General features: G+C 61.9%; 111 protein-coding genes and 1 pseudogene (2 of these 112 running past the window's edge). 66 read left to right on the top strand and 46 right to left on the bottom strand.

Features of this window, described 5'->3' with window-relative positions:
- On the bottom strand, window positions 1-91 hold the beginning of the coding sequence (locus tag J5278_RS14150; RefSeq protein ID WP_209183204.1) for a YdiU family protein. 1,415 nt of this gene lie to the left of the window's left edge; only the first 91 of its 1,506 coding nucleotides appear in the window; its start codon is at window positions 89-91; its stop codon lies beyond the left edge, outside the window.
- A 97-nt stretch (window positions 92-188) separates the two neighbouring features.
- Here J5278_RS14150 and J5278_RS14145 point away from each other — a divergent pair, with 97 nt between their 5' ends.
- Together J5278_RS14145 and J5278_RS14140 are read left to right on the top strand one after the other, a co-directional pair.
- Window positions 189-449: a type II toxin-antitoxin system ParD family antitoxin gene (locus J5278_RS14145; protein ID WP_209183205.1), complete on the top strand. Its 261-nt coding sequence runs from the start codon at window positions 189-191 to the stop codon at window positions 447-449.
- Between the two features lie 3 nt (window positions 450-452).
- The gene (locus J5278_RS14140; protein WP_142824345.1) at window positions 453-788 is read left to right on the top strand and encodes a type II toxin-antitoxin system RelE/ParE family toxin; all 336 of its coding nucleotides are present in this window, start codon (window positions 453-455) and stop codon (window positions 786-788) included.
- On the opposite strand, the gene J5278_RS14135 is transcribed toward J5278_RS14140, so the two are convergent.
- Together J5278_RS14135 and J5278_RS14130 are read right to left on the bottom strand one after the other, a co-directional pair.
- Window positions 785-1,315: a DUF922 domain-containing Zn-dependent protease gene (locus J5278_RS14135; RefSeq protein WP_209184077.1), complete on the bottom strand. Its 531-nt coding sequence runs from the start codon at window positions 1,313-1,315 to the stop codon at window positions 785-787. The two genes, J5278_RS14140 and J5278_RS14135, sit on opposite strands and share 4 nt — an antisense overlap.
- Before the next feature lie 165 nt (window positions 1,316-1,480).
- A complete protein-coding gene (locus J5278_RS14130; protein WP_307877415.1) occupies window positions 1,481-2,686 on the bottom strand; it encodes a patatin-like phospholipase family protein in 1,206 nt (401 codons plus the stop codon).
- Between the two features lie 210 nt (window positions 2,687-2,896).
- On the opposite strand from J5278_RS14130, the gene pepT reads away from it, so the two are divergent.
- Window positions 2,897-4,129: a peptidase T gene (gene pepT / locus J5278_RS14125; RefSeq protein ID WP_209183206.1), complete on the top strand. Its 1,233-nt coding sequence runs from the start codon at window positions 2,897-2,899 to the stop codon at window positions 4,127-4,129.
- 45 nt (window positions 4,130-4,174) lie between these two features.
- On the opposite strand, the gene J5278_RS14120 is transcribed toward pepT, so the two are convergent.
- Both J5278_RS14120 and J5278_RS14115 read right to left on the bottom strand, forming a co-directional pair.
- Entirely contained in the window at window positions 4,175-4,804 is a 630-nt protein-coding gene (locus J5278_RS14120; protein WP_209183207.1) for an NAD(P)-dependent oxidoreductase, read from the bottom strand.
- 33 nt (window positions 4,805-4,837) lie between these two features.
- Window positions 4,838-5,716 (bottom strand): NmrA/HSCARG family protein, encoded by an 879-nt coding sequence (locus J5278_RS14115; RefSeq protein ID WP_209183208.1) that lies wholly within the window; start codon window positions 5,714-5,716, stop codon window positions 4,838-4,840.
- 135 nt (window positions 5,717-5,851) lie between these two features.
- Here J5278_RS14115 and J5278_RS14110 point away from each other — a divergent pair, with 135 nt between their 5' ends.
- Window positions 5,852-6,760, top strand: coding sequence for a LysR family transcriptional regulator (locus J5278_RS14110; protein WP_209184079.1), 909 nt, complete (start codon window positions 5,852-5,854; stop codon window positions 6,758-6,760).
- Between the two features lie 80 nt (window positions 6,761-6,840).
- On the opposite strand, the gene J5278_RS14105 is transcribed toward J5278_RS14110, so the two are convergent.
- On the bottom strand, window positions 6,841-8,934 hold the full coding sequence (locus J5278_RS14105) for a S9 family peptidase (protein WP_209183209.1): 2,094 nt from the start codon (window positions 8,932-8,934) through the stop codon (window positions 6,841-6,843).
- Between the two features lie 272 nt (window positions 8,935-9,206).
- On the opposite strand from J5278_RS14105, the gene J5278_RS14100 reads away from it, so the two are divergent.
- Both J5278_RS14100 and J5278_RS14095 read left to right on the top strand, forming a co-directional pair.
- Window positions 9,207-9,593: a DUF930 domain-containing protein gene (locus tag J5278_RS14100; protein ID WP_209183210.1), complete on the top strand. Its 387-nt coding sequence runs from the start codon at window positions 9,207-9,209 to the stop codon at window positions 9,591-9,593.
- A 161-nt stretch (window positions 9,594-9,754) separates the two neighbouring features.
- Window positions 9,755-10,594 carry a polysaccharide deacetylase family protein gene (locus J5278_RS14095; RefSeq protein WP_209183211.1) on the top strand — a complete coding sequence of 280 codons (840 nt, stop codon included), beginning with the start codon at window positions 9,755-9,757 and terminating at the stop codon, window positions 10,592-10,594.
- Here the strand turns inward: J5278_RS14095 and J5278_RS14090 are convergent.
- The 3 genes from J5278_RS14090 to J5278_RS14080 all read right to left on the bottom strand — a co-directional run bounded on the left by J5278_RS14090 (window position 10,591) and on the right by J5278_RS14080 (window position 14,118).
- Complete coding sequence (locus tag J5278_RS14090; RefSeq protein ID WP_209183212.1) at window positions 10,591-11,886, bottom strand: FAD-binding oxidoreductase; 1,296 nt, start codon at window positions 11,884-11,886, stop codon at window positions 10,591-10,593. The two genes, J5278_RS14095 and J5278_RS14090, sit on opposite strands and share 4 nt — an antisense overlap.
- Window positions 11,887-11,926: 40 nt before the next feature.
- A complete protein-coding gene (locus tag J5278_RS14085; protein ID WP_142824353.1) occupies window positions 11,927-13,096 on the bottom strand; it encodes an AI-2E family transporter in 1,170 nt (389 codons plus the stop codon).
- Between the two features lie 158 nt (window positions 13,097-13,254).
- Window positions 13,255-14,118, bottom strand: coding sequence for a VOC family protein (locus J5278_RS14080; protein ID WP_219258279.1), 864 nt, complete (start codon window positions 14,116-14,118; stop codon window positions 13,255-13,257).
- Window positions 14,119-14,394: 276 nt separating this feature from the next.
- On the opposite strand from J5278_RS14080, the gene J5278_RS14075 reads away from it, so the two are divergent.
- Complete coding sequence (locus J5278_RS14075) at window positions 14,395-14,808, top strand: universal stress protein (RefSeq protein WP_209183214.1); 414 nt, start codon at window positions 14,395-14,397, stop codon at window positions 14,806-14,808.
- A gap of 92 nt (window positions 14,809-14,900) precedes the next feature.
- A complete protein-coding gene (locus J5278_RS14070; RefSeq protein WP_209183215.1) occupies window positions 14,901-15,446 on the top strand; it encodes a GNAT family N-acetyltransferase in 546 nt (181 codons plus the stop codon).
- Window positions 15,447-15,453: 7 nt separating this feature from the next.
- On the opposite strand, the gene J5278_RS14065 is transcribed toward J5278_RS14070, so the two are convergent.
- Entirely contained in the window at window positions 15,454-15,705 is a 252-nt protein-coding gene (locus J5278_RS14065; protein WP_142829893.1) for a hypothetical protein, read from the bottom strand.
- Window positions 15,706-15,760: 55 nt separating this feature from the next.
- A complete protein-coding gene (locus tag J5278_RS14060; RefSeq protein WP_209183216.1) occupies window positions 15,761-16,132 on the bottom strand; it encodes a putative toxin-antitoxin system toxin component, PIN family in 372 nt (123 codons plus the stop codon).
- A gap of 137 nt (window positions 16,133-16,269) precedes the next feature.
- On the opposite strand from J5278_RS14060, the gene J5278_RS14055 reads away from it, so the two are divergent.
- Window positions 16,270-16,941, top strand: a complete 672-nt coding sequence (locus tag J5278_RS14055) for a hemolysin III family protein (protein ID WP_209184080.1) — start codon at window positions 16,270-16,272, stop codon at window positions 16,939-16,941.
- On the opposite strand, the gene J5278_RS14050 is transcribed toward J5278_RS14055, so the two are convergent.
- Window positions 16,913-17,455: a hypothetical protein gene (locus tag J5278_RS14050; RefSeq protein ID WP_209183217.1), complete on the bottom strand. Its 543-nt coding sequence runs from the start codon at window positions 17,453-17,455 to the stop codon at window positions 16,913-16,915. The genes J5278_RS14055 and J5278_RS14050 overlap by 29 nt on opposite strands.
- Before the next feature lie 195 nt (window positions 17,456-17,650).
- On the opposite strand from J5278_RS14050, the gene J5278_RS14045 reads away from it, so the two are divergent.
- From J5278_RS14045 to J5278_RS14025, 5 genes are all read left to right on the top strand, one after another.
- Window positions 17,651-18,157 (top strand): N-acetyltransferase family protein, encoded by a 507-nt coding sequence (locus J5278_RS14045; protein WP_307877416.1) that lies wholly within the window; start codon window positions 17,651-17,653, stop codon window positions 18,155-18,157.
- 769 nt (window positions 18,158-18,926) lie between these two features.
- Window positions 18,927-19,355, top strand: a complete 429-nt coding sequence (locus tag J5278_RS14040) for a MucR family transcriptional regulator (protein WP_142824361.1) — start codon at window positions 18,927-18,929, stop codon at window positions 19,353-19,355.
- A gap of 210 nt (window positions 19,356-19,565) precedes the next feature.
- Entirely contained in the window at window positions 19,566-19,994 is a 429-nt protein-coding gene (locus J5278_RS14035) for a helix-turn-helix domain-containing protein (protein WP_247749018.1), read from the top strand.
- Window positions 19,984-20,838, top strand: coding sequence for a DUF6456 domain-containing protein (locus J5278_RS14030; protein WP_209183219.1), 855 nt, complete (start codon window positions 19,984-19,986; stop codon window positions 20,836-20,838). Before J5278_RS14035 ends, J5278_RS14030 begins: the two co-directional genes overlap by 11 nt.
- A 476-nt stretch (window positions 20,839-21,314) precedes the next feature.
- Window positions 21,315-22,001, top strand: coding sequence for a YkgJ family cysteine cluster protein (locus tag J5278_RS14025; RefSeq protein WP_142824362.1), 687 nt, complete (start codon window positions 21,315-21,317; stop codon window positions 21,999-22,001).
- 42 nt (window positions 22,002-22,043) lie between these two features.
- On the opposite strand, the gene J5278_RS14020 is transcribed toward J5278_RS14025, so the two are convergent.
- On the bottom strand, window positions 22,044-22,466 hold the full coding sequence (locus J5278_RS14020) for a SufE family protein (protein WP_209183220.1): 423 nt from the start codon (window positions 22,464-22,466) through the stop codon (window positions 22,044-22,046).
- 201 nt (window positions 22,467-22,667) lie between these two features.
- Complete coding sequence (locus tag J5278_RS14015) at window positions 22,668-23,138, bottom strand: DUF5330 domain-containing protein (protein WP_209183221.1); 471 nt, start codon at window positions 23,136-23,138, stop codon at window positions 22,668-22,670.
- A 469-nt stretch (window positions 23,139-23,607) separates the two neighbouring features.
- Here J5278_RS14015 and J5278_RS14010 point away from each other — a divergent pair, with 469 nt between their 5' ends.
- From J5278_RS14010 to J5278_RS14000, 3 genes are all read left to right on the top strand, one after another.
- The gene (locus tag J5278_RS14010; RefSeq protein ID WP_209183222.1) at window positions 23,608-25,125 is read left to right on the top strand and encodes a HAMP domain-containing sensor histidine kinase; all 1,518 of its coding nucleotides are present in this window, start codon (window positions 23,608-23,610) and stop codon (window positions 25,123-25,125) included.
- Entirely contained in the window at window positions 25,097-26,101 is a 1,005-nt protein-coding gene (locus J5278_RS14005; RefSeq protein ID WP_209183223.1) for a peptidoglycan-binding domain-containing protein, read from the top strand. The genes J5278_RS14010 and J5278_RS14005 overlap by 29 nt, the downstream gene beginning before the upstream one ends.
- Before the next feature lie 153 nt (window positions 26,102-26,254).
- Window positions 26,255-26,668, top strand: a complete 414-nt coding sequence (locus J5278_RS14000; protein WP_209184082.1) for a GNAT family N-acetyltransferase — start codon at window positions 26,255-26,257, stop codon at window positions 26,666-26,668.
- Between the two features lie 45 nt (window positions 26,669-26,713).
- On the opposite strand, the gene J5278_RS13995 is transcribed toward J5278_RS14000, so the two are convergent.
- The 3 genes from J5278_RS13995 to J5278_RS13985 all read right to left on the bottom strand — a co-directional run bounded on the left by J5278_RS13995 (window position 26,714) and on the right by J5278_RS13985 (window position 30,711).
- The gene (locus tag J5278_RS13995; RefSeq protein WP_209183224.1) at window positions 26,714-27,940 is read right to left on the bottom strand and encodes a cytochrome P450; all 1,227 of its coding nucleotides are present in this window, start codon (window positions 27,938-27,940) and stop codon (window positions 26,714-26,716) included.
- A 118-nt stretch (window positions 27,941-28,058) separates the two neighbouring features.
- Window positions 28,059-28,496 carry a VirK family protein gene (locus J5278_RS13990; RefSeq protein ID WP_209183225.1) on the bottom strand — a complete coding sequence of 146 codons (438 nt, stop codon included), beginning with the start codon at window positions 28,494-28,496 and terminating at the stop codon, window positions 28,059-28,061.
- Between the two features lie 307 nt (window positions 28,497-28,803).
- Entirely contained in the window at window positions 28,804-30,711 is a 1,908-nt protein-coding gene (locus J5278_RS13985) for a hypothetical protein (protein WP_209183226.1), read from the bottom strand.
- A gap of 238 nt (window positions 30,712-30,949) precedes the next feature.
- On the opposite strand from J5278_RS13985, the gene J5278_RS13980 reads away from it, so the two are divergent.
- The gene (locus J5278_RS13980; RefSeq protein ID WP_142824370.1) at window positions 30,950-31,306 is read left to right on the top strand and encodes a DUF1491 family protein; all 357 of its coding nucleotides are present in this window, start codon (window positions 30,950-30,952) and stop codon (window positions 31,304-31,306) included.
- 12 nt (window positions 31,307-31,318) lie between these two features.
- Here J5278_RS13980 and J5278_RS13975 read toward each other — a convergent pair whose 3' ends face one another.
- Both J5278_RS13975 and J5278_RS13970 read right to left on the bottom strand, forming a co-directional pair.
- Entirely contained in the window at window positions 31,319-32,344 is a 1,026-nt protein-coding gene (locus J5278_RS13975) for a DUF2336 domain-containing protein (protein ID WP_209183227.1), read from the bottom strand.
- Between the two features lie 286 nt (window positions 32,345-32,630).
- Window positions 32,631-32,855: a hypothetical protein gene (locus tag J5278_RS13970; RefSeq protein WP_142824371.1), complete on the bottom strand. Its 225-nt coding sequence runs from the start codon at window positions 32,853-32,855 to the stop codon at window positions 32,631-32,633.
- 583 nt (window positions 32,856-33,438) lie between these two features.
- On the opposite strand from J5278_RS13970, the gene J5278_RS13965 reads away from it, so the two are divergent.
- On the top strand, window positions 33,439-33,621 hold the full coding sequence (locus J5278_RS13965; protein ID WP_209183228.1) for a hypothetical protein: 183 nt from the start codon (window positions 33,439-33,441) through the stop codon (window positions 33,619-33,621).
- 25 nt (window positions 33,622-33,646) lie between these two features.
- Here J5278_RS13965 and J5278_RS13960 read toward each other — a convergent pair whose 3' ends face one another.
- Window positions 33,647-34,195, bottom strand: a complete 549-nt coding sequence (locus J5278_RS13960) for a DUF1254 domain-containing protein (RefSeq protein WP_209183229.1) — start codon at window positions 34,193-34,195, stop codon at window positions 33,647-33,649.
- Window positions 34,188-34,775: a DUF1214 domain-containing protein gene (locus tag J5278_RS13955; RefSeq protein WP_209183230.1), complete on the bottom strand. Its 588-nt coding sequence runs from the start codon at window positions 34,773-34,775 to the stop codon at window positions 34,188-34,190. The genes J5278_RS13960 and J5278_RS13955 overlap by 8 nt, the downstream gene beginning before the upstream one ends.
- A 154-nt stretch (window positions 34,776-34,929) precedes the next feature.
- Between J5278_RS13955 and J5278_RS13950 the strand changes: the two genes are divergently transcribed.
- Together J5278_RS13950 and J5278_RS13945 are read left to right on the top strand one after the other, a co-directional pair.
- Window positions 34,930-35,430: a GNAT family N-acetyltransferase gene (locus J5278_RS13950; RefSeq protein ID WP_209183231.1), complete on the top strand. Its 501-nt coding sequence runs from the start codon at window positions 34,930-34,932 to the stop codon at window positions 35,428-35,430.
- A gap of 333 nt (window positions 35,431-35,763) precedes the next feature.
- Entirely contained in the window at window positions 35,764-37,245 is a 1,482-nt protein-coding gene (locus J5278_RS13945) for a hypothetical protein (RefSeq protein ID WP_209183232.1), read from the top strand.
- Between the two features lie 96 nt (window positions 37,246-37,341).
- Here J5278_RS13945 and J5278_RS13940 read toward each other — a convergent pair whose 3' ends face one another.
- Both J5278_RS13940 and J5278_RS13935 read right to left on the bottom strand, forming a co-directional pair.
- Entirely contained in the window at window positions 37,342-38,163 is an 822-nt protein-coding gene (locus J5278_RS13940; RefSeq protein ID WP_209183233.1) for an endonuclease/exonuclease/phosphatase family protein, read from the bottom strand.
- Window positions 38,164-38,252: 89 nt separating this feature from the next.
- Window positions 38,253-40,418 carry a transglycosylase domain-containing protein gene (locus J5278_RS13935; RefSeq protein WP_209183234.1) on the bottom strand — a complete coding sequence of 722 codons (2,166 nt, stop codon included), beginning with the start codon at window positions 40,416-40,418 and terminating at the stop codon, window positions 38,253-38,255.
- A gap of 178 nt (window positions 40,419-40,596) precedes the next feature.
- On the opposite strand from J5278_RS13935, the gene J5278_RS13930 reads away from it, so the two are divergent.
- From J5278_RS13930 to J5278_RS13910, 5 genes are all read left to right on the top strand, one after another.
- A complete protein-coding gene (locus tag J5278_RS13930) occupies window positions 40,597-41,118 on the top strand; it encodes a YcgN family cysteine cluster protein (RefSeq protein WP_209183235.1) in 522 nt (173 codons plus the stop codon).
- 488 nt (window positions 41,119-41,606) lie between these two features.
- Entirely contained in the window at window positions 41,607-41,963 is a 357-nt protein-coding gene (locus J5278_RS13925) for a hypothetical protein (protein WP_209183236.1), read from the top strand.
- Window positions 41,964-41,966: 3 nt separating this feature from the next.
- Entirely contained in the window at window positions 41,967-42,584 is a 618-nt protein-coding gene (locus tag J5278_RS13920) for a PIN domain-containing protein (protein WP_209183237.1), read from the top strand.
- 174 nt (window positions 42,585-42,758) lie between these two features.
- A complete protein-coding gene (locus J5278_RS13915; protein ID WP_209183238.1) occupies window positions 42,759-43,364 on the top strand; it encodes a hypothetical protein in 606 nt (201 codons plus the stop codon).
- A gap of 217 nt (window positions 43,365-43,581) precedes the next feature.
- A complete protein-coding gene (locus J5278_RS13910) occupies window positions 43,582-44,850 on the top strand; it encodes a DNA-packaging protein (protein ID WP_209183239.1) in 1,269 nt (422 codons plus the stop codon).
- A 41-nt stretch (window positions 44,851-44,891) separates the two neighbouring features.
- On the opposite strand, the gene J5278_RS30945 is transcribed toward J5278_RS13910, so the two are convergent.
- A complete protein-coding gene (locus tag J5278_RS30945; protein ID WP_257623367.1) occupies window positions 44,892-45,020 on the bottom strand; it encodes a hypothetical protein in 129 nt (42 codons plus the stop codon).
- A 370-nt stretch (window positions 45,021-45,390) separates the two neighbouring features.
- Here J5278_RS30945 and J5278_RS13905 point away from each other — a divergent pair, with 370 nt between their 5' ends.
- Window positions 45,391-46,008: a glycoside hydrolase family 19 protein gene (locus tag J5278_RS13905; protein ID WP_209183240.1), complete on the top strand. Its 618-nt coding sequence runs from the start codon at window positions 45,391-45,393 to the stop codon at window positions 46,006-46,008.
- 12 nt (window positions 46,009-46,020) lie between these two features.
- Here J5278_RS13905 and J5278_RS13900 read toward each other — a convergent pair whose 3' ends face one another.
- Window positions 46,021-46,425: a thioesterase family protein gene (locus tag J5278_RS13900; protein ID WP_142824383.1), complete on the bottom strand. Its 405-nt coding sequence runs from the start codon at window positions 46,423-46,425 to the stop codon at window positions 46,021-46,023.
- A 54-nt stretch (window positions 46,426-46,479) separates the two neighbouring features.
- Entirely contained in the window at window positions 46,480-47,445 is a 966-nt protein-coding gene (locus J5278_RS13895) for a magnesium and cobalt transport protein CorA (RefSeq protein ID WP_209183241.1), read from the bottom strand.
- A 239-nt stretch (window positions 47,446-47,684) separates the two neighbouring features.
- Here J5278_RS13895 and J5278_RS13890 point away from each other — a divergent pair, with 239 nt between their 5' ends.
- From J5278_RS13890 to J5278_RS13865, 6 genes are all read left to right on the top strand, one after another.
- Entirely contained in the window at window positions 47,685-49,523 is a 1,839-nt protein-coding gene (locus tag J5278_RS13890; protein WP_209183242.1) for an alkaline phosphatase family protein, read from the top strand.
- 180 nt (window positions 49,524-49,703) lie between these two features.
- Entirely contained in the window at window positions 49,704-50,012 is a 309-nt protein-coding gene (locus J5278_RS13885; protein WP_209183243.1) for a Dabb family protein, read from the top strand.
- Between the two features lie 139 nt (window positions 50,013-50,151).
- Window positions 50,152-50,544, top strand: coding sequence for a hypothetical protein (locus J5278_RS13880; protein ID WP_142824387.1), 393 nt, complete (start codon window positions 50,152-50,154; stop codon window positions 50,542-50,544).
- Window positions 50,545-50,768: 224 nt separating this feature from the next.
- Entirely contained in the window at window positions 50,769-51,926 is a 1,158-nt protein-coding gene (locus J5278_RS13875) for a phage portal protein (RefSeq protein ID WP_142824388.1), read from the top strand.
- 52 nt (window positions 51,927-51,978) lie between these two features.
- Complete coding sequence (locus J5278_RS13870; RefSeq protein WP_142824389.1) at window positions 51,979-52,239, top strand: CopG family ribbon-helix-helix protein; 261 nt, start codon at window positions 51,979-51,981, stop codon at window positions 52,237-52,239.
- Window positions 52,236-52,553, top strand: a complete 318-nt coding sequence (locus J5278_RS13865; protein ID WP_209183244.1) for a type II toxin-antitoxin system RelE/ParE family toxin — start codon at window positions 52,236-52,238, stop codon at window positions 52,551-52,553. The genes J5278_RS13870 and J5278_RS13865 overlap by 4 nt, the downstream gene beginning before the upstream one ends.
- Window positions 52,554-52,595: 42 nt before the next feature.
- Here the strand turns inward: J5278_RS13865 and J5278_RS13860 are convergent, their stop codons facing one another.
- On the bottom strand, window positions 52,596-52,736 hold the full coding sequence (locus J5278_RS13860) for a hypothetical protein (RefSeq protein ID WP_209183245.1): 141 nt from the start codon (window positions 52,734-52,736) through the stop codon (window positions 52,596-52,598).
- 34 nt (window positions 52,737-52,770) lie between these two features.
- On the opposite strand from J5278_RS13860, the gene J5278_RS13855 reads away from it, so the two are divergent.
- The 6 genes from J5278_RS13855 to J5278_RS13830 all read left to right on the top strand — a co-directional run bounded on the left by J5278_RS13855 (window position 52,771) and on the right by J5278_RS13830 (window position 56,671).
- The gene (locus tag J5278_RS13855) at window positions 52,771-53,091 is read left to right on the top strand and encodes a DUF6107 family protein (protein ID WP_209183246.1); all 321 of its coding nucleotides are present in this window, start codon (window positions 52,771-52,773) and stop codon (window positions 53,089-53,091) included.
- A gap of 157 nt (window positions 53,092-53,248) precedes the next feature.
- The gene (locus tag J5278_RS13850) at window positions 53,249-53,839 is read left to right on the top strand and encodes an HK97 family phage prohead protease (protein ID WP_209183247.1); all 591 of its coding nucleotides are present in this window, start codon (window positions 53,249-53,251) and stop codon (window positions 53,837-53,839) included.
- 4 nt (window positions 53,840-53,843) lie between these two features.
- Window positions 53,844-55,109, top strand: coding sequence for a phage major capsid protein (locus J5278_RS13845; RefSeq protein ID WP_209183248.1), 1,266 nt, complete (start codon window positions 53,844-53,846; stop codon window positions 55,107-55,109).
- A gap of 146 nt (window positions 55,110-55,255) precedes the next feature.
- Window positions 55,256-55,825, top strand: a complete 570-nt coding sequence (locus J5278_RS13840) for a head-tail connector protein (protein ID WP_209183249.1) — start codon at window positions 55,256-55,258, stop codon at window positions 55,823-55,825.
- 2 nt (window positions 55,826-55,827) lie between these two features.
- Window positions 55,828-56,163 carry a phage head closure protein gene (locus tag J5278_RS13835; RefSeq protein WP_209183250.1) on the top strand — a complete coding sequence of 112 codons (336 nt, stop codon included), beginning with the start codon at window positions 55,828-55,830 and terminating at the stop codon, window positions 56,161-56,163.
- Window positions 56,164-56,269: 106 nt separating this feature from the next.
- Entirely contained in the window at window positions 56,270-56,671 is a 402-nt protein-coding gene (locus J5278_RS13830) for a DUF3168 domain-containing protein (RefSeq protein ID WP_209187368.1), read from the top strand.
- A 25-nt stretch (window positions 56,672-56,696) separates the two neighbouring features.
- Here J5278_RS13830 and J5278_RS13825 read toward each other — a convergent pair whose 3' ends face one another.
- Window positions 56,697-57,920, bottom strand: a complete 1,224-nt coding sequence (locus tag J5278_RS13825) for an MFS transporter (protein WP_209183252.1) — start codon at window positions 57,918-57,920, stop codon at window positions 56,697-56,699.
- A 172-nt stretch (window positions 57,921-58,092) separates the two neighbouring features.
- On the opposite strand from J5278_RS13825, the gene J5278_RS13820 reads away from it, so the two are divergent.
- The 13 genes from J5278_RS13820 to J5278_RS13760 all read left to right on the top strand — a co-directional run bounded on the left by J5278_RS13820 (window position 58,093) and on the right by J5278_RS13760 (window position 69,461).
- On the top strand, window positions 58,093-58,500 hold the full coding sequence (locus J5278_RS13820) for a phage major tail protein, TP901-1 family (protein WP_209183253.1): 408 nt from the start codon (window positions 58,093-58,095) through the stop codon (window positions 58,498-58,500).
- Window positions 58,500-58,862: a gene transfer agent family protein gene (locus tag J5278_RS13815; RefSeq protein WP_142829875.1), complete on the top strand. Its 363-nt coding sequence runs from the start codon at window positions 58,500-58,502 to the stop codon at window positions 58,860-58,862. The genes J5278_RS13820 and J5278_RS13815 overlap by 1 nt, the downstream gene beginning before the upstream one ends.
- A 68-nt stretch (window positions 58,863-58,930) precedes the next feature.
- Window positions 58,931-59,086: a rcc01693 family protein gene (locus J5278_RS30940; protein WP_247749020.1), complete on the top strand. Its 156-nt coding sequence runs from the start codon at window positions 58,931-58,933 to the stop codon at window positions 59,084-59,086.
- Window positions 59,087-59,121: 35 nt separating this feature from the next.
- Window positions 59,122-59,697: a phage tail tape measure protein gene (locus tag J5278_RS13805; protein WP_209183254.1), complete on the top strand. Its 576-nt coding sequence runs from the start codon at window positions 59,122-59,124 to the stop codon at window positions 59,695-59,697.
- Between the two features lie 8 nt (window positions 59,698-59,705).
- On the top strand, window positions 59,706-60,347 hold the full coding sequence (locus J5278_RS13800) for a DUF2460 domain-containing protein (RefSeq protein ID WP_209183255.1): 642 nt from the start codon (window positions 59,706-59,708) through the stop codon (window positions 60,345-60,347).
- Entirely contained in the window at window positions 60,344-61,234 is an 891-nt protein-coding gene (locus tag J5278_RS13795) for a DUF2163 domain-containing protein (RefSeq protein WP_209183256.1), read from the top strand. Before J5278_RS13800 ends, J5278_RS13795 begins: the two co-directional genes overlap by 4 nt.
- The gene (locus J5278_RS13790) at window positions 61,231-61,668 is read left to right on the top strand and encodes an NlpC/P60 family protein (protein WP_209183257.1); all 438 of its coding nucleotides are present in this window, start codon (window positions 61,231-61,233) and stop codon (window positions 61,666-61,668) included. The genes J5278_RS13795 and J5278_RS13790 overlap by 4 nt, the downstream gene beginning before the upstream one ends.
- A gap of 701 nt (window positions 61,669-62,369) precedes the next feature.
- Entirely contained in the window at window positions 62,370-66,203 is a 3,834-nt protein-coding gene (locus J5278_RS13785; RefSeq protein ID WP_209183258.1) for a glycoside hydrolase/phage tail family protein, read from the top strand.
- A gap of 22 nt (window positions 66,204-66,225) precedes the next feature.
- Window positions 66,226-66,438, top strand: a complete 213-nt coding sequence (locus tag J5278_RS13780) for a hypothetical protein (protein WP_209183259.1) — start codon at window positions 66,226-66,228, stop codon at window positions 66,436-66,438.
- 133 nt (window positions 66,439-66,571) lie between these two features.
- Window positions 66,572-66,820, top strand: coding sequence for a hypothetical protein (locus J5278_RS13775; RefSeq protein ID WP_142829860.1), 249 nt, complete (start codon window positions 66,572-66,574; stop codon window positions 66,818-66,820).
- A gap of 47 nt (window positions 66,821-66,867) precedes the next feature.
- Window positions 66,868-67,539, top strand: a complete 672-nt coding sequence (locus tag J5278_RS13770; protein ID WP_111220345.1) for a response regulator transcription factor — start codon at window positions 66,868-66,870, stop codon at window positions 67,537-67,539.
- Entirely contained in the window at window positions 67,529-68,929 is a 1,401-nt protein-coding gene (locus J5278_RS13765; RefSeq protein WP_209183260.1) for a HAMP domain-containing sensor histidine kinase, read from the top strand. The genes J5278_RS13770 and J5278_RS13765 overlap by 11 nt, the downstream gene beginning before the upstream one ends.
- A 103-nt stretch (window positions 68,930-69,032) precedes the next feature.
- Window positions 69,033-69,461 (top strand): hypothetical protein, encoded by a 429-nt coding sequence (locus tag J5278_RS13760; RefSeq protein WP_142829856.1) that lies wholly within the window; start codon window positions 69,033-69,035, stop codon window positions 69,459-69,461.
- Between the two features lie 9 nt (window positions 69,462-69,470).
- Here J5278_RS13760 and J5278_RS13755 read toward each other — a convergent pair whose 3' ends face one another.
- Complete coding sequence (locus tag J5278_RS13755) at window positions 69,471-70,376, bottom strand: LD-carboxypeptidase (RefSeq protein WP_209183261.1); 906 nt, start codon at window positions 70,374-70,376, stop codon at window positions 69,471-69,473.
- A gap of 190 nt (window positions 70,377-70,566) precedes the next feature.
- Between J5278_RS13755 and ccmI the strand changes: the two genes are divergently transcribed.
- From ccmI to J5278_RS13710, 9 genes are all read left to right on the top strand, one after another.
- On the top strand, window positions 70,567-71,733 hold the full coding sequence (ccmI, locus tag J5278_RS13750) for a c-type cytochrome biogenesis protein CcmI (RefSeq protein ID WP_209183262.1): 1,167 nt from the start codon (window positions 70,567-70,569) through the stop codon (window positions 71,731-71,733).
- Window positions 71,730-72,179: a cytochrome c maturation protein CcmE gene (gene ccmE, locus J5278_RS13745; RefSeq protein WP_111220349.1), complete on the top strand. Its 450-nt coding sequence runs from the start codon at window positions 71,730-71,732 to the stop codon at window positions 72,177-72,179. Before ccmI ends, ccmE begins: the two co-directional genes overlap by 4 nt.
- Window positions 72,176-74,164 (top strand): heme lyase CcmF/NrfE family subunit, encoded by a 1,989-nt coding sequence (locus J5278_RS13740; protein ID WP_209183263.1) that lies wholly within the window; start codon window positions 72,176-72,178, stop codon window positions 74,162-74,164. The genes ccmE and J5278_RS13740 overlap by 4 nt, the downstream gene beginning before the upstream one ends.
- Window positions 74,165-74,340: 176 nt before the next feature.
- Window positions 74,341-74,811: a cytochrome c-type biogenesis protein gene (locus J5278_RS13735; protein ID WP_209183264.1), complete on the top strand. Its 471-nt coding sequence runs from the start codon at window positions 74,341-74,343 to the stop codon at window positions 74,809-74,811.
- A gap of 153 nt (window positions 74,812-74,964) precedes the next feature.
- Window positions 74,965-76,518 (top strand): Do family serine endopeptidase, encoded by a 1,554-nt coding sequence (locus J5278_RS13730; RefSeq protein ID WP_209183265.1) that lies wholly within the window; start codon window positions 74,965-74,967, stop codon window positions 76,516-76,518.
- A gap of 164 nt (window positions 76,519-76,682) precedes the next feature.
- The gene (locus J5278_RS13725; protein WP_111220777.1) at window positions 76,683-77,360 is read left to right on the top strand and encodes a response regulator transcription factor; all 678 of its coding nucleotides are present in this window, start codon (window positions 76,683-76,685) and stop codon (window positions 77,358-77,360) included.
- Window positions 77,357-78,769 carry a HAMP domain-containing sensor histidine kinase gene (locus J5278_RS13720; RefSeq protein WP_209183266.1) on the top strand — a complete coding sequence of 471 codons (1,413 nt, stop codon included), beginning with the start codon at window positions 77,357-77,359 and terminating at the stop codon, window positions 78,767-78,769. Before J5278_RS13725 ends, J5278_RS13720 begins: the two co-directional genes overlap by 4 nt.
- A gap of 69 nt (window positions 78,770-78,838) precedes the next feature.
- Window positions 78,839-79,378: an MOSC domain-containing protein gene (locus tag J5278_RS13715; RefSeq protein ID WP_209183267.1), complete on the top strand. Its 540-nt coding sequence runs from the start codon at window positions 78,839-78,841 to the stop codon at window positions 79,376-79,378.
- A 150-nt stretch (window positions 79,379-79,528) separates the two neighbouring features.
- A complete protein-coding gene (locus tag J5278_RS13710) occupies window positions 79,529-82,477 on the top strand; it encodes a bifunctional [glutamine synthetase] adenylyltransferase/[glutamine synthetase]-adenylyl-L-tyrosine phosphorylase (RefSeq protein ID WP_209187370.1) in 2,949 nt (982 codons plus the stop codon).
- A 21-nt stretch (window positions 82,478-82,498) separates the two neighbouring features.
- Here the strand turns inward: J5278_RS13710 and J5278_RS13705 are convergent.
- The 9 genes and pseudogenes from J5278_RS13705 to J5278_RS13670 all read right to left on the bottom strand — a co-directional run.
- A pseudogene (locus J5278_RS13705) lies at window positions 82,499-84,805 on the bottom strand (PAS domain-containing sensor histidine kinase); the annotation flags it as partial.
- A 212-nt stretch (window positions 84,806-85,017) separates the two neighbouring features.
- The gene (gene pepN, locus J5278_RS13700) at window positions 85,018-87,666 is read right to left on the bottom strand and encodes an aminopeptidase N (RefSeq protein WP_209183270.1); all 2,649 of its coding nucleotides are present in this window, start codon (window positions 87,664-87,666) and stop codon (window positions 85,018-85,020) included.
- 179 nt (window positions 87,667-87,845) lie between these two features.
- Window positions 87,846-89,090, bottom strand: coding sequence for an MFS transporter (locus J5278_RS13695; protein WP_142829836.1), 1,245 nt, complete (start codon window positions 89,088-89,090; stop codon window positions 87,846-87,848).
- A 254-nt stretch (window positions 89,091-89,344) separates the two neighbouring features.
- A complete protein-coding gene (locus J5278_RS30935; RefSeq protein ID WP_247749021.1) occupies window positions 89,345-89,533 on the bottom strand; it encodes a hypothetical protein in 189 nt (62 codons plus the stop codon).
- Window positions 89,534-89,688: 155 nt separating this feature from the next.
- A complete protein-coding gene (locus J5278_RS13690; protein WP_209183271.1) occupies window positions 89,689-90,564 on the bottom strand; it encodes a uracil-DNA glycosylase family protein in 876 nt (291 codons plus the stop codon).
- 61 nt (window positions 90,565-90,625) lie between these two features.
- Window positions 90,626-91,915, bottom strand: coding sequence for an Hsp70 family protein (locus J5278_RS13685; protein WP_209183272.1), 1,290 nt, complete (start codon window positions 91,913-91,915; stop codon window positions 90,626-90,628).
- A gap of 152 nt (window positions 91,916-92,067) precedes the next feature.
- Entirely contained in the window at window positions 92,068-95,184 is a 3,117-nt protein-coding gene (locus tag J5278_RS13680) for an efflux RND transporter permease subunit (protein WP_209183273.1), read from the bottom strand.
- Window positions 95,181-96,416 (bottom strand): efflux RND transporter periplasmic adaptor subunit, encoded by a 1,236-nt coding sequence (locus tag J5278_RS13675; RefSeq protein WP_209183274.1) that lies wholly within the window; start codon window positions 96,414-96,416, stop codon window positions 95,181-95,183. Before J5278_RS13675 ends, J5278_RS13680 begins: the two co-directional genes overlap by 4 nt.
- Before the next feature lie 396 nt (window positions 96,417-96,812).
- Window positions 96,813-97,601, bottom strand: a complete 789-nt coding sequence (locus tag J5278_RS13670; protein WP_209183275.1) for an SDR family oxidoreductase — start codon at window positions 97,599-97,601, stop codon at window positions 96,813-96,815.
- A gap of 252 nt (window positions 97,602-97,853) precedes the next feature.
- Here J5278_RS13670 and J5278_RS13665 point away from each other — a divergent pair, with 252 nt between their 5' ends.
- Together J5278_RS13665 and J5278_RS13660 are read left to right on the top strand one after the other, a co-directional pair.
- Window positions 97,854-99,518, top strand: a complete 1,665-nt coding sequence (locus tag J5278_RS13665) for an electron transfer flavoprotein-ubiquinone oxidoreductase (protein WP_209183276.1) — start codon at window positions 97,854-97,856, stop codon at window positions 99,516-99,518.
- Window positions 99,519-99,529: 11 nt separating this feature from the next.
- Entirely contained in the window at window positions 99,530-100,060 is a 531-nt protein-coding gene (locus J5278_RS13660) for a GNAT family N-acetyltransferase (protein ID WP_209183277.1), read from the top strand.
- Window positions 100,061-100,128: 68 nt separating this feature from the next.
- Here the strand turns inward: J5278_RS13660 and mgtE are convergent, their stop codons facing one another.
- From mgtE to J5278_RS13645, 3 genes are all read right to left on the bottom strand, one after another.
- A complete protein-coding gene (gene mgtE / locus J5278_RS13655) occupies window positions 100,129-101,502 on the bottom strand; it encodes a magnesium transporter (protein WP_209187372.1) in 1,374 nt (457 codons plus the stop codon).
- A gap of 364 nt (window positions 101,503-101,866) precedes the next feature.
- Window positions 101,867-102,880 carry a zinc-binding alcohol dehydrogenase family protein gene (locus J5278_RS13650; protein WP_209183279.1) on the bottom strand — a complete coding sequence of 338 codons (1,014 nt, stop codon included), beginning with the start codon at window positions 102,878-102,880 and terminating at the stop codon, window positions 101,867-101,869.
- Window positions 102,881-103,010: 130 nt separating this feature from the next.
- A complete protein-coding gene (locus tag J5278_RS13645) occupies window positions 103,011-104,213 on the bottom strand; it encodes an MFS transporter (protein WP_257623404.1) in 1,203 nt (400 codons plus the stop codon).
- A 338-nt stretch (window positions 104,214-104,551) separates the two neighbouring features.
- Here J5278_RS13645 and J5278_RS13640 point away from each other — a divergent pair, with 338 nt between their 5' ends.
- Entirely contained in the window at window positions 104,552-105,499 is a 948-nt protein-coding gene (locus J5278_RS13640) for a diacylglycerol kinase family protein (protein ID WP_209183280.1), read from the top strand.
- Between the two features lie 9 nt (window positions 105,500-105,508).
- On the opposite strand, the gene J5278_RS13635 is transcribed toward J5278_RS13640, so the two are convergent.
- A complete protein-coding gene (locus tag J5278_RS13635) occupies window positions 105,509-106,891 on the bottom strand; it encodes a glutamine synthetase family protein (protein WP_209183281.1) in 1,383 nt (460 codons plus the stop codon).
- Between the two features lie 50 nt (window positions 106,892-106,941).
- Here J5278_RS13635 and J5278_RS13630 point away from each other — a divergent pair, with 50 nt between their 5' ends.
- Window positions 106,942-108,309 carry an aspartate aminotransferase family protein gene (locus J5278_RS13630; protein WP_142829810.1) on the top strand — a complete coding sequence of 456 codons (1,368 nt, stop codon included), beginning with the start codon at window positions 106,942-106,944 and terminating at the stop codon, window positions 108,307-108,309.
- A 14-nt stretch (window positions 108,310-108,323) separates the two neighbouring features.
- Here J5278_RS13630 and J5278_RS13625 read toward each other — a convergent pair whose 3' ends face one another.
- The 3 genes from J5278_RS13625 to J5278_RS13615 are packed head-to-tail and all read right to left on the bottom strand — an operon-like array spanning window position 108,324 to window position 111,463.
- Entirely contained in the window at window positions 108,324-108,914 is a 591-nt protein-coding gene (locus J5278_RS13625; protein ID WP_209183282.1) for an NUDIX hydrolase, read from the bottom strand.
- Between the two features lie 40 nt (window positions 108,915-108,954).
- Entirely contained in the window at window positions 108,955-110,451 is a 1,497-nt protein-coding gene (locus J5278_RS13620) for a glycosyltransferase family 39 protein (RefSeq protein ID WP_209183283.1), read from the bottom strand.
- On the bottom strand, window positions 110,444-111,463 hold the full coding sequence (locus tag J5278_RS13615; protein WP_142829806.1) for a glycosyltransferase family 2 protein: 1,020 nt from the start codon (window positions 111,461-111,463) through the stop codon (window positions 110,444-110,446). Before J5278_RS13615 ends, J5278_RS13620 begins: the two co-directional genes overlap by 8 nt.
- 89 nt (window positions 111,464-111,552) lie before the next feature.
- Between J5278_RS13615 and J5278_RS13610 the strand changes: the two genes are divergently transcribed.
- Complete coding sequence (locus tag J5278_RS13610; RefSeq protein ID WP_209183284.1) at window positions 111,553-112,524, top strand: lysylphosphatidylglycerol synthase domain-containing protein; 972 nt, start codon at window positions 111,553-111,555, stop codon at window positions 112,522-112,524.
- A gap of 47 nt (window positions 112,525-112,571) precedes the next feature.
- Here J5278_RS13610 and J5278_RS13605 read toward each other — a convergent pair whose 3' ends face one another.
- A protein-coding gene (locus J5278_RS13605; RefSeq protein ID WP_209183285.1) for an AMP nucleosidase crosses the window boundary here: on the bottom strand, window positions 112,572-112,684 show its final stretch. The gene runs 1,381 nt beyond the window's last position; the window shows 113 of its 1,494 coding nt (coding positions 1,382-1,494); the start codon falls outside the window, past its right edge; it ends in the stop codon at window positions 112,572-112,574.

Raw genomic sequence — 112,684 nt, 5'->3', positions numbered from 1 at the left:
GGGCGAAAAAGTGCTCCGGCAACCGGGCATAGCTGTTGTCGAACGGAAATGTTGCAGCAGGCGCCGCGCTGTCTTGAATGGATGAGCTCATGAGGGAAAGGTAGGGCGCCGCCCGGGCGGCTGCAAGGCGCTTGTTCGGCCCGCTGTTTGGTCTTACGTTAACGTCTCAACCGGAAGGCGCTCCAGCCATGAACCAGAAACTCAGCATCACGCTCCCCGCCGAGATGGTCGAGGCCATCAATGCGCGGGTCGAGGCAGGGACCTATGGTTCGGCCAGCGAGGTGGTTCAAGCGGCGATAAGGGCGCTTGTCGAGCAGGACGAAGATTACGCCGCGCGCATCTCTTCCCTCCGCGCCCGGGTCCAGGCTTCGATAGACGATCCACGACCCGATTTAACGGGGGCGGAAGTCAAGGCGCACATCGAGGCGTTCTTCGAAAGTCGCCGGTGATTTATGGATCGCCTGATTGTCAGATACCGCCCTCAGGCCGATGAGGATTTGCTCGACATTGCCGCTTACATTCTCGATCGAAGCCAGAATATCGAGACGGCACGCGCATATATCGACCGTCTCTATGCCCGATGCGAACGGATAGGACACGCCCCGAACGCGGGAGTACTGCGCGAAGACCTCGGTGCCGGTATCCGGATGGCAGTCTTCGAGCGGCGGGTTGTCATCCTCTACCGCGTCGAGGCAGACATCGTCTGGATCACCAACATCGTCTCCGGGGGGCGCGACTACGAGACCTTGTTCACGGACCGCCGCCCGGACCCCGAGGGTCCCGCCTAATCGTTCACCAGCGCCAGGATCAGCTGCTGCATCTTGCCGCCCTGGCCCATTTCCACCTTGTCGAAATCGCGGTTGCGCTGGCGTTCGCGGGCGGAGATCTCTCGCAGGCGCTTCGTAAGCTCGACGCGGATCTTGCGGCAGTCGGGATCGTTGGCGACGGTAAAGCCGATGCTGGTCGCCTCGATCTCGTGCACCATGTCGCGAATGAAGCCGCCATGCACCTTTTCGTGCGCGGCGACGCCGGCAATGAAGGTCTGCCATTTGGCATTGACGTCGGGCGGCAGAGGCGAAGACGGTTTTGGCAACGTGTAGATGATCGTCAGCTTCGGTACGGCCGAGACCAGCACGCAGGACGACGCCTGTGGCTGGTAGTTGCGTGTCCAGGTCAGCTTGAACGTCGTATGCGCGATCACGCGGCTGCCGCCCAACTCCGGGCCTCGAGCGCCGATCGAGGCGTAAAGCTCGGGCGTCGTCTTGCCGGAGATCGCATAGGGCCTTGTCGTCTCGACGGCCTGCCAGTCCGCCATCGCGGCGATGGGTACCAGCGTCAGGGCCAGGGCCCAGATGCCCGTCAGAATGCCTGCTCTCACCAAACTTGCTCCGTCGCATTTCAAGGTCGGTGCCTACAGGCCGCAAATCCGGGCTTCGATCAAGCGGAATCGTGGATCGGGTCAACCACCCGATGCCATCGGCTAGTTTGTCGCCACGACGGTCGGCTGCTCTGCCGAGAATATCGGTTTCTGCTTCCACAGCTTGCCGGCGAGCATCTCGGAAGAGCCGAGTTCGAAGATCGACCGCATGTAGGTCGCGTTGAACGGGTCCGACATGCTGTAGGCATATTGCCTGTCGATCGAGGCGAGGTGAAAATTGATACCCGTCCGCATGGCGTATTCATAAAAAGCCATCACCGAGGCCCGCGTCTGCGATTTTATCAGCATCGCATAGGCGCGCGCCATGACCGGCAACGTGCTGTCGGCCGTATTTGAAAATTCCGGCATCAGTGCGTTGTTGATCAGCACATAGACGTTGAAATCACGGGGCTTTTTTGGCGGATGGCCGTCTGCTTCGGCAAGCACGGCATCGGGGATCGTCAGCACCTGCGATGCCGAGCCGCCATCCGAGTGCATTTCCTGAAACGAGCGGTTGCCGACATGGGTCTTGATCATCACGGCGGGATAGACACCCGGCACGCTGGCCGAGGCGATCAGCACATCCTGGAACAGCTTCAGCGCATCCGGCTGGCCACTGGCCGCAATCGCCCCCATGTTCCAGACCACCGGACGCTGCGAATCGAGGTTCGACGTCAGCACCAGCAGTCGCCGGCCGGCCTTATGCTCCGTGGCTACGGCCCGCATGACATCCGCCGTAATGTATTCCTCGACCATGCGTCGCAGTGGCTCCTGCTTCAGCAGGCTTTTGCCGAGTATGGCGTTGGGCAGCCAGCGCCGGTCCACCAGGTCGCTGGCGACACCGCTGGTATAGAGTTTGACCAGAGGCGGGTCGTAGGACGATCCGAGGAAAGCGAAAGGAGCGATCAGGGCGCCGGTGCTGACGCCGCTGACGATGTCGAATTTCGGCCGGGTCCCAAGTTTCGTCCAGGCATCTAGCACGCCGACGCTGAAGGCGCCGCCCGATCCGCCGCCTGAAATAACAAGGTAATCCAGCTTCTTTGCCGTCGCCGGCGGCTCCCAGCCTTTCACGCCGGCAAGCTCGGTCGGACTGGCATCGAGATAGGTCCGGATATTGTTGAACCCCGCCACCTGCGCCTGCACGGCGTCCTGCCTGACATAGGTGACGCGCGCGTTGCCGACGCAGCCGGTGAGCATCGCCAGGCAGGCGAGTGCAAGAATGCACGCCTGTCCGAACCTTATCCGGCGCCGTGCCGATTGCGATGCCAATCCTTGCAATCCCCTGCCTCCGCCGCAATCGACGTCAAGCTTGATGAATAGCGCGGCGAAGCGGCCCCGTTATGTTGGCGCGGTATCTCAACATTTCCGTAATAAACCGGGGATTTCCATAAACCGCCTTGGGAAAGGCGAAAAACGCATTCACCGCGCCGACGACGCAGGTTATGGTCCAGCCCGAAAACATTCACTGGACTGGATCCCATGACCGATACCGTCACCGACCGCTTCCTCCGATACGTCGTCATCGACACCCAGTCGGACGCAAGTTCCTCGACCCAGCCGACCACCGAAAAGCAGAAGACGCTCGGCCGGCTGCTGGTGACGGAACTGCTGGCCATGGGCATGGAGGATGCCCATCTCGACGAGCACGGCTATGTCTACGCGACGGTGCCTGCCAACACCGACAAGAATGTGCCGGTCATCTGCTTCTGCTCGCACATGGACACCGCACCGGATTTCACAGGCACCGACGTCAAGCCGCAGCTGATCGAGAACTACCAGGGCGGCGATATCACGCTCGTCGGCGATCCCGCGCGCGTTATCCGCGTCAGAGAGCACAAGGCGCTGGCCGACCAGATCGGCAACGACATCATCACCACAGACGGCACGACGCTGCTCGGCGCCGACGACAAGGCGGGGCTGGCCGAAATCATGACGGCGGCGCGGACGCTCATCGACAACCCCGACATCCGCCACGGCACGATCAAGCTGCTGTTCACGCCGGACGAGGAAGTCGGCCGGGGCGCCGACAAGGTCGATCTCGAAAAGCTCGGAGCCGCCTTCGCCTACACCGTGGATGGCGAGACCGCCGGCCATATCGAGGACGAGACCTTCTCCGCCGATGGCGTCGAGATCACCATTGCCGGCGTTGCCATCCATCCGGGCTTTGCAAAGGGGCGCATGGAAAACGCCATCAAAATCGCCAGCGCCATCGTGGCCGGCCTGCCAAAGGACCAGGCACCGGAAACAACATCGGGCAGGGATGGCTTCGTCCACCCCGTTGCCGTCACCGGTTCGATGGAAAAAGCGACCATCAGCCTGATCGTCCGCGATTTCGACGATGCCGGCCTTTCTGCCAAGGAAGAGATGCTGAAAACGCTGGTCGAAACCGTCCTGAAAGACTATCCGGGCTCGACCCACACGTTCACGGTCAAACAGCAATACCGCAACATGAAGCAGGTGCTTGATCGTCACCCCGAGATCATGGAAAACGCCGTCGAAGCGATCCGCCGGGCTGGCATGGAGCCGGTACGCGGCAGTATCCGCGGCGGCACCGACGGCTCTCGCCTGTCTTTCATGGGCCTGCCATGCCCCAACATCTTCGCCGGCGGCCATGCCTTCCACTCACCCTTGGAATGGGTGAGCCGGCAGGACATGGAAAAAGCGGTGAAGACGTTGGTGGAACTGGCCCGGGTCTGGGAGGAGCGGGCGTAGGGCAATACGGCGTGGGGCCAGAGGCGCTGAAATCTGCTGCCGTCGCTAAGCGAAAATCACCGGCGCCTTTCGCAGCCACCGATCCTCCGTCAATTGTGCCACCGCGAACGTTGCCACACTTTGCCGTGAAATCGATCCGCCGTGGAAACCGGACAGATCGGTCAGTGCCTGCACCGTCTGCGCTTCCTGCTTGTCGTTGAGCACGGCTGGCCGGAGGATCACCCAGTCGAGGCCGCTCTCGCGGATCACGGCTTCCTGCCGGTCCTTGTCCTGATAGACCTTTCTGAGCAGGATCGGCTGGATCAGCCGGTCATAGACGAAGCCGCCGTGACCCTTGCTGTCGCCGGCACCCATGCCGGTGATGCAGACAAGACGCCGCACGCCGCGGCGTTTCATCGCCGCGATCAGCGCTGCTGTCGATTGCGACAGCAGCGTGATTTCCTTGACCGGCCCGATGCCGGTGCCGAGTGCGCTGATCACCGCGTCGCAGCCGTCGAGTGCGGCAAAATGCGCGGCCTCGTCGCGGGCATCGCCGTCGAAGAGCACCGCTCCTTCAAGCTGCGCTGCCTTCTGTCTTGAGCGCACCAGGGCGACGACGCTGTGGCCCTGCGCTTGTGCGGTACGAACGATGGCCTGGCCGGTTCCCCCGGTGGCGCCGACGACGAGAATTTTCATGGGATCAACTCCTTGATGGGTGCTGCAGCTTGCTCAGGCCTTTGCCCAGACAGCGGCTGTCTCGGTTGCAAAGGCACGATAGGATGTCAGCGGCCGGCCGAGCATGGCCTCCAGCCGTTCGACGTCGCCGGCGTCAGGGATCATGCCGTCGCTTTGAAAGCGGCGGGCCATCAGGGCGAGATCGTAGGCGGCCCAGCTTGGCGAAAATTGCTTCAACATCGCTTCGAACGCTCCGGTATCGTCGCCACCATAGGCAATCGGCTTGCCAAGTACATCCGACCAGATCGCCGCGACCCGCTCGCCCGTCAGGCTGTCCGGGCCGACGACGTTGATCGTCGTGCGTGGTAGCGGGTCTGGGGCGCGCTCGCGGCGCAGCAGTTCGATGACCGCCAGATCGGCGATATCGCGGGTCGCCACCATCGACAGGCCACGACTGCCAATCGGCATGCCGTAGACGCCGTGCTCGATCAGCGCCGTCTTCTGTTGCCCGTCATTGTCGATGAAATAGGCCGGACGCAGGATGGTGGCCGCCATGTCGAATTGCTCGATCATTCGCTCGACGGTGAATTTGCCGGTGAAATGCGGCACGTTGGTGTAGAGGTCGCTGTGAATGACCGAGAGGTAGACGATCCGCTCGATGCCGGCATCGCGGGCAAGGTTGAGGGTGATCAGTGCCTGCGTGACTTCGTCCGGCGTCACTGCGTTGAGCAGAAACAGCGTCGAGACGCCTGCCAGCGCGGCGCGCATCGTATCGATATCCATCAGGTCGCCCTTGATGACAGTTACGCCGGCCGGGAATTTCGCCTTTGCCGGATCGCGGGCCAGCGCATGCACATCCGCGCCTCTGGCGGCCAGTCCAGCCACCACCTGCCTGCCGAGGTTTCCGGTGCTTCCAACAACAAAGATTGTCATGCTCATACTCCTTTTCGAGATCGCCACCGGTCGCGTGAGTGCGCCGCCGTGATGTCGACCTGAAGTTAATCGATCCATTGCCATGCAAGTAGTCCGAGAATATAGATGGGGTGTCTCACTGATGGAACGATGCCGATGGACCTGCTTGCGATTTCGGATTTTAATCTCGTCGCCACCCATGGCGGTTTCGGGCTTGCCAGCCGGGCCAGCGGCCGGCCGAAGGCGACGCTGTCGCGGCGGGTTGCCGAGCTGGAGCTGGCCCTTGGCGTGCGGCTGTTCGAACGGGGAGCAAAGACACTGCGGCTGACCGACGAGGGTCGTCGTCTGCACGAAAAGACCGGTGGGCTGCTTGCGGAAATATCCGAGGCTGCCGATGAGGTCAGCAACGGCTCGGCGCAGCCGCGCGGCCGCCTGCGGGTCAGCGCGCCGGTATTGTTTTCGCATATGGCGATGGGTCGGATCGCTGCCGGCTTTGCCAAGGCCTATCCGGAGGTGCGGCTGGAGGTAACGGCAGAAGACCGCGATGTCGACATGGTCGAAGAGGGGTATGACGTGGCGATCCGGGTCAATCCCGCGCCGGATGAATTGTTGGTAGGCCGCCGCTTCCTCCACGACGACCTGCTGCTTGCAGCCGTGCCGACGCTGTTGCCACCGATGGCTGACAAGGGCGAGCAGCCGCCACCGCTTGCCGCCGTCGTGCTGGAATCGTTCGGCCTACGAGCGGCCTGGACGACCGTAGATCCGGCCGGCGGCCGGACCTTTGCGCCCGATCCGGTCCTTCGCCTCGGGACTATGATCATGGTGCGCGATGCCGTGCTGGCCGGCGCCGGCGCCGGACTGCTGCCAAAGTCGCTGATTTCAGGCGACCTCGCCAGTGGCCGTCTTGTCTCCTGGGGCAGTGTCAGCCCGTCCGAAACCGCCATCTGGGTACTCTACAGCTCGCGTCGCCTGCTGAGCAGCAAGGTCTCCGCCTTCATCGCCCATCTCCATGCCACCTTCCCGAACGGCACGGCAGAAGAACTGGGAGCGATGTTTGCGGGCTGACATGCCGGCAATGGCGCCTGGGCCTGACGAGGGGTGAACCTTTTACGACCGCGCCACGTTATTGTGAGGGTAGCCGCCCCTCACATCCTCCCCACGACCTTCAGTGCAAACGCATACTCGAATGCGATTTCTTCCAGCCGCTGGAAGCGCCCCGAGGCGCCGCCGTGACCGGCGTCCATGTTGGTCTTGAGCAGGATAGGGGCGTCGCCGGTGGTCTTTTCGCGCAGGCGCGCGACCCATTTGGCGGGCTCCCAGTAGGTGACTCGGGGGTCGGTGAGGCCGCCCAGCGCCAGGATCGGCGGGTAGGGCTTCTCGCCGACATTGTCATAGGGCGAGTAGCTGGCGATGTGGTCGTAGTCGTCCTTTGAATCGATCGGATTGCCCCATTCCGGCCATTCCGGCGGGGTCAGCGGCAGCGTGTCGTCGAGCATGGTGTTGAGCACGTCGACGAAGGGCACGGCGGCGATGATGCCGGCGAATTTTTCCGGTGCCATGTTGGCGATGGCGCCCATCAGCATGCCGCCAGCAGAGCCACCTTCCGCGATGATCTTCGTGTAGGAGGTGAACTTCTTCTCGCTCAGATAATCCGCCGCCGAGATGAAGTCCTTGAAGGTGTTGGTCTTCTTGTCCATCTTGCCGTCTTCATACCAGGCAAAGCCTTTGTCCTTGCCGCCCCGGACATGGGCGATGGCATAGATGAAGCCCCGGTCGGCGAGCGACAGCGCATTGGTGCTGAAGCTGGCGGGAATGGCCATGCCGTAGGCGCCGTATCCATAGAGCAGGCAGGGGGCGGTGCCGTCGAGCAGCGTGTCTGCGCGGTAGAGCAGCGAGACCGGCACCTCGACGCCATCCCAGCCGGGCGCAAAGACGCGGCGCGTGATGTAGTCGTTGGCGTCGTGGCCGGACGGCACTTCCTGCGTCTTCAGCAGCGTGCGCTCGCGCGTCACCATGTTGTAGTCGTAGAGCTGGCTTGGCGTCGTCATCGACGAATAGGAAAAGCGGATGGTGTCGGTGTCGTATTCGGCAGCCCCCTGCAGGCCGAGCGAATAGGCCTCCTCGTCGAAGCCGATGGCGTGCTCTTCGCCGCTCTCGCGGTCGCGCACGATGATCTGTGGCAGGCCGTCCTTGCGCTCCAGCCAGATCAGGTGACGCGCATAGGCCATGTGCGAGAGGATCAGCGCGCCCGGCTTGTGGGCGACGACCTCCGTCCAGTGCTCCTTCTCGGGCGTTGCTGCCGGCGCCTTCATGATCTTGAAGTCGAGGGCATCGCCGTCGTTGGTGAGGATGTAGAACACGTCGCCGCCCTCGGCGATCTCGTATTCGATGCCTTCCTCGCGCGCTGCCACCAGCTTCGGCTCGGCCATCAGGTCCTTGGTCGAGAGGATGCGATATTCCGATGTCTCGTGGTCGTGGATGTCGATGAAGATGTAGTCGTCGAGCAGAGATCCGCCGACGCCCATGAAGAAGCCCGGATCGGTCTCCTCATAGACCAGCCGGTCGCTCGCCTGCGGTGTGCCGACGATGTGGTGGAAGACCTTCGACGGGCGGTGGTTCTCGTCGAGTGCCGAATAGAAGAAGCTTTTGCCGTCGGGCGCCCAGACGCCGCCGCCACCGGTATTCTCGACGACATCGGCCAAGTCCTCGCCGGTTGAGAGGTCGCGGACCTTGAGCGTGAAATACTCCGATCCCTTGTCGTCATAGCCCCAGATGCCGAAACTGTGATCGGAGGAATGGTCGAGCCCAGCCAGTCGGAAGTAACCCTTGCCTGATGCCTCCTTGTCGCCATCCAGCATCAGCTTGCGCTCGCCGCCATCGCGCGCCTCGCGGAAATAGCGCGGCTGCTCGCCGCCGGTGACGAACAGCGTGCCATAAGCAAACGGGCCGTCCTTCACCGGCACCGAGGAATCGTCCTCCTTGATGCGGCCCTTCATCTCGGCGAACAGTACCTTCTGGATATCCTTGGTGTCTTCCATCGCCGCGTTCATGTAGGCGTTTTCCGCCTCCAGATGCTTGCGAATGTCGGCATCGAGGATGGACGGATCCTTGAACATCGCCTGCCAGTTATCGGCTCTCAGCCAGGCATAATCGTCCGTCCGGGTGATGCCGTGGCGGGTGTCGGATACCGGACGCTTCGGCGCGACGGGGGCGGTCGGAAGAGGCTTGAATATCGACACGTATGTTCGCTTTCTGGTGATCTGAGGTGACAGAGAGATAGACACCGGCCGGTGTCGGATCAAGCGACTTGTCGCCGATAAGCGCAGCGGCGCGGTGCGAAGATCGGGCAGTTGGCTGCGGATGACGGCAAGGTTCAGCCGCACCCGCCATGATGTCACCACATTATTTCCGAAACTCACGAAGTGTTACAAACATCTGGATCGGCAGTCGACCGTGCGTTTGCGCGAACGCTTGTCAGTTCAGTCTGACTTGAACCAAGGAAGTGCTTTTCATGCTGAAATTCATCGGCGTCCTCGTCCCCGCCGTTTGCCTCGCCACGACCTCCTACGCCGTCGATGCCGCCATCAAGAAGCAGTTGGAAAAGCTCGATCCTGCCGAGCGCCTGGAACAGAGTTGCGATACCGAGGCGATGAAGCGCATCGCCGCCGAGAAGGACTACCATCCCGACAAGGTCATCGCTTACACCTTCGGCGACCCGGCGATGACCGCAGACACGATCAAGGCACCCGGCGCGGTCTTTCGCAGCAAGGGCGAATGGTACCACCTGACCTACGACTGCGTGACGGGCCCGGAGCAGATCGACGTGAAATCGCTGAGTTTCCAGATCGGCGAGAAAGTGCCAAGGGACGATTGGCAGAAGCATTATCTCTACGACTGAGGCATTTGAAGCCTGTTCGAAGCCGAAAGCTGTTGCTTCTGGCGGGTTTGGCGGTAAAGCAATGCCATCGCGCCACAGATCGGTCGCCTTGCCATGGGATTGCAGAGGCCGGTGCTCCGGCGCCCTTTGAAATCAGATGTCCCTGACACGGTGGCTGCCCCATGATCCGATTGCTCCTGACCTCCGCAGCCCTGCTTGTCGCCATCCCCGCGGCCATGTCCGCCAATTCCGCATTTCCGGCGGCCCCGGTGGCGCCTGTCCAAACCGCGCTGGTCTCCCCGCCGCTCGCCCCGAAGCCGAACCCCTCCACACCGGGCGTCAAACTCGTTGAACCGCATCTGCACGTGGCGCGCGCCGGCAAGCCGGCAACGCGCGTGGCGCTGACTTTCGACGCCTGCATGGGCAAGACCGACATGCGGATTCTGAACACGCTGATCGACCAGAATGTACCGGCGACGATCTTCGTCACTGCCCGCTGGCTGCGCACCAATCCGGATGCGTTGGCGCTGATGATGTCCCATTCGGACCTGTTCGAGCTTGAAAACCACGGCCTCAACCACATCCCGACGGTCGATCGCCCGACGCTGGTCTACGGCATTGCCGCTGCCGGTTCGCCGGCCGCCGTCGCCCAGGAAGTGCAAGGCGGCTCCGATGCGATGCTGGCCCATGGCATCCCGCAGGCCCACTGGTTTCGCGGCGCAACCGCCAAGTATGACCTGTCAGCCATCGCCCAGATCCGCGCGCTCGGCTTCGAGGTGGCAGGCTATTCGATCAACGGCGATGCCGGCGCCTCCCTGCCGGCCGCGGTGGTGGAGAAGCAGTATCTCAGCGCCAAAGATGGCGACGTGCTGATCTCGCACATCAACCAGCCGACCCATTCCTCCGGCGAAGGCGTCGTCAAGGGCATCCTCGACCTCAAGGCGCGCGGCGTCCAGTTCGTCCGGCTGCAGGACTTCGCCGTACAGGGCGACGACAACACCACCCAGCAGGCATCGCGCTAAAGCGGCAACCCGCGCTCCGGTATCGGGGTGCCATTTGCAAAGCCCCGATAGGTCGGGCCTTCGCGGTCCAGCGCGAAATCGTCGAACCAGTCGCGCCGTTCGTCTGCGACAAGCGCGCCGATCATCAGCGAGGCCATGAACGAAAAGGTGATGCCGTTGCCGCCGTAACCGTAGGCAGCGAGTACGTTCGGCATGTCGGGGACAGGGCCGATCAGCGGCAGGCCGTCCACCGTTTCTCCAAACGTGCCGCACCAGCGGTATTCGGCGGTGGTGTCTGCCTGTGGCCAGAGCCGCTTCAGCTTCTCGCTGAGGGTGTCGATCTTGTCGGCCATCTTGGCATCGCGCAGGGCAGGCAGCACTGTCGCATCGTCCTCGCCGCCGATGATGATGCGATTGTCCGCCGAGGTCCGCATGTAGAGGTAGGGGTGGCTGTCCTCCCAGATCAGCGCGCGGTCGCGCCACAGCCTGTTCGGGTCCTGCGGCACTGTCGCCATCGCCCAGCTCGAGGTGGCGCGATGCAGCTTCGGCATCGGAATGCCGGGCATCGCATAGCCGGTTGCGAGCACCACGTTCCGGGCTTCGATCACGTGGTTGCCATCGGTCTCGATGACGGCGGAGCGGCCTTCCGTGCGGATGCGCGTGGCGGATGCCTTGACCAGCTGTGCGCCGCGCTTGACGGCAACTGCGAGCAGTCCCCAGGCCAGCATCAGCGGATCGACTTCCGCAGCGCCGGAAGAGAGGATCGCACCGTCGCGTTCGATCTCGAATTCGGTCATCAGGTAGGGATGCGACAGATACTCGCCCGGCAACCCGGCACGCTTGCGGAGCGCCAGTTCCTGCTGCAGTTCACGCGCGCCGCCGATGCTGTTTGTGAGATAAAGGCTCGAGCGCTGTCGGTAGCCGCAGGGGATCTGCAGCCGCTCGATCAGCTTGCTGAGCCCCGAGACAGCAACGACGCTGCGCCGGTATATCGCGGCCGCCTTGTCATAGCCGTAGGAGAGCGAAAGATCGGAAAGCGATGTATCGAGCTCCCACATCAGCATCGCCGTGCTTGCCGATGTGCTGCCGAGCCCCGGTTCTTCGCGGTCGATCACACAGACGGAATAGCCACGCGCTGTGAGGTGTTCGGCGATCAGCGATCCCGTGATCCCGCCGCCGACGATGGCCACGTCGACCGAGAGGCTTTCGCGCAACGGGCTGTACCACGGGTGCAAAGCCAGCCGGCCCCAGGGGGCACGGCCGGTGACGAGGTCGGACTGTTCGGTGGCGTTCATCTGCAGGTCGGTCGGCATTTCGTCTCTTGCTCCAGGAAAAGGCGTGCGCGCAGAACAGTCAGGGAAGCTGCGGCTGCGGCTTTTCCTCGATGAACACTTCGTTGATGACGGTCATGACGATCAACGACAGGGGGAGGGCGAGCATCGCGCCGACAGCGCCCCACATCCATGTCCAGAAGATGATGGCGACGAACACGACGAAGGGATTGAGCTCGAGCTGGCGACCCATCACCGCCGGGAAGACGAGGTTTTCCATAGTCAGGTGGACCGAGAAGAAAATCGCTGCGGGTATAAGGCCGATAAGGATGCTGTCATGGGTGAGGACACCGGCAATGGCGACCGCGACGGTCATGAGCGTAATCCCGAGGAACGGTACGAAGCTCGACAGGAACGCGAACACGCCCCACAACGCTGGCATGCTGAGCCCGCCGAAATAGGCGATGGCCGTCATGATCACGCCGAGCCCCATATAGATCAGCGAGGCCGTGGCGAAATAATAGCCCAGCACCTGCTCGACAGCATTGATGACGCGGATCGCCGCCAGCCGTTCAGGCCGGCCCTTGAACGCCATGATGATCGCCTTGCGCAGAGTGACGCGGCCGACCAGAAAAAGCAGCAGCGCCGCAAAGAACACCAGCCCCTGGACGATGGCCGGGGTCAGGTTGGCGGTGACCACGTGCAGTATGCTTCCGGTATGCTCGATCAGGGCACCTGCCGACATCGGCCCGCTCTCGAATGTCTTCGGCGTGATGTGCAGCCAGTGGATTTTCTGCAGGAACGGCATGATGCGGTCGATCGAGTTCTGCACCATGTCCGGCCCTTGGCTCGCCAGCGCTGCCAGCGGCCCGGCAACGCTGTTGATGATCAGGAAGATGATCAGCGCCACGGAGCTCGAGAGAAGGACCGCATTGAGAATGCGCGGGACACCGAGCTTGCTGAGCTTTTCGGCGACCAGACCGAGGATCATGCCGACGACGATTGCCAGCGTCACCGGAATGAGGATGACCGACATGAAATAGATGCCGGCTCCCGCCATGATCAGGAAAATGCCGATGATGGCCCAGGCGGACGCGACGTCGAGCCCGTCTTTCTCGACCCGGCGCATGGGTGCCCCACCATCCATCTGCTCGGTCGCCTGTTTCAGCGAATTGGCCCAGCTGCTCAATCGCATCTCGCGTTCTATGGCAATCTTGCGTGTCTGCTTACGTATACCGTTGGCAATGCCCATTTTTGTGAACGTTCCGGAAGCCCCAGCGCCTCGCAGCCATAACGCGCAAACGCACTGCGGGTTCCCGAGAGCGGTAAGCTAAAGGTTGTAGCCGGCTCTGCGGCATCGGCAGCGATTTCTACAGCGCCGCCGACTGCCCGCCGGGAGGGCGGAACGCCCTATGCGGTGAGCGTCAGGCCGATACCCCAGGGGTCTCTCAGCGACACCCCGCCGTCGCGTTTTTCGTGGCGGATTTCGAGGCCGTCGAGCTTGCTGACGGCTGCATCCAAAGCGGCGCTGTCGTTGAAGCGAAGCGTGTAGTCGGACAGCCCGGTCATGTTCTCCGCGCGGACGCCGGCGCCACGGCTGTTCCAGATGTTGGCCGCGACATGATGGTGATAGCCGCCGCTGGCAAAGAAGCTGGCGCCGGGATAGCGCGCCATGATCTTCAGGCCGAGGACGTCGCGATAGAAAGCATCCGCTTCCGGGATATTGCCGACCTGCAGGTGGATATGGCCGATGGCCGAGCCGTCCGCCATGCCGTTCCAGCTGTCCTGTGGCGCACTTTCGTAGAGCTTCTGCAGGTCCAGCGCCAGTGTCGCCATTTCGATCATGCCGTCGGTCTGCAACTTCCAGAGGTCGTGGGCGCGGTCGGCATAGATCTCGATGCCGTTGCCTTCCGGATCGGCGAGATAGATGGCCTCGCTCACGAGATGGTCGGAAGCGCCCTGCAGCTGCACGTTGTTGTGGGCAGCATGGCGCAGCCAGCGGGCCAGCTCGGTCCTGTTGGGCAGCAGGAAGGCGGTGTGAAACAGGCCAGCGGTATTCTGCGGCGCGCGCCTGGCTGCTTTGTCGGTGGTGAGCGACAGCAGCGGCTTTCCGCCAACGCCGAGCAATTCGCCGCTGGCGCTTTTTTCCATCGATTTCAGGCCGAGCATAGACTGGTAGAAGCCGGAAACCAGTGGCAGGTCGCTGACGACCAGATGCGACCGGCCGACATAGGCTGGGCGCGTCAGCGCATAGGACGGTGCGGTCTCGGTCATGAAATCTCCTGCCCGGTGTCCGGGTATTATATCCGTCGCGCGAGGCGGCATCGATGGGACGGCTGGCAGGACCCGAGGTCCCGCCACCGCCTTCGCTATCTTATATGGCCGATAACCGTCGTTCGCAGAAGATGTGTTTTTGACGATGAAGCGTGCATTCCTTGTTGACGCTGGCCTTGTTGACGCTGGCAGCCTTTGACCTCGATCAAGGGATTGTCGGGTCAGCGCCGTTAGGGTGGTCATGGAAAGCAACGGGGCGTCCAAAGGGGCAGAAGCATGTACAAGAAGATCATCGTGGCCATCGATATCGGAACCCTTGCGAAGGGTGAGCCAGCGCTGCGGCGCGCGATGGAACTGCTCGATGCCGGCGGCGAGATCGTCGCGTTGAATGTCGTGGAGGATATACCGAGCTCTCTCATCCTCGACCTGCCGCAGGATTTCGTCACCGACGCTATCGGCGACGCCGACCTGAAGCTCCAGGATCTCTGCAAGCGCCTCGCTGTTCCGGCTCTCGTCGAAGTCCGCACCGGCTCGCCGGCAGCAGCGATCCTGAAAGCTGCCGAGGAACATGAGGCAGACCTCCTCATCGTCTCATCTCACATACCCGACCTGTCGAACTACTTTCTCGGCGCAACCGCCGACCGCGTCGTCCGCCACGCCAAATGCTCCGTCCTCGTCGAACGTGGATAGGGGAGCGAAGGAGGAAATACGGCTCTCTCTCTTCTCTGCCGGAGTATGCTATCGGCTACCGCCGGAAAGCACCGAGTGTAGGGGAAGGCGGAATGGAGTTTCGTGAGGCTGTAGCAGACGATGCCGCCAATCTGGCAGCGCTGACGACACAGGTTTTTCTCCATACCTATGCGAAGCGCGGCGTCCGGACCGCACTTTCGACCTATGTCCTATCGGAGTTCACGGCAGACAAGTTCCTTCAGGCCCTCGAGGACAAGCAGCAGATGTTCATCGTCTGCTGCGAGGACGTCCATCTCGTCGGCTACGTGCGCCTCGCCTTCAGCGCGCCGTGTCCGTCCGACGAACGGCTACAGTCGGAAATTGCCACGCTCTACGTCCAGGAACACTTCCTGCGGCGGGGCATCGGGACGCAACTGCTGAACCGGGCGCTCCAAACGTTGCAGCGCCGCGGTGCCGATGCCGCCTGGCTGTCCGTCAACCACGAAAACGCCGATGCCATCGCCTTCTACGAAAGCCATGGCTTCCGACGCGCCGGTTCCACAGACTTCGAACTGGACGGCGAGCGCCACGAAAACTTCATCCTCCGCCGCGCGCTTGACGGGAGTGACGATGGGGAGGGCGTGGCTGAGTCGGGGTGAGTTGGCCTCAGCCCGCGTCTTCGGGCATTTCGTCGCCCTTCTCCGGGGGCTGGCTTTCAAGCCGGTCGAGAATCGCCAGTGCCTGCGCCGGATCGCCACGCGCCGCTCTCCGCTTCAGACTTTTGAAAGCCCGGCGGTTTCCCATGCCCTCGGATATGAGCGACAAAAGCATCTGGTTCACCGAGACATTTTCCTCAGCGGCGGCTTCCTTGGCCTGCTCCATCAGATAGTCGGGCAGCCGCAACGGATATTGGCTCATGTGACTTTCCTTTCTCGTTTGTACAGGCGGACAAAATCTTTTGCCGAAAGAGCTGTCAGGCCGAATACCGAAACTGACGGATGTCGAAATGGCGATCATCCGTGACGATCAAATTCGCTCCAGCTGCCAAGGCGCATTCGACAATCAGGTCGTCCTTCGGATCATCCAGGAATGGCCGAAAGCGGAACCACGGCTGTATCAAAGTTGCCATGGCACACAGAGCGTCAAGAATGACATCGATCTCCACTGCCGATGTATACAATCCGGCTAGTCCGGGCCTTTTGAGAACATCCTCGTATTCCAGCACAACCGCGGGTGACATTGCAAACGGAATGGACCCCAAAAGCATCTCTCTGAGAACGAAGCCGGATGCTCCGTCCCGCGAACGAATTCCGCGTAGAATGACATTGGCATCCGCGACAATCATGGTTCAGAGTAATATCGTATATGATATCACGCAAGCCCGATGTCAGCGTATGCTGACCTTCTCTGCATCCCAACGCTTGCCCCGAAATCCATGAAATGGCACCATTCGGCATGGCAAATCGCGACGCACATTCACCGGTGGCGGAGTTCAAGGGTATCCGCTGGGCTTACGACAAATCCGAAATCATTGCAGACAGCATCGTCAACGGCGTCGGCGTCGTGCTGGCTCTGATCGGCGCCACGGTGCTGGTCGTCTATGCGACGCTGTGGCGATCTGAGGGCGAAATCGCCGCTGCCTGGATCTACGGCCTCGGCCTCGTGCTGACGCTGACCATGTCGTTTTCCTACAACATCTGGCCGGTCTCGCCGACCAAGTGGATCCTGCGGCGGTTCGATCATTCGGCAATCTTCGTGCTGATCGCCGCCACCTATACGCCGTTTCTCGAGCGCGGATCCGACGATCCACTGCTGCTGTCGACCTTGATCGCCCTGTGGGTGTTCGCTGCTATCGGTATCGTGCTGAAATGCGGATTTCCCGGCCGCTACGACAGGCTGGCGATCCTGCTGTATCTCGCCATGGGCTGGAGCGGCGTGCTGGTGGCGGGACCTGTGGCAGCCCGGATCCCGTCCGTCTCGATGCTGCTGATCGTCGTCGGCGGTGTCGTCTATTCGCTGGGCGTGATCTTTCACGTCTGGGAAAAGCTGCGGTTCCAGAACGCCATATGGCACGCTTTCGTGCTGACTGCCGCCGGCATCCACTATGCGGCGGTCATGACCTGCTTCACCCTGTCGCCGCCAGCGAGCCTTTGAAAGGCGGCTTCTGGCTGCCGGGGTTGCATTTTTCGGTTGCCTTGAGGCTGCGTACCAGCCGCATCAGCACGGCATCGTAGCGCTGCATTTCGGCCTTGGCATAGTCCATCTGGAAAAAGGCGGAAGCCCCGTTACAGAGCGCAACGCCGCGTCCGTAGACCAGCCTGTCGCGCTTGATGCCGGTGAAGCTGAAGCCCTGCGAGGTCGTCTTCGAAAACGACACCTGCCAGCCATCCTGCCTCGCCAGCACCAGACGCGTCTTCGCCTCGCTCTGAAAATCGCTGCTGAAGGCGGGGGTGGCAAATACCAGCAAGCGGGCGGATTTGTCGGCCGGCGCCAGGGAAAGTCCGTCGCCGTGATTGGCAAGAAGGGTAAGCCCGAAACCGGGCGGCAGTTCGATGCTGTAGCCGAAACGGCTGTTGTCGTAGGGCCACCATTCGCTTGCATGAGCCTGCGCGGTCGAGAGCGCAGACACTGCAGACAGGAGCAGACAGGCGGCAAGGCGCGACAACATGCGTTTTCCGGATGGCGAGAACGAAGGATGTCTATTGTTTAGCCTATTTCGAGCCAAGAATCTCGTAGTCTTGAAAAATTAATATGGCGAATTGCCCAAGGATAAGTCATCGCGGCGGCAGCCATGCAAGAGCGGCAGATTTACTTTGGTCATGGCGCGGCGTATGCCGTCGATCGTCCTAAAACGGAGTGTGCCGTGACAGCCCCCATCCTTTTGCGCGATGCCGTCGACGCCGATCTGGCCTCAATCCGCGACATCTACAACCACGCCGTCGAGCATAGCACGGCGATCTGGAACGAGGTGCTGGTCGATGTCGACAACCGCCGCCAGTGGTGGAACGCACGCATCGCCAAGGGCTATCCGGTGCTGGTCGCGGTTGTCGACGGCAAGGTCGCCGGCTACGCGTCATACGGCGACTGGCGCGCCTTCGATGGTTACCGCCACACCGTCGAGCATTCGGTCTATGTCGACCGGGAGGCGCGTGGCGCGGGGATCGGCGAGCAACTGATGCGAGCCCTGATCGAGCGAGCCGCTGCCGGCAATGTCCACGTCATGATCGCTGGCATCGAGGCCGAGAATGCAGCGTCTATCCGGCTGCACGAAAAACTCGGATTTCGCGTCGTCGGGACGTTTTCGGAAGTCGGCATCAAGTTCGGACGTTGGCTCGATCTGACCTGCATGGAGTTGCGGATACTGTCCTGACCGCTGGGCCATGCTCCGGCTTGCTGTCCATGCGCTTGCCTCCAGGCATTGGCAACAAGCCGGGGGCAGGGCGACAAGGTCCCGTCGCTACATCTGCTGTCCCGCGAGTGCAGGGAGAAGTGCACCCCGCAGTATCTGGCAGCTTAACTGCCGGTTGAATACGTCGCGAGACAACACTGGACCCTGCACCGGCGATTTCCGGGGCTCAAGCATTTACAACTTGACGCGGCGTTCTTTCAGGGATCATTTGTTCGTAAGCAAATAGGTAGGTATGCTTTGTTATTTTGGGTGTCTGTTCCTGCATAGAATAACGGATTCGACCGTCTGAAACATTGCAACCGAGATCCTATTTCATAATCTGTTAATTTTCCTTCAAGTTGAAAATTCGAAGTATAATTACATTTACATTTCCCAATGTGTCTGAATTTAGCACACGAATTGTTCCCTGTGGTGACTGGACTTTCACGCCGACAGTGATAATTCATTGCAAGTCGAATTTGACGTGCTTTTGAACTCTCAATTACGCCATTGATGCTTGAAGCTTATTGCAACGGGTTTTACCAAGGGGTCGTTGGTCCATCTTTGGGCGTTCAAAGTCGGCACGCCGATTCGTTGGTAGACAATTTGCTGTTCATGCGGGGACAAGACTTGGGGGTGTCTTGAAGTCACATGCAGTTGTGTCGCGAAAGACTATGTCGCCGCGACGCTGACCGGAACTGAGGCGAGCCAGAGCGGCTTGTCTCTAAAAAATGTGAATAGGAGAATTTGAATGACAGACGCGGTTCTTGGTGCCGGCGCTGACTTGCTGGTTGAACTGACGGCCGACATCGTGGCCGCCTACGTGAGCAATCACGTTGTTCCCGTAAGCGACCTCGCACACCTGATTTCCGACGTGCATTCCGCGCTCAGCGGTACCTCGGCACCGGTCGCCGCTGTGGCTGTTGTTGAAAAGCAGAAGCCTGCTGTCTCCGTACGCAAGTCCGTACAGGACGACCAGATCACCTGCCTGGAATGCGGCGGCAGCTTCAAGTCGCTGAAGCGCCACCTGATGACGCATCATTCCCTGTCGCCGGAAGATTATCGCGAAAAGTGGGACCTGCAGGCGGACTACCCCATGGTCGCGCCAGCCTATGCCGAAGCGCGTTCGCGCCTCGCCAAGGAAATGGGTCTCGGCCAGCGCCGCAAGCGCGCCCGCTGACCATCAAAGATACACAGCGACACGAAACCGGGCCTCGAGCCCGGTTTTTTTGTGGGAAAGTTTCGATATTTAAGGAAAATAATCCCATTAATATTGAGGGTGATTTCCAATTTAATCATTTAATTCAGCAAAAAATGCTGGCGTCTATCAGTTGTTGGTTCTTGCTATCTTCGTCGATGTGTGAATAAATTCCTAAAAAGGAGTTTGCGCATGTCCATCGATCCCCTTGTTCCCGTCTCTCTTCCTGCGATCATTCCGCTGCCAACGGTGCTGTCGGGCACGGCGCTCGTGCCCGTTCGCCGCGGCTTTCTCTCGGTCGACGCCACCTGCGGTATCGTCAACCGTATGGCCGGCGAGATGTCGGCGCTGGTCAGCGAGCGCACTCTGCACCGGCGAGACCGGCGCCGGACGATGTGGCATATCCGCCAGATCTCCATGTATGTCTGCCACGTCGCGCTGCAGATCTCCATCGCCGATATCGCCGACGCCTTCGGGCGCGATCGCAGCACGGTGGCCTATTCCCTGCGGATCGTGGAGGGCAGGCGCGACGACCAGGCCTATGACGCTTTCGTCGAGTCCGTCGAACGTCTGGCCGGCTCGGTGTTTGCAGCTTCGGAGGCGGCTGCAGATGAGCACTAGGACACCCCCATCCCGCAAGTCGCTGGTCAGATTGCTGCGTTTCATCGGCGCCGGTGCGGGTATGATCCCCGAGCCCGGCGGCGTGGTGCTCCAAAGTGTGGACGGACGACGTCAGTTCAGCGCCACCGGGCTGATCGAGTGGGCAATGGCTGCCGGCCTCGTCACCGACAGCCCCTCGACCCCGCCATTATCGGCGGCTGACGCGCCAGCCGAGTCGTCGGAGACGGCCAAGTACCTGATTTTGTTGCCGGCGGCACGCAGCTTCCTGCGTCGCGCAGCCGCCGACACGGAAGAGGAATTCCTGGCCCAGCACGCCGAAATCGTTTCCACGACTGCAGAGGTCGACGGCGCGAGGCAGAAAGTGCGGTTCGACCAGGCGGAATCGCCGCTTGCCGCGCTTTCCCGGTTGAAAGACCGCAATGGCGCGCCTTTCCTGCCGGAGGCGGCTCTCGCTGCCGGGGAAAAGCTGGCGTCCGATTTCAATCGTGGACAGTTGCAGCCGCGCGTCACTGCCTCGTGGGAGCCGCGCCTTGCGACTTCGGCCAAGGGCGGGCGCGGCGGCATGGCTGACGTCGCAGACAGCGCCATGGCGGCCCGTCTTGCCGTCAACCGCGCCATCGCCGCGATGGGGCCAGAACTCAGCGGTGTCGCGCTCGATGTCTGCTGTTTCACGAAAGGCCTGACGACCGTCGAGCGCGAAAGGCAATGGCCTGCGCGCTCTGCCAAGCTGATGTTGCGTACCGCGCTGCTGACGCTTTCGCGACACTATACGCCACCTCGATCTCAGAAGAATTCCACCACGCAGCACTGGGGAGCGGAAGGATATCGACCGGATCTACTCTAGCCGGCCCGCTCGTTGCGCCGGAAATCGGCCTTTCCGCTTCCGCTTTTCTGTCCGGGATTCGCAATGTCATGTCCAGTTTCAGGCGTTCGAGGAGATAGCGACTGTCTCCCGTTGACCTTTCGTTCAGTGAAATGACGTTTTTTTGGGGATGTTTTGAGCTCGAACGAGGGCGATGATGCGTTCGTAACGTTCGCGTCTAGGTTACATATTTATGCGTTCGCGCGTTGGGCTCGCTTGCGATCATTCATCCGTCCGATCTCAATCTATGGTTAAAGGCATGGTTAATCGTTTGAGCGAGGTGAAGCGCAGTGTTTTGCTGAAACGCAAGGGAGTGCCATCACGATTCTGATAGCTGGATAACGCAACCGGAAAGCAATCCCTGCGCGACTCGACGAATCGTCGGGCGAGGGATAGGCCAGATCCCGCAGCCCGCATTTTGCGCTTTGCTGCGGTCTCCATGACAGGTCAAGACATCGATGGATCACGACGAGGCCCGGCTGCGCATCATGGAGGATATCGCCACCGTCGGCGAGCTGACGCGGATGGTGACGCAGCGCTACGATGCGATGTTCGCGGAGTTTTACGCGGTCCTCCTTGAGACGCTCGACAGCGCCTCCGACATGGCCGATGCGGCGTTGACCGCCATGTCGGTGGCGGACGCTGCTGTCGACACCGTTCGGAGCAATTTCGCCGGCCAGCCGCACTTTGCCTGTTCGAAAGGATGCAGCCCCTGCTGTCACCTGTTCGTCGCGGTGCCGCCCGGCGTGGCCGAGGTGATCGCTGCTCATGTCGAGAGTAACTTCACGGTCATCGAGCGCGAAAAGCTGGTTTTGCGGCTGGAGGCGAAAGTTGCAGCCGATGCGGCCTCGCCGACACCGCAGCTGTTGCGGACGCCCTGTGCACTGCTCGACGACGGCGGCAGTTGCACGGTCTATGCGGTTCGCCCGCTTTCCTGTCGAAGCTTCACCTCGACCTCCCTGCCGCGCTGCCAGCAAGTAGTGTTCGGGGACAACCCGGATGGCGGCGGTGTCGATCAAAACCCGGCGCGCTACCGTCTCTATGAATTCGCGACAAGGGCGCTGGAAGAAACGGCCCGGCGCCGCGGATTGCCCGGCCAGCAACAGGGGCTCTCGGCAGCCCTGCTGCAGCAGCTGGCCGGCTGAAAGCGATCAGGCCATGCGATCGTACTATCCGGGACGGAAAACCTAGGCGGCGACCTTGTCGCGCGCTTCCTCGCGGATGCGCTTGACCATCGAGCGCAGGCCGTTGGCGCGTTGCGACGACAGGTGTTCGACCAGCCCGATCTTGCCGAACACCTCGATGGCATCGAGATCGGCGATATCGGAGGCGCGCTTGCCGGAATAGGTGGCGAGCACGATGGCGACCAGCCCCCGGACGATATGCGCGTCGGATTCGCCCTCGAACGTCATGACCGGATCCTTGGCCCCGTCTTCGGTGTGGCTGACGAGCCAGACCTGGCTGGCGCAGCCCTGCACCTTGTTGGCGGCCGTCCGCTGGTCTTCCGGCAGGTCCGGCAGCGCCTTGCCGAGCTCGATCACATAGCGGTAGCGATCCTCCCAGTCCTCGAGGAAGGTGAAATCGTCCATGATTTTGTCAAGGCTGGTCATCGCATACGTCCACTGTCTCTGAGACTGGCATATAGGCGAAAGCAACGGCGATTTGAACCCGCGCGGAAAAAAGAACGCCGTGCGGAGCAAGTCCACACGGCGCAGCAACATGCTGGGAGTTTAACAGGGCAGGCACGGCACGTCAGGGTAAAGGGGAGGCGGCACCGGAGACTTGCCCGGCGCTGCTGAATTCTTGTCGGCTCAGAGGACCGGGCGGCGCATCGGCACCGGAACGTGGATGATGGTGCCGGTGAAAACGCTGTCGTTGGCGTCGCTGCCGAGTTTCGGCGGCATCGGCTGCATATCGGGCTCTGCCTGCGGTGCGGCGACGGCGACCTGCTGGCGGGACGTATCGGTTGCACCGGCGTTGCTGGCAGTCTTGTCGGCCGACTTGCCGGAAAGCTGATGGTCGATCATCTCATAGGCGACCAGTGCGCCTTCGCGGGCTCTATAGCCGAGCGCCGTGAAGGTCTCGCCGCCCTTGACGCAAATCTCGGGCTTCTCGCTGCACAGCGACGTTACATATTGAAAGGCGCCCGTTGCTGCCGTAACGGCGTCGGACATCTGGACCTGCGGGTTGTTCTGGGTCCGGGTGGTGCTCTGCGAGGAGAAAACCGGCAGAAGCACCAGTACCAGCGAGAACCAGAAGGCTGTCTTGATCAGAAACCACATCGTGTTGCCCATCCTGTTTTTCGTTCGGTCTTGGAGCCGAATCGATCCGGTCTTCCCGGTTGAAACAAACCTAGTCCGCAGATGCTGACATCGCTTTTCAAAACTAGAAGGCATTTGAGGCCAATTTAGTTCAAATGCGAGCTATCGGTATTTTATGCACATTTAAGTCAAATTGTCGTGGCCGCCGTTAAGCATGTTGAAGGCCATCTCCAGAGAATGCCGGGGGTTGCGCTCCCGTCGCCTGCCACAAACCTTAACGAAAACACGAAAAAGCAGCGAAATCCATCGCTTACCCCCTGTTAACTACAAAAACCGATGCATCCTTTCGATGCGTCAAAACGGGATTTTCCGGCTTTTCAGCGGTGGATTGGACCTTTCGGCTTATCCTTTCCTTAAGCGCGCAACGCCTATTATCGGGACAGAAATAGACGCCTTTTGTGCGGATTTTGGTGTGCGCGTATTGAGTAAAATGGCTGATAAGGCGATCGCCCTCGTGGACAGGGCCGGCGGAAGCTGGCTCTCCCGGACGTCGGGAGACGGGCAGGTGCGCGGCGAAGAGCTGGCGATCCTGCGGCGCGTTGCGCTGCTGTCGTCGATGGCGCTTATTGTCGTGCCGTGCGGCCTGTCTTTCCTCACCACGCCAGCCGTCGCCTTGCCGGTCGGTGTCGCCACCGTCTGCGCAGCCTTCCTGTTTTCCGCCGTCGGCAGCATCGCCCTGTCGCGCCAAAGGCCGTTGCCAATTGAAGCCCCCGTCATTATCCAGCGCCAGGAGTTGATGCTCGAGGCCGCCGCCGGTCTTGTCCTGCTGCTCGACGCACAGGGTGTCGTCACCACTGTCGGCGGACGCGACCGTGCCGCGTTCCTCGGCTGGATGCGTCCGGCCCTTGGCCGCGGCTTCTTCGAGCAGGTCCATGTTTCCGACCGGATCGTCTTCCTACAGGCACTCGATGCCATCCGCCAGGGATCCGACGCCGTTGCCATCCGTCTTCGGCTCGACCGCCCGGCCGGCGCCATCGATGGCGACCAGTTCGCCCATATCAGCATGGACATGACAGCCCGTCGCGATGCCGATGGTCTGTTGACTGATATCGTCGCCCAGGCCCGCGACATCGGCCGCGAACAGCAGCAGCGCGACGCCGAGATCCGCAAGGCGGCAGAGGCGGAATCGGCCAATGACGCCAAGTCCCGCTTCCTTGCCGCCGTCAGCCACGAGTTGCGTACGCCGCTGAACGCCATCCTCGGCTTTTCCGACATGCTGGCCGGCGAATATGTCGGCCGGCTGGAAAACGACCGCCAGCGCGAATATGTCGGCCTGATCCGCGATTCCGGCGCCCATCTGCTCTCCGTCGTCAATGCCATGCTCGACATGAGCAAGATCGAGTCCGGCCGCTACGAGCTGATCGTGGAGCCGTTCCCGATTGCCTCCGCCATCAAGTCCTGCGAGGCGATGCTGTCGCTGCAGGCAAAGAACAAGGGCCTGAAACTGGCAAGTCGTATCCAGCGCGATCTCGGCGAGGTCGTCGCCGACCAGCGGGCCATCCAGCAGGTACTGATCAATCTGGTCGGCAATGCCATCAAGTTCACCGATGCCGGCGGCGCCGTTACCGTCGATGCGACGCGGGCCGGCGATATGCTGAAGATCTGCGTCAGCGACACCGGCATCGGCATTGCGCCCGAACGGCTCGCCTCGCTCGGCCAGCCTTTCGTGCAGATCGACAGCGAACATTCGCGCCGCTACGAGGGCACGGGCCTTGGCCTGTCGCTGGTCAAGGGACTGGTGGCGCTGCATGGCGGCAGCTTCGGTATCGCCAGTACGCCCGGTCATGGAACTGTGGTCACCGTGCTGGTACCGCTTGACGGCACGCTGGTGCAGACGGCAGAAGATCAGCAGCCGGTGGAATTCCCGCCGCGTCTCCGTTCCGTGGAGCATTTGGAAATACAGAGCAAGGAAGCAGTCTATGGCCACGCGAAAGCGAAAATCGCCTAAGGGAAAGGGCAAACGGCAGCAGTCCGGGCTCGCGTCCCGCAGTGCGGTGGCCGTTGGCAGCCTCGGTCTGCGCGGTGCCGGCCTCGTCGGTGGCGCAACCCTGCGCGGCGCAGGCCATCTCGGCGGTGTCATCGCCCGCTATCCCGCGACCGCAGGCGGCACCATGGCCTTCGCCGTGATCTTCAGCTTTATCGCCACCAACGCGCTCTGGTACCAGCCCGGCAACCACCCGTCGCCGTTCTTCCGCACCCGCGACGCGTCATCGCCCTACCAGCTGGCCGGACGCAAGCCGTTTAGCAGCGCCCGCCACGACCCCGCCGATACCACCACGTTCCGCATCGAACGCCCGGACGACACGGCGACATCCGCGCCGCCGGCACCAGCCGCGGCAGCACCTGTCGCAACGGCGCAGGCTCCCGTCGCCGAGCCGGGCAACGTTGTCTCGCAGGTGCAGGCCGAACTGGTCCGCCGTGGCCTCTATAACGGCGCGGCTGACGGCATCATCGGACCGCGCACCACGGCTGCGATCCTCTCCTTCGAGCAATCCGCCGGCCTGAAACAGACGGGCGAGGCGAGCGAGCAATTGCTGGCCGCGCTGAAGGCAGATGCCAAGCCTGGCGTCGCCGTGCCAGCCGAGAAGCCGCCGGCGGACATCTCCTCGAATGCCGCTGCCGCCGATCCGGTTGCCGCCGCCATCATGAGCTCGGAAAAGGACGTCAAGACCGCATCGGTCAGGACCGCCTCCGCGACGCCGGCCAAAAAGCCGGTGCCCGATCCGGTGGCCAACGCGACGATGGTGATGCAGATCCAGAAGGGCCTGAGCAACATCGCCTACAGCAATGTCAGCGTCGACGGCGTTGCCGGCGAGAGCACCCGCACCGCCATCCTCCACTTCCAGAAACACTACCGCCTGCCGGAAACCGGCGAACCCGACGGCGCCGTCTTGAAAAAACTCCGCGAGATCGGCGCCCTGTGATCGGGTTGCGGTGGTAACGTTGCTGCCGCTGAATGGATCAGCCTTGCAGAACCCCAATCAATGTCTTTTGGAGGATATGAGGTGGCTGTCGAAATCCGCCTGCTCGAAGCAAACGATCCTGCCGAAGCAGGTCTGGTCGCGCTCATGGAGGAAATGCAGGCGCACTACGGAGTCTTCTGCCCACCGACGCCGGACATTCTGCAGCAATTGCGCGTCCGCCCGGCAGGCTCCGAAATTCTGGTTGCCGAAGACGATGGCAAGGTTGGCGGCCTCTGCGCTTTCAGTTCGACCTATCCCGGAGCCGGCCTCAAGCCCGGCATATTCCTGAAGGAACTCTACGTCGGTGCCGCCTGTCGGGGGCAGGGCGTCGGACGCTCGCTGATGCGGACGCTGGCCATGCTCGCAGGCGAGAGGGGCCTCGTCCGCATAGACTGGACGGCAGACGCTGCCAACGAACGGCTTCTCGCCTTCTACGACGAAACAGGCGGCGCGCGCAAAACGGACAGGATTTACTACCGTCTGGATGGTGAGGCACTCGCGGCGCTCGGTAGCGATCCCGTTTCGTGACCCTGCCAAGCCGGCCGCCTGTTCCGCATGGAAGAAATGCCGGCCCTAAGCATTCAGGGTGACGGCGAAGTTCTGAACCTGGCGAATGCCCGAGAAGCCCCTGACCTTCGGAAACTCACCGGCGGCTTTGACGCCGGGAAAGCGCTCGGCGAGCACCGTGAGGGCTTCCTCCAGCTCAGCCCTCGCCAGCGCTTCCCCGAGACAACGATGCGCCCCTCCGCCGAAAACCGGATGCCATTTCAACTGCTCGCGGGAGATGTCGAAGCGTTCCGGCTCCGGATATAGCTTTTCATCCCTGAGGGCAGACATGGTGACCAGGGAACACGCTTTGTGGGCCGGAAGAACGTACCCGTCGAGTTGGATATCCATCGTGGTGACGCGGGGCACCGAGCCGATTGCCGGTTCGTAGCGAAGGCATTCCAGGACCGCGTTCGGCACCAGATCGCGATTTTCAACGACAGCGTTCCACTGATCTGGATGCTGGAGGAGCAGGGAGAGCTGAATGACCATCGCGGAGCGGGTCGTGTCGCTGCCGCCGACAATCAGGGTCATGATCTGGGTGATGGCTTCCTCGGCCGTCAGCGATCCCTCTTCTTCGACGTTGGACATAAACTCGCTGACGAAATCATCCGCCTTGTCACGGCTGCGCCTGGTCACGATCTCCCCGACATAGCGCCGAAGATCGCCCGCTGCCTGCTGCAATTCGGGCACGTCCTGCGCAAGCCAGGAGCCGCCCAGCAGCGGGCTGAAACGATAGACGATCTCTGAAAATTTGCTCACATCGTCTCGCGGCAGGCCGAGGATCGACGCAATTACCCTTGCCGGAATAACGGTCGCGAAATCGTCGAGCATGTCCATGCAGCCGTCGGGCGTTACGGCATCCGCAATCTCGGAAATTGTCTGCCTGATATGCGGGCGCAGCGCGGCAATCATCCTGAATGCGAATGTCTTTGCCATCGGCGACCGCCGCCGCGTGTGAGCATCGCCATTCGAGGTCAGCATGCCGTTTGTCATGAAATCCCAGATCGGCCCGTCCTTGACGCCTCGCAGATTGATCAACTCCGTTTCGACCTGGCGCGTCTTGGCATCGCTGTAGAGGTTGAGAACATCATCGGCGCGCAGGACCAGATAGACGCCGGCTTCGGACCGGATGAATGGCAGTTCGCCTCGAAAGTGGCGATAAACCTCGTGTGGATTGCTAGCGAGGGTCTCCATCGAAAGCGTCGGGACGTCGCTGGCATCGGATCCGCTGGATGATTTGAAACTGGCCATCGAATTCCTGCGATGTTGACTTCTGGCGATATGCTTCGGCCAATGTTTGCGTCAGGCGCGCCAAAACGGTAGCAAGCCGGAACGGCTGTGCAACAGGCGATCAGGTTCACGTACCGCATCAGCGGGCGGTGAAAAAGCTCATCCCATCGTTGATCTTGCAGGTGAAACTGCGGGGAGTGCCGACCTGCGTGTAGCCGGGAAGGCTGAACACCGTCATCGTGAATTCGGCATTTTTATCCGGGTGGACCCTGTATCGCAAAAGCTGGACGATGGGCTTTCCCTCGAGATCCAGCGTCATATGCTCATCTGCAAAAGCCAGCGTTCCGTCGTCCATAATCCGGAAGGCTTCAATCTTCAGTCCGCCGCGTGTCTTGCTTGGCTTTTCATCGCCGCTGCTGGAGGTGCAACGACCGAGGTCGAGAGACACAGCGACCGATCTGCCTTTGACCAGTGCATCTTCGACGGCCGGGAGAGACATGGAGTGGGCGCCCGATGGAGCAGCACTTGCTGCCAGTGGCTGGGCAGCCAGAAGCAGTACGGCAAGGAAACGTTTCATAATCAGACCCTTAACTAGCAATAGAGAAGGTCGGCGGTGCGCTGTCGATAAAGAACGCCCGCGTCCTTCATAACAGGTGCTGCGAAACCGAATTTCGTCGCACCAGGGTCAAATTTAGCACTGCGATATAACAGATCGATGATCGTGCACTGGTTGTATGTTAGGGATTTCTGAAGCACTACCTGGCACCGGCATGGCAATCGTGCCGTTGGCGGCCGTGCAAGACAAAGCCGGCCACCCTTGATGGGTGGCCGGCGACGGGGAGGGCATAGGGCTTGTGCAGGATGCCCGACGAAAGCCTTGTTGCTTACCTCAGCCGCCCCAGGGCCTTCGGCGCTTCGGTTTCCGCGTGGATGTTGGCGGCGGCTGGGTTCCCGATCATTGCCACGTCGATGAGGCAGGCTTCCAGCAGGGGGCCTTCCTTGACGCCAGCCCGTGCACAGGCGTTCTGTGCGTTCTTCGCCGTTTTCGGGTCCAGATCCCGGGAGGAGAAGGGCGCCTTCGGGATATCGGCCATGGTCCGTTCGCCGCAGACATTCAGCATCGATTCTCCCGATTTCAGGCGCCAGCTATTGGCATAGGAACTGTAGAGCTCCTTGAAAGAGAACGGGTTTTTCAGGACTTCACCTTCCCGCGTGGCGAGCACGTTCGGGTCTTCCTTGACGTTGGCAAGCAGGCCCTGAGCCTCGACCGGCCACTGGCCGAGACCGACCTTGACGTTGATGTAGTCGGTGCCATTGCCCGGATTGATGCCGGCCTGCAGCCAGTCGCCGGTGGCACCGCGAATAAGGTAGGTGTCGCCGCTCCGGGTAACCTGCGTTCCATCGGCCAGCGAAACCGGCGTCTTTTCACTGACATTGACGGACTTTCCGTCGATGAACACGGCCTGCGGCTTGGTGCAGACGGCAACCTGCGTCTTTCCGAACCGCGCGGCGACGGCCGAGCTGACAGCGGCATTTGGCCAGTTCGGAGCACCCGATACCTGCCTGTTCTGCACGTCGAAACCGGACCCCGTCTGCAGCAGCAGGAAATCGCCGGAAGCCTGGAAATCGTAGAGGAGGCCGCTGAGCGTCGTCAGGTGGGTATCGCCGACTGCAGTCGAGGCGGCACAATTCGACGGACTGCCGCCGGCTATGCTTTCGTTGAAGGCGATTGCCGGTCCCGGTCCGGAGCTTGCCGGCGCATTCGGCCCGAAACTCAGGTTGTTGGTCTCGGCGGTAAACCCTTGTGCGACGCAGTTCGGGGGCGCAGTGCCGCCATAGGTGATCCGCGTCCTCGTCTGCAGCGATGCTCCTGCATTGAAGGTCGCCTGGCTGCCGACGCCGACAGCGCTGCCGCCATCACCGAGCACATTGAATTCGGCAATCGTCCACCCGCCGGATGCATTGACGGCGTTGTCGCCAACCCGCAAAAATGCGGTGCCACTGATGGTCATGATCACGCTGTCGCCGCTTGGCCCCGCCATACCCGTGAGCGTTACCTGTCCAAGATTGGTCACCGGCACCGCCGGGGTGGAAACAGCGCCGCTGGAGTTGCTGATGATAACGCAATAGATTTCCGCACCGGCGGCAAACTGCGTCCAGCCGACCGGGCATGTCGTGTTGTAGCTGATCAGCCAGTATTGGATGAAGGCACGGTGCGAAACATTGTTGTTTTCAAAAACGAACTGTTCCCATCCGCGGCAGTTCGGGTTCGGAGACGGCGCACAGACGCCGGTCTTGAAGAAATCGGTGTTGATCTGCAGCGTGTAGGTGTTGGGGATCATCGGCCCGGCGGCGCCGATCTGGCCGCTTTCGCTGGTGACATTGGTCAGCGTATCGAACGATCCCGAGGCGCTGGTGATAAAGCCGCCGGGTGCCTGCGCCGCGATGTCGTTGCCGTTGCCCACAGTCTGCGGCACGATGCCGGAGCGCGGTGGCATCGGTTGTTTCGGCGCCGCCACGCACTGCACTTCCTGCCAGTGGGTCGAAGGATACTTGGCCGTAAAGCAGCCCTTCTTCGGCTGCGGAACGGTGGCGATGGTAGCGCGCCAGTCTTCCTGGCGGCGAAATTGCCTTGCGGAAAGCCTCGGGATCGGCCTCGCGGCGGCCGCGGCGCTGAGGGGCCGCCTGCTTTCGGCTGCAACGCCCGACGGCGCCAGCCCCGTCAGCCCCACCAGTATCGTCAGGGCAAGTCCAAGCCCCTGCAGGCTTCTGTAGACAACAGACATCGTCATATGCACGTCTCCTTTTCAAAGAAGGTTGCAATTTTAGAGGTAAATCTGAAATGAATGCTACTATAAGTACACACTGCGCCCATTGCTCGCGTCTTGCAAGGCGTATGTTCCGCGCAGTTTTTTAAGGGAGAATCGCAAGGGATGGGCGCATCGCGCCGCAACGCGAGCCCGACGCCGGTGGAGGCGTTACCGGACCGTCGCTCTTGTTCGTCGATGCGCCACCAGATACACCGGATCCATGAGGCTGCGCAGCGACATCTTTGTATCCGCCCTGATCCGCCGGCTGTTTGGCCGGGGGGATTTTGCCGCGGTCGAACGCAAGGGGGCGGAAGCTTCGGGGGCGATCTTCATACGCCAGCGGTTTCGCGACGGGCTGGAAACACTCTTCGGCCCGGCGCCGCAAAGCCTGTTCGACGAGGATGGTTCAAACGGCCGGATGTTCGAAGTCCGCCTCGAGCGTCAGGATGCCGAGACGGTGCGTCAGATGCTCGAGCGCGAACAGAAATTCGATGCCGATCTCTGGATACTCGAACTCGAGACCGACGACATCGCCGACATCGTGCCTGTCGCAGACCAGCGGCAAAATCCGCTCTGACACCTGGGGCCTTTAGCGCGCTCCGCCGCGCGCCCGGGCCGGTAAGACGTCGTTTTCCGCCTCGGGATTGCGCGCCTTGAATTGGCTGGCGGGCCTTGCCTGGTCCGGGGTGACGCAGGTGTAGCGGTCGGCGCGGCGCCAGGTTTCGACGCGCGCCTGGCTGTCCACCGGGTCGACCGAATCCATGATCCGCCAGGCGCGGCTGATGCTGCCGGTACCCTCGCTCAGATGCGGATAGAAGCGCTCCAGCACGAAGACCCCGTCGGCGAAGTTCATGCCGAGGCTGGTCAGCGTGACCGCCAGCTGTTGGCCGGAGAGATCGAGCAGGATGCGCTCGGCAAGCCAGCGGCTCGACGACAGTGCGTCGGCCAGCGCCGTTGCAAAATTCTGGGCCTCGCGCTCGCGGGCAAAGCGCACCAGCAGCGCTTCCTGGACATCTGTCAGGCTGCGCAGGCCGAGGCGATCGGTATCGTCGTGGGAGAGGTGGCGGGCAATCTGGCGCAATTGCTGGCGCAGTGCCTCCTCGCGGGCCAGTCTTTCGGCAATCGCGCTGTCGGGTGCCTCGAGCAAGGGGATACGCTCGGTCTGTGGCGTTTCCAGCGCCTTCGTCTTGCCGCGACCGGTGTCGGCATGGCGCAGGCCGACCAGCGCATCGACGACCGCAGGCGAGAGATTGTCGCGCTTGACGATGGCCTTGGCGTGTACCGTTCCTTGCGTGCGGGCTATGGTGATCAGCGTGTCGTCGTCGATTGTTGCGGCACCGGCGATGAACGGAGCGGCAATCGCGATCGGCTGGCAGCCGATGAACAGCGCCACGGCCGGCGGCACATGCGGGCATTGCGACAAAGCAGCGACCGCCTGTCGCTTGGCCTCGTCGCTGGAGGCGAGAAACAGCGGCATGAACAATTCGGCAAACTGCCGCAGTTCGGATTTTCCGGGATGGGGCCGTTCCTCGAAGCTGGTAACCGTCGCCATCAGGACCACATCCTTCTTGCGCTCGCCAAGCGGTCCTTCCAGGTCTCGAAACCGATCACGCACGCTACCACCCACACACAGAACAAAGAGGGGAGCCGGAGATCAGCACGCGGGGCAGCCGGGCAAACGCGCTCCGGCGAAAACGTCGCGCGGAAAACGATAGGACCCGGCGGACGCTCGCGTCCGGATCTGGCTATGCCGTGACGTTAGCGCGATCAGGGTTAATAGGCAGTGAAAACTTTAATGAAAATACGACGGAAATGTCACGAAAAGGTACGCTCGTGAAAAGCGGGGAAGCGATTGCGACAGCGAGGTTGCAGCAAGCATCCCGCCGGTTACTTTCAACAGGTCACGCGTAGGAAACGCCCTGGCGGGCACTGTGGCTGCGCAGGGCGACCAGCAGCCTGTCGCGGGTATCGTAGCCCGATTGAAACAGGTCGAGCGCGGCTGCAGCCGCAAACTGCGCCTCGGTGCTCTTCAGGTCGATGCGTTTTTCCGCATACCAGCAGTCGAGCGCGCCGCGAAGCACGTCTACATCGTCGGTTGTGAAGGCTGAGTTGAGCAGAAGCGTCATTGCACATCTCCCAAGCTGTGGGATGAAAACACTGTATGTCATGAACTGCCGGTGTTTGCAGGGCCGGCCAGTAGGGGAACCATACGCCAAACGGCCAAAGTCGCAAATAATATTTGCATGACGTTTTCGTGTCACACACGCTCGAAGCAGGGCTCGCCGGAAGGCGGGCAATGGCGCTAACAATATGAATCCATTCTATTTTAGAATTTTGCGCCTCAACCATTGGTGGTTTCTCATGCCAATCCGAAGCTCCAGTTCCAACCTGTTGGCACGGCGGCGGACCAAAACGCGGAGCAGGGCGTCCCGTGCCGTTAAGGTCTTGTTAACGATCCCCTGTCTCAATCCGCGCAAGCACACCGCGACCCGGCGTCTGTTCGAATCGCTACCGCCGCAAACCGTCCCTTCGGGCGCCCCGGCAAACCGTCAGACACGTACCGCACTGCTATTGGAAAGGCGCGAATGCCCTTCGGACATGCTCTTGCCAGCAAGACTTTTCCCGAGGGAGCGCCGGTCCGCCAAAAAGGCGGACAGGGTGAAATCGATCGCAAGTTCATCCGTCTCAAGATTGCAATGGAGACGAGACATGGCTGATATCATAAGACTGGAAGACCGACGAAACCACAAGCCGCCACCGCCGGCCCATGATGGCACGGCGGCCCGCATCCTGCTGTTTACCGGCGTACGCTACGAGCGGCTCGATCCGCCCAAGCGCCGCACGGGGCCTGGCGCCAAGCGGCCGAAAACGAAGACGAGAAAACAGGGCTGACAGGCCTTGTCCGGCTTTAGCCGATCTAGCCTGCGTCGAAGGCGTCGCATCGCGCCTTGGCGAGAAAATCACTGGCGCCCTCTTTGAAGCTCGGCTGCGGCGCCATGGTCCGCAACACCACGTAGCCCTGACCCTCTGTCATCTCCACGAGAATGGATTGCGCCAGCTCTGTGGGCAACGCCTTGCGGATCGCGGCAAGCTGCACCGGCGCTGCCACGAGCACGTCGAGCGCACCCCCGACCGAGGTCCGGTCGCTCATGCTGAAGACTTCGTTCGAAGCACTGTCGTAGATCCCCAGAGACCAGAATGGCACATGGCCCGCCGCCATCAGGTGCACCGGCATGTCGGCAAGGTCGAAGGCGCAGACGGCGGTATGCATGTAGGGATCGCCGTTCGAGAGACTGCCTGCACTGGTGGTGGGGTCCAGCACGTGAAATGCATCTTCCTCGCCGAGCGCCTCGACCCGCTGGAAGGCATCGCGATCGCTGTAGGCGGGCAGCGCCAGGATGATCACCAGATGCAGCAGGGCCGCACCGAGCACGCCGACGACGATGGCAAACAGCACCTTAAGCATGGTCGCAGCCGATCTTCTCGACCTTCGGCATCGAGAGGTCGATCAGCCCCGCGCTGCCGGCCGCCGGCGTGTCCAGCAGCGTCAGCACCAGCTTGAAATTGCCAGCCGGCGGCAGCGCCAGCCAGTTGCCGGCGGCTGCATCTTTCGAGACGACGATCGAAAAGCTGGAATCGCTGTCGCGCAGCACGTTCCAAGAGTTGATTGCGGCCGGGCGGCCGGGTTGGGCTGCCAGCTGCTTGCCGTCCGGGGCGACGGAGAACAGCGTCCAGAGCCGCGCCGGCGGCGTCTGGCCGCTGATGCGGTAGCGGCATCCGGCCGATAGCCGGTCATGTCCATCGTCGTCGCCAGCGGTGAATTCCAGCCCCTCAGCGGTGCCATAGAGCAGCCGTCCGTCGCGGGCACGGTGGGATTTGGCATAGGGGTCGGCGTCCGCGGTATGCAGCGCCGGAAAGGCCTGCCAGGCGCCAAGCCGGATCGCGCCGAAACCGGCACTGGCATCGAGCGCATAGAGCGTGAACAGGATGCCGCCGCCAAACGCAATGGCCAGCGACAGCGCGACCAGAAGAGGAACCCGAAACACAGCGGCGTCCTTGTGAGAACTCAAGCGTCAAGCTTATTCCTGATTCTGCCGGGAGGGGGAAGGGCGGGATGGTCCGTGGGCCGAGCGCGCCCCTGCCAAAGCTTCGGCGAATGTGGCACATTGCCGGAAATTTCGTTCTTGCAAAGGACACGCAATGATCCGGCTGCTGTCACCCGATGATGTAGATCTGTTTCGGTCAATTCGCCTCGAAGCCTTGCGAGCCTCGCCGGAAAGTTACGCCAGTAGTGTCGAGGATTGGCAGGACCTTCCAGATCAGGAATGGCGCCGCCGTCTGGTGGACAATGATGTCTTCATCGCAGTCGAAAACGACCTGCCGGTTGGAATCATGGCGCTTGCCCGGCAGGGCACCGCCAAGAAGGCGCACCGCGCCATGGTCCAGATGGTCTATCTGCGCGAGAATGCGCGCGGCAGGGGGCTTGCGGAAGCGCTTCTGGAAACACTGGTGGAATTTGCCCGTGGGCAAGGCGTTCGCCAGCTGGAGCTCGCGGTAAGTGCCGAAAATGATGTCGCGATCCGTTTTTACCGTCGCAGGGACTTTACGGAGATCGGGCGAATACCCTGCGCATTGTTGCACCAGGGCAGGGAGATCGACCAAATTCTCATGGCCAGACGGATCGTCGCCCTGGAAGACTGAAGGCGGGAATCGATTCGCCGGTATTGAGCCTCACCCGGACGGCAACCCGCGAGCTGTCTCGAACGCCTCTGCGCCGGGGCTTCCCGGATGCCGACGCGAAATACCGGTTTCGCTTATCAACACACGCGGGAGATTTACGAAACGGTTCGCAAAATCGAGGATTGCAACACCGGCAGCGGCTTTTCTGCATGGGTTGAACCGCGTAATTTCCGGTCAATGGCAACTAACGACCCGTCAGATAGCAGACTATTCCAGACGCTTGGGCGCTCCACATATTGCAGTGCACTATGAGCCCATCTCCGGGCTCGGTCGATCAGGCAAAAAGGAAAAGCCATGCAAAAGCTCCTCTCCGCTCTAGCCCTATCAACCGCAATCCTTCTCGGGCAGTCGGCTGCCCGGGCCGCTCCCGCCGACGATGCGATCGCCGGTTGGACCTCGCTTGGAACCTATGTCTTCGGCACCAGCGCCGTGGCCGGCACGGGCGAAACTGCCATCACCAACAAGGCGCAACTGGATGGCAAGTTCAACTATTTCCAGAACAATGCGGCAGAAGTAACGATCGGCTCGGAGGTCCAGCGCTATACCGCTGGCAACGCCCAGACCCACGTCTTTGCCAGCGACCGGCTTAACCTGACCGGCGTGCTTGGCGGCGGCGACGCCTCCTATTCCGGCGGCTTCACCAATGTCTTCGGCCAGATCAGCGGCTCGATCAACGTCAATAGTCCGATCGACCCCGCACAGTTCGGCTTTGCCAGCGGCACCAAGATCGAGGTCGGCAACATGATCGTGCTGCAGTCGCGCGGCATCTACAGGGTCGACTCGATAGGCACCGATGGGAAGATCACGCTTCTTGCCATGTTCAACTCCAACACCACCAATCCCGTCACCAACGCGCTTGCCGTCCTGACGCCGTTCTATGCCCTGAAACTCGCCCAGCCGACCGCCACCAATGCCGCCGGCACGGCCACCACCATGGTGTTCGATACCATTCCCGCCTCCATGCCGACAGGAATGGCCGTCGGTTATGTCAAGGACAACGCCTTCCAGCGAAACGACGACTACCGGGCTGTCACCGTCGACAAGACCACCAAGACGGTGACCACGCAGAAAAAATTCGTGTTCATCAGCCAGCCCTCGACCTATCAGAACCCGGCCGGCCAGCTGATGATCTTCGTGCCGCCGATCCGCTCTGCGCAAATCATCACCAAAGACACCTTCGACCTCAAGAATGGCGACTATGCCTTCGATGCAAACGTCAACTACCCTGAGGCCGTTGCCAGCCGCCAGGTCAACACGATTGCCGAACTGAACGCCTTGCCCGCCAACCAGCCTAACGGTTTCTGGGGTGCTGCATGGCTCTACGGCAAAAACACCACCGCCTCGACAACGAGCTCCGACGAGATCGACAGCGAGAGCTGGTTCGACTTCTACAAGGGGCCCGACATCTTCTCGGCCTTCACCCACGGCGAGACCGTGACCCAGGGCTTCCAGCTCAACAACGACGAATGGGCGCCTGCAACCGCGGATGTCGGCGCCGGCTATCTCAAGCGCCTCACCGGCCCGCTGGTCGGCGATATCAGGCTGACGAAAGTCGTGCGCACCAGCGTCGGCAAGGTCGACACCTACGTCAACGGCACACTGGTGGATACGAAGAACTACACCTGGACCAATGCCAATCCTGCAGAGTTCATCGTCAACCTCGCCATCGGCTCGATCAGCGGCAGCTACTCCGCCAACGTCCTGTTCCCGCTGAAGGCCTCCAACCTCAACAACATGAAGCTGGGTGTCAAGCGGCTGGCGTTTTACAAGAAGTAATCAGCTTTTGCTGAATGAAGGACTGCGGCCCTCTGGCCGCAGTCAGCTGAGGTTAAATGAGCCATTGATGAAATCCAGCGGCTTCCTGCTGCTGACTCACACCCGGCGACATGTGGCACCGACTGTCAGCAGCAGCGGTGAATGATCCGAGACTTCCGGCTCTGAGACAACCTCGAAAGCTTCTACGCCGACGGTATCGTTGACCAGCATATAGTCGGCGTAGCGTTCCCGCTTGGCGTAGAATGACGTTCTGGTGCCCCTAAAGCCCCGGCCGGTGACAAGGTCGGTGAGGCCTATATTCCTGAGAACATCGAATGTCTTGCTTTCAGGCAGCAAATTGAAATCGCCGCACGCCACGACAGGCTCTCCCGGTCGCGCAGTCGACATGATCAGCAACGCAAACCTATTGGCCTGCAGATGCCTTTCGGGAGTGTCGTGCTTGCCGCTCAATTCGCGCAAGCCATGCATCTGTGCAATGGTAATGCATTGCTGCAATTCCACATCGAACAGCCGAACGGCGTGCGCAGTCCGCGACCGCGGATGCAGTCCGTATCCGTCAGACGAATAATCTCCGTGAACGAAGCCCTGTGTCTGGCCAATGATGGGAATGGTGGCGCGAACGAATGTCGCTAGACCCCATTGCGACTTATATGGCTGCTCGCCATCAAACAGATCGCCCTCAGCGGCCGGGCAGAAGATCGACGTGTGATGGGGCAGGGCCACCGCAACGTCAGCCAGAAAATTGGCTCTTTGCGGTAGGGCGGTACCTTGGTCGCGGTAGGTGAGCCAACGCTGACCTGTACCCGGTGTCTTGACCACTTCCTGCAGGCAGAGAACATCGGGGTCGACTGCAGCCACGTAGGCAACGAGGCGCTCATAGAGGCGCCCGCCCCAGCCGTTCAGACACAGCACGCGCACATCTGCCTCCCGTACTCCAATGCATCAATCTCAAACGTGAAACCGGCGATGTGTCTAGTAATCCTTCACGACAACTGCTGGAACTGCCCTCAAAGCCCCATACTCGCCACCCGCTGTCCCTTCAGCGGTGGTGCGGTCTTCAACTGCTCCTCCAGATCCCGCAGCACCTTGGTCGATTCGGCCGACAGCGAGCGGGGCCGGACGGGTGGGGGTTCGGCGCTGGCGGCGGCGTCCGTGGCGGCTTTGCGGGCGGCTGTTGTCATCGGTTTCTGGGCCGGGAACGGGTCGGCGATGCCGGGGATGGCTTTGAGCGCGATGCCCTGGTGGGCGTAGTCCATGATCTTCTTGAAGGTCATCGCCGGCAGGGTGCCGCCGGTCATGTTGTTGGTCGAGGTGTAGTCGTCGTTGCCGAACCAGACGGCGCAGGTGTAGTTGCCGGAAAAGCCGATAAACCAGGCGTCGCGGTAGGCCTGCGTCGTGCCGGTCTTGCCGCCGACGACGATGCCGCGGTCAAGGGCTGCCTTGCGACCGGTGCCGATGACAGGGATCTGCGTCAGCATCTGGGTCATCGAGGCATTCGCCTGCTCCGACAGCACCCGCTTTGCCGCAGGTTCGTCGCGATTGAAATCATAGAGGATCTTGCCGTCGTAGCCGACAATCTCGCTGACGCCGTGGCGCCGCGATTGCAGCCCGTCCGAGGGAAAGACGGCATAGGCCGTCGCTTGGTCGAGCACGGTGACCTCGGAGGTGCCGATCGGAATGGTCTTGTCGTTGCGAACCGGGCTCTCGACGCCCATCCGCTTGGCCATCTCGCGGATCGGCTGGATGCCGAAATGCTCCTTGGCAAGCCGCACCGGGATGGTGTTGATCGACTTGGCGATGGCCTCGGTCAGCGTTACCCGCCCTTCATAGCGGTTCTCGTAGTTGTGCGGGCTCCAGTTGCCCCAGGAGATCGGCGCATCGACGATGGTTGTGGCCGGCGTCATGCCGTTCTCCATGGCGACTGCGTAGGTATAGATCTTGAAGGACGAGCCCGGCTGGCGCAGCGCCTTGGTGGCGCGGTTGAACTGGCTTTCGCCATAGTCCCGGCCGCCGACCATGGCCCTGACGGCGCCGCCGGTTTCGATCAGTACGGAAGCGCCCTGCTTGGCGTTGTAGTGCTCGCCATATTCAAGCAGGCTGGAGCCGATAGAATCCTCGGTTGCCTTCTGCAGGCTCATGTCGATGGTGGTGCGAACGATCAGCGAGCGCTCGGCAAAGCGTGCCGACAGCCGCTGCACCTCGTCGAACGCCCAGTCGAGGAAGAAATCCGGCGACACGACTTCGGCCCTGTCGACCACTGAGGCCGGGTTGCGGCGCGCGGCCACCACCTGGCCCTCGGTCATGAAGCCCGATTGCACGAGGTTCGACAGCACGTCGTTGGCACGGGCGCGTGCCGCCGGCAGGTTGACGCTGGGCGCATATTTGGTCGGCGCCTTGAACAGGCCAGCGAGCATCGCCGCCTCCGCCAGGTTGACGTCCGAGATATTCTTGCCGAAATAATATTGCGCCGCCGCCGCCGCCCCGAAGGTGCCGCCGCCCATATAGGTGCGGTCGAGATAGAGCGAGAGGATTTCCTTCTTCGACAGGTTGGCCTCCAGCCAGATCGCCAGAAACGCCTCCTTGATCTTGCGTTCGATGGATCTTTCGTTGGAAAGAAACAGGTTTTTGGCCAGCTGCTGTGTCAGCGTCGAGCCGCCCTGGACGACGCCGCCGGCTTGCGCATTGACGGTCAGCGCCCGGAACAGGCCGAATACGTCGATGCCGAAATGATCGAAGAAGCGCCGGTCCTCGGTCGCCAGTACCGCCTTGACGAAGTAATCCGGCAGCTCGTCGACCGGTACGGAGTTCTCATGGATGATGCCGCGGTGGCCGATGACATTGCCGTAGCGGTCCTCGAAGGTGACGGCGAAATTACCGCGGTTGCGCCAGTCGCCGACCGTCGATTCGAAGGCCGGCATGGCAAGCGCCAGCATCACCACCGAGGCCGCGACACCGAGCGTCATGCCTTCGCCGAGCAGCTCGAACAGGATCCGCTTCCAGCCATGCATGCGGAAGCGGCGGAAGAAGATGGTGATGTCTTCCCAGATTTCGGCGGCGCGAAAGCCGGCATTCCAGACGGTGGAATCGATCAGCGAATCCAGCCGCAGCAGCAGGAAGCGTTTTCGGCGCGGCCTCTTCGGCGAAGGCCCTTCGGGCTCGATCGGCTCCTGCATGCGTGATTTCCCGTATGATCTTCGAGCCTTCCGCCGAATGCGGCAGGCTCAGCCTTCCCCGGCAACCCGATATCCCCTATATCCGCCACAGGTTGAACAATTGGTTGCTTTCCGGCAAATCACAAAACAAAGCGGCGCGGCTTTCCTGAAACGGCCGGCGCGCAGGGATAGCAAGAGCATGGACGAAACCCCCTTCTGGCAGCGCAAGACCCTTGCCGACATGAGCCCGGGCGAGTGGGAGAGCATCTGCGACGGTTGCGGCCTCTGTTGTCTCAACAAGATCGAGGAGTGGGACAGTGGCGACATCTATTTCACCGATGTCCGCTGCAAGCTGATGGACAGCGACAGCTGCCGCTGCACCAGCTATCCCAACCGCTGGGATTTCGTACCCGACTGCGTCCAGCTGACACTCGAGAATGTCTCGGAAATCCAGTGGCTTCCACCCACCTGCGGCTACCGGCTGATCAACGAGAAGCGCGATCTCTACTGGTGGCACCCCCTCGTCTCCGGCGACCCCGAGACCGTCCACGCCGCCGGCATCTCGGCCAGGGGCCGCACCTTCAGCGAAGAAGATGTACCGGTCGACGACTACGAGGACCACGTGGTGGACTGGCCGCTGACGGTTGGCGACATGCCAAGGGATGGCGACGGCGATGCGGAAGAAGACGAGCGCCAGCGGATCACGGAAATAGGGAAATAATCCTCTATAGGCTAGTTTAGGTGTGATATCTGGCGATATAGGAAAATAGTCCTTGACGGCGTAACGGTTGTTTGTTAGTTTTAGGTATAGTCGGAGAGGTGCGGGCAAAAAGATCCCCAGCCTGATCCCTCACCCTTGTGGAGGGAGATGTCAGCGTCGCTGACAGGGAGCCTACCGAGACCGCTGCATGATCCCCTCTGCCCTGTCGGGCATTTCCCCCACAAGGGGGGAGATCGGCTGGGGCCGTATTGCCTGCATCCCTGGTAATTAGATGCCGCACATTCTGACACCTCATGGTCTGCCGCCAAAAGCGGGGACGTTGGTGAGGGAACGGCCAAGGCGACGCCAGCCTGATCTCCCCCGCTTGTGGGGGAGATGTCAGCGTAGCTGACAGAGGGGGGGCACCGTGATTTCTGGGGGTATAGGCAGGTTGTAAACGGCTGCCCTCGCGGGTATATAGAAATGATGTGTTTCTATAGGAGCTAGCAATGTCCTCCACAATCTCGGCGAATGTCGATGGCAAAACAGCCACGAAATTAAAGATGGTGGCTTCGATGGAAAACAGGTCCGTATCGAACGCGGTTTCCAGCGCAATTACTGTTTTCGTTGGGCTTCCCAAGGGCGTTCGCGATTTGCTGCTCGAGTTGAACGCACAGAACGACCAGGACACTATCATCAGGCTCGGCCGCGAAATGATGGCTGCGGCCGCAAGGGTCCGTCTTGAGAAGGCGACCTCCGATCTCGCATCCGAGCACCGTTTCGGAGGGCCTGAAGATGCGTCCAGCGAGATCGACATGTTGGAGGATGCCACGTCCCTTACCCGAGCTGTAGCGCACCGGAAGTAAGGCATGGATCGTCCGGTCCGGGTGGTGCTCGATGTCAATGTCTTCGTCGCCAACATAATGGCGCACGACCGTGGTCATGTGGGAACTGCAACACAGACCCTGGTGTCGATGGTGAGCAACCAGAAATGGGGCGTGGCCGACAGGGCTCAGCTGGTCATCTCGTTCGAGATGATCGAAACCCTTGAGACGGTTCTCCGCCGGCTGCAATTTTCGAACGACCGCATTGATGCCTATACCGGCTCTATTGTCGATATCATGAAATATGGGCCGGATGGGCTTGATCCCTATCTTATCTTGGGCGGAGAAGAGCGCTTCGCCATGTCCGACGTCGAGGATGCAGGCGTGTTGGCGACGGCCTTCGGGTCCGAAGCCGACATTCTTGTCACGGATAATTTGAAAGATTTCGCTTCCAACGATGCGTCTGTCGTCGACACTCAAGTGGTGAACACGACGTCTTCTGGCAAGCGAACCCTCCAGGCTCTCAGATACGAGATCAGCAGCGCGGATATCATTATCGCGCACCCGTTCGATGTCATGCAGTGGATACGCCTGGGCTATGATTTTACGCCCGGCACCCTCTGGAACACTATCCAGAAGCTGGGATATGCGCCTGGCCTGTGAGTAATTCCGCAACCACCGAACCTCCCGCATGACCCCCTCTGCCCTGTCGGGCATCTCCCCCCACAGGGCGGAGATCGGGTGTGGCGGCCTGACTGTGCTAATAGCATTCTGACAAATTCCATGTCCCGCCCGCTGACGCTCTCGTGTCCGGCGCGCCGAACCGTGAGAGTTGCCATGCATGAATTCGAGGGTTTCGATCCCGGTCTGTTCGGGTACTGGCCGAACGCGCCGGCCTATCGCGGCAGCGATTGCGGCTGGAGCGCGGAGCAATGCAGCAGGCAGGCGGAAGCCTGCCTGCTGGAAATCAAATCCGGCAGTGCCGAGGATGCACTTCGGACGTTGCTCAACGAGATGACGGTCGAGATGCGGGCCGAGTTCGACTACTTCAAGGGACTACGCTCTGCGGCGGAAAAGTCCGGCCAGGCCTTTGCCGAGGGGGCCGGCGACGAGGCTGCGGCAAAGCTTGCCCGTGCCGATGTCAAGCTGTCGGTCGATGCGATGTCGCTGATCGTCCGGACGCTGGAAAAGATCGATGGCCTGCAGCGCCAGATGGCGCGCGACCGGGAAACGGAGATCGAGCGCCATGCCGATGGGCCCGGATATGTGGAAAACAAGCGCCGGCTGCTGGCGATCATCGAGCAACGTGCCGAGGATCGGGCGCGGGCAATCGTTGCGAAACGCGATCTTCAGCGGGCTGCCCCCGGTCTGGACCCCGCCGCCACCGCCACCGGGCCGCCGCAAGGGGATCCGCCGGCTGCTGAAGCTGATGCGGTATTTTGACGACGTGTTGAAGACCCACAGTACGGAAATGGCGCAACTCAGGTGCACTAGCCGCGCCGCTGCGATTTCGGCGGACAACCGGGCCTTCAGGCAGACCAAACCTTCGCCGGCAAGTGTGACGGCGGTGTCCGAGCAACTCTCAGGCGTCACTGCGTCTGGGCTTGCTTCAGGCCAATCGGCTGGTGCCGGTCCGGCACTGGCGGCGAGGGGAGGCCGTATGGCGGGCAATACCGATTGCGATGCCGTCCTCGATGCGCTTGCGGCGGAATATCTCGCCGTCAAGGATTGGGAGATCGCCGGTCGCGATCATCAAAAGCCGCCGCCCGGGCGCTGGCGCAGCTGGTTGCTGCTCGGCGGTCGCGGCTCCGGCAAGACAAGGGCGGGTGCCGAATGGGTGCATGGGCTCGCCAGCGCCGGAGACCGATCCGATCTTCGTATTGCGCTGGTCGCCGAAACGCTTGGCGATGCCCGCGAGGTGATGATCGACGGCGTGTCCGGAATTTGCCGCATCGCCCGGCTGAAGCGGCCGGATTTCGAGATCTCCCGCCGCCGGCTAGTCTGGCCGAATGGTGCGGTGGCCCAGATATTCTCCTCCGAAGATCCGGAAAGCCTGCGCGGGCCGCAGTTTCATTTCGCATGGTGCGACGAGCTGGCCAAATGGAAGCATGGCCAGGAAACCTTTGACATGCTGCAGTTCGGGCTTCGCCTCGGCGAACATCCGCAGCAGCTGGTCACCACGACGCCGCGCCCCGCGCCCTTGCTCAAAAACTTGCTGGCCGATGACGGCACGGTCGTCACGCGTCTGTCGACGCTGTCCAATGCGGGCAACCTGTCGCCGGGTTTCATCTCGGCGCTTGCCGCCCGCTACGGCGGCACGCGGCTCGGGCGCCAGGAGCTGGATGGAGAACTGATAGAGGACCGCGAGGATGGTCTCTGGAAGCGCGACACGATTGCGGCGCTGGTGCAAAAACTGACTGGCCCGCTTCGGCGCATCGTCGTTGCCGTCGACCCACCGGCCTCGGCCGGGCCGAATGCCTGCTGCGGCATCGTCGTCGCAGGCCTCGAGGCCTCGGGAAGGGCGGTGGTACTGGCCGATTGCTCGGTGGAAGGCGCAAGTCCTGCCACATGGGCGGGGGCTGTCGTCAGGGCCTTCCGGCGTTTCGATGCTGACCGTATCGTTGCCGAGATCAACCAGGGCGGCGACATGGTGACGGCCATGCTGCGCAGCATCGACATCAACTTGCCGGTAACGACGGTACGTGCCACGCGCGGCAAATTTCTGCGGGCCGAGCCGGTGGCAGCCCTCTACGAACAAGGCCGCGTGGCTCACGCCGGGCGTTTCACGGCGCTGGAAGACCAGATGTGCGATTTCGGACCGGATGGATTGTCGCTCGGCCGGTCGCCCGACCGGCTCGATGCGCTGGTCTGGGCGTTGACGGCGCTGATGCTGGAAGGTGGCGGCGAGCCCCGTGTCCGCGGCATCTGAAAGCGTGGATAATGACGGGCAGCGCCGGGCTGCCCCCGGTCTCAGGCCTGGGCGGTATGGGTCGCCGGCTTCGGAGCCGTCTCGCGGCTCTGCATCTGGCGCCATTCGCTTTCATGGCGCTCGAAAACATGCTGTGGAACGGTTTTGGTGCTTTGGTCGGGCTTTGACATCGGAACCTCGCTGGACGTTGACTGGGCAGATAACGACTTTGTGACATCATAGTTCCACAGCTTAAAGCGGTTGTAAATCAGGGGTTTAAACATGTTAAACGATTGAATTTTTTTAAACCGATTGAAGTTGTGGAGATCATGCAATCCCCGGTCACGTTGCCGGATCAAAGCCTCGTCGGCATCGATGTCCGCTGTCCGAGTTCAATCCAGGATGCTTGCGGCCGCGGCCAATATACGCGTGGAGGGTTGTGTCGCTGAGCTATGAATCGCCTCACAAAGAAAGGACACGCAGCGCTCTCCGGAGCGCATTCGCGACGTGACGACCTCCGGTGCACAAGTCGATTCCGCTGCATAGACAATGGAGAGACAGATGAGCCTGAACCGCGACTTCTTCTTCGACCAGCTGCGCGAAAAACTCTATCCAAACGGCCTGAACATGGCGCAGGTCGAGGGCCACGAGGCCGTCCTCGATGCCTGGGAAAAGGACCACGCCAAAAGCGACGACCGGTGGCTCGCCTATATCCTGGCGACCGCCTACCACGAATCCGCCTTCACGATGCAGCCGGTCCGAGAGACGCTCGCCAACACCGACGAGCAGGCGGCCGCCCGGCTGGAGGCGGCCTGGGATGCAGGCAAGCTCTCCTGGGTGAAGACGCCGTACTGGCGCAAGGATGCCGATGGGAAATACTGGTTCGGCCGTGGACTGGTGCAGATCACCTTCAAGGCGAATTACCGGAAGCTCGGGGATGCCATCGGCGTGGATCTGGTCGCCGATCCCGATCTTGCGCTGGATCTGGACGTGGCCGTCCAGATCATCTTCTACGGCATGCTGAACGGCAGCTTCACCGGCCGCAAGCTGGCGGACTATTTTAACAAGACCAAGAGCGACTGGGTCAACGCCCGCCGGATCGTCAATGGCCTCGACCGCGCCGACACGATTGCCGGCTACGGCAAGATCTACTACGCAGCGCTCAGCTACACGGTTTAGAGGCAACCGGCCTCAGTCGGGCAGGAACCTGCGGACGAGGTCGCGTGCGACACGCTTGGGCTTGCGGGTGGCCGCATCGACGCAGCACCAGGAACTGATGACTTCTGCGGATACATCCTTGCCGCGCTTGAAGATAGTCTTGAACGACGCCCGCGAACCACGGGTCTCGGTCGCCGTCACCAGCGCCTCGACATTGTCGTCGAGGAAAAGCGGCGCACGGTAGGTTATGTCGTGCTTGAGCGCGACCCAGAGCAGGCCTGCCCGGGCCTCGATCGGAGCGACATGCTTCCAGTAGCTGACGATCGTCTCCTGCACCCACTGCAGATAGACGGCGTTGTTGACATGACCCATCTGGTCGATGTCGCCCGGCGATATCGTGATGCGGTGCTCGAACGTGGGTGTCGGGTGATGCGGCATGTCCTACAATTGGGAGCAGCGGGAGGGCTATTCAATACCGGGATGAGGGGAAGCTCAGATCCAGCCGGTCTTTTTGAAGCGCATGTAGAGCCCGCCGCAGAGAACGACGATTACGCCGAGCACGACATAATAGCCGTATTCGGTCTTCAGTTCGGGCATGTTTTCGAAATTCATGCCGTAGATGCCCGCAATCGCGGTCGGCACGGCAAGGATAGCCGCCCAGGCCGCCAGCTGCCGGGTAATCACCCCCTGGCGCTGCTGCTCGAGCAGGTTACTGGCCTCGAAAACGGAGGTGATGACGTCCCGGAGCCCGGCAACCATCGATTCCACCCGGTGGACATGGTCGAGCACGTCGCGGAAATAGGGCTTGGCCTCATAGTCGAGACAGGGCAGGTCGAGATGGACGAGCTTGCCGCACAGTTCCGACATCGGCCCGAGGACGCGCTGGAACAGGATGACCTGGCGGCGCAGCTGGAACAGGCGGGTGATCTGGGTTCGCTCGAGGAAGGATTCGAGCATGCGGCTTTCCATGCCGAGCACATGGTCCTCGATCGTCTGGACGACCGGCAGGTAGCCGTCGACGATAAAATCGATGATCGCATGCAGCACGTAGTCCGTGCCGTGGGCCAGCAGCTGCGGCGATTCCTCGAGCTGGCCGCGCAGCTGGCTGTGGCCCCGGTCCGATCCGTGCCGGACCGTAATGATATGGCGCTTGCCGACGAAGATCGCCGTCTCGCCATAGTCGATGTCGTCGCCGGTGAGGTGGGCGGTCTTTGCCAGCACGAAAAGCTGGTCGCCGTAGATATCGAGCTTGGGGACCTGCTTGGCATTCAGCGCATCCTCGACGGCCAGGCGGTGCAGCCCGAACGAGCGCTGCAGCACCTGCAGTTCGTCGAGGGTCGGATCATGCAGCCCGATCCAGACGAATTCGTTCTCCGCCACCGGCGCAACCGCCGCCGCAATCGGCACCTTCTCGGCCCGCACTCCATCGCGATACAGAAAGGAAGCAACAACACTCATGCAAAAGGACCCCGTCTCGGCCCCATGCAACACCCGCATGAACGCCATCTACCGCCGCTATCTAGGCACCCCGCCGCGCGATGTAAGGGCGGGTGCGAATTTTTGCGTGGTGCAAATCGCATCCGTTGAAAGTTGACAATCGTCTGTGGGTTTCAATGTATGAATCGGTCTTGCAACTGTCACGAAACTGTCAAGCAGCGCGGCTAGCGTCGGGCTCAGTCAAGAGATCGGAGACAGCCATGACATTGAAATTTCTATCCGCCGTGCTCGCAGCCGGAGTTGCAAGCCTTTGCGCCATCGGCACTGCCGGAGCCGCCGACCAGCCGCACAATGTCATCTTGTTTGTTGCCGACGGTCTCCGCAGCCCCATTGTCGACGACACCACGGCGCCCAACATGGCAGCGCTCGCCCGTAACGGCGTCTATCTGCGCAACAGCCACTCGCTGTTTCCGACCTTTACCACGGCCAATGCCTCCGCATTGGCAACCGGCCATATGCTTGGCGATACGGGCGATTTCTCGAACACCATCTACACCGGCTTCCAGGTTCCCGGCGCCGGCAAGAGCCTGACGCCGTTTCTCGAAAGCGATCCGGTGCTCGGCGATGTCGACGAGCATTTCTCCGGCAACTACCTGAACGAGGCGACTATCCTGCAGCTGGCCCGCGACAAGGGGTTCGGCACCGCCTCGATCGGCAAGCTCGGTCCCGCACTGATTTTCGACCACACCGAGCGTACCGGCGAAAAGACTATCCTGATCGACGATGCTACCGGCACCGAGAAGGGCATCCCGCTGTCTGCCGAAACGCAGGATCGCCTGAAGGCAGCCGGACTGCCACTGGCAGCGCCCAGCCGTGGGCCCAACAGCAAGTCGGGCGATTTCCAGACGGCCGGGACGAAATCGGCCAACACCATCCAGCAGGATTATTTCGCTGCCGCCACCACCCGCGCCGTGCTGCCCGAGCTTGCCGACAAGCATAAGCCCTTCGTCATGGTCTTTTGGTCCCGCGATCCGGATGGCAGCCAGCATAACCAGGGCGACAGCCTCGGCAAGCTGGTGCCTGGCATCAACGGCCCGACCTCCATGGCGGCCATCCGCAATGCCGACGACGATCTCGGCCGCCTGCGCGCTGCCCTGCAGGAACAGGGACTGGCCGACAGCACCGACATTGTCGTCACCGCCGACCATGGTTTCTCGACGATTTCGAAGCAAAGCCAGACCAGCGCTGCCGGTAAGGCGAGCTACTCCGACGTCACCCCCGGCCTTTTGCCCGTCGGCTTCCTTTCGCTCGACCTTGCAAAGGCGCTGAGCCTGCCGCTGATCGATCCGGACCAGGATTACAAGGCTATCGACGCCGGCCAGCACCCGAAGAGCGGCAACGGCCTGATCGGCGGGGACAAGGACCACCCGAAGGTGGTGGTGGCTGCCAACGGCGGATCTGACCTGATTTACCTGCCGGACGGCGACAAGGCGATGGCAAAGAACGTCGTCGATGCGCTCCTGAAGCAGGATTACGTCAGCGGCATCTTCGTCGCCAAATCGCTCGGTGCCTTCCCCGGTACGCTGTCGCTCGACGATATCGCGCTGGAAGGCACGGCGGTGACGCCGATGCCGGCCATCGCCGTCAACTTCCGCTCGTTCTCGACGATCTGCGGCCAGCCGGAGCGCTGCACCGCCGAGGTCGCCGACAGCGGGCTGCAGCAGGGCCAGGGCATGCACGGATCCTTCAGCCGCGCCGACACCTGGAACTTCCAGGCGATGATCGGCCCTGACTTCAAGTCCGGCTTCGTCGACGCCGCGCCGACCAGCAACGCCGACGTCGGCAAGACCATCGCCCGCATCCTCGACCTCAAGACCGAAGACAAGGGCAAGCTCGTCGGCCGCGTCATCACCGAAGCGATGAAGGACGGCACCATGCCCGAGGTCGCCACGAAGATGCTGGTGTCGCAACCGGCCGAAAACGGTCTGAAGACTATCATCGACATGCAGATGGTCGGCGACGTCAGATATTTCGACGCTGCCGGCTTCCCAGGCCGCACTGTCGGCCTCACCGTATCGGACGGCACATCGATGAACTGAGGCAGGCCGAGCGAGGTTCAAGACGGCGCGATCTCGGTGCCCTTGGGAAAAGATCCCTGCCGAGATCGCATTGGACCTTGCCGCTTGATGGACTGAGCCCGGGGCAGCATGCCCCGGTTGAACGCCGGCGGCACGCATGCTAACCGCTGCGACAGACAATGTCCTCGAGGAGTGCCACGCGTGATCCGTCATATCGTCTTCTTCAACGTCGCCGATCGGGCCAATCTGGAGGCGGTCCGGACAGGCCTGTCGATCCTCACCGAAATTCCTCACGCCCGGCTGCTGGAGATCGGCACCAACGTCAAGACCGACCAGCTCGGCACCGACGTCGACCTCGTCGTCTACGGCGAATTCGACGACGAGGCAGCCCTGGCCGCCTACAAGGCCCATCCGAACTACCAGATCTCGATTGAGCGTGTCCGGCCGCTGCGCGAGATGCGGATTGCCGCGGACTACGACAGCGAGACGGCGGTGCGGGAGACGCTGTAGGGGGCGGGGAGGTTGGCTGGAGGATTTCGATCGGCCGGGTTTGCGGAAAGCGGCGGTCGCTTGAGGGCGCGCGACAGGGATGTCCATTGCTACTGTAATGGCCTACGCCCTTTAAAGCTGCGGTATCTGGGAGCAGCACGTGAGTTTTCAAATGAATACCAAATCTAAACTGTGCCTCGCTCTTGTCCTTTCACTGGTGCTGCTGGTTGCCCGCGCAGAAGCCAGGCCGGCTATGCTGAAACAATCAACGATTGACGGCGTCATGCATGCGATCATAGCACGCTGGAATTTGCCGTCTGATTTGGCGATTCGCGGGCTACGCGCCGAAGTTCGGGTCAACCTGAACACGCGTGGTGAAATCAGCGGCAAACCCGCGCCACATATAACCGGTGGTACCGCCGCTCAGCAGCAAAGATTTGCAGAATTGGTCACTCGAACGATTTTGCAAGCCGCACCGTTTACCGGGTTGCCATTGGACAAGTACAAGTCGTGGAAGACACTGATCGTCAGGTTCGAAGCACAAGCATTTTGAGGACACGTCGCGTTTTCGGGACAGCGTGAACAGACGTTCAAAGCGTGGGGCAGATATCCTCCCAGGCGGGGGAGACATCAGCGTATATGCCAGCGAATTCTAACTTTGCGCAGAGCCCCCTCTGCCCTTTCGGGCATCTCCCCCACAAGAGGAGATCCGTCGAGCCTGCTCTGCCAGCCCCACAGGCTTAAGGCGACTTAATCGCAACTCAAAAGGACATCCCGATGAAACTCCCGTTCACCCTGCCGTGGCGTTCCACGGCGGGCCGCAGGGCTGTGGCCGAGCACAAGGCAAGCGGCTCGATGATGACGTTGACGTCCGAGGGTCGGGCGCACTGGACGGGGCGGTCCTATGGGGCGCTGGCGCGTGAGGGGTTCATGAAGAACCCTGTGGCGCATCGTTCGGTGCGGCTGGTGGCCGAGGCGGCGGCATCTGTCTCCTGGCTGCTCTACGAGGGTGACCGGGAAGTTGGCGAGCATCCGTTGCTGTCACTGATGCGACAGCCGAACGGGCGCAAGGCGGGCCCGGATTTCTTCGAAGCGCTGCACGGCCATTTGCTTCTGTCGGGCAATGCCTATGTCGAGCCGCTCATAGTCGGCGGCGCGTTGCGCGAGCTGCACCTGCTGCGGCCGGATCGTGTCGCCATCGTCGAGGGCCGCGATGGCTGGCCGGAAGCCTATGAATACCGCGTTGGCGGCCTCGTGCGCCGCTTTGCTGCCGAGAGCGATGGCCTGACGCTGCTGCACCTGAAACTGTTTCATCCGCTCGACGACCATCTTGGCTTTCCGCCGCTGGCAGCTGCCCAGGTGGCGCTCGATCTGCACAATGCCTCCTCCACCTGGAACAAGGCGCTGCTCGACAATTCGGCGCGGCCATCGGGGGCGCTCGTCTACCAGCCGAAGGAGGGCGGCAACCTGTCGCCGGACCAGTACGAACGGCTGAAACAGGAACTCGACGAAGGCTATTCCGGGCCGATGCGGGCCGGCCGGCCGCTGCTTCTCGAAGGCGGGCTGGACTGGAAGTCGATGGGCCTGTCGCCGAAGGACATGGATTTCGTCGAGGCCCGCAATGGCGCTGCCCGTGATATCGCGCTGGCTTTCGGGGTGCCGCCGATGTTGCTCGGCATCCCCGGCGACAACACCTATGCCAACTACCAGGAGGCCAATCGCGCCTTCTACCGGTTGACCGTCCTGCCGCTGCTAACCCGCACCGCCTCGGCGCTCTCCCTGTGGTTTGCCACGGCTTATGGCGAAGGCCTGCGGCTGGAGCCGGATCTCGACAAGATCGCCGGCCTTGCCGCCGAACGCAGCGAATTATGGGCCCGTGTCGGCCAGGCGGATTTCCTGACAGACGCCGAAAAGCGCCAGGCGGTGGGTTATTGAGGTGGCGCCCGAAATTTGTTATACATCGTATAACAAGATAAGGAGCTTCCCGATGACAAAGCCCGTCCTCTCAGACCCCATCGCCCTGCGTATTCCGGAAGACATCCTGAAGGACATCGAAACCATCGCCAAGGTCTCCGAGCGCAGCCGCAGCTGGGTGATTGTCAGGGCACTGAAATATTACCTGATGCAGGAAGGAAACGACATCCTGCAGATCATGGAAGGCGAGGAACAAATTCGCAATGGCGAGGTCATCGACGCTGAGGATCTGTTTGCAGAGTTACTATCTCCCGTGCAACATGATGCTGCATGAGAAAAATCATTCTTTCGGCAAATGCCGGAGACTATCTGCGGTGCGAGAAGGCCTATCTCGCAAGCTTCAATCCGCGAGCAGCAGACACCGCAATGAGACAGCTTCACTCGGCATTCCGACTGCTGGCCGGATACCCCCAGGCGGGCCTCGCGGATACAAAGCTGCCGGGTCGTCGGATTTACGTGGCCGGCAATTACATCATCGCTTACCGCGTCGAGCCGGACGCCATCAAGATTTCCTATATCCGGCATGGGCGCCAGCAGGCGCCTGATCTCGACAAAGACGAAGGCGCGGATATTCCCGACACGGATTAGTTCCGAGATTAAATCACGCCAGGTGGGGCCGGTAGCAGCAATTCAGCCGCCCGTCTTCCGCTCATTCAAAATATCAAGTTCCTCGCCAAGCCAGCGAAGTTCGGGCGCGAACAGATTCCAAAGATTCACTGAAATCAATCCCTGCCGTCCCATGCCGAGCATGGTCGACGCTGGCAGATGCATGCGACATCCCCTTCCTAAACCGGAGATCTTAACAATGGCGCACCTTCCGGGCGAGACTTCGCTGTGGGCAACGAGGCTCGTCGGCGCTTCGGCGGGAGCGGCGGTGTCGCTGATCTATCTGCTGCCGAAGACCCGTCGCGAGGCAGCCATGCGCTTCTTCACGGGCCTTGCCTGTGGCCTCATCTTCGGCGGTCCGACAGGCGTCTGGGCGTCCGAGCGGCTCAATGTCTCGCACGTGCTGGCGGCATCGGACATCATGCTCGCCGGCTCCGCCGCCGCCAGCCTCTGCGCCTGGTGGGCCCTCGGCATCCTGTCGCGGCTGGCCGACCGCTACGGCCAGAAAAACGACGCCTGACGGGAGCGGGCAAACCGCCCCCAGCGGGAGCGGCCGAACCGCCCCTGGCGGGAGCGGGTAAACGCCCCTGATGGGAGCGGATAAGCCGCCCCTGACGGGAGCGGGCCGAGGCCCGGCATCCTGACGCCACTCAACATCGCAATCCGGAGACTTTGCCATGACCGCACCCCGCGCGTCTGCTCGATCCCCCATGGGTATCGACAGCTGCAAATTTGCCAGTCTCGAACTCAGGGGCCTCACCCGCGACGGCAGCTTTTCCGGCTATGCCAGCGTCTTCGGCGAGGTCGATCTCGGCAGCGATCGCGTCGAGCGCGGCGCCTTTGCCCGGTCGCTTGCGACGCGCGGTGCGTCGGGCATCCGCATGCTATTCCAGCACGACCCGTCCGAGCCGATCGGCGCATGGAAGACCATCCGCGAGGATGAGCGCGGCCTCTATGTCGAGGGCCAGCTGGCCGATGGTGTGGCGCGCGCCCGTGAGGTGCATCAGCTCTTGAAAAATTCCGCCCTCGACGGGCTGTCCATCGGTTTCCGCACCGTGAGGGCCCGCACCGACGCAAAATCCGGCGTGCGGCGCATCCTGGAAGCCGACCTCTGGGAAATCTCGGTGGTCACCTTTCCGATGCTGCCGTCGGCCCGCGTCCAGAATGTCAAGAATGCGCGGTGGTTCCGCGACAGGGAGACCGAGCTTGTCCGCCACATCAGGCGGGCGGCGCGGCAATTGATGACCGAAACCTTCAAACAAGGATGATCGCATGAGCGAGCAGACAGCAACGGCACCGCGCGGTGGTGCCATGGAAATTAAGACCGTGCCGGAAACCGTGGGGGCAGCCTTCGAGGAATTCATGGAGGCGTTCGAAGCCTTCAAGGATGTCAACGACCGGCGCCTCGGCGAGATCGAGGGCAAGCTGACATCGGACGTGGTGACGCGCGAAAAGGTCGACCGCATCAACAAGGCGATGGACGATCACAAGAAAGTCCTCGACCAGCTGGTGCTGAAAAAGGCCCGCCCGCCGCTCGGTCGCAGCCTTTCCGGCTCCGTCGATGCCGCCGAACACAAGGCGGCCTTCGAGACCTACATTCGCCGTGGCGACGCGTCTGGGCTGCGCGAGATCGAAGCCAAGGCGCTGTCGGTTGGGTCCAACGGTGACGGCGGCTATCTGGTGCCCGACCAGACCGACACCGAGATCGGTCGTCGCCTGTCTGTGGTCTCGCCGATCCGTGCGCTGGCGACGGTTCGCCAGGTGTCCGGCTCCGTCCTGAAAAAGCCGTTCACCACACAGGGCCTCGCCTCCGGCTGGGTGTCGGAAACTGCCGCCCGGCCGCAGACCACCGCGCCGCAGCTGGCCGAGCTGACCTTTCCGACGATGGAACTCTATTCCATGCCGGCCGCCACCCAGGCGCTGCTCGACGATGCCGCCGTTGACATCGAGAGCTGGATTTCCAGCGAGGTCGACATTGTCTTTGCCGAGCAGGAAGGCACCGCCTTCGTCACCGGCGATGGCGTTGCCAAGCCGAAAGGGTTTCTGGCGTACCCATCGGTGGCGGATGCCGGTTGGAGCTGGGGTAATCTCGGCTATATCGCCACCGGTGCTGCCGGTGCCTTTCTCACCGCCGGGCCGACGGACGTGCTGATCGATGCCGTCTATGCGCTGAAGGCCGGCCATCGCCAGAACGGCAATTTCGTCATGAACCGCCGCAGCCAGGCAACCATCCGCAAGTTCAAGGATGCCGATGGCAACTATCTCTGGCGGGCGCCGTCTGCCGCCGGACAGTCGGCCTCGCTGATGGGCTTCCCGATTACCGAAGCGGAGGACATGCCGGATATCGCCGCCGATGCGCCGGCCATTGCCTTCGGCGATTTCCGCGCCGGCTACCTCGTCGTCGACCGCACCGGTATCCGCGTCCTGCGCGATCCCTATTCAGCGAAACCCTACGTGCTGTTCTACACCACCAAGCGCGTCGGCGGCGGCGTGCAGGATTTCGAGGCGATCAAGCTGATCAAGTTCTCTGTCAGCTGAAGCACCCCTTATCCGCCTGACGGCACCTTCTCCCCGGGGGGAGAAGGGAATGCAGCGCGGCTTCCCGCTCCATCGCCCTCTCCCCTCGGGGAGAGGGCAGGGTGAGGGCGCGGGCCGCCTACTCGATCTCATACGAAAGATGTCCCATGACCTATGCCCAGATCACTCCGCCCTCAGCGGAGGCATTGACGCTCGCCGGGGTGAAGGCCCATCTGCGGCTGGATACGTCCGACGAGGACGAGCTTGTTGCCGGCCTGATCGCGGTTGCCCGCGAGCATCTGGAGCGCAGCACCGGCCTTTGCCTGATGACCCAGCGCTGGCGTCTCTATCTTGATTCAATCTGTGAAGACGGCGTGATTCCGATTGCCAGGGGTCCGGTGCAAGCCATTGCTGCCATTACCGTTTATGACGAGCTCGGCCAGCCCTCGATAGTCCCGCTCGACGGTTATGTACTGGATGGCATCAGGCAACCGGCGCGGCTTATGCTCCGCCAGCGCCTGTCGTCCGGCCGCGCCGTCAACGGTATCGAAATCGATTTCGTCGCCGGTTTCGGCCCGACCGCCAACGATGTGCCGGACATGCTGAAGCGGGCTATGCTGACCCATGTGGCACAGATGTTTTCCTGCCGCGGCGTCGTCGGCATCGAGGACCAACCGGCACTGATCCCGCCCGGCTATGACCGGCTGGTCGCACCCTTCCTGCTCCGGAGCCTTTGACCATGCGCTCGACCTTCTTCGACCCCGGCCGCATGACCGCCCGGCTCAATCTCGAGGCGCCGCTCGAAACGCCTGACGGCCAGGGTGGCGTCACCCGGACCTTCGTCGAGACGGCATCGTGCTGGGCGCTGATCGAGCCGGTCAGCGGGTCGGTGGAAGAGGAAGCGTCGAGCGAGATATTCAGGCGCACGCACCTGATCTGGCTGCGCTGGCGCACCGATGTCGTGCCCGGCATGCGGCTGCGCAAGGGCAGCCGGCTGTTCTTTATCGGCGGCACCCAGGACCCCGACGATAACCGCCGTTATATGATCTGTCATTGCCAGGAGAAGTCGGTATGACCGCCCTTTCGACATATACCCTGCCAGACCTCGCGGCAGTGCTGGCAAAGCTCTTGGCTTCCGGCAATGCGCCTTTTCGGCACCCGGCAGGCAAGGAGACCGGACGATGAGATCCGCTGCCAACGAGTTGTTGCACGCCATCCACACCGCGCTTGCCGGCAGTGTATCCCTGACAGAGATGATCGGTATCGACGGCATTCGCGATCGGCTTGTCACCGGCCGGCAATTGCCGTGCATCGTCGTTTCCGAACTCACCAGCAACGATTATTCTACATCCACCGAGCCCGGAGAGGAGCATTTTCTGACGCTGCAGGTCTGGTCCGATGCTGCCGGCCAGCGACAGGCGCAGCAGATCGCCGCCATCGTCGGCAGCCTCCTGCAGGACGTGTCCCTGCCACTTGCCACCTATGCGCTGGTCAATTTCCGCCATCTCGCAACGAAGGCAAAGCGCGAACCGAAGACGCGGCTGTTTTGCGCCGAGATGCGGTTTCGGGCGGTGACCGAGTAGAGATGGCAGCGACCGGCTATGGCTCTTACGCTTGCGCCAGCACGGCACCCATCGCCGTTGCCCGCCGCACCAATAGTCCGAGCGCCAGGATCAGCATGAGTGCGCCCGACGACAGAACGACACACACTCCAAGCGCAGTCGGCGCTCCGGCGTAATCGAGGACGGCGGTGAAGACTACAGGGGCAGTGGCATTGGCGAGGTTCTGCGGCAGCGACAATCGGGCGGAATGCAGGCCGTATTCGCTTGGCGAAAACAGCGCCAGCGGCAGCAGCGCCCGTGCGACCGCCATGACGCCGGAGCCGAACCCGAACAGCAGCGTGAAGATGACAAGCTGCGCCGTGGACGCTCCGAAAAGCAGCAGGAGCAGGAAGCTGGCGACCATCAGGCCTATGCCGATAATGGCGCTCAGTACCGGGTTGCCCCGCCGGCCAAGCAGCATGTCCATCAGCCGCGCCGAAATACCGATGACACCGCGTGCCGAACCGAGTTGCAGCGCCAACGCAGGCGACGCGCCGTATTGCCGGAAGATCCCGAGCAGCGACGGGGCCAGCCCGAAGGTCACGAAGGTGGAGATCGTCGTCGCCGCCGCGATCAGCAGGAAAGCCTTGCGCCGGCCCGCCGGTGACAGCGGTACAGGCGGCGTCAGGTGTCCGGGCTCGCCTTTTTCGACGACGACAGGCTTCGGCAGGGCAAACAGATAAAGCGGCAGGCAGAGACAAAGGTGCAGGGCGGCGCAGGCGACATAAGTTCCCCGCCATCCGAGATGGGCATTGAGCAGGGTCAGGATAGGCCAGAAAAGCGTGGCCGAAAGGCCGGTAAACAGCATCATGATGGTGATGATGCGCTTGCCGTTCATCCCCTCGCGCTCGATGACGGCGGCATAGGCCGGTGCATTCAGCCCGAGCGCGCCGCCGAACCCGATGACAAGCCATGCGATCCCGTAGACGAGGATGCCGTTTGCCGCCGAAAGCAGCAGCAGGCCGAGGGCAAAAACGATCGAGGAGGCTGCAAGCACACGCGCCGCACCGTAGCGGCCAAGCCAGCGACCGGTGACCGGACTGCAGAGGCCGCTGACCACCATCATCAGCGTCAGGCCGGAGAAGACCACCTCGTTGGGAAGGCCTAGATCGGGCGCGACGATGCGCCCCATGACGCCGAGCATGTCGAAGCTGGTGCCCCAGCTGACAAGCTGCGTGATGCTGAGGACGGCAACGATCTGGGCCGAGCGCGGTGAGAAGGCTTTGGGCATGAAAAGCGGTGCTTTGTGACCTGTTTGTGACCTTGCGTAGCAGCTTGGCCGAGGCGTTGAAAGTGACATCTCGATGACGTCCGGACGCTGCCTTTTGCCGATGTCCGGCGCGCAGAAAATTCCGATTTTGCAAGCGCCGTTCCCGGCGCATTTTCCTTGAAAGGATATCCGAATGGTCGCGCAGAAGGGCAAGGACCTGCTGTTGAAGATCGACAATGGCGGGACTTACGAGACGGTGGCGGGACTGCGCAGCAAAAAGCTGTCGTTCAACGCCGAGACGGTGGATATCACCGATGCCGAGAGCGCCGGGCGGTGGCGCGAGCTTCTTGGTGGCGCCGGCGTCCAGCGCGCCGGGCTTTCCGGTTCAGGCCTGTTCAAGGATCATGCTTCGGACGCACTGATCCGAACCGCCTTTTTTAACGGATCGATCCTCTCCTGGCAGATCGTCATTCCCGATTTCGGCACCGTCAGCGGTGCGTTCCAGGTATCTGCGCTCGATTACGGCGGCGAGCATAATGGCGAGGTCACCTTCGATATCGCACTGGAATCGGCAGGCGTCATCACCTTCGGGGTGCTGTGATGCTGCGCCCGCGTACAGGTGCCCGCGCCAATCGCCGTCGCGGCGAGATCGAGGCGGAAATTGACGGCGAGCGCCGCATCCTCTGCCTGACGCTCGGCGCACTGGCCGAACTCGAAACCGCTTTCGCTGCCGACGATCTCGCCGGCCTGGCGGCAAGATTTTCGCAAGGCGGGCTCAAGGCCGCCGACCTCATCCGCATCCTCGGCGCCGGCCTGCGGGGAGGCGGCAACGTCTATTCCGACGACGACGTCGCGGCAGCCGGCATCGGCGGCGGCATCGCTGCCACGGCGGCTATCGTCGGTAATCTGCTGGCGGCAACGTTTCTCGGCGATCAGGAGCAGGCATCGCCGGGCCCTCGCTAGCCGCAGCAGGCGATTCAGTCGACGGGGCCGACAGGGCAGCGCCAACAGCCTTTCCCTGGCATCGTGCCTTGCATGTCGGCCTCTGCCTGCTGCGGCTTCCCCCCGCCATATTCTGGGCGATGACACCCATTGAATTCCACGCCATGGCCGGAGGCCTGTCGCCGCGCAGTTCGTCGCTCGACCGCGCCGGACTGGCCGCAATGATGGTGCTCTTTCCGGACTGATCCCACCAAACCTCGCAACGATCTGCAGGAACGCCATGACCGAAACAACCGATCTCTCAGACACCAACACCCAGGCGCAGGCCTTGAAACAGACCCTCGACGATCTCGACAGCCGCTCTCGTTCGTTCGGTTCGGCGCTCGGCAGCGCACTGACGTCTGCGACCACAGGCGGCAAAGGGCTCGACAGCGTGTTGCAGGGCCTTGCCAGCCGGCTGACCAATATCGCCCTGTCTGCCGGGTTGAAGCCGCTCGAAACGGCACTCGGCGGCGCTGCGGACAGCCTGAGCAGCGGCATCGGCAAGCTCTTCGGCTTTGCCAAGGGCGGCGTGCCCGGGCAGGTGACGGCCTTTGCCGACGGCGGTGTCGTCGCCTCGCCAACCTATTTTCCGATGGGCAGCGATCTCGGGCTTATGGGTGAGGCGGGCTCGGAGGCGATCCTGCCGCTGAAGCGCGGCTCGGATGGCTCGCTCGGAGTGGCGAGTTCGGGCGGCAGCGGTTCGTCCGTTGTCGTCAACATCACCACGCCGGATGTCCAGGGCTTCCAGAAAAGCCAGGCGCAGATTTCCGCCATGCTGGCGCGCACGGCACTGCGCGGCCAGCGCAATCTTTGAGGCTACCGATGACCCTCGCATTCCACGATATCCGTTTTCCGCTGCGCTTGTCGCTGGCCACCAGCGGCGGGCCGGTGCGGCGAACCGATATCGTCAACCTGTCGAACGGCCGCGAAAGCCGTAACAGCCGTTGGCGCGATGCCCGTCGCAGTTACGATGCCGGCTCGGGGGTCCGATCTGTCGCCGATCTCTATGCGGTACTGGCGTTCTTCGAGGCCCGTAGCGGCCAGCTTTGCGGCTTCAGGTTTCGCGATCCCATCGACTTCGCATCGACACCGCCCGGCGCACCGGTCACGGCCTTCGACCAGCCGATCGGCACGGGTGACGGCACGACGACCAGTTTCGCGCTTACGAAGACCTATGCCGATATGGCCGGGCAGTCCGTGCGCGGGATCGCAAAGCCGGTGGCCGGCTCCGTGCTGGTGGCCGTCGGAGGCATCGCCGTTCCGGCAGGCGACGTCTCCTGCGATCCGACGACAGGCCTTGTCGTCTTTGCAAGCCACGCCATTCCGGCGGCAGGTGTTTTAGTGACCGCCGGCTTTGCCTTCGATGTTCCCGTAAGGTTTGCCATTGACCGCATCGATATCAGCCTGTCCGCCTTTCAGGCGGGCCGCATCCCGTCCATTCCCCTGGTGGAGATCTTGCCATGAGAACGATCGATCCGGCGCTGGCGGCGCATCTCGCCGGCGACGCCACAACGCTGTGCCATTGCTGGCGCGTCGTCCGCCGCGACGGTATCGTTCTCGGCTTCACCGATCACGACCGCGACCTTGCTTTTCTCGCTACCCGCTTTCTCGCGGCAAGCGGTTTTGCAGCCAGCGACGGCGAGGAACAGGCCGGCTTGCCCGCGACCACCAGCGACGTCACAGGCGGCTTTTCCAGCGAGGCAATATCCGAGGCGGACCTCGCCGCCGGCCGCTACGACGCGGCTCGTGTTGAGGTCTATCTCGTCAACTGGTCCGCCCCCGACCAGCATCTGCTCTTGAAGGTGCAGGAGATCGGCGCTGTCACCCGCCAGATCGGCCAGTTTCAGGCGGAATTGCGCAGTCTTGCCGCCCGCCTCTCCGAGCCACAGGGCCGCATCTACAATCGCCGCTGCGACGCCATCGTCGGCGACCCCAGGTGCGGCATCGATCTCGCCTTGCCGCGATATCGCGCCGAAGGACTTGTTGCGTCCGTGGAAGATGCAACCAGGATGACGCTATCCGGCGTTGCCGGCTTCGCCGACGGCTATTTCGCCCGAGGCAGCCTGGTCTTTCTCGACGGGCCCAATAGCGGCACCGCGGTCGATGTCGATGGCCATTCCACCCGTGGCGCGGTGACGCAACTGACCCTCTGGCTGCCCCTGTCAGACGCGCCCGAGATCGGCACCCGCGTCGTGCTGACGGCCGGTTGCGACAAGGCATTCACCACCTGCCGCGCCAAGTTTGCCAATGCCGCCAACTTTCGCGGCTGCCCGCACATGCCGGGCGCCGACTTTGCCTATACCTATGCGGATGGCACGAGCCTGCACGACGGGAGCCCGTTGTTTCCATGAACGAAGATGTCGCACGACAGGTGCTGGAGATCGCCGAAAGCTGGATTGGCACGCCCTACAGGCACCAGGGCGCCAACAAGGGCGTCGGGTGCGATTGCCTCGGTCTCGTCAGGGGTATCTGGCGCGAACTATACGGCGAAGATCCGGAGTTGCCTCCTGCTTACGCGCAGGACTGGGCGGAGCGCAGCGGCGAAGACCGTCTGTTGAACGCAGCGCTTCGGCATTTCGGACCATCCGGGTGCCTCGAAGATGCAAAGCCGGGCGATCTCCTCCTGTTTCGCTGGCGACCGGAGCATGCTGCCAAGCATGCCGGTATTCTCGATCATGCCGGACATTTCATCCACGCCTACGAACAGGCAGCCGTGATCCGCTCGCCATTCGTACCGTCCTGGCGCAGACGGGTGGCCGCCACGTTCCGCTTCCCGCCGCGTTAGACAAGGGCGGTCACTTGCAAAAGGGCGCAACCTTCGGTATTTTGGAGTGGTGAGCGAGGCTGGAACCTCGCTCACCGTTTGCTTATACTATGATGCTGACCCGGACGGCGACAGACCAGCCCGTCCGGGTCTTTCTCATAGTAAGCGTGATGCTAAGTGGAAACCACCACATAACTTCACCTCCATGTTCGAGAGCAAGGCCTTTGCCAAGGTCGGCGCGGCCGATCCCGCCGACGCGCCGGCTGGTTCGGCGCATACTGCTTCTGCTTTCGACAACTTAATGATGCAATTTTTGTGGATTTTGCAAGCGCTCTCGGCCGCAATGCCTCTACGGCGTCCAGTGGTCCAATCACTTGCAAAAGTCCGCAACCTTTAGTATTTTGAAGTGGTGAGCGAGGGGCTAACCTCGCTCACCGTTTGCCTACGCTATGATGTGGACCCGGACGGTTACAAACCAGCCCGTCCGGGTTTTTCTCACAGTAAGCGTGATGCTAAGTGGAAACCACCACATAACCTCACCTCCATGTTCGAGAGCAAGGCCTTTGCCAATGCCGGCGTAGCCAATGCTCGCCGACGCGCCGGCTGGTACGACGCTTTCTGCTTCTGCTCCCGATCTTTGACGACAATACAATTTAAAAGAGTATTTTCAAGTGCGGGATTTCCCGGCGCTGACCTCCCTTGTCCAACTCAGCGAGATGTTCATGGCAACCATCCTCTTTCAGGCGGCGGGTGCTGCTCTCGGTAGTGTTTTCGGACCGGTCGGCGCGATGATCGGCAGGGCCGCAGGTGCGTTGGCGGGCAGCGTCGTCGATAAGGCGCTGATCAACGGCAGCCGCACCGTTTCGGGTGCGAGAATGGCGACGGCGCGCATTCCGGGTGCCGACGAAGGGGCGGCAATCATCCGGCTCTACGGCACTGCACGACTGGGAGGCACCTTGATATGGGCGACCCGTTTCGAGGAGGAGGTCTCCACCGAGCGCTCCGGCGACAAGTCGACCGGGTCGCGTGTCGAGACATTCCGCTATTTCGCCAACTTCGCCGTCGGCCTTTGCGAGGGACCCATCGCCTGCATCCGCCGCGTCTGGGCGGATGGCAAGGAGGTGGATCTGACCCAGATCGAGATGCGCGTCTACAGAGGCTCCGAAGACCAACTGGCGGATCCGCTGATCGAGGCCAAGCAGGGCGCAGGCCATGCACCGGCCTATCGGGGAATTGCCTACGTCGTCTTCGAACGACTGCCACTCGATACATTCGGTAATCGCATTCCGCTGTTCCAGTTCGAGGTGGTGCGGCCGATCGGGCGCCTGGAGCGGCAGATCCGCGCGGTAACGATCATTCCGGGCTCGACAGAGCACGGTTACAGCACGACCCGGGTAACCGAAAAAACCGGTGCCGGCAGCATGCGCGCCGTCAACCGCAACGTGTTGACAGCGACGACCGATTGGCAGGCCTCGCTCGACGAACTGACGGCACTATGTCCCAACCTGAAAAGCGTCGCACTCGTAGTTGCCTGGTTCGGCACCGATCTGCGCGCCGGGCACTGCCGCATCGTCCCCGGCGTGGAGACGCTGGCCCGTGACAGCGAGAGCAGTCGGTGGTCCGTGTCGGGTATCAACCGCGCGGACGCCCATCTGATCAGCCTCAGCGAGGGTACGCCTGCCTATGGCGGCACCCCGGATGACGCCAGCGTATTGCAGGCAATCGCCGATCTCAGGCAGCGCGGGTTGGGCGTTTTCATCTACCCGTTCCTGATGATAGATATTCCGCGGGGCAACGGGCTCCCGGATCCGGAAGGGGCAGGCGAGCAGGCGGCCTATCCTTGGCGCGGCCGGATCACCGCCTTCCCGGCGATCGGCAGGCCCGGCACGGTGGACCGGACAGCTGTGGCGGGCGCACAGGTTGCAGCTTTTTGCGGCGCGGCCTCCTCAGCCGATTTTTCCATGGACGGCGCGGCGGTCACCTATCACGGCACGGACGAAGGTTATCGCCGCATGCTGCTGCACTACGCCCATCTGGCTGTTGCAGGGGGTGGTGTCGACGGGTTCATCATCGGTTCGGAACTTCGTGGGTTGACGCAACTGCGCGATGCCGGGGGCAGCTTTCCTTTCGTGCAGGCTCTGGCGACGATGGCGACAGACATCCGTGCCATCGTCGGCCCCGCGACTAGGCTCACCTATGGCGCCGACTGGAGCGAATATTTCGGCTACCACCCGGACGATGGCTCCGGCGACGTCTATTTCCATCTCGACCCGCTGTGGGCCTCGCCGGATATCGACGCCGTCGGCATCGACAATTACATGCCGTTGTCCGACTGGCGCGACGATGACCTCGCAAAGGCCAATCCCGACGGCTTCCGCATCCAGGACGATCTTGCGGGCATGACGGCGGCAATCGACAGCGGCGAAGGCTTCGACTGGTACTACGCAAGCGCCGCTGACAGGATTGCGCGGGACCGGTCGGCGATTTCGGACGGCCTTGCGGCAAAGCCCTGGGTGTTTCGCTACAAGGACATCGGTAGCTGGTGGAGCAGCCTTCATTATGAGCGCGTCGGGGGTGTCGAGCGCACCACGCCGACAGCCTGGGCACCCCATGCAAAGCCGATCTGGCTGACGGAGCTTGGATGCCCGGCAATGGACAAGGGCGCCAACCAGCCGAACGTCTTTCTCGACCCGAAATCGGTGGAATCTGCGGCGCCGTATTTCTCCAACCGCATGCGCGCCGACAGTGTCCAGCGCCGCTTTCTCGAGGCCCACCACGATCACTGGGCCGGCTCCAACATCGTAGATCCCAATCGTGTCTTCGTCTGGACCTGGGATGCGCGGCCTTATCCTGCGTTCCCTGTCGATACCGGCCTTTGGAGCGACGGGAGTAACTGGCGGACGGGGCACTGGCTGAACGGACGACTCGGCGCCGGCACCCTAGCCGACGTTATCGCTGCCATCCTGACGGATCAGAATTTCACCGATTTCGATGTTTCCGAGGTGAGCGGAGACCTCTCCGGCTATGCCCAGGGAGATGTCACCTCCGCTCGCGACATGCTGACGCCGCTCCTTGAGATCTTCCAGATCGACGTCACCGAGGACGGCCCTGTGCTACGGTTTCGCTCGAGGGCCGCGGCCAGCCTGGCTCCCATTCTTATTTCCGCCGTGGTCGATGTCGAAGGCCAGCCGCTCTGGCAGGAAACGCGCGGCCACGACAGCGATTTCGCCGCCGAGGCCATCGTCACTTTCTACGACCCCCTGGCCGACTACGAGCAGGCCAGCGTCCGCTCGAGGCGGGCACCCTCTGCATCGAATCGCGTGCTCCGCAACGATCTCGGCGCCGTCGTACCGGAGGAAGCGGCGCTGCAGGCAGCCGAAAACCTGTTGCGCGACAACAGGGCCTCGCGCCGCTCGTTCACCCTGTCGCTTTCGCCGACAGCAAGTTACCTCCAGCCGGGCGATGTGATTTCCATGGCAGATGGCCCCGAAGGCCGCTTCCTGGTGACCCGCATCGAGGACGGTGCCGCGCGAAGTATCGAAGCGCGCGAGTTCGCATCGCTTGGCGGCGGCGCGATCTCAGCCTCGACGCCGGTTAAGGCGAGTGGCGGCGGGGCGGCCTCTGATGTCTTTGCTCCTGTCGTCGAACTGATGGACCTGCCGCAGTTCGAAAGCGGCTCGCCAAGCGATTTTGCATGCGCTGCCGTCTACGCCAGACCGTGGCGCACGACCGTCCTGTCCTCGTCACCATCCACCGAGGCGTTTGCCCGGCGCGTGATGCTCGACCGTCCGGCCAAGATAGGCTCGGTCGTGGCGCCACTATTTCCCGGCGTCAGCGGTCGGTTCGACTGGTCGCAGTCGCTCACCGTCGATCTTGCCTATGGCGGGCTGGAGTCGGCACTGAAGATCTCGGTGCTCAACGGCGCCAATCGCTTTGCGGTGCAGAGCGCCCCGGGGATGTGGGAAATCGGCGCGTTTATCGAGGCGGAGGAAATTGCGGCTAAACGCTGGCGGCTGTCAGGCCTGCTGCGCGGGCTGGCGGGAACGGAGGATGCTATGGCGGCAGGCATTGCCACACATGCTCCGTTCGTCATGCTCGACGCAGCCGTCAACCCGCTCGGCCTTGCCAGCGGCGAGATGGGCCTGCAACTCAACTGGATCGCCGAGGCGCCGGGATCGAGCGACCGGGCAGGACCCATCGTCTTTGCAGGCGGTATCCGCGCCGAGACGCCGCTGTCGCCGGTCCACATCGCCGGGAGCCGGAATGCGGAAGGGGCGGCTGTCTTCACCTGGATGCGCCGGGGGCGGATCGATGCGGACAACTGGATACCGTCCGACATTGCCCTCGACGAGCCGACCGAGCGCTACCGTGTCGATCTCATGCAGGGCGGCGTGCTGAAAAGGCGGGTCGAGGTCGTCACTGCCGGATGGACCTATTCGGCCAGCGACGAGATCGCCGATTTCGGCGCGACCCAGCCCCACCTTGAGATTGTCATTTCGCAGATGGGCCAGCGGGTGCCGATCGGCATTCCGGCCGCCGCCGTCGTGGCAGTTTAGTTTTCAACCAGAGGAGTAGAGCATGGAAGACGGGAAACACTGGTACTATTCGAAGACGATCTGGGGCGCGTTGCTGGCGATCGGGTCGTCCGTCCTGCAGATGAAGGGGCTTCAACTTGGCGAGGCGGACCAGGCGACGATCGTCAACTCCGCCGTTTCGATCGCCGGCGCGGTGGGCGGATTGCTGGCAGTCTATGGCCGCATCGCTGCCAACACTGCGATCAAAGCCAGCTAGCCAACGCTGCTTTCGGGGAATGCCGTTCCCCATACAGGATGGGCACAGGATATCTATGCCCATTCATTTGCCATTCAGACGGCTTTGAGTAACTATTCGCTCACGTTATTGTCCCCCATGGAAGTTAATGAGCATGGCATCATCCTTGAGCGTAGCAGCGGTACTCGCCATCATGGCGGGATCGGCTGTGTTGCCGGTGACGACGCCGACGCTTGTCGCGCGAGCGAAGTCGGATTGCAGCGATGCGGCGTCGCAGGTGGTCGAGAAGACCGGCGGTCAGCTTCTGTCCGTCCAGCCTTCCGGCGACAGCTGCGTCATAACAGTTCTCGTTCAGGGCAATGGGGAGCGCCCGCGTAAGGTGACTGTAAAGGTTCCGATGTAGGACGAGCCTCGTCAGGTATCGCGAATCGTTAGGAATTGGGCGGAAACATGCGCATTCTCGTAGTTGAAGACGACGTCACACTGAACCGGCAGCTTGCCGACGCGCTGAAAGAGGCCGGCTACGTCGTCGATGTCGCTTTCGATGGTGAAGAGGGACACTATCTCGGCGATACCGAGCCATACGACGCCATCATCCTCGACATCGGCCTGCCGGAAATGGACGGCATCACCATGCTGGAAAAGTGGCGTGCGTCCGGCAAGGGAATGCCGGTGCTGCTGCTGACGGCCCGCGACCGCTGGAGCGACAAGGTCGCCGGCATCGACGCCGGTGCCGACGACTACGTGGCCAAACCATTCCATGTGGAAGAAGTGCTCGCCCGCATCCGTGCGCTCATCCGGCGGGCAGCCGGCCATTCCTCCTCCGAAATCACCTGCGGCCCGGTGCGGCTCGACACCAAAAGCTCAAAGGCGAGCGTCGATGGCAAGCCGTTGAAACTCACCTCGCACGAGTATCGCCTGCTCGCCTATCTCATGCATCACAAGGGCGAGGTGGTCTCGCGCACCGAGCTCGTCGAGCACATGTACGATCAGGATTTCGACCGCGATTCCAACACCATAGAAGTATTTGTGGGCCGCTTGCGCAAGAAAATGGGAGTTGATCTCATCGAAACGGTCCGGGGGTTGGGCTATCGTATTCAAGCGCCGACCAATGATAATTAAGTCTCTCACCGCCCGCGTCCTGCTGCTGACCACGATCTGGTCTGCCATGGCGCTGGTGGTCATCGGCTTCGTGATCTCTACCCTATACCGAAATAGCGCGGAGCGCGGTTTCCAAGACCTCTTGCGGGCGCAGCTCTACAACGTCATCAATTCCGTCACCATCGGCGACCAGGGCACGCTGGCAGGCAACCCGCAGCTCGGCGACCTGCGTTATGCCCAGCCGAAGACAGGCTGGTACTGGATCGTGGAGCCGCTTGGAACCTTTAACTCAGCGCCCCTGGTGTCACCCTCGCTGGGTTCGGTCAACTTGCCGGTCCTGTCAGTGCTGGAAGCGCCTTTCAACAAGTCCTACGAACGCTATTACATCGTCACCGACAGCGTCGGCAACCGGGTGCAGGTGGCAGAGACGGAGATCGTTTTCGTTGAAGGGGATGGCCGTGCGGCACGGTTCCGGGTGACGGGCAATATCGGCGTCATCGAGGCCGATGTCGAAACCTTTTCCCACAGCCTCTATCTTGCGTTGGGCGTCTTCGGGATCGGCAGCCTGATTGTCAACGCGCTTGCCATTCTTTACGGCCTCAGGCCGCTCGACGAGGCGCGTGGTGCTCTCGAGCGCATCAGGGCTGGTGAAAGCGAGCGGCTGCAGGGCGATTTCCCACGCGAAATCCTGCCGCTTGCCAACGAAGTCAATGCGCTGATCGACAGCAATCGCCGCATCGTCGAGCGCGCCCGCATGCAGGTCGGCAATCTCGCCCACTCGCTGAAGACGCCGATCGCCGTGCTGCTGAACGAGTCGCGCGTGCTGGATCAGTCGCATGGCGATCTCGTCAAAGGTCAGGCCGAGGCCATGCAGGGCCAGGTGCAGTCCTACCTCAACCGCGCCCGCATCGCAGCCCAGCGGGAATCGGTGCTTGCCCGGACCGACGTAGAGCCGGCGCTTGAGCGCCTGGTTCGGGTGATGCGGCGGCTGAATACCGAGATCGAGTTCCAGCTTACTGTCTCCCCCGGTCTGGCGCTGGCGATGGAGCAGCAGGATCTGGAGGAAACGGTGGGCAATCTGCTCGAGAACGCTGCCCGTTTTGCGAAGACAAAGGTTATCGTCACAGCCAGCGAGGCCGGCCCGGACGTGAAGGGTCTCGATCCCGCCCGGCGCCACTGGGTCGCGCTCACCGTCGAGGACGACGGGCCGGGACTTGAGCCCGATCAAATCCGCGAGGCGATGAAACGCGGCCGCCGTCTCGACGAGACGAAGCCCGGCACAGGCCTCGGCCTGTCGATCGTCAGCGAGATCACCGCGGAGTATCAGGGGGTGCTGACCCTCTCGCGCGGCAGCGCGGGTGGATTGCAAGCAGCCTTAATTCTGCCGGGCATCGTAAAGGATGTTGCGTGAGCGACGGCATGATGACAGAAAGATCATACGCGCCATGGGGATGCCCTGTGGAGACCGCGGAACGATATTTTATTTTTTTGGCAGTTAATTCTGGTTCGGTTGCATGAAGCTTGGCATTTCCTCTTTGACCGCTGCCGCCCTCCTGGCCGCCCTGTCCCTATCCGGCTGCAGTACTACAGCAGGAAAAGGCGCTCTGGCGCGCCTGTCGCCGATCAAGAGCAACTCCTCGGCGACCTTCATTACTGCGCTCGACGGTGGTATAATCGGCAATACCGGGCTGACGATGAGCGACAGCGACAAGCAGCGCGCGCTGGAAGCGGAGTATCGCGCGCTGGAGGCAGCTCCGGGCGGCCAGCCGGTGGTCTGGAGCGGCCGTACGATGAGCGGCCAGGTGGTCGCCGCTGCACCCTATCAAGTCGGTTCGCAGAATTGCCGCCAGTACACCCATACCGTCACTGTCGACGGCAAACAGACCGTCGCACGAGGCTCCGCCTGCCGCAACGACAACGGCACCTGGACACCGCTGGAGTAGATTTTCGGTCTAGTCCGGAAACGAGAGCGTCAGGCTCTCCGTATCCAGCACAGCGTCGCGGCCGATCGGAACCACGAGCGGCGACATGCCGTGCCCGAGCGGCAGTCCGCCGAGAACCGGAACGCCGAGCGTTTCGAGATGCTCCCTTAGAATATCGATGGCTGACATTACACGCGGCGTCTCGAACCCGGTGAACTGGCCAAGCGCTATTCCGGCCACGCCCTGAAGGTGTCCCGCCTTGCGGAGCATTGTGAGTTGGCGGTCCAGTTGCCCACGCGTCATGTTGACTGCCTCTAGCAACAGGATGGCGCCAGCCAGCGGTGGCAGTGCCCAGCCCGCAGTCGTTGCCACCATATCGAGATTGCCGCCGATGAGGGGACCCCTGACATGGCCGGATGTGGTGAGCGCCGCAGTCAACTCGGCCGGTCGCGAGAAGATGGAGGCATGACCCGGCAGCATCAGCGCCTCGTGCATAGCCTCGCAATTTTCCGCATCGAAGGCTCCATCGGCATTTCGCATGACGGCACCGTGAAGCCCGACCAGGCCGCAGTGGCGATAAAGGCTGAGATGCAGCGCGGTGATGTCGCTGAAGCCGACCATGAATTTCGGATCCCTGCGGACGGCGTCGAAGTCGAGCCGGTCGGCGATGCGGTAGGAGCCCTTGCCACCCCGCGTCGCGAAAATGGCGCGAATCCCCGGATCCATGAATGCTGCGTTGACATCAGCCAGCCGGTCGTCGTCTTCGCCGGCAAGATATCCTTTTTTATCGAAGATGTGGTCGCCGAACTCGACCTGCAGCCCCCAGCGCTCGAGGATTGCGGTTTGGGCAAGCACGCTTTCTCGCTCGGGAGGGCTAGCTGGCGAAACGAGCCGGACCCTGTCGCCAACCGTCAGCTTCGGTGGGATGACAGCCATCGGTAGCTCCCGTCGCGTCGAATGATGCACAAGACTTAGCGGCGATGATACGGCCTCGCAAGCGACTACAAAATCCCGGCATGATTGCGCCTCACTGCGCCTCTAGGATGCTTGCGACCAATCGCCTCAAATCTCTGCGATTATCGCTTTGGTGATTGGAATGTCTTGGCCGTTCAAGTATTGGAAATCCATGTTGTTCTGGATCATCGTCGCCGTACTGACGGCCAGTGTCGGCGCTGTTTTGCTCAGGCCGTTGTTGCGCGGCGCGCAGGCGGTAGCGCTTGGCCGCGAGGGCGAAGCTGCCGTATACCGGGACCAGCTTGCAGAACTCGACCGCGATCTCGCAGGAGGGGCGATTACCGCCGAGCAGGCAGGTTACGCCCGGGCGGAAATCGGCCGCCGCCTGCTCGCAGTCTCGGCTGCTCCAGAGAGGACGCGGCCGGCACAGACCGCACGCAAGTCCTACCGGCTGGCGCAGGCTTTCATCATCGTTCTTCTGCCTGCCCTCGGGCTCTGTCTTTACTTGCGGACCGGCGACCCCGGTCTGCCGTCGCAGCCGCTCCAGGCGAGGCTCGACAATCCCGGCAACGACATGGCCGTTCTGGTCGCCAAGGCCGAGCGCCATCTGGCAGAACACCCGGATGACGGAAAAGGCTGGGATGTTCTGGCGCCGATCTATTTCAGGACGATGCGCCTGCTCGATGCCGAGGTTGCCTATCGCAACGCGATCAGGCTGCTGGGGCCGACACCCGATCGGCTTGGCAACCTTGCCGACACACTGATGGCGGCCTCCGACGGCATGGTCACTGCACAAGCCCGCGAAGTGCTGCAGCAATCGATACAGCTTCAGCCCGACAACCCGCGCGCCCAGTTTTACCTGGCGCTGGCTTTCGAGCAGGAAGGCAAGGCGGAAGAGGCGAGAAATGCCTTCACCGCCCTCGCCAGCCAATCTCCGGCGGATGCGCCCTGGATGCCTGTTGTCAACGAGCATATCGCCAAGAACGGCGGCACGCCTTCAGCCCCGAAGACTGCGGACGCGAAGAGTGCCGATCCGAAGGCGCCCGGCGGCCCCGATGCCGCGCAAGTTGCTGCTGCCCAGACCATGGACGCCGGCGACCGCCAACAGATGATCAGGGGTATGGTCGACACGCTCGATGCGAAGCTCCGGCAGAACCCGGACAATTTCGAAGGATGGATGCGGCTGATACGATCCTATGCCGTGCTGAACGACAGGGAGCGGGCGGCCGATGCGCTGAAACGCGGACTGGTGGCTTTCCCGGCCAGCGGCGAGAAGGGCCAGCAACTCGTGGCCCTCGCAAGCCAGCTGGGTCTTCCTCCTGAAGGTGCCACGCCATGACCCGCAAGCAGAAACGCCTGGCCGTCATCGGTGGCGGCATGAGCTTCATCATCGCGGCCGTGCTGCTGGTGATGTTCGCCTTCAGCCAGTCAGTCGCCTATTTCTACATGCCCGGCGACCTCGCCAAGAAGCCGGTCGGGCCCGGCACGTTGATCCGGCTCGGCGGCCTGGTCGGCGAGGGGTCGGTGGTGCGCGGCGAGGGGACGACGGTGCAGTTTGCCGTCACCGATGGCAGCGACGCCATCAAGGTCCGCTACACCGGCATCCTGCCCGATCTGTTCCGCGAGGGGCAGGGCGTCGTCACGGAGGGGCGTTTCGAGCCGGGCGACGATGTTTTCGTTGCCGACACGGTGCTCGCCAAGCATGACGAGCGCTACATGCCCAAGCAGGTTGCCGACCGCCTGAAGAAGGACGGCGTCTGGAAAGGCGAGGAAGCCAGCAAATGATCATCGAGCTCGGGCATTACGCACTGGTTCTGGCCTTGGCCACCGCCATCATTGTCGCGACACTGCCGATGGTCGGTGCGCGCAGGCTCGATCAGGCAATGATGGACGTGGCACGGCCGGGCTCGATCCTGCTGTTCGCGCTGGTGGCGTTTTCGTTCAGCGTGCTGACCTACGCCCATGTCGTCTCCGACTTTTCGGTCGCCAATGTCTGGGAAAATTCCCATTCGCTGGTGCCGATGGTCTTCAAGGTGTCCGGTGTCTGGGGCAATCACGAGGGATCGATGATGCTCTGGCTGCTGATCCTCGCCCTGTTCAGCGCGCTCGTCGCCCTGTTCGGCCGCAATTTGCCGGACACGCTGCGAGCCAACGTATTGTCCGTTCAGGCGTGGATTTCGGTGGCCTTCCTGTTCTTCATCCTTTTGACCTCCAATCCCTTTACCCGCCTCGACCCGGCGCCAGCGGAGGGCAAGGATCTCAACCCGGTGCTGCAGGACATCGGCCTCGCCATCCATCCGCCGCTGCTTTATCTCGGCTATGTCGGCTTCTCCGTCTGTTTTTCATTTGCCGTCGCCGCGCTGATCGAGGGCCGCATAGACGCGGCCTGGGCGCGCTGGGTGCGGCCGTGGACGCTGGCGGCCTGGACCTGCCTGACGGCAGGCATCGCCATGGGGTCCTACTGGGCCTACTACGAGCTCGGCTGGGGTGGCTGGTGGTTCTGGGATCCGGTCGAGAACGCCTCGTTCATGCCGTGGCTTGCCGGAACCGCGCTGCTGCATTCGGCGCTGGTCATGGAAAAGCGCGATGCGCTGAAGATCTGGACGGTGCTGCTGGCGATCCTGACCTTCTCCCTGTCGCTGCTCGGCACGTTCCTCGTGCGCTCAGGGGTTCTCACCTCCGTGCACGCCTTTGCCAGCGACCCGACGCGCGGCGTGTTCATTCTCTGCATCCTGCTGATCTTCATCGGCGGGGCGCTGTCGCTTTTCGCCTTCCGCGCGCCGCGCCTGACGTCCGGCGGGCTGTTCGCGCCGATCTCGCGTGAAGGGGCGCTGGTGCTGAACAACCTGATCCTCACAGTATCTTGCGGAACGGTGCTCACCGGCACGCTATATCCGCTGGCGCTGGAAACGCTGACCGACGACAAGATCTCCGTCGGCCCTCCCTTCTTCAACCTGACCTTCGGCCTATTGATGATCCCGCTGCTGCTGGCCGTCCCCTTCGGACCGCTGCTCGCCTGGAAGCGCGGCGACTTGCTGGGCGCCTTCCAGCGGCTCTATACGGCGGCGGGCCTTGCCTTCGTCGCGGCGCTGGTGCTCTTTTATGTGCAGCATGGCGGGCCGGTGATGGCCGTTCTCGGCCTTGCCGCCGGCCTGTTCCTGATTTTCGGCGCCGCCACGGACCTCTGGTTCCGGGCCGGCATAGGAAAGGTTGCAGCCGATGTCGCGTGGCGGCGCTTTGCCGGCTTGCCGCGATCGGCCTTTGGCTCTGCGCTCGCCCATGCCGGACTTGGCGTCACCGTTCTCGGCATCGTCGCCGTCAGCACCTTCCAGACTGAAAACATCCTCGACATGAAGCCCGGCTCAAGCACTGAACTCGGCGGCTACAGCCTGCATTTCGACGGCATGAAGCCCGGCATCGGTCCCAACTTTACCGAGGATCGCGGCACCTTCACCGTCAGTCGCGGCGGCGTTGCGGTCGCCACCGTCTCGTCGGCCAAACGCATCTTCACCGCCCGCAAGAGCGCCACCACCGAGGCTGGTATCCTGACCTTCGGCCTCAGCCAGCTCTATGTCTCGCTCGGCGACGCCGGCCCCAATGGCAGCATTGTAGTGCGCATCTGGTGGAAACCGCTGATCGTTTGCATCTGGGGCGGCGCCATCGTCATGGCGCTCGGTGGCATGGTCTCGCTTAGCGACCGCCGCCTGCGCATCGGCGCCCCCAGCCGCCGGGCCAAGCCTGTGCGCGTGGCGATGGAGCCGGCGGAATGAGAGTGTGGGGGCTATACCCCCCTCTGTCGGCTGCGCCGACATCTCCCCCACAGGGGGGGAGATCATTCTTTTCCCTATTTGGCTCTAACGTCTCGGCTAATCTCCCCCCTTGTGGGGGAGATGTTCCGAAGGGCCAGAGGGGGGCTCTCGCCGCAATCGCGATACTCCTGGTCCTCATGCTGTTCCCCGTGGCGGCCTTTGCCGTCAATCCGGACGAGGTATTGACCGATCCGGCGCTGGAGGCGCGGGCGCGGGCGATCTCGACCGAACTGCGCTGCATGGTCTGCCAGAACCAGTCGATCGACGATTCCAACGCGGATCTTGCCCGCGACCTTCGCCTGCTGGTGCGCAAGCGGCTGATGGATGGCGACAGCGACCGGCAAGTGCTGGATTACATCGTTTCCCGCTACGGCGAGTTCGTGCTGCTGAAGCCTCGGCTCAGTGAAAAGACCTATGTGCTGTGGGGTGCGCCGCTCGCGCTGCTTGTCATCGGTGGTATAGCGATGGCCGTATTCGCTAGCCGGCGGCGCGGAAAACCGACCGGTACGCATCTCACCCCCGAAGAGCAGGCGAGGCTGGATCGACTGCTCGGCGAGCATGGTCTCGATGCGCAGCCCGGAACCGAAAAGACGGGAACATCGGCTTAAGGTTTTTTCACCCTGCCGGAAACATTCTGCAACATTACCAACATTTCATGGGCCGGACAGTTCACCGTAACGTGCAAGATCCTATATCCTTTCCATCAACTGATCGCCGCTGACCCCACGGCGCCAGTCCAGACGAAAGAGAAGGTAACGCACATGTTCGAGACCATCAAAGGCCGCCTGACGCGCAGCACTGCCTTGAAGGCTTCCGCTGTCGCCGGCATCGCTGTTGCTGCCCTGGCGACCGGCGTCCCAGCCGTGATTTCCAATTCCTATGCAGACGCCGTGGTTGTCCAGGCGCCGCAGGTTCCAAGCTTCGCCAATGTCGTCGATGCCGTGTCTCCCGCCGTCGTGTCGGTGCGTGTCGAGTCCCGCGTCAACCCCGCTGCTGCCGATGAGGACGACAGCTTCGGCCTCGGTCGCGGCTTTGACGACCTCCCGGACGATCATCCGCTGAAGAAGTTCTTCAAGCAGTTCGGCCAGCAGCCGAACGGCAAGGGCATGCAGGGCGAGCAGCAGAAGCCGAACGCCGACAAGGGTCGCCTCCGTCCGGTTGCCCAGGGCTCGGGCTTCTTCATCTCCGATGACGGTTACCTCGTCACCAACAACCATGTCGTCTCCGACGGTGCCGCCTTCGTCGTCGTGCTCAGCGATGGCACCGAACTCGATGCCAAGCTGATCGGCAAGGATCCGCGTACCGATCTCGCCGTGCTCAAGGTCGACGACAAGCGCAAGTTCACCTACGTCAAATGGGCCGACGACGAGAAGGTCCGCGTTGGCGACTGGGTCGTCGCTGTCGGCAATCCCTTCGGTCTGGGCGGCACTGTCACCGCCGGTATCATTTCCGCCCGTGGCCGCGACATCGGCTCCGGCCCTTACGACGATTATCTCCAGGTCGATGCGGCCGTGAACAAGGGCAACTCCGGTGGCCCGACCTTCAACCTCAGCGGCGAAGTCGTCGGCATCAACACGGCCATCTTCTCGCCGTCCGGCGGCAGCGTCGGCATCGCCTTCGCGATCCCTTCGACGACCGCCAAGGACGTCGTCGCCGACCTGATCAAGACAGGCTCCGTCTCGCGTGGCTGGCTTGGCGTACAGATCCAGCCCGTCAGCAAGGACATTGCCGAATCGCTCGGACTTTCCGAGGCGGCCGGGGCGCTTGTCGTGTCGCCACAGGAGGGTTCGCCGGGCCAGAAGGCCGGTATCAAGAACGGCGACGTAGTCACCGCAGTCAACGGCGAGCCGATCAAGGACCCACGCGATCTTGCACGCCGCATCGGTGCCATGGCGCCGGGCAAGAAGGTCGAGGTCGCCATCTGGCGCAACGGCAAGTCGCAGTCGGTCACCGTCGATCTTGGAACCTTGCCTGCCGAGCAGAAGGCATCGGCCGACGGCAACAATGCGCCGCAGGCAGAACCGCAGCAGCCAGCCTCGGAAAAGGCGCTTACCGATCTCGGCCTCACCGTCGGTCCGTCCGACGATGGCAAGGGTGTCGCGATCACCGGCGTCAATCCGGACTCCGACGCTGCCGACAAGGGCGTGAAGGAAGGCGAGAAGATCACCTCGGTCAATAACCAGGAGGTCGCCAACGCCCAGGATATCGCCAAGGTCATTACCCAGGCGAAGAAGGACGGCCGCACCCGCGCGCTTTTCCAGATCCAGTCGGACAACGGCAGCCGCTTCGTGGCTCTGCCGCTCAGCCAGGGCTGATCGCGGACAAGTAACGTGGAGGAAGCCGTGCAAGCCCCCGCCTGCACGGCTTCCTTGTTTTCAAAGCAACCATGGGTGAAATCATGACCACCGGTAGCCAGCCAAAATCCAACGCCGCCGATTCCGGTTGTGCAGCAGTGCCGCCGGCGGGTAATGTCACGCACATGAAGATTTTGATCATCGAAGACGATCTCGAGGCCGCCGCTTACCTGACTAAGGCGTTCCGCGAGGCCGGTATACTTGCCGATCACGCCAGCGATGGCGAGAGCGGCCTCTTCATGGGCTCTGAAAACACCTACGACGTCATGGTCATCGACCGGATGCTGCCGCGACGCGACGGGCTTTCGGTCATTGCCGAACTGCGCCGCAAGGCGATCCACACGCCTGTGCTGATCCTTTCAGCGCTCGGCCAGGTCGACGACCGCGTCACCGGGCTTCGCGCCGGTGGTGATGACTACCTGCCGAAACCCTATGCCTTTAGTGAATTGCTCGCCCGTGTCGAAGTTCTGGGCCGTCGCAAGGGCACGCCGGATCAGGATGTGCTGTACCGCGTCGGCGATCTCGAACTCGATCGCCTGTCCCACGAGGTCCGCCGGGCCGGCAAGGAGATCGTCCTGCAGCCGCGCGAATTCCGCCTGCTGGAATACCTGATGAAAAATGCCGGGCAGGTGGTGACCCGCACCATGCTGCTGGAAAATGTCTGGGATTACCACTTCGATCCCCAGACCAACGTCATCGATGTCCACGTCTCGCGCCTGCGTGCCAAGATCGAGCGGGATTTCAACATGCCGCTGCTGAAGACCATTCGCGGGGCAGGGTACATGATCAAGGACGAGGGATGAGTCGCTTCCGCGTCCTCTTCAAGTCGACCGCCGTCCGCCTGTCCGCCCTCTACATCCTGCTTTTCGCGCTCTGCGCTGCGACGCTGGTGTTCTACGTGACATCCATGTCCGAGCGGCTGATGACGGGGCAGATCCGCGATGCCGTCAGCCAGGAAGTCAATCAGGTCAAGCACGCCTATGAGGGCGGCGGCCTCAACCTCCTGCTGCGCACGATGGAGCGCCGCGCCCGCCAGCCGGGAGCCAATCTCTACGTCATTGCGAGCCCTACGGGCGTCATACTTGCCGGCAACGTCGCCTCCGTCCAGCCCGGCACCTTCGACGACCAGGGCTGGACCGAAGTACCCTTCACCTACGAGCGATATGCCGATACCGGCGCCGAGCGTCGCCACCTCGCCATCGCCAACATCTTCACGCTCGACAACGGCCTGCGCATCCTGATCGGCCGCGATCTCGGCGAGCCCGAGCGATTTCGTCTGCTCGTACGCCAGGCGCTGATGCTGGCACTGGCAATCATGGGTGTCGGGGCACTGGTGATCTGGTTCGGCATCGGCCGCAATGCGCTCCGCCGCATCGACCGGATGACCGATGCAAGCCGCAAGATAATGGCCGGCGACCTGTCGCAACGCCTGCCGGTCGGCGGTTCCGGCGATGAGTTCGATCGGATGTCGGATTCGCTGAACACCATGTTGGAGCGCATCGAGAAGCTCAACGAAGGCCTGCGCCAGGTTTCCGATAATATCGCCCACGACCTGAAGACGCCGTTGACCCGTCTGCGCAACAAGGCGGTCGACGCGCTCGACATCGACAACGAGGAGCGTCGGCGCGGCGCGCTCGAAGGCATCATCGCTGAATCAGACCAGCTGATCCGCACCTTCAACGCCCTGCTGATGATCTCCCGTGTTGAGGCCGGTGCGGTTGCGGCCGAAATGACCACGGTCGATCTCTCCGCCATTGTCGCCGACACCGCCGAACTCTACGAGCCGGTCGCCGAAGATGCCGGGCTCGTCCTCACGGCCGAGATTGAGCCCGGCGTGGAAATCCAGGGCAACCGCGAACTGATCGGTCAGGCGCTGTTCAACCTCATCGACAACGCCCTGAAATACGCGCCTGGCGGTAATGGTCAGCCGGAGGTCATTCTCAAGCTCAGCCGTGGTGCGGATGGCGTCACGCTCTGTGTCGCTGACCGTGGTGCAGGTGTGCCGGTGGAAAGACGCGAAGACGTGGTGAAACGCTTCTTCCGGCTAGACGAAAGCCGCTCGAAGCCGGGCACCGGCCTTGGTCTGTCGCTGGTCGAAGCCGTGATGGAACTGCATGGCGGCAAGCTGCAGCTTTCCGATACCGACCCCGACAGCAGCGAGGCCCGCGGCCTGACCGCGACGATGGTGTTTGCGAACGCCGGCAAGGGATAGGGCGGCCTTCACAAATCGGACATCGACCCATATTACCGCTGTGAGCAACTTCAAAGAGGAGCTCACGCCATGGCGTCAGTCATTTCCGTCGCCCGTGATCAGGTGCACCAGTTCTCCAAGGCTGTGGTCGATCGCATCGAGATCGTAGAGAATTTGGGCGTTGAGGGCGATGCCCATGCGGGCGTCACAGTGCAGCATCGTTCGCGGGTGGCTGTCGATCCGAACCAGCCCAATCTCCGTCAAGTCCACCTCATCGAGTGTGAACTGCTTGATGAACTGGCAGGCAAGGGGTTCGAGCTGAAGCCAGGAGATCTGGGCGAAAACATCCTGACCGAAGGTATCTCGCTTCTGGAACTCCCGACCGATACGATTCTGAAGATCGGAGCCGACGTCCGACTTCAGGTGACCGGCCTGCGCAATCCCTGCGCCCAGATCGAAAACTTCCGGACCGGGCTTTTGAAGAATGTCGTCTATACCGGAGAGGACGGCAACATCGTCCGCAAGGCCGGGGTCATGACTATCGTGCTTGCTGGTGGGAGCGTGCAGCCCGGCGACCAGATCGAGGCCGACCTGCCACCCTTGCCGCACCGCCCTCTGGAACGTGTGTAAGAGAAAATCATTGCCATGCCCTTGTCGCGAATCGTCGCGATCAACGCTATTGGCGGGGAGTGCACTTCGTCCTAGATTGGCTGGCAATCAGCGTCGCGCCTGTTGGCCGGGGCGTTTGACCACGACCGCTTGAACAGGCCGGAGTGCTGTGTGACCCCATCGACAGATCGACTGGATACCGTGGCTCCTGGCCTTCTGCGACCGTTGAGCCAGGCCGAAGCCAAATCTGCCCTGGCCAGACTGAAGACCCTTGGCAAGACCGAGCCGACAATAGCGGCGTTGCTCGACGGCGATACGGCGTTGCGGGATTTTATCGTCGCGGTTTTCACGCTTTCACCCTACCTCCGCGATACCGCCGAGCTCGACCCGCCTCTGCTCGCATCCGCCATCGATCTGCCTTTGCTGTCGCAGATCGACCGGTTGGTTACTGATGCCCGGGAGGCGTGGCGGCCCGTCGACGGCGTCGTCGCTTCCGAAACCGAGCTGATGGCCCGGCTGCGGCGTATCAAGCGCAAGACGGCATTTCTTATAGCGCTCGCCGACCTAGGCCGGCTGTTCGATGCAAAGACGTCGGCCCGCCTGCTGAGCAGACTTGCCGAGGCCTCCATTTCCGCAGCAATCGACTTCCTGTTGCTGTCGGCCCACGAGGCCGGCAAGCTGACGCTGGTGAACGTCACGGCGCCCAGCCAGGGCTCCGGCCTGATCGTTCTCGGAATGGGCAAGCTCGGCGCAGAGGAGCTGAACTACTCCTCCGACGTCGATCTGGTGATCTTCTTCGACGAGGCGGCGGGCATCGTTGCCGATCCGGACGACGCCATAGAAATTTTCCCGCGACTGATGCGGCGCCTCGTCCGCATCCTGCAGGAGCGCACGGCCGACGGATATGTGTTTCGCACGGACCTGCGCCTGAGACCCGATCCCGGCGCCACCGCCCTTGCCATGCCTGTCGATGCGGCGATGATCTATTACGAGGGCAGGGGGCAGAACTGGGAGCGCGCCGCCTTCATCAAGGCCCGCCCGGTAGCCGGCGACCGCGAGGCGGGGGCAGCCTTCATCCGCGATCTCGTGCCCTTCGTCTTCCGCAAATATCTGGATTTTGCCGCCATCGCCGATATCCATTCGATCAAGCGGCAGATTCATGTCCACAAGGGTCACGGCGCGATCGCGGTAAAGGGCCACAACGTTAAGCTCGGGCGGGGCGGCATCCGCGAGATCGAATTCTTCGCCCAGACCCAGCAGTTGATTGCCGGCGGACGCATGCCGTCGCTGCGCAGCCGGGCAACGGAGGCAACGCTTGCCGAACTGACCAGGGCAGGCTGGATCGATGCCGAAACGCGCGACGAGCTGAGCGAGGGCTACTGGTTCCTCCGCGATGTCGAGCACCGCATCCAGATGGTGCGTGACGAGCAGACCCACCTGCTGCCCGAGACAGACCCCGAACTGAGGCGCATCGCGCTGATGATGGGCTTTGCGGACCTGCCGCGCTTTTCGGAGCGGCTTGTGTCCGTGCTGAAGACAGTCGAAAAGCGCTATTCCCAACTTTTCGAGTACGAGAAGGGATTATCCGGCGAGGCCGGCAATCTCGTCTTCACCGGCCAGGCTGATGATCCCGAGACACTCCAGACCCTGCAGCGTCTCGGCTTCGACCGGCCGGCCGATATCTCCCGCATCATCCGCACCTGGCATTACGGCCGCTATCGCGCGACCCAATCGGTCGAGGCGCGGGAGCGTCTCACGGAACTGATGCCGCAATTGCTGCGCGCCTTCGGGGAAAGTACGCGGGCCGACGAGGCGCTGCTGCGCTTCGATCAGTTTCTCGCCGGACTGCCGGCCGGCATCCAGCTCTTTTCCCTGCTCGGCAACAATCCCGTGCTGCTCGGCCTTCTCGTTACCATCATGTCGGCGGCGCCACGGCTGGCCGATATCATCGCCGCGCGTCCACATGTCTTCGATGGCATGCTGGATCCGGGCATCATGACCGAGCTGCCGACGCGTAACAACCTCTCCTCGCGCCTCGAAAGCTTCCTGCAGCCCGCCCGGCACTACGAAGACACGCTCGACCGACTCCGCATCTTTGCCGCAGAGCAGCGCTTCCTGATCGGCATCGGGCTGCTCACCGGTGCGATATCGGGGGAGATGGCGGGACGGGCATTCAGCCATCTGGCCGATCTCGTCATCGCGTCGGCGCTGGATGCGGTTCAGAGCGAAGTAGGCCTGGCGCATGGCAATTTCCCCGGCGGTCGCATCGCCGTCGTCGGCATGGGGAAGCTGGGCAGCTTCGAACTCACAGCCGGGTCCGATGTCGATATTATTTTGCTCTATGACTACGACGATGGCGCAACCAGCTCGGATGGTCAGAAGCCGCTCGACGCCACCCGCTATTTCACCCGCATCACCCAGCGCCTGATCGCCGCCCTGTCTGCGCCGACGGCCGAGGGCATTCTCTATCAGGTCGACATGCGGCTGCGGCCCTCGGGCAACAAGGGGCCGGTTGCAACCCGCATCAATGCTTTCGAGAAATATCAGCGCGAGGAAGCCTGGACCTGGGAGCATATGGCGCTTACCCGGGCCCGGCTGGTTTGCGGCGACCCGACACTGGTCTCGCATGCCGAACGGATCATCGCCGGCATTCTCGCCGCGCCTGCCCATACAGCAAAGATCGCCACTGACGTGGCGGACATGCGGGCACTCGTCGATAACGAGAAGCCGCCCGCCGGAGTGTGGGATCTCAAGCACATGCCGGGCGGCCAGATCGACATCGAGTTCCTCAGCCAGTATGCGCGGCTGGTGTCGCCGCTCGCCGTTACGGCGGAAGACCGGGGCTTCACTACCGCAGAGGCGCTTGCGCGCTTCGGCCCCGGTCTCATCCCCGAACAGGATCTCGCCACGTGCCGGCAGGCGCTGGCGCTCTATACCGAGCTGTCGCAGCTGATCCGCCTTTGCATCGATGGTGTCTTCGATCCCGCACAAGCGCCGGCAGGGTTGATCGATCTCGTGGCCCACGCCGGCGATTGCCCGGATGTGGTGACACTGGAGGCTGAACTCCGCCGCCTAGGCGACGCGACGCGCCGCATATTTCATGCGGTCCTCGCGCGGTAAGGCACCCGTCGAGGTTGGCTGGTCTGGAATATAGACGGAGATGACGGTGCCGACGCCTTCGCGAGAACGGATGTTCATGGTGCCCTGATGCAGCGTTGCCAGTGAGCGGGAGATGGCAAGTCCAAGACCGGAGCCACCTTTGCTCTTGGCGTATTGGTTCTGCACCTGCTCGAAGGGCTGGCCGATCTTGCCGAGTGCGGATTTCGGGATGCCGATACCGGTGTCAGCGATCGTCAGCATGACACCTTCGCTGACATCGCGCAGGCGCACGGCGATCCGCCCGCCATTGTTGGTGAACTTGACGGCATTGGAAAGCAGGTTGAGCAGGATCTGCTTCATGGCTCGACGGTCGGCCGTCAGCGTTCTGCCTGTCAAGAAGCGCTGCTCTACCTGGATATTCTTCGAAGCAGCCGGCACCGAGGTAAAGCGCAGGCATTCCTCGATCAACGGCACCAGGTCGATTGTCTCGCAGGACAGCTTGACGTGACCGGCCTCGATCTTCGACATGTCGAGAATATCGTTGATGACGTTGAGCAGATGCTTGCCGCTGTCGTGGATATCGCGCGCATACTCGTCGTATTTTTCCGATCCGAGCGGACCGAACATCTGGTTCTGCAGGATTTCCGAAAAACCGAGAATGGCGTTGAGCGGTGTGCGCAGCTCATGCGACATGTTGGCGAGGAATTCGGATTTGGCCTTGTTGGCCGCCTCGGCGCGGTCTTTTTCGGCCAGGTAATTTGTGTTGGCAATCGAGAGTTCCGCTTTCTGGCGCTCGAGAGTTTGCCGCGAGGCGGAGAGGTCGTCGATGGTCGCATTGTTGCGTCGCTCTGATTCGCGCAGGCGCTCCTGGTGGCGTTTCAGCAGCGTGATGTCCGTGCCGACGGAAACGGTGCCGCCATCGCGCGTCCGGCGCTCGTTGATCTGCAGCCAGCGCTCGTCGGCAAGTTGCACTTCGGTGGTAACCGAGTAGCCAGAGCGGTCCGCATCGGCTATCCGCCGCTCGATCACGGGACGGGCTGCGGCTGCAGCCACGGCCGAACGCTCGGTACCGGGCATCAGGACGCTGTCTGGAAGCCCGTAGGCCTGCTGATAGTGGGCGTTGCACATGACCAGGCGGTCGTTTTTGTCCCAGAGTACGAAGGCTTCCGACGTACATTCGATAGCATCCGCCAGCCGCTGGTCGGCTTCGGCGTAGCGCTGCGCCAGCCGGTGCTGTTCGGTGACATCCATGGCGATGCCGATCATGTGCTCCTGGCCGGAATTGGTGCGGATAACCTGGGCACGGACCCGCATCCAAACATAGTGACCGCCGGCATGGCGAATACGCAGGATCTGGTCGATCTGGCTGGCCTTGCCCTTGGCGACGGCGCGTGCCAGCTCATACAGGCTGTTGTCGTTCGGATGCATCAGGCGGGCCGCGTCGCCGAAAGACAGCGTCTTGTCCGAGGCGGGCAGGCCGAGCATGTCGTACATCGAGCGCGACCAGAAGAATTCGCGGTTGGCAAAATCGAAATCCCAAAGGCCACACCGTCCGCGCGACAAGGCAGTCTCGACGCGCAGGTTGGATTCCAGAAATGTCTCGTCTGCATCCCGGGCTCGCCGGACCTGCATGTAATAGGCGTAGAGGATGACCAGCAGGATCGATGAAATCCCGGCAAATAGCGTCACGTTCAGGGTGAGCTCGTCGCGCCACAGGCGGCCGATCTGTTCCAGGGACACGGCCGACACGATGAACCCGCCCTTATCGCCGATAAGGGCGATCGAGGCGTAGTAGGGCAGGCCGCCGATGGTGGTTTCGATCACGCCCCCGCCGTCCCCGAACCGGCGAATGGTCGAGACTTCAGGAAAGAAGTCCGAGATCGTCAGACCGACGTAGCGGACCCCGTCGATGGAAGAGGCAAAGACGCGGCCGCTTGCCTGCACAAGCAGCACGAAGTCGCCGCTGTCGAGCCTGTCCTGCGGCAGGAAGGTGCGAAGCCGCGCTTCGGCCGCATCCCTGTCGCCGACATCGAATAATGTCACGTCATGGGCAAAAGCGGCGGATGCGACAGAGGCGGAGAGAACCGTGGAATGACGAGCCGCTGTTTCCATGCGGCCGTGCTCCATCACCATCGCGACGATATGCGAGGCAGCCACCACGGAGAGAAAGGCGAGAATCAAGATCGGGATTGCCCGCTTGAGGATGTTTTCTGCCTTGGAAAAATTGCGTGAAACGTTGCCGACGCTTACCCCTGCGCGGTCGATAAGACCGTCATGCCAAGATTTAAGATCGTCAAAATTGACACGCAGCCGCCCCTCGGCCGCAGTCGCCCGCCGCACGTCCACCATATCTCGCCCTGAACCTCGTGTGATTCGCGGCGCCGCTCGCCCGAACCTGCGCCAATGAATCATTCGCGATTCGGCTTGTCCAGAGGGCGTGATAAAACTTTCTTAACTATTTGCTATTGCAGGTTTTTTAGACGTCGAGATTGCGCCGGTCGGACACAATGCCCAGTCTTTGTCGTACTTGTCGCGCAAATCACCTGTTGCGTCGCCGCAAATCACTCCTTCAAAATGCGGTCGACGATGTCGCGCACGTCGGTCGAAAGCTCGCCCGCCCGCTCGATCTGCATCAGCGCCGCGCGCGCATGATCGGCGCGCACAGGCTCCAGCGATCGCCAAGAGCGCATCGACGTCAGGATACGGGCGGCAAGCTGCGGGTTGCGCGGGTCGATGGTGAGGATTTCTTCGGCTAGGAAGCGGTAGCCTCCGCCATCGGCGCGGTTGAAGCCCGTCGGATTGTTGAAAGCGAGGGTTCCGACCAGCGCCCGCACCCGGTTGGGATTGGCGCGCGTGAACAGCGGATCCTGCATCAACGCCTGGACGCGCTGCAATGTTGCGGCGCCGGGCATCGAAGCTTGGATCGCAAGCCACTTGTCGACGACCAGCGCATTGTCTTCGAATCGGCTCTTGAAGGTCGCCAGTGCCTCGTTGGCTTCCGCCGTTTCCGGGAAGCGATGCGCCAGGATTGTCAGCGCGTGGCTCAGATCGGTCATGTTGTTGGCAGCGTCGAAGGCGGCCTTGGCGCGCGCGGGAGTGTTGTCGGACAGCGACAAAAAGCCGAGCGCGGCGTTGCGGAGCGCGCGTCGGCCGGCGCTGGCGGCATCGGGGCTAAAGTCGCCCGGTGTTGCCATGCCCTCGTGGAGCGCCGCAAAGATATCCCTTCCGGCGTCGGCGATCTGCGAAAGGATCGCCTGGCGGCCGGCGTGGATCGCGTCCGGGTCGTTGTTGGCACCAAGCTCGCGGGCGAGGTCGGCCTCGCTCGGCAGGTTCAGCACCTGAGCGCGGAAGGCCGGCTCCAGTGTTTCGTCTGCGGCAGCCGTCAAAAGGGCGTCGATCAGCGTCTGGTCGCAGACGACGGGCGCACGATTTCGGGTGTCCTGGACGGCCCGCAGCAGGATCGGCAGCGCCAGATCGGTGAGTGCCTGCCAGCGCGCAAAATGATCGGACTCGAAGCGCGCAATGAGTGCAAGATCGGTGGCGCTCTGGTCGAAGTGCAGATTGATCGGCGCCGAGAAACTGCGGTTCAGGGAGAGCACGGGACGTGACGGGATGTCGTGGAAGACGACAGTCTGGGCGCGTTCGACCAGATGCAGCACGTCCGTCGTGAACTCCGCACCCTCGACTTTCGCCGGTGTCATTGGCTGACCGTCTTCGGAAAGCAGGCCAAGCCGCAGCGGAATATGCATCGGCTCCTTGGCAGACTGGCCGGGCGTTGCCGGCACGATCTGCTCGAGCGACAGCGTGAAGGTCCTGGCGAAAGCATCGTAGGCGCAGGAGGCGGTGACCAGCGGCGTACCGGCCTGATGATACCACAACGAGAACTGCGTCAGGTCGCGGCCGCTGACCTCTGCAAAGCAGGCAACGAAATCCTCGACCGTCGCGGCGTCGCCGTCATGACGCTCAAAATAGAGATCCATGCCTTTCTTGAACAGATCGCTGCCGAGCAGCGTCGCGATCATGCGCGTGACTTCGCTGCCCTTCTCGTAGACCGTCGTCGTGTAAAAATTGTTGATCTCGCGATATTTCGTCGGGCGGACGGGATGCGCCAGCGGTCCGCCGTCTTCCGGAAACTGTTCGGATTTCAGATGCCGGACCTCGGCGATACGCTTGACCGGGCGCGAGCGCTGGTCGGCTGAAAACTCGTGGTCGCGGAAAACCGTCAGGCCTTCCTTCAGGCAGAGCTGGAACCAGTCGCGGCAGGTGATGCGGTTGCCAGTCCAGTTGTGGAAATACTCGTGGGCAATGATCGCTTCGATGTTGGCATAGTCGGCGTCGGTCGCCGTTTCCGGATCGGCCAAAACATACTTGTCGTTGAAGACGTTGAGCCCCTTGTTCTCCATTGCCCCCATGTTGAAGTCGGAGACGGCGACGATCATGAAGATGTCGAGATCGTATTCGCGGCCGAAAACCTCTTCGTCCCACTTCATCGAGCGCTTCAGGGCATCCATAGCGTAGGCAGCACGCGGCTCCTTGCCGTGCTCGACATAGATCTTCAGCGTCACTTCGCGCTCGGACATGGTGACGAACGTGTCTTCGATGACGCCGAGATCGCCGGCGACCAGCGCAAAGAGATAGCTCGGCTTTGGATGCGGATCGAACCACGCGGCAAAGTGCTTGCCTTCGCCATACCCGGCACCGCCGAGGAAGTTACCGTTCGACAGCAGCAGCGGATTGGCGGCCTTGTCGCCGATGATGTTGACGGTGTAGGGCGCCAGCACGTCGGGGCGGTCGGGAAAATAGGTGATGCGGCGAAAACCCTCGGCCTCGCACTGCGTGCAATAGATGCCGCCGGTGCGGTAAAGGCCCATCAACTGGGTATTGGCTTCCGGGTTGATGATCGTGGTGATCGTCAGTTCGAAAGGCAGCGTCGCAGGCAGATCGCGCACAGTCAGGCTTTTGTCGGTGACCGAATACTGCGACGCCGGAACTTCTTCCTGGTCAAGCAGCAGGCCGGAAAGGCTCAATTCGTCGCCGTCGAGGATCAGAGGCGCTGTTGCATCGACTCCTTCGCGGCGGTGAAAGATCAGCCTGGCTTCCACCTTGGTTGCGGTCGGATCGAGTTCGAAGGTGAGGTCTACGCGCTCCAGGACAAAATCTGTGGGACGGTAGTCCGCCAAATGGACGATCTGGCCGATATCAGTGCGCATGGGGGTTCCTAGGTAGACGTTAGGGACGGTGGCCGAGCGGGCGCGAGCGTCGATTTGAAACAGCTTTATTCAATATGATTACATTAAAATCTGAACCAAAGCTAAAGCCATGTATTTCTTCGACCGCAATTTGCAATTGCTGTCCGAAATTCTTTGATAACAGAAGAATTTACCGGCGATCAGGCAAGGCGGTCGTCTGGCGAAGCAGTACGGACGGATGTCTCCGTCCCGCGCACCGGGATCGGCATGGCCTTGAAATCAGTTTTGTCGATGCGCCCCTCACCAACTTTTCGCCGCGCAGTGCGCCAGCCCGCGTAACCAGCATAGAACGCAAAAACCAGCGCCAGAAACCAGAGCAGTCCCGACGTGCCGAAGACCTGCATCATTGCACCAGCAGCCAGCGGACCGACGACGGTGCCGAGGCCGTAGAGGATCATGATGCCGCTGGAGATCGTCACATATTCGTCCGGGGCCGCGCGGTCATTGGCATGCGCGACGTTGATCGCGTAAATCGGGTAAAGCACCGTGCCGACGAAGAAGGCGGCGATATAGAGCGAGACGATGGAACGGACATCGAATAGGGTCATGACCGCACAGGCGACGACGCCGACGATGCCGCAAACGATCATCACCATGCGACGGTCGATCAAGTCGGATACCCTGCCTATCGGCATTTGCGAGATCGCCCCACCTGCCAGCACGCAGGCGAGGAGTGTCGCCCCCTGCGCCGTATTCATGCCGACGATCTGGGTGTAGACGCCGCCAAGACTATTCCAGGTGCCGGACAGGGCGCCCGATAGCAGCGAGCCGACAAAGGCAACGGGAGATAGTTGATAGAGCTTGGGAAGGTTGAATTTGGCCTGGGCTATCGGTGTCGGAGAGGCGGCCGTCGACAGCGCCGTTGGTAGCATGGCCAGCGCGAAGATGATGCCGCAAAGGATGAACAGAGACGTCGATTTGGGATCGCCGAGCGGGACGAGATATTGCCCGCCGATCGACCCTACCAGGCAGGTGATCATATACACCGAGAAGATCGTTGCCCGGTTGGCATTGGTGACGCGCTCGTTCAGCCAGCTTTCGATGATCAGGTAGCTGCCGGCGATGGCAAAGCCGCTGATGAAGCGGAACGCCACCCAGGCCCGCCAGTCCACCAGCAGCGCGCAGAGCAGGATGCCGACGCCGAGCAGCGAGATCAGGGCGCCGAACACGCGTACATGGCCAACCCGCTTCACAAACAGCGGAGTGATGATGCAGGAGATGGTAAATCCGAGCGTATAGCCGGTTGCGATGAAAGAGATCGTGAATGTCGACCAACCCTCCGCAACCGAACGGATCGGCACGACGTAGTTCATCAACCCGAGCCCGACCATCATCAGGAGGGTCGACAGCATCAGGCTGGCGATAGAGATCAGGCTTGCCAGCATGGCACTGTTCCGCTCTTGGCAGGGGTGGATGGCAGAGAATGTATTGTCCTCTATCCCACCATCGGCGCGCAATCAATCGCGACACGTCGCGGCGCATAAAGCGCGTCACCGCAAGCGAAATCGTATTTCCGTTTGAATGTGAATTGGCGGCTGAGGTTCTCGTGGCGCTGAGGCTGTTGCCCGGCTTGCTCTTTCAAGACGCTCGCATCGCCACGTTCACCGAGCACTTCAGCTATGCGGCGCCTGCACGCTTTTCAGGAGGCGCGAAATTCCGCGAACATCGTGGTCGGGCGGACAAGGCGGGAAGATGTGCCGGTGCCACGAGCCGTTATCTGCTCGTTTGTCGCCTCGAGGCGGCGATAGCCGTGCGGCCCGCGCAAAGAAGCATTTACCTGACGGAGGGTTTCAAACCCGCAATGTATAGGACGCGAACGAATGGTCATTGCCTTGGATCCTGATCGTGGTTCCTCCCAAGACGCCCAATTAATATCGCAATGCAGCATCGATTCTACAACGCATGTTGCCGCCATGGCAGTCATGCGTAAATCACATGGCTAAATTCATAATTTCATTATAGTGCCAAAAAAATAGTCGCTTATCAGACTGCATCGATCCGGCGGCGAAAAGCCAGAAGATCCTGCCACGCCAATCGCTTGTTGATCGGCGCGGTCAGCAGGTCCTGGGGATGCAGCGTCGCAATCGCCGGGACGGAGCCGGCTCCGGCGCCGATTTCGCGCCAGTGTCCGCGGAGGGCATGAATGGTCTCGTTACCGCCGAAGAAGAAGCGCGCAGTGAAATTTCCGAGCAACAGCAGGACTTTCGGCTCTGCCAAAGCGATTTGCCGCTCGATGAAGGGGCGGCAGATATCCGTTTCCGGAATGGATGGCGCACGGTTGCCCGGCGGCCGCCACGGAATGACATTGGTGAGTAGTATGCCATCACGATCAAGGCCGATCGACGCCAGCATCCGGTCGAGAAGAAGGCCGGACCGTCCGGCGAACACAGCGCCCTCGCGGTCATCGTCGGCGCCCGGCATCGGGCCGATGACCATGATTCCGCTCTCCGGGTTGCCGCTCGCAAACAGTGTCGAGCGCGCGCTGTTCTTCAGATTGCAGCCGTTGAAGGCTTCCAGGGCGGCTTTCAGTTCCGGCAGCGAGCGAGCGCTTTCAGCAGCAAAGCGCGCCTGGTCGATAGCCTGTTCGTCTGGAATGGCCGGCGCGCGCGCTGCAGCGGGCGGCGCAGTCGCAACCGCCTTTGCCGAAGGCCGACGTTCGGCAGCGCTGGCGATCTGGCTTGCCGGCGTAGGCGAGGGTGCCGGCGCCGGACGCCCCGCCTGTCTCGCCGCTTTCAGCGCCTCGAATTCAGCAAAGCGGTCCACCGGATTCTCTTCCAGCATCCAACTGATGCCCGCGTCGGCATGGAAATGCAAAAGCGCGGCAAGTTCGGCCGAGGAGAGGTCTTGAACGGAGATCATGGCTGAACTCTACCGAAGCCGGTCGGGCAAGGGAAGGGCCAAAGCCCCCGCCATCCCCGGCTCAGGACGTCCACTGGGCGATATCGTCGCGCTCGCCGATCAGCGCCAGACCGTGCGCGATCGACAGCAATTCGCCACCGGTCTCGATCCGGCTCACGTCGAAGCGCTCGGTGAACAGCCGGCGCACGGCGGGCACGAACGACGTCCCGCCTGTCAGGAACACCTTGTCGATGCTGGAAGCCGGTGTGTTGGTCTTTTCCAGCACCTCGTCCAGGGCCGCCTCGATCCGCGCCAGTTCCGGCGCTATCCAGCCATCGAAATCGCTGCGCCGGATCGATGTCTTGCCGGCAGCGCCGAGAGGCGGAAAATTGAACTCCGCCTCTTCCGCGGATGACAATGCCATCTTGGTGGCGGAAACCGCCTGGTAGAGCGGATATCCCTCGTCATGCTCGATGAGCTCGATGAAGGTTTCGAGCTTGTCAGGCTCGATGGCCGTGCGGACCAGTTTTTGCAACTCCGGAAATTCGCGCGACGTCTTGAAGATCGACAGCTGGTTCCAGCGGCCGAAATTGGCGTAATAGGAGGAGGGCACCTCGAGCAGCTTGTCGAAGCTCTTGAAGTAGCTTCCCTTGCCGATCAGTGGCGAGACGACATTGTCGATAATGCGGAAGTCGAAATGGTCGCCGGCGACGCCGACGCCGGAATTGCCTATCGGCGTTGCGGTCAGCCGGCCAGCCGCAGTCTCGAACCGTATCAGCGAATAATCGGTCGTGCCGCCGCCGAAGTCGGCCACCAGCACCGTGGCGTCGCTCTTGAGGTTCTGCGCGAAGTAGAAAGCGGCCGCGACAGGCTCGTATACATAATGGATTTCCGGGAAACCCAGCCGCGTCAGCGCTTCGTTGTAACGCGCTGTCGCCAGCGCTGGATCCGGGTTGGCGCCGGCGAAATGCACAGGCCTTCCCGTGACGATACGGCCGATATCCGATGGCCAGTCGTCGCCGGCATAGGCCTTCAGGCGACGCATGAAAATTTCCATCAGGTCTTCGAAACTATGCCGCTTGGCGTGCACCAGCGTTCCCTGGAACAGCGCGCTGGCTGCAAAGGTCTTGATGGACTGGAGAAAACGGCAATCGCCGGGATTGTCGATGAACTGGCGGATCGCAGCGTTGCCCGCCTCGACCTTCAGCGCTGCAGCGCCGAGATGGCGATCCTTCATGAACGACAGGGCGGTGCGCATGCTGTCTGCGGAGCCGGCAGTGCTGGTGAACGAGACCGAGCGGGTGGTTGCTCCGTCCGCCAGCGCCATCACGCTGTTCGTCGTGCCAAAGTCGAAACCTAGCGCCTGAGCCATGCTCGCACTCCTGTCTGCCGAAAATGTCTGGATGGGGCGATGTCCCGCGTCAAAGCGAAACGCCCTCTGATCGAAGAGGGCGCGTCATCGCATAGGCCATCAGGCTGCGCAAGATGGTGAAGGCCCTGAAATCTCTCCGGACAGGCCAGAGGTCATTCCGCCGCAATCGCGGTTGGAGGGTTCTCCTGCTGCGGCTGCTCTTTCCTGCGGCCGAGGCGCCTGACGAAATTGTCGAGCCGGTTCATCTCCAGGAAGATGACGGGCGTGATGAACAACGTCAGGATCTGCGACACGACGAGGCCGCCGACGACTGCGACGCCAAGTGGCTGGCGGAGTTCCGAACTCGCGCCGCCACCGATGGCAATCGGCAGGGCACCGAGCAGGGCGCAGAATGTCGTCATCATGATCGGCCGGAAACGCCGGACGCACGCCTCATGAATAGCCTCGGCGGGCGACACCTTGTCCGACGATCGCAACGTCTCGAGCGCCACGTCGATCATCATGATCGCGTTTTTCTTGACGATCCCGATCAGCATCAATAGCCCGATCAGCGCGATGATCGACAGGTCGAAGCCAAACACTTTTAGCGCCAGCAAGGCCCCGAGAGCTGCTGCCGGCAAGCCGGAGAGAATTGTCAGGGGATGGATGAAGCTCTCATAGAGCACGCCGAGTACCACATAGATGGTGAGCACGGCGGCCAGGATCAGATAGGGCGTGCTGCCCTGCGATTGCTGGAAGATCTGGGCGGTGCCGCCATAGGACGTGAAGACGTCAGCCGGCATGTTGATCTGCTTCTTGATCTGGTCGATAAACGCCGTCGCATCGCCCAGCGCCTCCCCGGCCGGCAGGTTGAACGACACCGTCGTCGAAACCAGCTGTCCCGTCTGGTTGATCGTCACAGGTCCGGTATTGCGCTCGATATGGGCAAAATTGGATAGCGGGACCTGCGCGCCGGAGGAAGACGAGACGCGGATGCGCGAAAGCTTCTGGTCGTCCCAGGGCTGGTTGGCATCGTATTCGATGATGACGTCATAGCTGTCGCCGGTGGATTGGATCTGTGCGGCGGCATAGTCGCTGAACGCTTCCTGCAGCGTCGTGCGCAACGAGGCATTGTTGATGCCGTAGGCAGCAGCCTTCTCCGTGTCGATGACGATATTGGCCTGCAGCGCGTTGTTCTGCGCATCGGTCGTCACGTCGGTGAAGCGCGGATCCTTCTTCATCTCCACGAGCAGCTTGTTGGCCCAGGTGTTGGTCAGGTCGGCGCTTAGGGCCTGGACCACCAGCTGATACTGGCTGGCCGTCTGTCGTCCGCCGAAACGCAGGCTCTGCTGCGGATTGATGAACACCTGGATGCCCGGGATGGTCGCCACGGCGGCCCGCATTTCCCGGAGCGTCTGGTCGAGCGGCGGACGATCCTTCTTGTCCTTAAGCTGGGCATACATCGTGCCGTTGTTCAGAGTCTGGCGGGCACTGGCACCAACGATCGACATGACATGTTCGACAGCTGGGTTCTTTTCGATTAGTGCCGCAGCCTGGCTCTGGAGATCACGCATGGCATCATAGGAAATGTCCTGCCGGGTGCGAGTCGAAATCTGCAGGCGGCCAATGTCTTCGGTCGGGAAGAAGCTCGCCGGCAGGGTCATGAACAGGTAGATCGACAGCCCCACGGAGGCAAGGAAGCTGCCGAGCACCATGGCGCGGTTGCGCAGGCACCAGGCGACACCCTTGTCGTAGTTACGCTCAGTCCAGTTGAAGCCCCGGTTGAAAAGGCGAACGGGATACGGCGGATGACTGTGGCCGCTCGACAGGCGCGAACCTAGCATGGGCGTCACGGTCAGCGAGACGATTGCCGACGAGACGATGGCGATTGCCACCACCATGCCGAATTCGTTGAAAATACGCCCGACGACGCCGCCCATCAGCAGGATGGGTATGAACACCGCGATCAGCGAGATCGACATCGAGATGATGGTGTAGCTGACTTCCGCCGAGCCCTGGATGGCCGCTTGGCGCACCGGCATGCCGTTCTCGACATGTCTGAGGATATTTTCCAGCATGACGATGGCGTCGTCGACCACAAGCCCGACCGCTATCGTCAACCCGAGCAGTGAGATGTTGTCGACGCTGTAGCCGAGCACATACATCATGCCGAATGTTGCAACCAGCGACAGCGGAACCGCCAGCCCGGGGATGATCGTTGCCATCACGTGGCCGGTGAACAGGTAGATGACGAGGACCACGAGCCCGATTGTCAGTGCCAGCGTAAACTTGACGTCGCCGATCGCTTCCCGGATCGGTGCCGCCGAATCGTTCATGACAACCGTCTTCACCGATGCCGGCATCTCGGCATGCAGCTTCGGCAGCGTCTTGTTGATCTCGTCGACGACATCGACGGTATTGGCGTCGGGTTGGCGCTGGATCGACAGGATGATGGCCCGGCTGCCGTCATACCAGCTGCCGATATTCTGGTTTTCGACGCTGTCCTGAACGTTGGCAACATCGCTCAAATGAATAGGCGCACCGTTGGGATTGGCGATGACCAGGGTGCGGAATTGCGCGGCGTTGGTGCGCTGCGTATCCGCATTGATGGTCATGCTCTGGGCGGAGTTCTGCAATGTGCCGACGGGCACCTGGCTGTTGGCGTTGACGACCGCAGAGTTGACGGTGTCGATGCCGATGCCCCGGGCAAGCAGCTTGTCGGGGTCGACGCCGATCCGCACGGCATAAGTCTGAGCACCGTTGACCGTCACTTCAGCGACGCCCGGCAATGTCGACAGCGATGGGGAAATGATGTTCTCGGCGATATCGTCGAGCTTGCTGCGCGGCAGGGTGTCGCTCTGCACGGCGATCAGCATGACAGGTGCGTCTGCCGGGTTGGTCTTGCGATAGCTCGGCGGCGTCGTCAAATTGTTCGGCAGCTGCCGCGTTGCCGTGGAAATCGCCGCCTGAACGTCTGCGGCCGCAGCGTCGATGCTGCGGTTGAGATCGAACTGCAGGACGATGCTGGTGTTGCCGAGCGAATTGGTCGAGCTGATTTCGCTGATGCCCGGAATTGTCTCGAACTGCTTGATCAGCGGCGTCGCCACCGATGTCGCCATGGTCTGCGGCGAGGCGCCGGTCAGCTGGGCGGAAACGTTGATAGTCGGGAAATCGACCTGCGGCAGGGCTGCGACCGGTATCAGCTGGTACCCGGCAAGGCCGGCCAGAACCACGCCGATCGCGATAAGGGTAGTTGCGACCGGACGCTGAATACAAAAAAGCGGGATCATGGCTGGGCTCCGACCGCAAAGTTTTCGGTCTTGCCGTCAGCGGCGGATGCAACCTTCTGTGCCGCACCGTCGCTGAACTCTTCCTTGATTGTCTGGCCGTCCGTCACTTGCGACTGGCCCTCGATGATGACGTGATCGCCGACGGCGAGGCCCTTGGCGACGGCTGTGCGGTCGCCGTTGGCGCGCGCGACAGTTACCGGCGTGACGTGAACCTTGCTGTCCTTGCCGACCACGAACGCAATAAAGCCGTCCGGGCCTGGCGCCACAGCGACCGTCGGCACCACGATCAGCGGCTCCTTGTCAGAGAAGTGGACGGAGACGTTTTCCGATCTTCCGGGCCACAGTGCGCCATTGGCATTGTCGAATTTCGCCTTGACGATGATTGTGCCCGAGGCGGAATCAACCGTGTTGTCGAAGAAGCTGACTTCTCCCTGGCGAGGCTTGCCCTTGGCGGAGCGCGGAACGGTGCTGACGGGAACCGGACCAGCAGCGAGCGCCTCCTGCAACTGGCGCAGACTGGTTTCCTGCAGGTTGAATTTGACAAAAGCAGGATCGTACTTGGTGATCGTGACGATGGCGGTGCCGGGGCTCACATAGGCGCCGAGGCTGAGGGAGATGTCGCCGAGACGTCCGTCATAAGGCGCACGGATATCAGTGTGCTCCAGCAGCACCTCGTCCGACGCAAGCTGCGCCTTGTCGGCCGCAGCAGTCGCCACAGCTGCGTCGCGCGCCTCCTGCGCCTCGTCCGCCGTTGCCTGGGTGCCCGCCTTGCTGCTCAAAAGGTTCAGCGCGCGGGTCAGCGCTGATTCTGTCTGGGCCAGCGTTGCCTGGTCCTTCGCATACACCGCCTTGTCCTTGTCGACGGTGGCCTGCGCAGTGCGCGGATCGAGTTTGGCGATCAGGTCACCGGCCTTAACCGTTGCCCCATCCTGCGCAATGATCTGCGTGATCACGCCGCTTTCCTGCGCGGCTATGGTCGTCGAATCGACCGGCACCACCCATCCCGTGGCCGTCACATCCATAGGCAGGGTCGTCTCGACCGCAGCAACGGTTTTGACGACGACCGGCGCGCCTGACTTCTTACGATTGCCATTCTCGGCCGTGCTGGTGCTTGCGGGCGACGTGGAGCCCTTTCCAAGCAGGGCAGAAACATAAGGAAGACGTTCCCGGTAAGTCCAAAGCGCCGCACCTGCGACAATGACGAGACACAGCGTGATCCAGAATTTCTTCATATGTGCTACCGGTAAGGAACGACTTCGTAAGTAAGCGGCCTACAGATGTGCAATGAAACCAACGCAGAGATGACAGCGCCAGAGTAACACTTCACATTTCCGTTACCGCGCCATTAGAATACGTTCAGTTTATCTTGGCTGGCGAACCATTAGCGGGCAATCTATCACAGTTATTTCCGGGGAAAAATTAACACTTGGAAAGCTTCGGGCCGCCCGGCATGCCAAAAGGCGTTGAATCGCTCCGGAATTACATCCCAAGATTTCTCATTGCTTTCACATGCCTCCGCTGATTGCAGCAGGTGCGTTGTCGCCGCACCGGTCCTAACTTGCCTCACTCGTGGACAAGATGGAGAGCAGTCCGAACCCGGCGATCGATGTCGGGTTCGGCATCCGCGATCAGACGGAGCGCGCAGCGCCGCCGTCGCAACGGATCATCGAGCCGGTGATGTAGCTTGCCGGCTCGCTGCAGAGGAACGCCGCCGTCGCCGCGAATTCGTCGACCCTCCCATAGCGTCCGACCGGGATGCGTGCCTGCTTCTCGGCACGGATGTCTTCCATCGGGCGGCCCGTACGCTTTGCTGCCGCGCCGTCGAGGTCGTCGAGCCGGTCGGTTGCGATGCTGCCCGGCAGCAGCATGTTCGAGGTCACTCCGTAGCTTGCAACTTCGCTTGCCAGCGTCTTGCTCCACCCGGCAAGCGCCGGACGCATCGTGTTGGAAAGAGCCAAATTAGCCAGCGGCTCGATGACCCCGGAGGACGCAACGGTCAGGATGCGGCCCCAGCCCTGCGCCTTCATGGCTGGCAGCAGCGCGTTGGTGAGGGTGATGACGCGCGCCACCATGGTGATAAAGTAGCTCTCGAGATTTTCAGCGGTCATCTCTTCGGTGGTGCCGGGAGTAGGGCCGCCGCTGTTGTTGACGAGGATATCGAGGCCGCCAAGCTTTGACGCAACTCCCTCGGTGAGTGTTTTGACGAAGTCGGGATCGGCGAGATCGGCTTGCAGCCAGAAGGCCTTGCCGTTTCCCTCGGCATTGATGGCTGCGCAGTTCGCTGCCAGCCTTTCGCCGCTGCGACCGCAGAGGAGCACGTCAGCGCCTTCGCGCGCCAGCGCCACGGCAATACCGTGTCCCAGTCCCTTTGAGGACGCCAGGATGAGTGCGCGTTTTCCCTTGATGCCGAGATCCATTTTGGTCGTCCTTCATTCTCGATGGCCTGTGCCAATGCTCTTCATATAGAGCGGCCGCTGGCGGCGTAGAAGAAAAATGCGCTGTCTTTTCCGTCTGTCCTTTGCCCACGGCATGAAAACTCGGCTCACGGTCGATTGTGCGAATTGAGGGAGCCGGCGTCGCATCCCGGCTCGACAATCCTATTCCGTTTTGACAAGAGATAAGACAAAACGGGGACAGGGCCGCGCGCACGGCCAAGTGGAGACGACGCTATGACCGATGCAATGGAACTGCCGGAACGCGAAAGCATGGAATTCGACGTCGTCATCGTCGGCGCCGGTCCGGCCGGCCTGTCGGCCGCTATCCGTCTGAAGCAGGTCAATCCGGACCTCACCGTCGTCGTGCTGGAAAAAGGCGCCGAGGTTGGCGCGCATATCCTGTCCGGAGCTGTAGTCGATCCTGTCGGCATCGATCGCTTGCTTCCGGGCTGGCGTGAAGAGGAGGGGCATCCCTTCAAGACGGAAGTCAAGGCCGACCATTTCATGCTGCTTGGCCCTGCCGGCTCTGTCCGCCTGCCGAATTTCCTGATGCCGCCGCTGATGAGCAATCACGGCAACTACATTGTCTCCCTCGGCCTCGTCTGTCGATGGCTGGCCGAGAAGGCAGAGCGGCTCGGGGTCGAGATCTACCCCGGCTTTGCTGCGACAGAGGTACTCTATAATGGCGCCGGCGCCGTTATCGGCGTTGCCACCGGCGACATGGGCGTCGAGAAGAATGGCGAGCCCGGCCCGAATTTCACCCGCGGCATGGAGTTGCTCGGCAAATACGTGCTGATCGGCGAGGGCGTCCGCGGTTCGCTGGCGAAGCAACTGATCGCCAAGTTCGACCTGTCCAAGGATCGCCAGCCGCAGAAGTTCGGCATTGGTATCAAGGAACTGTGGCAGGTAAAGCCTGAGAACCACAAGCAGGGGCTGGTGCAGCATTCCTTCGGCTGGCCGCTCGACATGAAGACTGGCGGCGGCTCTTTCCTTTACCATCTCGAAGACAACACGGTGGCCGTCGGTTTTGTCGTCCACCTCAACTACAAGAACCCCTATCTCTATCCCTTCGAGGAGTTCCAGCGTTTCAAGACCCATCCCGCGATCCGCGGCACGTTCGAAGGCGGCAAGCGTCTTTCCTACGGCGCCCGCGCCATCACAGAAGGCGGCTGGCAGTCGGTGCCGAAGCTGACCTTTCCGGGCGGCGCGCTGATCGGCTGCTCGGCCGGTTTCGTCAACGTTCCGCGCATCAAGGGCAGCCACAATGCGGTGCTGTCCGGAATGATGGCGGCCGACAATATTGCCGCTGCGATTGCCGCCGGTCGCGCCAACGACGAAGTTGTCGAGATCGAAAACGAATGGCGCAGCAGCGACATCGGCAAGGATCTGAAGCGGGTGCGCAACGTCAAGCCGCTATGGTCGAAGTTCGGCACGGTGCTCGGCGTCGCGCTCGGCGGCCTCGACATGTGGACCAACTCGCTGTTCGGCTTCTCATTTTTCGGAACAGTCAGCCACGGCAAGACCGATGCCGCCTCGCTGGAACCTGCGGCAAAGCATAAGAAGATCGACTATCCGCGTCCGGACGGCGTACTGACCTTCGACCGCCTGTCGTCCGTTTTCCTGTCGAACACCAATCACGAGGAAAACGAACCGGTCCACCTGCAGGTCAAAGACATGGCGCTGCAGAAATCCTCCGAACACGACATCTACGCCGGCCCCTCGACGCGCTACTGTCCCGCCGGTGTCTATGAATGGGTGGAGAAGGACGGAGCCGAAACCTACGTCATCAACGCCCAGAACTGCGTCCACTGCAAGACTTGCGACATCAAGGACCCAAACCAGAACATCAACTGGGTGCCGCCGCAGGGTGGTGAGGGGCCTGTCTATCCGAACATGTGAGGAGCGCCGGGATGACGGGAGATCCAGCCGACAGCTTCATCATCCGGCTGGCCCGGCTTGAGGAGTTGCCACGGCTGACGGAGATCGAACTCGATGCCTTCGCGACGCTCGCCGATGCGCGCGGTGGAAGCCGCGAGGCCCATGCCTTGCCGGAGAGCCTGCTGCGGCAATCGCTGGATGACGATCTGCTGTTCGTTGCCGCAGACAAAGAGAACCAGCCGATAGCCTTTCTCGCTGGCACGCAAAGCGACGAAATGCTTTATATCCGGGAGATAGACGTTGCACGTGCCTGGCAACGCAAGGGCGTCGGCCGGCGTCTGATGGCAACTGCCATCGAAACCGCCCGCGCCAGTCGCCTGCGCGGCGTGACGCTGACGACGGATCGTTTTGTGTCCTTCAACGCGCCTTTTTATGCCCGGCTGGGATTTTCGGAAATCGTCGACAGCGACCTTGTCCCTGAACTGCGCAAGGCGCTGCACAACGAAGTCTCCGTCGGCATGGGTGCAGACCGGCGTGTGGCCATGATCCTGCGTTTTACCTGACGGTTTGCACGTCGAGCGCGATGCGCCGATGGTTGGCGGGCGACTGCCGCCCGCCCGCCTGAGAGGCATCAGAGCAAGGTGCCGCTGAGGATCGCCAGGGCCACGGTGAAATAGATCACCAGGCCGGTGACATCGACCAGCGTCGCCACGAACGGCGCCGAGGCGCTGGCGGGATCGAGCCGCATCTTCTGCAGGATGAACGGCAACATCGAGCCGCAAATCGAGCCAAAGGTGACGATACCGATCAGCGCTCCGAACACCGTCAGCCCCACCAGCTGCCAGTGCGGTCCATAGTCGAACAACCCCAGCTGCTGCCAGGCAACGATACGGATGAAGCCGACAAGCCCGAGGATTGCGCCAAGTGTCACGCCGGTCGGCAATTCGCGCACAAGCACTCTCCACCAGTCCGAAAGCTTCAGTTCGCCGAGCGCCAGCGCGCGGATGATCAGCGACGTCGCCTGCGATCCGGAATTGCCGCCGGAGCTCATGATCAGCGGTATGAACAGCGTCAGCACGACCGCCTTTTCCAGTTCGCCCTCGAAATGCTGCATGGCGCTTGCCGTCAGCATTTCGCCGAGGAACAGCGCCGCCAGCCAGCCGGCGCGCTTGCGGATCATGCCGGTGAAGCTGATCTGCATGTAAGGCTTGCCGAGCGCTTCCATGCCGCCGAATTTCTGGGCGTCCTCCGTGGTGTCGGCAATCATCGTGTCGATGACGTCATCGACGGTGACGATCCCCAGCATCTTCTGTTCATCGTTGACGATCGGTAGCGCCAGCAGGTTGTGCTTGCGGATCAGGCGCGCGACATCCTCCTGTCTCATCAGCGGATACGCCGTAACCGGTTCGCCCATCTGGGCAACCGTGAGGATCGACGCGTCGTTCTCACCATTGATCAGCCGGCGCAGCGTGACGACATGGGTCAACGCATGCGTCAGGCTGTCGAGCACGTAGATGGCGTAGACAGTCTCGCGAGAGCGCTCCACCTGGCGCACGTGCTGCAGCGCCTGGCCGACTGTCCAGTCGTCCGGTACGCTCACATACTCCGTCGTCATGATGGCGCCCGCCGTGCGTGGCGGATAGCCCATGAGAGCCTTGATCGCCTGTTGCGTCGCAATGTCCAGCCGCGCAACGAGGTCGCCGCGGACATCTTCGTCCATTTCGAGGATAATGTCGGCAACGCGGTCGTTGGCGGTGGCGTTCAGCAACTTTGCCGCATACTCAGGCGGCATCGCGGTTACGATATCGGCCGCGTTGTGCAGCTCCGGTTGGTTGAGGACATGCACCGCCTTCTGCAGCGACAATGTGGCCAGTGTCGCGGCTGCCTCTCTCACGTCGAGGGCATTGAGCCGTTCGACGCGCTCTGCTGTGGTGATGCCGCGCGTTTCGTGAAGGAGGTTAAGCGCGGCGTGGCCGGCCCGAACGGGTAAGCTGTTAAGGTTCATGAGCTCGCCTTTCTGTCGATCCGCCGCAGCGGCGGATCGTGGCGAGCCGACAGGAGTCGGTTACTGCACGAAGGCCGCTGACGGCATAGGCAATCGACTGCTACTGTCGCTAGGCATCGTGAGATGACTCCGGTTGATCGGCATGGATGTCACTGACCTCCATGCCGCGAGAAATCGCGCCAAATGCCCGAAAAGTCAAGCGCGATAGGGGCTTGCAGCCGTTGCCGCATCGCTTTTTTCACGATTGCAAAAAACTGCATCGGCGGGTTGAGATGCGATATCATAACTGCAATTTACGGCAGTGAGGCCGGGTGGTTCACCCGGCCTCACTGTCTTCATCATTCGCAAGAAAGCCCTGAAAAATTTAGAATCCTGCCAGGACGATCTTGCCCTTCGTCGCGCCACTTTCCAGCATCGCATGTGCCTTCTTGAGGTTGGCGGCGTTGATGGTGCCGAGCGTTTCGGTCAATGTCGTGCGCACCTTGCCGGTGTCCACGAGCCCTGCCACCTCGGTCAGAAGGTTGTGCTGCTCGATCATGTCGGCGGTCTGGAACAGCGAGCGCGTGAACATCAGCTCCCAGTGCACCGAGATCGACTTGCGCTTGAAAGCCATGATATCGAGCGTCTTGGGGTCATCGATCAGCGCAAAGCGACCCTGCGGAGCGATCGCTTCGGCGATGTCAGCAAGGTGCTTTCCGGTATTGGTCGTCGAGAACACGAAAGCCGGTGCTCCAAGGCCTAGTGCCTTGATCTGTGGCGCCAACGGCTTGGAATGGTCGATGACATGGTGAGCGCCGAGTTCCCGGACCCAGCTTTGCGTTTCCTGACGCGATGCGGTGGCAATGACGGTCAGGTCCGTCAGCATGCGCGCCAGCTGTATTGCAATCGAGCCGACGCCGCCGGCACCGCCGATGATCAGGATCGTCCGCGAAGCACCTGGAACCGTGTCCTGCACCTTAAGGCGGTCGAACAGTGTCTCATAAGCCGTGATGGAGGTGAGCGGCAGGGCCGCAGCGGCGGCGAAGTCGAGACTTTTTGGTTTCAGCGCGACGATGCGTTCGTCCACCAGATGGAATTCTGCATTCGAGCCACCGCGATCGATGGCGCCGGCGTAGTAGACCTCGTCTCCCGGCTTGAACATCGTGACCTCAGCACCCGTCGCCTCGACGATGCCGGCCGCATCCCATCCGAGAACCTTGTATTGCCCGGCATCGGGTATGACGCCGGCACGGACCTTGGTATCGACGGGGTTCACGGAAACGGCCTTGATCTCGACGAGCAGATCCCGCCCGCTGGCTTCCGGCATCGGCAGGTCGACGTCGATCAATGCGCTTTCGGCTGAGATCGGCAGTGGATTCTGATAGGCGACGGCGCGCATGGGGAACTCCTGTGTTTGTAGCGAGACACGTTAGATGCGCATCGTTAATCGGCAACGCAAGGAGCATCGCCCTAGTTCGGTTCTATCGAGACCGTCAAATTGCGCCGTGAATGTCCGGGGAGGATGGAGGCTAGGCGATCCCGCCCTTGCGCTCCAGCGCAACGGATATGCCGAATACCGCGAGGCCACCGACCGAAAGGATGGCGCCGACATAGCCGGTGGCGGCCGCAGTGTAGCCCCAGGCGATGGCAATGCCGCCCAGCCATGCGCCGAGCGCGTTGGCGACGTTGAAGGCCGAGTGATTGGAGGCGGCGGCCAGCGTCTGGGCATCGGCTGCCACATCCATCAACCGAGTCTGGACGGCAGGACAGGCAGCAAAGCCGCAGCCGATCAGGAATGTGCAGACGCACAGCATGACGGGATCGGCAGCAGTCATCGAAAACAGCGTCATAATGACCACATTGAAAGCCAGCATGCCGCCGATTGTGCCCTTCAGCGAGATATCGGCCAGCCGCGAGCCGACGACATTGCCGACATTCATGCCGATGCCGAACAGTGCCAGTACGACCGGGATCATTCCCACCGAGAGGTGGGCGACATCCGTTGTCGTCGAGGCGATGTAGGTAAAGATCGAGAACATGCCGCCGAAGCCGACGGCAGCGATGGCGAGCGTCAGCCAGACCTGGACGCGCACCAGAGCGCCGAGTTCACGCAAAACGCTGGCGCCCTCGGCAACCTTGTCTTTCGGTAGGAACAAGGCGATCAACAGAACCGTCAGGGCGCCGAGGCCGCCAACCATCATGAATGCCGCCCGCCAGTCGAGCAACTGCCCGAGGAATGTGGCGATCGGCGTGCCTATCAGCGTTGCGATGGTGAGCCCGAGCATGACGCGTCCGACAGCCCGTGCGCGGCGATGGATCGGCACCATCGAGGCAGCCACCAGTGCTGCAACCCCGAAATAGGCTCCATGCGGCAGACCGGTCAGGAAGCGCAGCAGTGTGAAGCTGGCAAAGGTGGGCGCGAAAGCGCTCATGATGTTGCCGGCGGCAAAGACCGTCATCAGCAGCAGCAATAATGTCCGCCGGGCAAGCTTGGCCGACAGCACGGCAATTACTGGCGCGCCTATGACGACGCCAAGCGCATAGGCGCTGATCACATGCCCTGCTTCCGGCGTCGTCACACGGAACGTATCGGCGACGTTGGGAAGCAACCCCATGATGACGAACTCGCCTGTCCCGATGCCGAAACCGCCCATGGCAAGTGCCAGCATGACAAGCGCGACGGCAGTGCTCGATGGAGCTTCGACTGCGGATGGCGGATCGAGGTTGTCGATGACAAGGTCGGTCACGGAAGCTCCAGATAGGCTGGCTGCAGGAGGCTTTTCGCAGCGCCAGTAAATTTGGCGCCAGCCCCGGTCACAGATCGGAAAAATTGGGATGGCGCGATGCACCTGCAGATCACTATGAATCAAAAGGATAGCCGCGTCCCCTGCGTTTTTCGCACCGCAGCATGGCCGGTTGTGCATACGTAGGTCTACGACCGGAGCTCACCTTTCTTCACGTTGCCGTGACAGGAATGTCTTGATTTCGCTCGACGACAGGCCATCTTAGCGAGAGAATTGCATGGGCTGTCCAATATCGACTGTCCGAACTGAGGAAACCGGGATCCTCTATGAAGCTTATCGGACTTTTCAACCAAGACGGTGGCACATTCCGGACAACGGACATGAATGCCTACCGTATCCATGCGGAAAAGGTTTTCCGCGACGCCGGCCATGACTTCGAGTGTCAGGTGGTGTCGGGGAAGGAAATCGTGCCCGCCATGGAACGGGCGGCGCGGCGCGATGACATCGAGGGCATCATTGCCGGCGGTGGCGACGGCACGATTTCGGCGGCCGCCTCCGTCGCCTGGAAAAACAAGATTGCACTCGGCGTTGTGCCGGCCGGTACCATGAACCTCTTTGCCCGCTCACTTCAGCTGCCGCTGGATATCTGGCAGGTGCTCGATGTGATTGCCAATGGCGAGGTCGATGCAGTCGATATCGGCAGCGCCAACGGTCGGCCCTTCATCCACCAGTATTCTGCCGGAATGCACGCACGCCTGGTGCGCTATCGCAATTCCTTCACCTTCAGCTCGCGGATAGGCAAGATGTCTGCCAGCGTGCGGGCGGCCCTCGGCGTTATCTTCAACCCACCGGAATTCGATGTCGAGTTCGATATCGACGGCAAGAAAGAGCGCCGTCACGTGTCCGCCGTGTCCGTATCGAACAACCCGTTCGGACAAAATGCATTGCTCTACGCCGACGAGCTGACGACCGGAACGCTTGGCTTCTATCTCGCCAAGCCTATGAAACCGTTGGGCGTAACTCGGCTGGCCTTCGATATGCTGCGCGGCAAGTTTCGCGATAATGTCGATGTCATGGTCATGCACACGCAGTCGCTGCACCTGCATTATCCGAAGATGAGGTCCAGGGCTCACTGCGTGATCGACGGTGAACTGTTGCGGCTCGAGCGCGACGTCGAGCTGAAACTCCACCCGCGCGAGCTCAAGGTAATGGTTGCCCATGGAACGGCGAACCGCGTTGCCGTCGAGCAGAGCAGCGAGCCGGCTCCGGTCTGAGCAAGCGCATTATATGCGCGGCAAATATGTCCGGTAGTCGAGATCCGAGACGCTGCGCAGGAAATGGATGGCTTCCTTTTCCTTCGTATCCGCAAACAGCGTCTGGTACCTCTCGCCAAAAATCTCCCTTGTGAAGGCCGAGGCGCGAAACCGCTCAACGGCTGTCAGAAAATCATGGGTCAGCTTCGGTGCGTCGATAGCGGGCGCATCGGCGGTGGTCTCGGGCCCCGGATCGAGATCCTCCGTCAGGCCGCGCAGCATGCCGCCGAGGATGGCGGCGATTGCGAGGTAGGGATTGGCATCCGCGCCGGCAACGCGGTGCTCGATGCGAGCGCCTGCACCGTTTTTTTCGGGAATACGCAGCGCCGTGCCGCGGTGATCGTAGCCCCAGTTCATGTCGACCGGTGCAAACGATCCTGGCTGGAAGCGGCGATAGGAATTGGCAAAGGGTGCAAACACCAGCTGCGTTTCCTGCATCGTCCGCAGCAATCCGGCACACACCGATTTCAGCTTGGCGGGGTCGCCGCCCTCCGCGTCAAGAATATTGCGGCCATCCTTGTCGAGAATGCTGACATGGACGTGAAGTCCGGAGCCGGCATGATCGGTGTAGGGTTTGGCCATGCAGGTCGATTTCAGCCCATGCTGTCGTGCCGCCTGGGCCGCGATTCTTTTCAGGCCGATGCAGTCATCGGCGGCAGCCAGAGCGTCGGGCCTGTGCAGCAGGTTCACTTCGAACTGGCCCGGCCCGAACTCTGCAGTCGTCGCATCGGCCGGCAGGCCCTGCGCCCGGGCGTAAGCGCGCAGCGTCTCGAGATAGTCGCCGAGCAGGTCGACAGCATCCATGTCGTAGAGCTGAAATCCGTCCGGCTCGCCGCCATAGGTGAGGGCAGCGGGCGGCGACGGGACGCCGGTCTCGCGCCAATCCGCAGCCAGGAGATAGAACTCCAGCTCCGTCGCGACCACCGGCGTCAGCCCCATCCGCCGATAGCGCTCGACAACGGCAGCAAGGATGGCGCGCGGATCCATGAAGCTCGGCCTGCCATCGAGTTCATGCATTGTCGCCAGCACCTGGCAGGATCCGGCCGGCGCCCAGGGCATCGGCGCCAGGGTGCGCGGATCGGCGATGCAGCTTCCGTCGGGATCGCCGATGGTCATCGACAAGCCGTTCAACTCATCATTGTCGTAACCCCAGATATCAAGTGTTTGCGTCGATAGGGGCAGCCGCACGTCGCCGGCCCAGACCTTTTTCTCAGCCGAAAGCGGGATCTGCTTGCCGCGCAGCCGACCGTTCATGTCAACGATCAGCACCTCGATGCGAGCCGCAGGGTCCGGCGTGTCGTCTTTTGCGGTCTCGACCGTCATGCTCTTGAAAATCCTCGAATGCCCGGCCATGGTCGTAGCCGATCAAGCCCGGCCTTTCAATTCCGAAGGATTTGCAGACGATGACGGAGACGAAACCCTTGTCCAATCTCGCCGCCATCGATGCAGCCCATCACCTGCATCCCTTCGCCGATACCGGGAAGCTGAACACTGAGGGCACGCGCATTATCCAGCGCGGCGAGGGCGTCCATATCTTCGACAGCCTCGGTAAGAAATACCTCGATGGATTCGCCGGTCTCTGGTGCGTCAACATCGGATATGGACGCAAGGAGATCGCCGAGGCGGTCGCAAGGCAGATGAACGAGCTGCCCTATTACAATACGTTCTTCGGCACGACCACCACGCCGGCAACCCTGCTTGCCGAGAAGGTCTGCTCCCACGCCGGGCCCAACTTCAACCACATCTTCTTCACCAACTCCGGTTCCGAGGCGAACGACACATGGTTTCGCATGGCGCGGGTTTACTGGAGCGCTGTCGGCAAACCTTCCAAGAAGATCGTCATCGCGCGCCGTAACGGCTACCACGGCTCGACTGTCGCCGGCGCCAGCCTCGGCGGCATGAAATACATGCATGAGCAAGGCGACCTGCCGATCCCGGGGATCGTCCATATCGGACAGCCCTATTGGTACGCCGACGGCGGCGATCTGACGCCCGAGGCTTTCGGGCTCAAGGTGGCAGGCGAGCTTGAGGAGAAGATCGACGAGCTCGGCGAGGATAACGTTGCCGCCTTCGTGGCCGAACCGATACAGGGGGCAGGCGGCGTCATCATACCGCCCTCGACCTACTGGCCGGAGATCGACCGCATCTGCAAGGCACGCAACATCCTGCTGGTTTCAGACGAGGTGATTTGCGGCTTCGGACGCCTTGGCGAATGGTTCGGCTTCCAGCACTACGGTTTCACGCCGGACCTTGCACCCATCGCCAAGGGCCTTTCATCAGGCTATCTGCCAATTGGCGGCGTGCTGGTCGGAGACCGTGTTGCCGATGTGCTGATCAACGACGTCGGCGAATTCAACCACGGCTTCACCTATTCCGGCCATCCGGTATGCGCGGCCGCCGCACTCGAAAACCTGCGCATCATCGAGGACGAGCATCTCGTCGAGCGCGTGCGCAATGACATCGGACCCTATTTCGCTGCAGAATGGAGCAACCTTGCCGATCACCCCATGGTCGGTGAAGCCGTCAGCGTCGGCTTGATGGGCGCCCTGCAGCTTGCCGCCGATAAGACTACGCGCCGCCGCTTCGACAAGCCGGATGCCGTCGGCGCCATGGTTCGCAATCACGCGCTGGCCAACGGCCTAGTCCTGCGCGCCACCGCCGACCGCATGCTAGCCTCGCCCTCCCTGATCATCAGCCGCGAGGAGGTCGACACGATGGTCCGCATTGCACGTCTGGCGCTGGACGCGGTCTGGGCGGGAACCACCGCCTAAACCGACCATCCAAGTCAGACGATCCATTTCCCTGCCTTGTTCAGAGCAAGGGTCAAGGCTGCGACATGAATGGCCTGGATCATCTCTCCAGCCAGCATCATCCTGATGGCTTCGCGAATAGGCACTCGAACAATCTCGGTCCGCTCTGTCGGATTGTCATCCGGAAGCGCGTTGCATTCAATTCCGAGCGCCAGAACGATATGGCAAAGATTGGTATGGGTTGCCGGGTTCGGGGACAAAGACGCCACCGGCAGCCACTCCGCCGCCGAAAATCCGGTTTCCTCCCGCAGTTCACGCTGCGCCGCCTGCACCGGGCTGCCATCTTTAGCATCAATAGCACCGCCAGGCAATTCCAGCGAGATACGGCCTAAGGCATGACGATATTGTCTGAGCAAAAGAATATTGTCCTCGGTATCGATCGCCACGACCTGAACCCAGTCGCTATACTCGAGGACATAATAGGGAGCGATTTCAACGCCTTCGGATGTGACGCAATCGTCGGCCCTGACCGTCAGCCAGCGATCGCGCAGCGGGTAGCTCGACCTCTTGATGTCCCACGGAGCAAGATTGACATGCGCGGGCTGGGTCTGATCGCTTGCAGCCATGGCTTGCCTCCGAGTTTTGAAGAACGGATAGCCGCAGTGGTTACTGCGGATAGATCCAGGCATAGGCAAAATGTGCCGTGTCACCGGGCTTGCCGTGGATGTAGCCGACATCCGCCTGGCGAACGACCGCGTTTACATATTGCGGTCCGAGCGAGGTGCTTACCCATTCGGTGAGAACGGGTGGCATGGCATCACGACCCTTCTTCGGCAGCCAGACGAGCAGCACCGGCCTCTCCGCCGTCCACTGATAGGGCAGCGTCAGGTTGCCGAAAAACCGCGACATGACGGGCACGCCAGGAAACTGGAGTTTGAGGTTGCCGGCCGGCAGCCAGTCATCCGTCATCACCAGCCCCGGCGTCTTGCCTTCTGTGCTGACAATCTGGCTGGCAAAATCGGCATAGGGAACATTGTAGGCTTCATAAGAGCCGAACAGGCCCGGCACGGTCACGCGGGTCAGCAGGGCCGTCGGGATGAGCAGCATAAGTGCAATCGGAATGTAAACGAAACGCTTGGAAAAATCTTCAGCACGCAGCCCGGCAATTTCCATCTTCAGGCAAAGGTAGATCGGCAGCAGGAATAGAAACGGCAGCAGCCAGCGGTCGCGCATTGCAGTCATGCCGATGCCGAAAATCAGAACCAGCACCAGAACCGCGATGGCAACGAAGATCGTCGCCAGGAAACGCGTCCATTCGTTCGACCTCTTCAGGCTGGCAAACAGGCCTTTCCCGAACACCAGCGCGTAGACGATGGCGGTCGGCAGGCAGATGACAATGGCGAGCTTGAAAAACTCGAGAGGTCCCTGGACGAGTTTTGCCCAATGGCTCTTCGGCGCGTCCTGCTCCATGATCCCGAGCGTGCGACCGGAGGCCAGATCGAAATTGTGGAGCAGCCACAGGCCGTGCGGCAGGAAGATGATCAGTGCTATCAGCACAGTCACAAGAAACCGCTTGTCGAAAATGCGGACGCGGCCTTGCGGGTGCAGGAACACGGCAACGACGGTGGCTGCGGCCAGCAGCGCGAAATTGTATTTCGACAACATGCCGAGGCCGAGTGCCACGCCGGTGATCAGGTATCCGGTCCACGACGGCGTCTTAAGCGTCCGGATGACGCCATAGAGAAACAGGTTGATGGTCACCATCTGGGCGACCGTATGGGTGAGATCGCGTTGCGCCTCCCAGAAGAGCTGCGGAATGGTCAGCAGTGACAGGGTGGCGATGACGGCAAACAGCTTGTCGGCCAGCACCAGACGGGCGAGCTTGTAATAAGTCACGTAGATCAGAAACAGCACGAGGTTCTTGACGACGGAAATGATCGCCAGCGACAGGCCAAAGACCGAAACGAACGCTGTCTGCAGCCAGTTATACAGAGGCGGTTGCGAATCGTAGCCGAGCGTCAGCCATTGCGAAAAGAACGCCTGCTGCGATTCGTCGTAGCGCATGCTGTGCGGCATGAGCATGCGGACGACAAACTCGAGGCAGAAGTAGGCTGCCAAAAGGAGGATCACGGCATCGGGCTTGCGGACCAGCAGCCTATGCATGGGGATGATCCCGATCGAAGATCGTCCGGACGATGTAGTTTGGCGACGTGTCGTCACGGTAATAGTTGCGGGCAATCATCTCGGCCAGAATGCCGGTCGTGACCATCTGTACGGAGGCTAGAAGCAGCACGACGCCGACCATCAGCATTGGCCGGGTGCCGATATCGTTGCCCATGATGAATTTGTCGACGAACAGATAGGCCATGATGACCAGCGCAAGCGCGCCGAAGCCGAGGCCAAGCGACCCGAAGAAGTGGCCGGGCCGGGCCTTGTAGCGCATGAAGAACATCACGGAAAGAAGGTCGAGGATGACCCGGAACGTCCGTGATATGCCGTATTTCGACTTGCCATGGGCGCGGGCATGGTGGCTGACGACCATTTCGCCGATCCGCGAACTCGGCACCACGCTGGCGACCCAGGCCGGGATAAAGCGGTGCATCTCGCCCATCAGCTTGACCTGCTTGATGATCGCGGCCCGGTAGATCTTCAGGCTGCAGCCATAGTCGTGTATCTTGACGCCCGTCGTCCGGCCGATCAGGTAATTGGCGCACCATGACGGGATCTTGCGCAAGAGCAGTCCGTCCTGGCGATCCTTACGCCAGCCGACGAGAAGATCGAGATCGCGGCGTTCCAGTTCGGCGACCATGGCAGGAATATCTTTCGGGTCGTTTTGCAAATCGCCGTCCATCGTCGCGATCAGCCGGCCGGTGGCCGCATCGATGCCGGCCTGCATCGCCGCCGTCTGGCCGAAATTCCGCTGCAGTTCCACAAGTCGCAGGATCAGGCCTTCCTGGCCAAGATAGCTCCGGGCGTTGACCAGGGTCGCATCCGTGCTGCCGTCATCGATCAGGATCAGTTCCCAGCGACCGGGGAAAATGGCCATCGACTGGGTGATACGCTCGATCAACGGGCCGACACTGTCTTCCTCGTTGAAAACAGGCACGACCAGCGAAAGCTCGACTGGATTGACGGTATCCGCGTGAAGCCGATTAGACTCTGCCGTTGTCTGCAACGCTACTTTCTCCTAAAAGCCGCTATGATCGGTGGCCGGGCGAGCAAAGTTCGTACCGTCAGCCAGAGCTCACACGGGTGCTTTCCTACATGAAGAGTCCAATGGTTGCCACCCGACAATCCTGGTTTATTCGAAACCGGATGACGCTGCTGACCCTGGGCGTCGTCTTGCTCTACGCTGCCTTCATAGAATGGTTCTGGGGCTGGAGCGTCATCCTTGCAGAATGGGCAAAAGTCGGCGCCTTGCCGATCGTCGTCGCCCTCGCATTGCTGACCGGCACCTACTTTCTGCGGACGTGGCGTATCTACGATTATTTCCCGGGCGAGACGAAGGGTCACTTCGCAGCCCTTTTCCGAGTTACGCAGATCCACAACCTGCTCAACATCATGATGCCGTTCCGCACCGGCGAAACCAGCTTTCCGCTTTTGATGCGCTCCGAATTCGGCATTCCGCTGGTCCGCAGCACCGCGGCGTTGCTGGTCATGCGGTTGCTCGACCTCCACGCGCTACTCGCCGCCGCCGGCATGGGCCTCGCCGTAACATCACCGCATAAAGCCGTTGCCTGGTTGCTCTGGTGCTTTTTCCTGCTCTTGCCGGTCGCAGCCTTTGCGGTGCGCCGCCCGCTGGTCCGGCTCGCCGCCAAGGCGCTGCCCGCAAAGGCGCAGTCCATTGTCCTCGAGATCGAAAGGGGACTGCCCATAAACGCATCCGCTTTTGCAAGGGCCTGGCTGATGACCATCGTCAACTGGCTGGTCAAGGTGCTCGTGCTCGCCTGGGCGCTCGGACTTATGCAGGTTGCCCCGCTGGCGGCCAGTTTTGGCGGCGCTCTCGGTGGTGAGCTGTCTTCCGTGCTGCCGGTGCATGCGCCAGGCGGCGTCGGCACCTATCCGGCAGGCATTACGGCCGGTGCGCTGGCCTTCGGTGCCCCCTCCGACACGGCGTCGCTCATCACGCTGGCGCAGGCAAGCATCAACGGCCATCTACTGGTTATCGTTTCCGCACTCATCGGTACGGCGCTGGGACTGGCGATGTCGAAAGGCCGGGTCCAAAAGTCGGCCTGATGCCACCGCCCTCTCAGCAGGTTGGCAAGAGGGCGGTGCGTGTGTTCCTACTGGAACGCCGTCTCGAAAAAGCTGCGCAGCTTGCGCGAATGCAGCGCCTCGGGCGGCATGGCAGCGAGCTTCTGGATGGCGCGGATGCCGATCTGCAGATGTTGGTTGA

The sequence above is a fragment of the Rhizobium sp. B21/90 genome (genome assembly GCF_019355815.1).
Taxonomy (GTDB): Bacteria; Pseudomonadota; Alphaproteobacteria; order Rhizobiales; family Rhizobiaceae; genus Rhizobium; species Rhizobium rhododendri.
The sequence above is the reverse complement of the archived record's forward strand: the minus strand, read 5'-3'. Positions and strand labels throughout refer to the sequence as shown.

What these genes read in the sequence shown, in the direction of transcription:
- J5278_RS13840 (WP_209183249.1), top strand. Translation starts at nt 55,256, where the DNA reads ATGACCTATGCCCAGATCACTCCGCCCTCAGCGGAGGCATTGACGCTC.
- pepN (WP_209183270.1), bottom strand. Translation starts at nt 87,666, where the DNA reads ATGCGCACTGATATCGGCCAGATCGTCCATTTGGCGGACTACCGTCCC.
- J5278_RS13970 (WP_142824371.1), bottom strand. Translation starts at nt 32,855, where the DNA reads ATGACGCTTCTGCTCAACTCAGCCTTCACAACCGACGATGTAGACGTG.
- J5278_RS13860 (WP_209183245.1), bottom strand. Translation starts at nt 52,736, where the DNA reads ATGCATCTGCCAGCGTCGACCATGCTCGGCATGGGACGGCAGGGATTG.
- J5278_RS13765 (WP_209183260.1), top strand. Translation starts at nt 67,529, where the DNA reads ATGATAATTAAGTCTCTCACCGCCCGCGTCCTGCTGCTGACCACGATC.
- J5278_RS13780 (WP_209183259.1), top strand. Translation starts at nt 66,226, where the DNA reads ATGGAAGACGGGAAACACTGGTACTATTCGAAGACGATCTGGGGCGCG.
- J5278_RS14145 (WP_209183205.1), top strand. Translation starts at nt 189, where the DNA reads ATGAACCAGAAACTCAGCATCACGCTCCCCGCCGAGATGGTCGAGGCC.
- J5278_RS14115 (WP_209183208.1), bottom strand. Translation starts at nt 5,716, where the DNA reads ATGACAATCTTTGTTGTTGGAAGCACCGGAAACCTCGGCAGGCAGGTG.
- J5278_RS13625 (WP_209183282.1), bottom strand. Translation starts at nt 108,914, where the DNA reads ATGGCTGCAAGCGATCAGACCCAGCCCGCGCATGTCAATCTTGCTCCG.
- J5278_RS13670 (WP_209183275.1), bottom strand. Translation starts at nt 97,601, where the DNA reads ATGGATCTCGGCATCAAGGGAAAACGCGCACTCATCCTGGCGTCCTCA.
- J5278_RS13610 (WP_209183284.1), top strand. Translation starts at nt 111,553, where the DNA reads ATGAAGAGTCCAATGGTTGCCACCCGACAATCCTGGTTTATTCGAAAC.
- J5278_RS14025 (WP_142824362.1), top strand. Translation starts at nt 21,315, where the DNA reads ATGGATCACGACGAGGCCCGGCTGCGCATCATGGAGGATATCGCCACC.
- J5278_RS13680 (WP_209183273.1), bottom strand. Translation starts at nt 95,184, where the DNA reads ATGATCCCGCTTTTTTGTATTCAGCGTCCGGTCGCAACTACCCTTATC.
- J5278_RS14140 (WP_142824345.1), top strand. Translation starts at nt 453, where the DNA reads ATGGATCGCCTGATTGTCAGATACCGCCCTCAGGCCGATGAGGATTTG.
- J5278_RS13695 (WP_142829836.1), bottom strand. Translation starts at nt 89,090, where the DNA reads ATGCTGGCAAGCCTGATCTCTATCGCCAGCCTGATGCTGTCGACCCTC.
- J5278_RS14110 (WP_209184079.1), top strand. Translation starts at nt 5,852, where the DNA reads ATGGACCTGCTTGCGATTTCGGATTTTAATCTCGTCGCCACCCATGGC.
- J5278_RS14000 (WP_209184082.1), top strand. Translation starts at nt 26,255, where the DNA reads ATGCAGGCGCACTACGGAGTCTTCTGCCCACCGACGCCGGACATTCTG.
- J5278_RS14090 (WP_209183212.1), bottom strand. Translation starts at nt 11,886, where the DNA reads ATGCCGACCGACCTGCAGATGAACGCCACCGAACAGTCCGACCTCGTC.
- J5278_RS13690 (WP_209183271.1), bottom strand. Translation starts at nt 90,564, where the DNA reads ATGATCTCCGTTCAAGACCTCTCCTCGGCCGAACTTGCCGCGCTTTTG.
- J5278_RS13805 (WP_209183254.1), top strand. Translation starts at nt 59,122, where the DNA reads ATGACCGAAACAACCGATCTCTCAGACACCAACACCCAGGCGCAGGCC.
- J5278_RS13910 (WP_209183239.1), top strand. Translation starts at nt 43,582, where the DNA reads ATGGCGGGCAATACCGATTGCGATGCCGTCCTCGATGCGCTTGCGGCG.
- J5278_RS13735 (WP_209183264.1), top strand. Translation starts at nt 74,341, where the DNA reads ATGCTGTTCCCCGTGGCGGCCTTTGCCGTCAATCCGGACGAGGTATTG.
- J5278_RS13980 (WP_142824370.1), top strand. Translation starts at nt 30,950, where the DNA reads ATGAGGCTGCGCAGCGACATCTTTGTATCCGCCCTGATCCGCCGGCTG.
- J5278_RS14060 (WP_209183216.1), bottom strand. Translation starts at nt 16,132, where the DNA reads ATGATTGTCGCGGATGCCAATGTCATTCTACGCGGAATTCGTTCGCGG.
- J5278_RS13770 (WP_111220345.1), top strand. Translation starts at nt 66,868, where the DNA reads ATGCGCATTCTCGTAGTTGAAGACGACGTCACACTGAACCGGCAGCTT.
- J5278_RS13865 (WP_209183244.1), top strand. Translation starts at nt 52,236, where the DNA reads ATGAGAAAAATCATTCTTTCGGCAAATGCCGGAGACTATCTGCGGTGC.
- ccmE (WP_111220349.1), top strand. Translation starts at nt 71,730, where the DNA reads ATGACCCGCAAGCAGAAACGCCTGGCCGTCATCGGTGGCGGCATGAGC.
- J5278_RS13660 (WP_209183277.1), top strand. Translation starts at nt 99,530, where the DNA reads ATGACGGGAGATCCAGCCGACAGCTTCATCATCCGGCTGGCCCGGCTT.
- J5278_RS13795 (WP_209183256.1), top strand. Translation starts at nt 60,344, where the DNA reads ATGAGAACGATCGATCCGGCGCTGGCGGCGCATCTCGCCGGCGACGCC.
- J5278_RS13930 (WP_209183235.1), top strand. Translation starts at nt 40,597, where the DNA reads ATGGACGAAACCCCCTTCTGGCAGCGCAAGACCCTTGCCGACATGAGC.
- J5278_RS13740 (WP_209183263.1), top strand. Translation starts at nt 72,176, where the DNA reads ATGATCATCGAGCTCGGGCATTACGCACTGGTTCTGGCCTTGGCCACC.
- J5278_RS13985 (WP_209183226.1), bottom strand. Translation starts at nt 30,711, where the DNA reads ATGACGATGTCTGTTGTCTACAGAAGCCTGCAGGGGCTTGGACTTGCC.
- mgtE (WP_209187372.1), bottom strand. Translation starts at nt 101,502, where the DNA reads ATGAACCTTAACAGCTTACCCGTTCGGGCCGGCCACGCCGCGCTTAAC.
- J5278_RS14070 (WP_209183215.1), top strand. Translation starts at nt 14,901, where the DNA reads ATGGAGTTTCGTGAGGCTGTAGCAGACGATGCCGCCAATCTGGCAGCG.
- J5278_RS14100 (WP_209183210.1), top strand. Translation starts at nt 9,207, where the DNA reads ATGCTGAAATTCATCGGCGTCCTCGTCCCCGCCGTTTGCCTCGCCACG.
- J5278_RS13775 (WP_142829860.1), top strand. Translation starts at nt 66,572, where the DNA reads ATGGCATCATCCTTGAGCGTAGCAGCGGTACTCGCCATCATGGCGGGA.
- J5278_RS14035 (WP_247749018.1), top strand. Translation starts at nt 19,566, where the DNA reads ATGTCCATCGATCCCCTTGTTCCCGTCTCTCTTCCTGCGATCATTCCG.
- J5278_RS13920 (WP_209183237.1), top strand. Translation starts at nt 41,967, where the DNA reads ATGGATCGTCCGGTCCGGGTGGTGCTCGATGTCAATGTCTTCGTCGCC.
- J5278_RS14065 (WP_142829893.1), bottom strand. Translation starts at nt 15,705, where the DNA reads ATGAGCCAATATCCGTTGCGGCTGCCCGACTATCTGATGGAGCAGGCC.
- J5278_RS13845 (WP_209183248.1), top strand. Translation starts at nt 53,844, where the DNA reads ATGAGCGAGCAGACAGCAACGGCACCGCGCGGTGGTGCCATGGAAATT.
- J5278_RS13650 (WP_209183279.1), bottom strand. Translation starts at nt 102,880, where the DNA reads ATGCGCGCCGTCGCCTATCAGAATCCACTGCCGATCTCAGCCGAAAGC.
- J5278_RS13820 (WP_209183253.1), top strand. Translation starts at nt 58,093, where the DNA reads ATGGTCGCGCAGAAGGGCAAGGACCTGCTGTTGAAGATCGACAATGGC.
- J5278_RS13830 (WP_209187368.1), top strand. Translation starts at nt 56,270, where the DNA reads ATGAGATCCGCTGCCAACGAGTTGTTGCACGCCATCCACACCGCGCTT.
- J5278_RS13785 (WP_209183258.1), top strand. Translation starts at nt 62,370, where the DNA reads ATGGCAACCATCCTCTTTCAGGCGGCGGGTGCTGCTCTCGGTAGTGTT.
- J5278_RS14095 (WP_209183211.1), top strand. Translation starts at nt 9,755, where the DNA reads ATGATCCGATTGCTCCTGACCTCCGCAGCCCTGCTTGTCGCCATCCCC.
- J5278_RS13945 (WP_209183232.1), top strand. Translation starts at nt 35,764, where the DNA reads ATGCAAAAGCTCCTCTCCGCTCTAGCCCTATCAACCGCAATCCTTCTC.
- J5278_RS13900 (WP_142824383.1), bottom strand. Translation starts at nt 46,425, where the DNA reads ATGCCGCATCACCCGACACCCACGTTCGAGCACCGCATCACGATATCG.
- J5278_RS14080 (WP_219258279.1), bottom strand. Translation starts at nt 14,118, where the DNA reads ATGACCGAGACCGCACCGTCCTATGCGCTGACGCGCCCAGCCTATGTC.
- J5278_RS13755 (WP_209183261.1), bottom strand. Translation starts at nt 70,376, where the DNA reads ATGGCTGTCATCCCACCGAAGCTGACGGTTGGCGACAGGGTCCGGCTC.
- J5278_RS13665 (WP_209183276.1), top strand. Translation starts at nt 97,854, where the DNA reads ATGACCGATGCAATGGAACTGCCGGAACGCGAAAGCATGGAATTCGAC.
- J5278_RS13800 (WP_209183255.1), top strand. Translation starts at nt 59,706, where the DNA reads ATGACCCTCGCATTCCACGATATCCGTTTTCCGCTGCGCTTGTCGCTG.
- J5278_RS14015 (WP_209183221.1), bottom strand. Translation starts at nt 23,138, where the DNA reads ATGTGGTTTCTGATCAAGACAGCCTTCTGGTTCTCGCTGGTACTGGTG.
- J5278_RS14030 (WP_209183219.1), top strand. Translation starts at nt 19,984, where the DNA reads ATGAGCACTAGGACACCCCCATCCCGCAAGTCGCTGGTCAGATTGCTG.
- J5278_RS13630 (WP_142829810.1), top strand. Translation starts at nt 106,942, where the DNA reads ATGACGGAGACGAAACCCTTGTCCAATCTCGCCGCCATCGATGCAGCC.
- J5278_RS13895 (WP_209183241.1), bottom strand. Translation starts at nt 47,445, where the DNA reads ATGAGTGTTGTTGCTTCCTTTCTGTATCGCGATGGAGTGCGGGCCGAG.
- J5278_RS13875 (WP_142824388.1), top strand. Translation starts at nt 50,769, where the DNA reads ATGAAACTCCCGTTCACCCTGCCGTGGCGTTCCACGGCGGGCCGCAGG.
- J5278_RS14050 (WP_209183217.1), bottom strand. Translation starts at nt 17,455, where the DNA reads ATGTTGTCGCGCCTTGCCGCCTGTCTGCTCCTGTCTGCAGTGTCTGCG.
- J5278_RS13965 (WP_209183228.1), top strand. Translation starts at nt 33,439, where the DNA reads ATGGCTGATATCATAAGACTGGAAGACCGACGAAACCACAAGCCGCCA.
- J5278_RS13825 (WP_209183252.1), bottom strand. Translation starts at nt 57,920, where the DNA reads ATGCCCAAAGCCTTCTCACCGCGCTCGGCCCAGATCGTTGCCGTCCTC.
- J5278_RS13685 (WP_209183272.1), bottom strand. Translation starts at nt 91,915, where the DNA reads ATGGCTCAGGCGCTAGGTTTCGACTTTGGCACGACGAACAGCGTGATG.
- ccmI (WP_209183262.1), top strand. Translation starts at nt 70,567, where the DNA reads ATGTTGTTCTGGATCATCGTCGCCGTACTGACGGCCAGTGTCGGCGCT.
- J5278_RS14135 (WP_209184077.1), bottom strand. Translation starts at nt 1,315, where the DNA reads ATGGCGGACTGGCAGGCCGTCGAGACGACAAGGCCCTATGCGATCTCC.
- J5278_RS13725 (WP_111220777.1), top strand. Translation starts at nt 76,683, where the DNA reads ATGAAGATTTTGATCATCGAAGACGATCTCGAGGCCGCCGCTTACCTG.
- J5278_RS13915 (WP_209183238.1), top strand. Translation starts at nt 42,759, where the DNA reads ATGCATGAATTCGAGGGTTTCGATCCCGGTCTGTTCGGGTACTGGCCG.
- J5278_RS13905 (WP_209183240.1), top strand. Translation starts at nt 45,391, where the DNA reads ATGAGCCTGAACCGCGACTTCTTCTTCGACCAGCTGCGCGAAAAACTC.
- J5278_RS13870 (WP_142824389.1), top strand. Translation starts at nt 51,979, where the DNA reads ATGACAAAGCCCGTCCTCTCAGACCCCATCGCCCTGCGTATTCCGGAA.
- J5278_RS13635 (WP_209183281.1), bottom strand. Translation starts at nt 106,891, where the DNA reads ATGGCCGGGCATTCGAGGATTTTCAAGAGCATGACGGTCGAGACCGCA.
- J5278_RS14005 (WP_209183223.1), top strand. Translation starts at nt 25,097, where the DNA reads ATGGCCACGCGAAAGCGAAAATCGCCTAAGGGAAAGGGCAAACGGCAG.
- J5278_RS14120 (WP_209183207.1), bottom strand. Translation starts at nt 4,804, where the DNA reads ATGAAAATTCTCGTCGTCGGCGCCACCGGGGGAACCGGCCAGGCCATC.
- J5278_RS14085 (WP_142824353.1), bottom strand. Translation starts at nt 13,096, where the DNA reads ATGGGCATTGCCAACGGTATACGTAAGCAGACACGCAAGATTGCCATA.
- J5278_RS13890 (WP_209183242.1), top strand. Translation starts at nt 47,685, where the DNA reads ATGACATTGAAATTTCTATCCGCCGTGCTCGCAGCCGGAGTTGCAAGC.
- J5278_RS30945 (WP_257623367.1), bottom strand. Translation starts at nt 45,020, where the DNA reads ATGTCAAAGCCCGACCAAAGCACCAAAACCGTTCCACAGCATGTTTTC.
- J5278_RS30935 (WP_247749021.1), bottom strand. Translation starts at nt 89,533, where the DNA reads ATGACCATTCGTTCGCGTCCTATACATTGCGGGTTTGAAACCCTCCGT.
- J5278_RS13620 (WP_209183283.1), bottom strand. Translation starts at nt 110,451, where the DNA reads ATGCATAGGCTGCTGGTCCGCAAGCCCGATGCCGTGATCCTCCTTTTG.
- J5278_RS13730 (WP_209183265.1), top strand. Translation starts at nt 74,965, where the DNA reads ATGTTCGAGACCATCAAAGGCCGCCTGACGCGCAGCACTGCCTTGAAG.
- J5278_RS13990 (WP_209183225.1), bottom strand. Translation starts at nt 28,496, where the DNA reads ATGAAACGTTTCCTTGCCGTACTGCTTCTGGCTGCCCAGCCACTGGCA.
- J5278_RS14020 (WP_209183220.1), bottom strand. Translation starts at nt 22,466, where the DNA reads ATGACCAGCCTTGACAAAATCATGGACGATTTCACCTTCCTCGAGGAC.
- J5278_RS13790 (WP_209183257.1), top strand. Translation starts at nt 61,231, where the DNA reads ATGAACGAAGATGTCGCACGACAGGTGCTGGAGATCGCCGAAAGCTGG.
- J5278_RS13935 (WP_209183234.1), bottom strand. Translation starts at nt 40,418, where the DNA reads ATGCAGGAGCCGATCGAGCCCGAAGGGCCTTCGCCGAAGAGGCCGCGC.
- J5278_RS14010 (WP_209183222.1), top strand. Translation starts at nt 23,608, where the DNA reads ATGGCTGATAAGGCGATCGCCCTCGTGGACAGGGCCGGCGGAAGCTGG.
- pepT (WP_209183206.1), top strand. Translation starts at nt 2,897, where the DNA reads ATGACCGATACCGTCACCGACCGCTTCCTCCGATACGTCGTCATCGAC.
- J5278_RS13950 (WP_209183231.1), top strand. Translation starts at nt 34,930, where the DNA reads ATGATCCGGCTGCTGTCACCCGATGATGTAGATCTGTTTCGGTCAATT.
- J5278_RS13760 (WP_142829856.1), top strand. Translation starts at nt 69,033, where the DNA reads ATGAAGCTTGGCATTTCCTCTTTGACCGCTGCCGCCCTCCTGGCCGCC.
- J5278_RS13855 (WP_209183246.1), top strand. Translation starts at nt 52,771, where the DNA reads ATGGCGCACCTTCCGGGCGAGACTTCGCTGTGGGCAACGAGGCTCGTC.
- J5278_RS13850 (WP_209183247.1), top strand. Translation starts at nt 53,249, where the DNA reads ATGACCGCACCCCGCGCGTCTGCTCGATCCCCCATGGGTATCGACAGC.
- J5278_RS13995 (WP_209183224.1), bottom strand. Translation starts at nt 27,940, where the DNA reads ATGGCCAGTTTCAAATCATCCAGCGGATCCGATGCCAGCGACGTCCCG.
- J5278_RS13675 (WP_209183274.1), bottom strand. Translation starts at nt 96,416, where the DNA reads ATGAAGAAATTCTGGATCACGCTGTGTCTCGTCATTGTCGCAGGTGCG.
- J5278_RS13925 (WP_209183236.1), top strand. Translation starts at nt 41,607, where the DNA reads ATGTCCTCCACAATCTCGGCGAATGTCGATGGCAAAACAGCCACGAAA.
- J5278_RS14040 (WP_142824361.1), top strand. Translation starts at nt 18,927, where the DNA reads ATGACAGACGCGGTTCTTGGTGCCGGCGCTGACTTGCTGGTTGAACTG.
- J5278_RS13640 (WP_209183280.1), top strand. Translation starts at nt 104,552, where the DNA reads ATGAAGCTTATCGGACTTTTCAACCAAGACGGTGGCACATTCCGGACA.
- J5278_RS13815 (WP_142829875.1), top strand. Translation starts at nt 58,500, where the DNA reads ATGCTGCGCCCGCGTACAGGTGCCCGCGCCAATCGCCGTCGCGGCGAG.
- J5278_RS13960 (WP_209183229.1), bottom strand. Translation starts at nt 34,195, where the DNA reads ATGCTTAAGGTGCTGTTTGCCATCGTCGTCGGCGTGCTCGGTGCGGCC.
- J5278_RS13720 (WP_209183266.1), top strand. Translation starts at nt 77,357, where the DNA reads ATGAGTCGCTTCCGCGTCCTCTTCAAGTCGACCGCCGTCCGCCTGTCC.
- J5278_RS14075 (WP_209183214.1), top strand. Translation starts at nt 14,395, where the DNA reads ATGTACAAGAAGATCATCGTGGCCATCGATATCGGAACCCTTGCGAAG.
- J5278_RS13835 (WP_209183250.1), top strand. Translation starts at nt 55,828, where the DNA reads ATGCGCTCGACCTTCTTCGACCCCGGCCGCATGACCGCCCGGCTCAAT.
- J5278_RS13715 (WP_209183267.1), top strand. Translation starts at nt 78,839, where the DNA reads ATGGCGTCAGTCATTTCCGTCGCCCGTGATCAGGTGCACCAGTTCTCC.